The organism is Moraxella nasibovis, assembly GCF_029581575.1.
GTDB lineage: Bacteria > Pseudomonadota > Gammaproteobacteria > Pseudomonadales > Moraxellaceae > Moraxella > Moraxella nasibovis.
Window position 1 is genome coordinate 1,322,738 of sequence record NZ_CP089975.1, and the last position, 115,343, is coordinate 1,438,080.

A 115,343-nucleotide genomic window follows, 5' to 3' on the forward strand; every position below is an offset into this window, starting at 1 on the left:
ATAGTTTTGTTGAAGTTTGTACTGAGATTCTAGCTGTCTGCCAAGCGTGGCACGAGATGCCAAGACATCACCCACTTCTTTAAAGGCGGTTTGGATGGCTTTTTCGTAAGACACCAAGGCGCTTTGCTGGGCGACCTGAGCAGCCTCATAATTGGCACGGCGCATGCCTGCATCAAAAATCGGTAAGTTGATGGCAGGTCCTGCTGACCATGCAAAGGCGCTTGATTGTAGCAAATTGCTTAGGCTTGATGAGCTAAACCCCAGATTACCCGAAAGGCTGATCGATGGGAAATATGCCGCACGCGCGACATTGATGTTCGCCCCTGCCGCTTTCAAGGCGTGCTCCGCCTGCACGATGTCAGGACGATAATACAAAAGCTCGCTGGGCAGACCTGTACTAAACAGTGTCTGCGTGGTGATATTATCCACCGCCATGTCAGGCATCAGCTCATCAGGAATCGGTGCGCCAAGCAGCAGCTGCAAGGCGTTGCGCGCCTGCAAAATACCAGTATCCGCCTGATAAATGGCAAGCTTTGCCGCCTCCAAAGACGCTTCGGCTTGCAGGCTTGGCGAACGAGCATCAATGCCAGCAGCAAAGCGCTTATTGGTGATGTCAAGCGAATGCTCACGAGTCTTAATGGTCTCAATGGCAAGCTGTCGCTGCGCCAGTGCATAGCTTAAATTGACATAGCTTTGAGCAATGCCAGAGATGAGCGAGATCTGCACAGTGTCTTTGGCGGCGTTGGTCGCCAGATAGTTGTGCAAGGCTGCGTCTTTGGCATTGGCAACCTTACCCCAAAGATCCAGCTCATAGCTTGACATACCAAGACCGACATTATAGCCAGTGCTGGCATTGCGATCCATTTGGTTTGCCGAGCGGCTTGCACCACCAGACGCACCGAGCTTTGGCACAGCATCAGCAGAAGTGATTTGATACTGCGCACGAGCGCTTTGAATGGCAAGCACCGCCTTTTGAAGGTCTTTATTGTTGTTAAGACCGATTTCAATCAGCGATTTTAGCTTAGCATCAGCATAAAAATCCTGCCAACGCATTGACGCCATACTAGGTGCCTCAGCGGCACTGATGGTGTCTGCATCAAGCACTTGATACGCCTGATCGACTGCCAAGTTTGGCTGAGCGACCATGGTGGTGGCAGGTTTTGGAATCGTACTGCACGCTGAGATCGCCAATGGCAATGCCAAGAGCGCAAATAGACGATGATTTGTAGTTTTCATGATAATCTCCTTAGGCGCCTGTAATACGCTTGGTATCAGGCGCTTAGTGTGCGTCTTGTTTGGCGGCTTTGAGTGGGAACAGTGAACGCACCCAGATGTAGAACATCGGAATAAAGAACACACCCAAGAAAGTTGCTGCAATCACCCCACCCAGCACGCTTGTACCAACGGCGTTTTGACTGCCAGAGCCTGCACCTGTGGCGATGGCAAGCGGCACAACCCCAAGACCAAAAGCCAGCGATGTCATGATGATCGGACGCAGACGCTGACGAGCTGCCTGCATGACCGCCTGTTTTAAGGTATGCCCTGCTTCTTGTAGCTCTTTGGCGACCTCGACGATCAAAATGGCGTTTTTCGCCGACAGACCAATCACCGTCAAAAGACCCACTTGCAAGTACACATCATTATCAAAGCCACGCAGCCAAGTAAAGATGATCGCACCCAATACACCAAGTGGCACGATGAGCATCACTGAAAATGGAATCGACCAGCTTTCATAAAGCGCCGCCAAGCACAAGAATACGACGATGATCGAAATGGCGTACAGCATCGGCGCTTGTGAGCCTGACTGCTGCTCTTGCAGAGTCAAGCCAGTCCACTCAAAGCCAATACCATCAGGCAGCTGACTGGCGATCTCCTCCATCGCAGCGACTGCCTCGCCATTCGATCTGCCTGCTGCTGGCGCACCTTGAATGCTCATGCTTGGTAAGCTGTTATAACGGCTCAAAGTCGGCGAACCATAAGTCCACTCGCTAGATGAGAACGCATCAAAGCCGATCATATTGCCAGTGTTGTTACGCACATACCATTTGCCGATGTCCTCAGGCGTGGTGCGAGCGCTTGGCTCACCTTGCATATACACCGCCTTAATACGACCACGATCGACAAAGTCACCGATCTTCGCCGAACCCCACGCCGTAGAAATCGTGCGGTTGATGTCGCTGATACCAATGCCGTAGGCTGATGCTTGGGCATGGTTGACATTCACTTTGAGCTGTGGCGCATCTTCTTGACCATTTGGACGCACGCCTGCCAGCACTTCTGGCTTCTGCGCTGCCATGCCAAGCACCATGTTGCGAGCCTCTAACAGCGCCGCATGACCCACACCACCTGTGTCTTGTAATTGAAAATCAAAGCCGCTGGCATTACCCAAGCCTTGAATCGCAGGTGGCGCAAGCGTGTAGACATTGGCTTTATTATACTGAGTCATGAAATAACCCATCGCCTTGCCTGCCATGCTTGACGCATCCGAACCTGGTGCCGTACGCTCATCCCAGTCTTTAAGACGAATGAACGCCATGCCCATGTTCTGACCGCTGCCCATAAAGCTAAATCCTGTGATGGTAAACACAGATTCGATGTTGTCTTTTTCTTGGCTGTTAAAATATGCACCCACATCATCAAGCACCGCTTGGGTGTCTTTAATGGTAGAGCCGACAGGTGTCTGCACCATCGTAAAGAGCATGCCTTGGTCTTCTTCTGGCACAAAAGAAGTCGGCAAACGCATGAACAGCAAACCCAAGATGGCGATGATCACCGCATAAGCGATACCAAATAGCCATCTGGCGTTAAAAGTTCTACCAACAAAGCTTTCGTATTTATTACTCGCCGTACGGAACATGCGGTTAAACCAGCCAAAAAAGCCTTTTTGGGTGTCGATGTCTTTATGCGCTTGACGCTTTAAAATCGTCACACAAAGCGCAGGCGTGAAAATCAGCGCAACGACCGCCGACAAAGTCATCGCTGTGATCAAAGTCACCGCAAACTGACGATAAATCACCCCTGTTGAACCACCCATGAACGCCATCGGCACAAATACCGCCGACAAAATAAGCGCAATACCGATCAGCACTTTACTGATCTCGTTCATCGACTGAATGGTGGCATCTTTGACAGAGATGGCAGGATTTTCCTCCAAGATACGCTCGACATTCTCCACGACGACGATCGCATCATCGACAAGCAGACCAATGGCAAGTACCAAGGCAAACATGGTTAAGATATTGATACTAAATCCTGCGACATACAGCACAGCAAATGTACCCAAAATCACCACTGGCACAGCAAGGGTTGGAATGATGGTGGCTCGCCAGTTTTGCAAGAACAAGAACATCACCAAAAACACCAAGACGATCGCCTCGATGAGCGTATGCACCACCTGCGTGATAGACAGACGCACAAATGGCGTGGTGTCATAAGGCACGACCGTTGTCAGACCTTTTGGATAACTTCTGGCAAGCTGATCGAGTCTTTCTTGTACCGCTTCACGCACCTGCAAAGCGTTGGCACCTGATGCCAGCATGATGCCAATACCTGCTGCCTCTTTGCCATTATATAGCGAATTAAAGCCGTAGTTTTCAGAGCCGATCTCGACACGAGCGACATCTTTTAGGCGAACTTGCGCCCCGCCAGCATCGGTTTTGATGAGCACATTACCAAACTCTTCGGCAGTTTGTAGATAGCTTTGGACAGTCACGGTGGCATTGATCACCTGACCTGCCTCATCTGATGGTGCTGCCGCCAGCTGACCTGCCGAGACTTGGGCATTTTGAGCTGAGATGGCAGCGGCGATGTCTGATGGCATGAGCGAATAAGCACGCAGCTTTTCTGGGTCAAGCCAGATACGCATGGCATATTCAGAACCAAAGACATTGACATTACCCACGCCATTGACACGGCTGATCTGCTCGACGATGTTTGAATTTAGATAATCAGCGATGTCCGTCTTGTCCATGCTGCCATCTTCGGAGATGTATGCCACGACCATCAAGAAAGATGATGAAGACTTACTGACCGTCAAGCCTTGCTGCTGCACCGCCTCTGGCAATGCTGCCGTTGCCGCTTGTAGCTTATTTTGTACCTGCACTTGGGCGATGTCAGGGTCTGTGCCGCTTTCAAAAGTAAGCTGAACCGATGCCGAGCCTTGTGCTGACGAGCTTGATGACATATACATCATGCCGTCAAGACCTGTCATCTGCTGCTCAATCACCTGCGTGACAGAGTTTTCCACCGTCTGAGCATCCGCACCCGGATAGACAGCGCTGACCGTCACCGTAGGTGGTGCAATCTCAGGATACTGTGAGATGGGCAGTTTTAATACCGCAAGCACACCCACCAACATGATCAAAATGGAGATGACCCACGCAAAAATGGGTCGTTCGATAAAATACTTAGACATGCCCGCTCCTACTGTGCTGTGGTCGCATCAGCAGCTTTGGACGCTGACTCATCATTTTGGGCATCGCTACTGCTTGGCGGTGCCATCACGGTATTTTGACCTTGCTGGGCAGGCTGAGCGGCTGTGCCTTGGGTGGCATTTTGAGCGGCTTGGTCGGCAGGCGCATATGGACGAGTCTCCACCACCTGATCTGGCTTGACTTTGGCACCACCGACGATGACCACATTATCACCTTGCATCAGACCCTCTGTGATGACCCATTGACCATTAAAAGTGCCAGCCGTTTTCACCATGCGAGCCTCGATTTTCTTCTCGGCATTCACCACATACACCTGCGTTTCACCTTTTGGCGTACGCATGACGGCACTTTGTGGCAATAAGGTGGCGTTATTGACAATCGACTGCGCCAAATTGGCATTCACATACATACCTGGAATCAAGATGCCGTCTGGGTTTGGAAATACAGCACGGATTTTAACAGCGCCCGTCGCTTCATCGACACTGGCATCAGATAAGGCAAGACGACCAATAATCGGATAAGGCTGACCATCTTCTAAGACGATCTGCACATCGCTACTGCCCTCACTTGCCTTACCCTCAGCGATCTGCTGGCGAAGTCTTAACATCTCTGACGATGACTGACTGATGTCCACATACACATAGTCTGTACGAGTGATGGTCGCCAGTGCATTGCCTTGATTGGCAGCCACCAACGCACCATTTGTCACCGCTGAGATGCCGATTCTACCGCTGATCGGTGCTTTGACGATGGTACGGCTATAATCCAGCTCACTGGCGCTCAGGCTTGCTTTGGCACTATTGATGGCAGCATCAGCACTGCCAATGCCTGCACGAGCCTGCTCTACGGTCGCTTTGGCAGCCTCGACATTCGCCTCAGCGGTACGCACCGCCGTCACCGCTTGGTCATAGACTTGCTTAGATACGGCATCCGCCTCCACCAAGCCTTGTAGTCTTGCCAAATCCGCTCTCGCCTGCGCCAAGGTCGCTTGCTGAGCCACTAAGGCTGCTTGCGACTGAGCATATGCGGCACGGGCATTTTGAGCAGATGCCTCAGCATTAGCAATCGATGCTCTGCCTGCATTGATGGCACTGGCGTAATTATCTGTATTGATGCGATACAAAGGCTGACCGGCACGCACAAAGCTGCCTTCACGGAACAATACCTCATCAATGATGCCCGTCACCTGCGGACGCACCTCTGAAGTCTCAACGGCGGTCACACGCCCTGAGAAAGTCTTACTGATGGGAATAGCGCCCAGATTCACTGTCTGCACATCCACGACGGCAGGTGGCATTTGCTGTGAAGCGGCGGCTTGGTCGGCTTGACCTGATTGATTGCAAGCCGTCAAAAGCGCCATGCCAGAAAATACCGCAGCGATTGCCGCTGCACGGAAATTTCGTTTCATAAACACCTTACTCATTTAATCATTCGTTTGTCATCATAATCATAGTTTTACTGCTTTAATTTTTTAGAGGGTTGCTCATCAAAAATACAAAGCAAGCGACCAAGCAAGCGACTAAGAAAGTAAAACCCTAAAACCACACGAAATGCCCCATCGGTCTTTCTGATGAAGCACTTGCCATTGCAGCTTTGCATGGCAAATTTGTATGGCAAATCAGCGTAAAACCCAAACATTTTGCGCATACATAAAGCTTACTATTATACTTCAAAAAACCCATGAAGTTTAGTTTTTATTTTTAAATTTACCAAAAAATCAGCTTGTATTTTTGACAAAACTGTGTGCAACTCGCCTGCTTTTTGCCGCTTTGGGTGGGATTTTTGCCATTTTTGAGAAAATTTATGCCATTTGCTGCATTTTTTATGAAAAATCGCTTGCTTTTTTCAAAAAATTTGCTATCATAGCGACCTATTCAATAAGGCTGGATGGCAGAGTGGTCATGCAGCGGACTGCAACTCCGTGTACGCCGGTTCGATTCCGACTCCAGCCTCCATTTTTTAAATCTACAGATTCATCCGCCCGGGTGGTGAAATTGGTAGACACAAGGGATTTAAAATCCCTCGCTCTTACGAGCGTGCCGGTTCGAGTCCGGCCCCGGGCACCATCTCATATTTTTTGGCATTTGCCATACTCAAAAACCCTTAAAGTCAGTCGCTTTAAGGGTTTTTTGTTGTTTTAATCATGGATTGTATTGGTGGGTTTTATTGTTGGTGCATGGGTAAATTTGCCAGCTTGACGCATTTGGCTTGTTGATGCGTCAAGTTGATATACCAAGGTTTGTTAATGCGTCAAGACTGACCAGACAAAGCGAGTAAAATCGCACTCAAAGCATCGCCACATGAGAGAGCATCTCATCAAGTACGGCTGACACCTTGGCATCGTGACCTGCATTGGGCGCATTGACCATCGCCACGAACACATACCACTTGCCATCACGCCCCATCACATAGCCCGCCAGACTGCTGACATCGTTGAGCGTGCCAGTCTTTACATGCGCCCGTCCGATGGCAGGATGACTGGCATCTCTTTTTGCAAGATTTGCCATCGTGCCTGAAATGCCCGCAACAGGCAACGAGGCTTTAAAAATCTCAAAGTCTGGCTGCTGATAGGCAAACACCAAAAGCTCCGCCATCGCCTCTGGTGTGATGGCACAATCTCGGCAAAGCCCAGAGGCGCGGCTCATCACAGGCGGCTGGCTTTTTAGATGCTTTTTCCACCAGCGATCGATGAACGAAAACGCCGAAGGATAATCACTCACCGACACCTCGCCTGACGCCAAAGGCAACGACAGCGCCACCTGCTCAGTCATGACATTATTTGAATACTGATTGATGAGATGAATCTGCTCACCCAAAGGCTTGGACAGCGACACCAGCCAAGGCAGCCCCATCGACTCACGAGCCTTCGCCATGACAACTTCACCAGAAAACGCCGCATCCAGCTTTTGCCATTCACCCTGCACCGCCTTCATCGCCAGCCGATCTGCATCAAAAAAGGTCAGCCAATACGAACGACGACCGCAGTCGGCATTGGTGCCGCCAGTGACCAAAAGACGGCTGTCAGACAGATTAAGCTGAGATTCTGTCAGGCAGCTTGACTGATTGGCGGCGATTTGATTTGGTGCGTCAAAGTCTGCCAATGTTGGTAGCACTTGCACAGCAGCACCTTGGCGATCACCTGCCATAAATACCTTTTGCTGTCTGCCATCACCATCTTGGCTTACCACCTCACGACCCGAAGGCAGCACATCCACCTCCACCGTGCCAAAATTCACCAAAAAAGCATTTGGTGCGGCATTATAAGCACGCATTCCCTGACCATCAAAGGCGTGCGTGTCAAATTTGACATCACGAAATGCCAGATTATCGATGATGATATCACCCTGAATGTGGCGAATGCCCCGTGCCTGCACTTGTGTGAGCATGGCACGCAGGTGCTCGTGCGTCATCGCAGGGTCGCCATTGCCTTGTATGACAAGGTCGCCATGTAGCGTACCATTGATGATCACGCCTTTGGGCTGAACATAAGTCGCCCAGCGGTGATGCTCACCCAGCGTATGTAGCGCAATGTAAGTGGTGATGAGCTTTTGGGTGGAGGCAGGCGTGCGAGGTGTGTCGGCGTGATGTCGAATGAGGGGGTTTTGGCGCAGCATTTGTCCTGACGCTGCGCCATTTTGACCCTGCCGAGCCGACAATGGCTCAACCCAAAGACTCACCGCATCAGCAACCAAGCCTGCCTGAGCCATCTTATCACGCACGCTTTGCGGTAGCGCGTCATCTAAATTCGTCATCGCCACACCCTCGCTTGCGGCTTGCGCTTGTACACAAAGCGGCGCACCCATCATCGCCATCAATAGCACGCCCAAGATGGCAGCTCGCCCAGCCCTACCGTGTTTCATTACAAAACCCATCATCTCATCAAACACAAATCACGCAAAATAACGATCAAGACCTTCTTGAATGCCTGAGCTAATCATGCCTTTAAGTGGCTTTGCCAAAAACGCCAAATCCGCCTCAAAAATGACCTTATCTGCATCCAAAAAAGCACGCCCATCGACGCCTGCTTTATTGATTGAGACCGTGTCGGTGTCTGCACCTTCTTGATAGACAGCATCCAAGCCAAATTCATCTTTGGCTTCTTGTAGCCATTTTTTCGCCTGCGTGCGTGCTGTTTGTAGATCAAAATTATGGCGTTTTTCAATGCGAATGTCTGACATATCCACTCCTTAATGTTTTAAATATCAATGCTTTAAATAGCATTACTTTTAAAATAAATCATTCGATAAAAAAAGATTGTCCATTGTAGAACAATCTTTTGGATAATGCGATGAGATTTATGTAACCAAATTCTCACCGCTGATTTTTATTTGGCGCTTAGGTTTTTGACGGTTGGTTTTTCGGCAATTAGGTTTTTGGCGCTTAGGTCTTTGGCAAAGTAACGCCCGTTTGCCCTTGATATTTACCGCCACGATCTTTATAAGAAGTTTCGCACACATCGTCAGCGTCCGATTGGAAAAACAACATCTGAGCCACGCCCTCGCCTGCATAAATGCGTGCTGGCAAGTTGGTCGTGTTACTAAATTCTAAAGTCACATGACCTTCCCATTCAGGCTCAAGCGGTGTGACATTGACGATGATGCCACAGCGAGCGTAGGTAGATTTGCCAAGGCAGACAGTCAAAACATCTCGTGGGATTTTAAAATATTCCACTGTGCGAGCCAGTGCAAATGAGTTTGGCGGAATGATGCACTCATCACCAACAATATCCACAAAACTTTTTGGGTCGAAGTTTTTTGGATCGACGATGGCAGAATGCACATTGGTAAAAACCTTAAATTCATTGGCGCAGCGAACATCGTAGCCGTAGCTTGAAGTGCCGTAGCTTACGATTTTATCGCCCTGCTCGTTGTGGCGGACTTGTTTTGGCTCAAAAGGTGAGATCATCTCGTGTTCGGTCGCCATTTTGCGAATCCAGCGGTCTGATTTGATGGACATGAGTTTTCCTAATGTTAATCTGATTTTAAAATGTGCTTAAAAATGCTCGCCATTATAAAGGATAACGCCATTTTAAGCAACGCACGAACCGCCCAAGTGACAGAAAGCCTTTTTAAAAAATCCGCCCATCTTGGCGAGTTTTGGTGTATTTGGCAATGTCATCATCAATGCCTTTGGCGATGGCATCATAAATGTGCGTAATCTGTTCGCCCAGCTGTTTTGGCTCGCCTTTATCCATCTTTTCACGAATACTGGCATCAATCGGCAGTTGTCCCAATAGTGGCACGCCGTACAGCTGTGCCATACTCTGACCGCCATCAGCCCCAAAAATCGCCTCCGTATGACCGCAAGCACTGCAAGTATGTAGCGACATATTTTCCACAATGCCCAAAATCGCAATGTCCGTTTTGACAAACATCTCCACGCCTTTTTTGGCATCAAGCAAGGCAATGTGCTGCGGCGTGGTAACAATCACCGCCCCTGTGATGGGAATTCTTTGGGCAAGGGTAAGCTGAATGTCGCCTGTCCCAGGGGGCATATCAATCACCAAATAATCCAGATTTGGCCAGTTGGTTTGGCTGTATAATTGCATCAAAGCCCCAGTCGCTTTCACGCCACGCCATGCCACAGGCGTGTTGTCGCTTTCAATCAAATTGCCGATGGACAATAGCGCCAAACCATGAGCGTCAATCGGCACAAATTGGTCGTTTTCAACCACAGGTCGCACGCCTGCCACGCCCAGCATATCAGGCACGGACGGTCCATAAATGTCAGCGTCCAAAATCCCTACTTTTTTGCCAAGTCTTTGTAGGGCAAGGGCGATATTGACGGTGGTCGTGGATTTGCCCACACCGCCTTTACCACTGGCAACCACGACGATGTGGCGAATGCGTGGGTGTGGCGCAATGTCGGCTTGCTTGGGGGCAGATTTGGCAGGCTTAGGCTCGTCTGTAGATGCAGGGATTTTGTCGCTTGGCGTGAATGTTTGCACCTTAGCAGAAGTGTTGGCGCTGGGGGCAGGTGCGACTTTATCGGTCAAAACCACATTCAAATTCACTTCCATCACGCCCAATTCGGACAATCTGGCACGCAATTTATGATACATCGCTTCAAGCTCGGCTTGGTTGGCATCTTTGTGGATTTTTAGCGAAATGTTTAGCACATCGTCATGCGTGCTTTGCTCATCAATAAACTTCGTCAAAGGCTGATGATACAGCACAAACTCGCTCATCACTTGCTTGACATCATTCATGTTGATGGCGTTTTTCTTTTTAAAGGGATTAAACATGGTAATCTCGGTTTTGTATTTTGGTCAATTGATGGCTATTTTAACACATTTTGCACTTGGTGGGCGGTGTGTTGATCCCCAGAGCTAGCCAAATAAGCCATCAACTCTGGGTTTCGATAATACCCCCACAAAAGACACACAAAACAGCATGAACGCCAATATCCATGCGACTTGTGAAAGCGCAATCCATCTCATATACTCACCACCAAACATCGGCAGCACCGCTCGGCTGACGGCAGAGACCATCATGAGCATAAAAATCACGCTCACGGTCTTGGGCGGTGTATGAATACTCCGCCCTGTATGCCCAAGCGACACTCGTGCCATCATAGAAATCGTCATAAGCCCCACGCCAAACAACGCCAAGCCATGCAAGCCCAAAGCATGAGCATTAAACACACCATCAACAAAAGGCGCAATCACAAACAGCCCTAAGCTTGCCACCATACCCCCAAAAGCGATAAATAGCGACCATAGCAGTGGCTTTTGCCAAATGCCCTGATGATGCCAATTTTTTAGGCGTAAGACATTGGCAAGCAAGCACATCAAGGCAAATGCACTGGCAATCTTAAAAAAGCCAGTAAACACATCAAAGACCACAAAACCCACAAAGCCTAATAAACTCACCCTGTCCAATAAGTCAGAGTTTTTTTGTTCAATATTTACGCCATTGGGCTTACCATCATCATCGACACTCACGCCTTTGGCAATAAAAAACGGCAACACACGCCTTGCGATGGTCAATACCACCCCAATAACAAGGTACAAAGCCACATATAAGGACTGCGCCTGCACATCAATGTGATTCAAGAATATGCCTGCATAAAACACCAGATTGGCAAACATGAGCAGAACAAGTTTGGCAACAATACCAATCTGTCGTTTTTGACGAGCCAGCCACACCGCTTTAATGACCGCCCACGCCACCATGCCCCAAAAAAGCACATCAAACACCAAAGCCACCATCAACATGGCAACGCTTGGCACGGCATGAACCCCAAGCCATACCACACGAGCAACCGCCCACGCTGCAAATATCACTCCCAAACGCCAGCCGTATGGCATCGTCTGATTTGTCCAGGTCTTGACCGCCGTCAATAAAAAGCCTGCCACCACCGCCAACGCATAGCCAAAAATCATCTCATGACCATGCCAATAAAAGGGACTGACCATCCCCTTAAAAGGTGTAAATCCCTGCAACACAGCAAACCACAGCCCCATGCTGATAATGGCAAAAACTCCCGCCCCCACAAAAAATATACGAAATCCCAGATTGAGCAAAGGGTGTGGCGAAGTCGGTCGTTTGGCGATATTTTCAATATTGATGAGCATGGTTTTTGTCTTTATGGATTGATGCCTTTATGATACGCCCATTTTGCCAATTTTTAAAGCATTGAATGTGGGTATTTTTACACTTGCCGACAGCTTCCATGCCACGCAAGCAAACATCCGCCCTTTGGCAAATTTTTCATAAAATTTCATGGCGAATGTGGGGGATTTTTGCTAAAATGGTGCGTTTATTTATCACGATTTGCCAATTTATACTCACATCTCCATGAACGACCAAACACCAAAAAAACCACTCCTAACCGCCGATTTTGATTATCATCTGCCAGAGGAACTCATCGCTCGCTATCCTTTGGCGGTGCGGTCAAGCTCTCGCCTGCTTCATGTGGCTGGCGACACACGCATGGATTTGGCATTTGCTGATTTGCCAAACCTACTAAATGCAGGCGATTTGCTCGTGCTAAACGACACAAAAGTCATGAAGGCACGCCTGTTTGGGGTCAAAGACACAGGCGGTGCGGTGGAAGTGCTGGTTGAGCGAATCATTGACCACGACAAACACATCGCCCATTGCCATGTTCGTTCAAGCCGTGCCTTAAAATTGGGGCAAACGGTGCAATTGGCGGACGGCAACATGCGTGCCATCATGATGGGGCGAGCAGAAAATTTGTTCGTTTTGCAGTTTGATGCGCCGATTTTGGCAGATTTGGAGCGATTTGGTGAAATGCCGATTCCGCCTTATTTTGAGCGAGATGCGGACGGCAATGACGACACTCGCTATCAGACGGTGTTTCACGACCCCGCCAAACAAGCAAGTGTCGCCGCTCCTACCGCCAGTTTGCATTTTGACGAGACGACCCTACAAGCCCTAAAAGACAAAGGCGTACAGATGGCGTTTGTTACCCTTCATGTGGGCGCAGGGACTTTTGCCCCTGTCAAGGCAGACGATTTGTCCGACCACATCATGCACGCAGAATACGCCCATCTACCACAGGCAACCGCCGACAAAATCAACCAAACCAAAGCGTGTGGCAACAAAGTCATCGCCGTTGGCACGACAGTAACCCGCACGCTAGAGACCGCTCATTTGCACCGCTTTGATGGCAAATTGACCGAATTTCGTGGCGATACGCAGATTTTTATTTATCCGCCTTATGAATTTGGCGTGGTGGATCGGCTGATTACCAATTTTCACTTGCCAAAATCCACCCTACTCATGCTCGTCTCCGCCTTTGCTGGCGTGGAAAACATCAAGCAAGCATACGCCCACGCCATCGCCCAAAAGTACCGCTTTTTTAGCTATGGCGATGCGATGCTGCTTGATGGAAAATAATGCGTCTTTTTAAGCAAAAAAAAGCGAACATGGGTTCGCTTTTTTAGTTAAGTGTATCAGCCCAAAAGCGTCGGGAAAATCGTTCTAAGCCCATTCACCAAAATCTCAATCGCCACCGCCGCAAGCAGCATGCCCATGATACGGCTTAGGATATTTAGCCCCGTATCCCCCAAAAAGCGACTGATGCGCCCTGCCGCCATGAGCGAGGCATAACAGAACAAACTGATGCAAAGTCCCGCCATCAAAATCATGCCCACCTGAAACACGCCCTTGACCTGACTGGAATAAATGATGACCGTCGAGATGCCGCCCGGTCCGATCATCATCGGAATGGCAAGTGGCACCACCGCTGACGCCACCAAAGATGAATTAACCTCCACTTCATCTTCATTTGGCTTGACAGGGTTGCCGCCGCCATTCATCATGTTAATGGCGATTAAAAACACCAAAATGCCGCCCGCCACTTGGAACGAACCGACAGAAATCCCCAGCACTTTAAGCAAAGCCTCGCCCAGCAGCGTAAAAAAGCTGATGGTGATCAGCACTGTAAGACAGGCGATTTGTGCCACTTTTTTGCGGTCGTGCGTGCTGTATCCCTTGGTGATGTTCAAAAACAGTCCAAGTGCGCTAAATGGATTGATCAGCACCACGAACGCCAAGATGATTTTTATCAGTTCTGTGTCCATAATCATAATTCGTCAAATGAGTCCAAAGCCAGCTATTCTACCATAAGCGCCGCCAAATTCTCAGCAAAATCTGCATTTTTGTGGTAAAATTTTCGTCAATTTTTACCACCTTTTCACTCCTATGAATCAAGATTTTCACAACAAAAAAGCCATCGTCCTATTTTCAGGTGGACTTGACTCCACCACTTGCCTGTACTGGGCAAAGGCAAATTTTAAAGACATCACCGCACTCAGCTTTCGCTATGGTCAGCGTCATTCTAGCGAACTCATCGCCGCCAAAAAAATCACCGAAAATCTTGGGGTGGACCATCGCATCATTGACATTGACATCGCTCAGCTGGGCGGCTCGGCACTCACCGACCACAGCATTGATGTGCCAGACTACGATGCCAAATCTGACGCCGTACCAGTCACCTATGTGCCTGCTCGCAACACCATTTTTTTGTCTTATGCGCTTGCTGCCGCCGAAGTCATGAACGCAAATCACATCGTCATCGGCGTAAGCTCGGTGGATTTTTCAGGTTATCCTGACTGCCGACCCGACTTCATCGAAGCCTTTGAGTCGCTTGCCAATCTTGCCACCATCGCTGGGCGTGCTGGCAACCGCCTGTCGGTCGTCGCCCCATTACAAAACCTATCAAAAGCCCAAACGCTAGAACTTGGGCTATCTTTGGGCGTGGACTACGCAAAGACGGTGTCTTGCTATCAAGCCGATCATGACGGGCGTGCCTGCGGTGTGTGCGACAGCTGTGCCTTGCGCCGACAGGGATTTTTGGATGCAGGCATCGCCGACCCTACGCATTATCAATCACAGCCAAGCCACTAAGCCTGCTTGATGAGCGCAAATCTTTAAGCCAAACTTTTGCGATAAACTGACTCAATTTAAGCTTAAATTGAGCGTAATCAGCGATTAAAATGCTTGATGAACCAGTCTAGCGCCATGTCATAGCCCAGATCGCCAAGCCCACAAATCACGCCCACCGCCTTGTCCGAAAAATACGAATGCGTGCGGAACGGCTCACGGGCATGGACATTGGACAAATGCACTTCAATGAATGGCTTATCCGCCGCCGCCAGAGCATCTCTGATGGCGACCGATGTGTGCGTAAAGGCAGCAGGATTGATGATGACACCATCAAAGCGGGAGTGTTCGTCCGCCAATAAGCCCAATTCGCCGATTTTATCGACGATTTCACCTTCATGATTGGACTGAAAGGCGGTCAATTTGATGTTGTGGCAAGCTGCCAACTTTGCTAGACGCCCTTCGATGTCTGTGAGCGTGGTTGCACCATAAATGTGCGGTTCTCGTTTGCCCAAAAGGTGCAGATTTGGTCCATTTATCAGCAAAATGTGCATCGATTTTTTCATAACAACCTTTTTATAAAACCTTAGCCAAATTATCAAAATCATAAAACCTACGGCCATTTTAGCAGATTTTTTGTGACAAATTTAAATAAAACAGCCGTCAAATCGCATTTTTTGTAGAGATTTTTATGGATTTTTGCAGAATCTTTATAAAAAACACTTGTATTCTTAATTTATCGTTGGTATGATAATTTCAGTAGTGATTCATGGTTGTGCTTTTTTGTAACGATTTCATGCAAATGCTTTACAAAACACACCCACTGCATTTGGAATAAAGATTGTTTTTAATCTTACTATTTGGCTTGCGATGAACATCGATTAAGCGTTTTTAAAGGAAAGAAATATGTCAGTTCGTGAACAAGGTACTGTCAAGTGGTTCAATGACTCTAAGGGTTTTGGCTTTATTCAGCGTGCGACAGGCGAAGATGTGTTTGTGCATTTTCGTGCGATTATGGGCGAAGGCTACCGCTCTCTTAAAGAAGGTCAGGCGGTTGAGTTTGTTGTGACCGAAGGCGACAAAGGATTGCAAGCAGAAGAAGTAACCAAGCTTTAATCATTGAAAAAGGTCCGCTTTTGGCGGGCTTTTTTGATGGCAAAACATCGTCTTTTATCAAGCTTTTTGGCGCCCATGCTCGCCATCAAATTCCACCTTTAACACATCATTTCATTGAGCATTTTATTTAAATTTATTTAAATAAACATTTCATTTAAACTATCATTACGCATTTTAAATCCCAACGCCAAGCCCCTAACTCACCCATCAAAATTGCAATCAAGCAGCAGTATTAAGCAGTTTTAAGCAACGCTTGGAGCAATTAAGGTGTGATTTAAAGATATATTAATGACACAATTTAAATGGCATAATTTTGCAAATCATTGTCAGAAATTGCTATAATAGCCACAAGTAACCACAAAACTTTTGAGAACGCCATGAACATCATTCAAAAATTATCCACAGGCTTATTTGCCATGACTATCTGCATGGGCGCATCCGCCGCCGACACTGCGCCAAAGCTCACCGAAAAACAAAGAGCCGCATTGGGCATTTGTAACATCGCCACCAATGGCGTATATAGCATCGCCCACATGCACCAAACCAATGTCAGCCAAAATGACGCACGACAAGAAGTCAAAAGATTCTCAGACGCTTTGGTGAGAGACTTTGGCGACGATGAGATCACAGCACTCATCAGAGATTTCTGGCAGCAAGGACTGACCGAGATTTATAAATTTGACATCAAGCCCACCGATGAGCAAAAAATAGCTTTCGCCGAATCGGCAGCTTATGAAGCGTACACCGTTTGCCTTGATGGCATCTTAGATGATGCTGATAAAGCGGCATTTATCCGATAATTTTACCGTCAATCACGACATTTACCCCACTATTTTAAGGATGCGTTTTGGACTCAAACACTCAGCCAACCCAAAAAAGCAGCACTTTTGAACATTTCAGCGACTTGCCTTTATCCGAGCAGACCGCCAAGGCGGTGCGTGCGCTGAACTTTGAAAAACTGACCCCCATTCAGGCGCAGATTTTGCCACATACTTTGGCAAATCAAGACGCCATCGGTCAGGCGCAGACAGGCACGGGCAAGACAGCGACTTTTTTGATTACCATCATTGAGTCTCTATTGAAGCGTCCTTTTGCCGATGACGAACAGCGATTTTTGGGTGAGCCTCGTGCGCTGATTTTAGCACCGACTCGTGAGCTGGCTCAGCAGATTTTTGCTGACTGTCGTGAGCTGACTCGCTTTGGCAATCTGTACAATCTTTGCATCACTGGTGGCGCTGACTTTGACAAACAAGCCAAGCAACTAGAACGCCGACCGCTGGACATTTTGATCGGTACACCAGGGCGCATCATTGACTGGGTAAATAAGGGCGTGCTGTTTTTGGATCGTGTGGAAGTGTTCGTGCTTGATGAAGCAGACCGCATGTTGGACATGGGCTTTATCCCTGATATTAAGCGTATCGTGCGCCATATGCCCGCCAATACGCACCGTCAAAGCCTGCTGTTTTCAGCGACTTTCAACACCGATGTGATGAATCTGGCGTATCGCTGGCTGCACAATCCGACCTTTGTGGAAATCGCCCCAGAGAGCAAGACCAATAAAGCCATCGAGCAGCGGTTTTATCTTTTGACAGAGCGTGAAAAGATGGCGGCACTCAGAGAGATTTTGTCAGGCGATGAAGTCAAAAAAACCATCGTTTTTGCCAATCGCAAAGACCAAGTCAAGCGTCTGTATGACAATCTACGCCGTCAGTTTGAAGTTACCATGCTCTCAGGCGATGTCGCCCAACAAAAGCGTGAGCGGTATTTACAGCGTTTTAAAGATGGCGAGGTGAATATTTTGGTGGCGACAGATGTGGCGGGGCGTGGCATTCATGTTGATGATGTGACGCATGTGGTGAATTTCACCCTGCCAGAGATTCCTGATGACTATGTGCATCGCATTGGGCGCACTGGGCGAGCAGGTCATACTGGCGTATCCATCAGTTTTGTCAGCGAAAATGATGCCTTTAATCTGCCAGCCCTTGAAAAGCACATCGACATGAAATTCAAACTTAGCCAATTTGACTTTGCCAAGTCTGAAAGTATTGCAGAACAATCATCAAACCAAACCGACCAGTCGGATTTTAATGAAAATTCGGCGAGCGACTGATGAATCCTTTATTGGAATTAGATCCTGCCAAAGTGCCATTGTCGCTGTACATTCATGTGCCTTGGTGCGTCAAAAAATGCCCTTATTGCGATTTTAATTCGCACGCCTTGCCAAATGCCAATCAGGGAGCAGATGATGGGATGCTCACTGCACCCTTTGCCCAGTATGTTGATGCACTCATCGCTGATGCCAAAAGTCAGCAGTCTTTTGTGCAGGGGCGAGTCATTGGCTCGGTGTTCATCGGTGGGGGTACACCATCGCTGTTGCCTGTGGCGGAGTTTCGCCGTCTGTTTGCGGCGTTGCGAGATATTTATGAATTTAGCGATGACTGTGAAATTACCCTTGAAGCCAATCCAGGTACGGTGGAGCATGCGCCATTTGCCGAATATTTACAAATAGGCATCAATCGCTTATCCATTGGCGTGCAGACCTTTGATAAGCAAGCCTTAAAAGTGTTGGGGCGCATTCATGATCCCATGCAGGCGGTCAATGCCATCACACAGGCGAAAAAAGCAGGCTTTTTGCGTGTGAATGTGGATTTGATGCATGGCTTACCCAATCAGACTGCCCAACTTGCCGTCAAAGATTTGCAAATGGCGATTGACGCTGGGGCGACGCACATTTCTTGGTATCAGCTGACCATTGAGCCTAATACCGCTTTTTATCGCACGCCGCCAGATTTGCCTAATGATGAGACGCTGGACGCCATTGAAGATGATGGGCGAGCGTTGCTTAAAAGCCATGGTTTTGATAATTATGAGGTGTCGGCGTGGGCTGGCAGTCAGGACGCACCATGTCGGCACAATCTCAACTATTGGCAATTTGGCGATTATTTGGCGATTGGGGCTGGGGCTCATGGCAAGGTTACTTTGCGTCATCATGCCGACTTTGCCGATGGCATTTATCGTTTTTACAAATCTCGCCTACCCAAAGATTATCTGAATTTTTCGCCATCATCCGCACCTAAGATGGTGAGTTTTGAGCCGATTGATGAAGAAAGTCTGCCTTTTGAATTTATGATGAATGCCCTAAGATTGCGACATGGGGCGACCACGCAGATGTTTGAAGAGCGGACGGGGCTGTTGGTCAGCAGTATTGATAATGAACTGTTGCCATTACAGCACGAAGGCTTTATGGTACATGATGCCACGCTACTTAGCCCCACCGAAATGGGTTTTCGTTATGTCAATCATCTGGTGCGTCAGTTTTTGTAAGGCCTCTTAAAGATTGACAAGACAGATGGGTGATCTTATAGGACCGATAAGCTGGCAAATAAAAATGCCGAAATGTTCAATTTCGGCATGGGTGGCAAGTCGATTGGTATGGTTCAACTTGCCAGATGTAGATTTGTGATTACTGCTTGATTTTTTTCTCAACTTTTTGAGCGCCGTCAGTCACAGCATCGCCCGCTTTAGAGACATCTTTACCAAATCCTTTAACGGTATTGCAGCCAGTCAAAACAAAAGCAGCGGCAGTGACAGCGATAAGTAGTTTTTTCATGACGATTTCCTTAGTCAAATTAGTCAATAAAAAGTGAAAATCAGGTGAAATCAGATGAATAGCCCCATGACTTACGCTTTTCATCTTACTCAAATTCATCAGTCTTTTGTGTAGCAAAATGTAAATTTAAGTGACAAAATGTAACTGATGGATTCATCGCTTTTTTTATGTCATGAAATCAAATCTTTAACTTTTATTGACGACTTTAACTCAATCAACCAAGTACAAATTATGCCAACCATTCACATCATTCTTTTTTCTCCAAAAATCCCCAATAATACGGGCAATGTCATTCGTCTTTGTGCCAATACAGGGGCGAAGCTCCATTTGATTAAACCGCTTGCCTTTGAGCTTGACGACACCAAGTTAAAGCGTGCAGGGCTAGATTATCATGAATATGCACAGATGCAGGTGCATGAAGATTGGCAGGCGTGTCGTCAGGCATTGGCGGATTTGGGGGTGGCGCAAGTGGTGGCATTGACGACCAAGTTTAGCCATTCCTTTTATGAGCATGAATTTGATCATAGCAATGGCAGTGGTATTGCTATGGTCTTTGGCTCTGAAACAGACGGTTTGCCTAGTGAGGTGCGTGATGATATTGGTCAGGATAATTGGCTAAGATTGCCCATGTTGCCACAGTCTCGCAGTCTAAATCTTGCCAATTCTGTGTCCATTTGTCTGTATGAATTGTGGCGGCAGATGGGCTTTGTAGGCGATGTGGGCGAAAGCGTCGGCTATCATAGGCTTAGCAGTCGCCCTTAGTGCATCAATACCAGATTTTATCAGGATTCATGATGTTGTTTGGGTCGATGGCGTGCTTGATGGCTTTCATGACTCCGATCGCCTGTTCGCCATGCTCATCGTTCATGTAGGCACGCTTACCCTGCCCCACCCCATGCTCGCCTGTGCAAGTGCCTTCCATCGCAATCGCGCGCTTGGCCAAACGAGCCAAAATCCCTTTGGTCTTGGTGATGTCCTCTGGATTATTTTTATCCAGCAATAGCAGCACATGAAAATTACCATCGCCCACATGACCGACCACAGGACCTATCATTCCTTCCGCCTCAATGTCTGCCACCGTCTGGCTTACGCACTCCGCCAGACGAGAAATCGGCACACAAGCGTCCGTGGACAAGCTTTCATAGTCAGGCTTTAACGCCCTAGAGGCATGGTAGGCGTTATGGCGAGCCGTCCACAGCTTTTTACGCTCGCCCTCATCACTGCTGTATTTAAAATCAACCCCACCAAATTCACTGATGATACTCTGGAAAATCTCCGCCTGCTCCGCCACACCATTTTCCGTGCCGTGAAACTCCACAAATAAAGTCGGCTTTTCTGGCAAAGAAAGCTTTGAATAGGCATTACACGCTTTGACTTGCACCGCATCCAACAGCTCCAAACGAGCCACCGGCAAGCCATACTGCACCGTCAGCATCACCGCCTGACACGCCGCATCAATATCATCGAAATGACACACGCCGCTGCTGACACACTCAGGCTGCCCAAACAGCTTGACAGTGATTTCGGTGATAATCCCAAGCGTACCTTCCGAGCCAATCATCAGGCGAGTCAAATCATAGCCTGCCGATGACTTCTTAGCACGAGAGCCTGTCTTGATGATTTCGCCATTTGGCAACACCACCTCCAAACTCAGCACCACATCCTTCATCGTGCCGTATTTTACCGCATTCGTACCTGACGCACGAGTGGCGGTCATACCACCAAAACTGGCGTTCGCCCCTGGGTCAATCGGGAAAAATAATCCTGTATGGCGAAGCGCCTCATTAAGCTGCTCACGAGTCACGCCTGCCTGCACTGTTGCGGTCAAATCCTCCGCATCGATACGCACCACTTCATTCATCTGCGACATATCAATGCACAAACCACCCTGCGGCGCATTGAGCTGACCTTCCAGCGATGACCCAACACCAAAAGCAATGACAGGCATCTTGTGGGCGTTGCAGATTTTTACCGCCTCGCTGATTTGCTGTTTGTCCGTTGCCATCAGCACGGCATCAGGTGGCTCTGGTGCAAGCCAGCTCATCGTATGGGCGTGCTGAGTACGCATGGTCAAATTGGTACTCAAAGCCTTGCCAAATTTGGCTTTTAATTCGTCAATCGCAGTTGAAAAACGTTCAGTCATGGGATTTATCCTTAAAAATAACATGCTTTATTATAACATAATTCATACACTTTGGATAAAGACAAAATTATCTCTTAGGGGTATTTTGCAGGGTATTTTTTTGTATATTACATCATACACCCGCCCCATTGACAATTCCCCATACTCATTTTACAATCCCGACAATCATTCATATTTTTTAGGACAATCCAATGAAAGCCAAACTCACTCATCTACAACACGCCCTATCACAAGGAATGATCGGTCGTGAAGAAGTCATCAAATCCGCCCTACTGGCATTGGTCGCAGGCGAACATATCGTACTGGTCGGTCCACCCGGTACAGGCAAAAGTATGGTGGCAAGACGAATGGCGGACGCATTATCAGGGGGTAAAAATACTTATTTTGAGTATCTTTTGACCAAATTTTCTACGCCTGAAGAGCTGTTTGGTGCGTTATCCATCAGCGAACTCAAACAAGACCGCTTTGTACGAAAAACGGACGGTTTTTTGCCGACCGCCCAAGTTGCCTTTTTGGACGAAATTTTTAAGGCAAGCTCATCTATTCTCAATGCTCTTTTGACAATCCTAAACGAACGCAAATTTCACAATGGCACAACCGTGACAGAAGTGCCATTACAATCGCTCATTTCTGCATCCAACGAATTGCCAAACGGTCAAAGCGAACTGTCTGCCCTATACGACCGTTTTTTGATTCGCCGATTGGTGGATTATGTGGGCGATGATGAGTTGTTTAAGTTTTTTGACTTGAGCGATTATACACCACCGACCGATGAGCAAAAATTAACGCCACAAGAATTGCACGACATTCGCACCCAAGCCAAATCCGTTACCGTACCGAGCGAAATCCAAACGGCATTAAAAAACATCTGGCAAGCACACAATGCTCTATTTAAAGAAGATGACGAAGAATTTTTATCCGATCGCAAATTTTATAAAGTCGTCAATTTATTAAAAATCTCTGCCCACACCAATCAAAGAACGGAAGTGGATTATTCCGATGTGCTGTTATTAAAAGATTGTTTATGGAATAATTATTCGGACGATAAAATTGCCAAAGTGCGAGATCTAATCGTTCAGGAAGTGAAAAAATCAGGTGGTCTGGCAATAAGTGCTAGTCCAGTCGGCACAATTATTAAAAACATCAAAGGTGCTGGAACAATTAATGACCCATTTTTAATAGAAAGTGCAGGACATCTTTCCATTTTAATTCGAGCAGATGTGGCTCAAAAGGGCTATTATTTTTTACAAACCGCAGATATTGACATGAGCAGTGCTGATATATGGTCGCCTATCCCTATTTTTAAGGGGCATTATCATGGTAATGGCTATCATATTAAATTTAAAAAATCGTCTACTCGTTTGTTTAGTGATATTGAAAATAGCACCATTGAACAAATGGAAGTAACAGGATTATTGTTGGCAGATAATGTCAAAGATTCTGTTATTAGAAATTGTAAATTCAATATTGATTTTGATTGGACTCAAATTGATATTAAAAATATGGGTTTAATTGAATTTTCTGAAAACTCGAAAATTGAAAAACTCATTCTTGCAGGTGATATAAAGTGTAATGATTTGCAAAATGAAATGTATAGCTTCGGTATTGTGAATCAAACCAACAAACAATCCGTGATTTCGGATTGCATCACCCAAATTACTACTGTTGGCAAAAATACTGAAGAAATTAGCATACTAATTACCAAAGACTTAGCAGATAGTTCTTGTTTAGAAAACAACATCAATACTAACCCACATTCCAGTCATACAAGCGATCCAACAAGCATTCATGGAATGAATGTTTCTCCAAATTTATTAGGCAAATCTTATTATGCCAATGCATTACAATATGATTTTGATGACATTTGGGAATGGGGCGATAAAAAAGGTATTCTCTTACAAAAAGACAAAGCTAAATTTACCTTTACTATGTCAAAACACAATAATTCCAATATCGCAACCACTACCTTAACACCATTGGAACAACAATTAAAAGACAACATTTGGTTGTGGTAGAGTATTATGTTTGATTTAATAAAATCGGTAGGCGGTTCAGATTTGGAATTTAAACCAATCAAATATTTTATTGACAGCCTTTTTCGCCCAACCGTTACACCTGTGGCAGGAAGTGTGCTGTATGCAGATTTATATTTTGCAGTGGAGCATTCTGGCATTTATGTTGGCGACAATCAAATCAGCAACATTGTGGTGGATAGCCTACTGACTTGCGACTCCACTGTGCGACTGTCCGACCCTGCCAACTTTACCGAAAAAAGCAAGATGGGTAAAAAAATCTATGTCTCTTGTCGTGGTAAGCAAGCGGTGGGCGATGACAATGTCGGCAATGTGGCGTATGCACGAGTGGGCGAAAAAAGTTTTTATGGACTGGTGATTAAAAATTGTCATTGGTTTAGTGCCAACTGCGTATCGCAAAGCAATCGGTCAAGAAGTGGATTTACCCCTCCGTCTCTATCTTTGGATCTCGAACCCAATCTCGTTTGGCTTAAAAAAACCGCCGAACGAAAACTGGGGGCAAACAAATGGCTGTTATGGGATTGGGACAATACCGCCCAAAACGAGCCAGAACCTGACTGGGACGAGATTAATAAACAACTCAAACAACGCCCCTTAACGCCCGAATACCGAGAAGAACTTCGCCAAACGCTTGCTGATTATCAAGAGTATCAAGCCCAACTAGCCGATGAAAATTTGCCAACGGACATTCAAAAAAAGCTGACCACTTTTGGCGATACTGTGCAGGCGGTGGCGGACAAATACGATGAATACGCTGATTTTTTAAAGACAGTGGGCGGTGGGTTTAGTTATGATGAGCTTGTCAAAATGGAGCGGGCGGGCGATTTTAAACGCCTGATTGACGAGATGAAAAACAATCCGCACATTCAGGCGTTAATTAAAAAAATGGGCAGAAACTACATCAGCGAAACTCACAAACGCCAAACCAAAATCCCAAGAGCCAGCAAAAGCGAAGTGCATGGCACGCACCCGAGCGATGATTTAATGCGACTGTTGCCAAGCGAGCTTGTGAATTTGGACGATGACGATTTGCAAATGCTGTTTTATGCCAAACTTTTAGAAAAAAATCTTATCACTTATCAGCTGGCAGGGGTAACGCACGAGACGACTGATGAAGAATACACCAAAAATCAAGCCATTACAGGACCGATTGTCGCACTTTTGGACACATCGGGCAGTATGGGTGGCGAGCCGATTTTAAAAGCCAAAGCGTTGTTGTTTGCCATTGGTACGATTTTAAAGGCGGAAAATCGTCATTTGCATGTGGTGTTGTTTGGCGATACGGGCGAAATTTCCGAATTTAAACTAGAAAGGCGAGATGATTTGGCGGGGCTTGTGCGGTTTTTAAATAGCGGATTTGGCGGTGGGACGGATTTTGAAACGCCGCTACAAAGAGCGATTGAAATTATTGGCACTTATGATAATTATAAAAAGGCGGACATTTTGATGTTGTCGGACGGCGATTGTCAGTTAAATGATAACTTTGCCAAAAGGTTTGTCATTCAAAAACAAAATCACAATTGTATGGTGTATTCGGTGCTGTGCAATGGTGAGCGAGTGAGCGATAATTTTAGCGATGAAGTGCTGGTATTGTAGTTAAGCATCACTTGTCTTTTCGTTCGTGGCGAGCTTGTCGAACCATGAACGAAAAACCACCTTATCCTTTGATAGACTTTTGGCGAGCGGTTTTGGTTGTTTTTAAAGTCAATTCACCACAAAAAACCGCGATGATTATGCCATAAATCAATCAAAAAAAATACGGCAGTCTTTCAACTACCGTATTTTCTGTAAATATTCATTTAAGAATTATTTAATACGCATATCGCCTGTTTCTACAAAGCGTTGGTGCCAAGACAATGCTTCAAGCAAGATGTGCGGCGTTTGTAGTCCGCCTGCTTTTTCGGCACGGTCGTAGTAGTCACGCAGCATGTCACGATAATCAGGGTGCGAGCAGTTTTCGATGATGAGTTTGGCACGCTGGCGAGGCGCTTTGCCGCGCAGGTCCGCCATGCCTTGCTCTGTAACGATGAACATCACATCATGCTCAGTGTGGTCGTGGTGGCTGACCATTGGCACGATGGCAGAGATCGCACCGCCTTTTGCGGTCGATGGGCTGACATAGAACGAGAAAAAGCCGTTACGAGTGAAGTCGCCAGAGCCACCGATACCATTCATCATCTTGGTACCCATGACATGCGTTGAGTTCACATTGCCATAGATGTCCGCCTCGATCATCGAGTTCATGCCGATTACACCCAGACGGCGAATGACTTCTGGGTTGTTGCTGATTTCCATTGGACGCAGAATGATCTTGTCTTTTAGGAACTCAATGTTTTCATTGAAGCGAGCCAGTGCATCTGGGCTGAATGACAATGCCGTCGCTGATGCGGTTTTCATTTTCTTGGCAAGGATTAGATCCAGCATACCGTCTTGTAGTACTTCGGTGTAGCCAGTCAGATCATCAAACGGTGCATCTAGCAGACCTGCCATCACAGCGTTTGCGACATTACCCACGCCTGATTGAAGCGGCAGAAGGCTCTTCGGCAGACGACCTGCTTTGACTTCATGGTCAAGAAAATCGATGACCTGAGCTGCGATGCGCTTAGACACATCGTCAGGCTCGGCAAATTTAGAATTACGGTCGCCAGCATTGGTCAATACGATCGCCAATACCTTGTCAGCATCACATTCTAAATAAGGCGAACCAATGCGGTCAAATGGACCTGTAATTGGAATCGGCTTACGGTGCGGTGGCAGACCAACCTCAGCATACACATCGTGCATACCTTCTAGACCTTCGCTCAGCGCAGCGTTGATCTCGATGATGACTTTATCAGCGTTTTTCACCGCCTCAACACCATGACCGATACCCATCGCACAGATGATTTTGCCATCTTCGGTGATGCCAGCGGCCTCAATGATGGCGATGTCAAATTTGCCATAGAAACCTTGGCGCATTTGCTGCTCGACATGAGATAGGTGCATGTCTTGATAGTTGGTCAGACCTGCGTTGATGTTGTTACGCAGTGTTGGGTCCGATTGAAATGGTGAGCGGAAATGTACCGCATTCGCCTCTGCCAGCACGCCGTCGCACTCAGGGGCGGTCGATGCACCCGTCACCATGCCGATGCTGAAAGTTTCGCCTTTGGCGTGAGCGGCTTTGGCTTTGTTTGCGATGGCGGTTGGCAGTGCTTTTGGATAACCTGCCCCTGTAAAGCCAGTGATGGCAAGGTTCATGCCATCTTTGACAAACTCTGCTGCTTGCTCGGCAGTCATGACTTTTTCACGCAGGGCTGCGCTGCGGATACGATCGATTGACATAACAAATTCCTTTATGAAATTATAAAAAAAACCAAATAAATCCTCTACCTTCTTGGTAAAGTTAGCCAAATTTTAACATCTGTTTGGGATAAAATAAATAGCCAATTACAATAAATCGCATAAAATTTGCATTGGCAAAATCAATCAACACCCAATCACAGACCTGCCTTCAAACTTGCCACGATGAACTTATCCAAGTCGCCATTTAGCACCGCTTGCGTGTTGGAAGTCTCAACGCCAGTGCGCAAGTCTTTGATGCGTGAGTCATCAAGCACATAAGAGCGGATTTGCGACCCCCAGCCGATGTCGGATTTACTGTCTTCTAGCGCTTGCTGTTTTTCCATGCGTTTTTGCATTTCAAGCTCGTACAGCTTGGCACGGAGCATTTTCATGGCTGTGTCTTTGTTGGCGTGCTGAGAGCGTTCGTTTTGGCACGCCACGACCACACCAGTCGGCTGGTGCGTGATACGCACGGCAGAGTCGGTGGTATTGACATGCTGACCACCTGCACCGCTTGAACGATAAGTGTCAATACGCAGGTCAGCAGGATTGATGTCAATTTCAACATTATCATCAATCTCAGGCGAGACAAACACCGCCGAAAACGAAGTATGACGACCGTTGTTACTGTCAAATGGCGATTTGCGCACCAAACGATGTACGCCAATTTCGGTGCGTAGCCAGCCAAAAGCATAGTCGCCCTTGACCGCAATCGTCGCTGACTTAATACCAGCCACGCCGCCTTCCGACACTTCCAAAACTTCCGCCTTAAAGCCGTGCGACTCACACCAGCGTAAGTACATACGAAGGAGCATTTCTGACCAGTCTTGAGCCTCTGTACCGCCTGAGCCTGCCTGAATGTCCAGATAGCAGTTGTTGGCGTCCATTTCGCCACTAAACATGCGTTTAAATTCTAGGTCTTCGACTTTGGTGGTGGCGCTGTCAAGCTCACTTTCAACATCAGCAAGCAAGCTCTCATCATCTTCTTCCACCGCAAGTTCAAGCATGGCGCTCGCATCTTCTAAGGTGGCATCAAGGCTTTCAATCACTCCAATAATGCCGTCCAAAACGGATTTTTCTTTGGAAATTTTGGTGGCAAGCTCAGGGTCGTTCCAGATTTCTGGATTTTCAAGCTCCAAATTGACTTCTTCCAAGCGTTCTTTTTTGCCTTCGAAGTCAAAGATACCTCCGTAAGTCTTGACCACGCTCGGTCAGGTCTTTGATTTTATCTTGATATGGGGCGATTTCCATGATGATTTACCTTTTAAAATATAAAAACGAAAATAACACGAAATTATAGCAAATTTTGTAGAATTTGAGAATGAATTTATGGCAAATCTTCACGCATTTTAAAAAATCTCCCTAAAATCAGCAAGCACAAGCACCTCACTCTCATTCATATAAAAATCCACATCCACCGACTTATAACGCATGGCACAGCAGATATTCATCTCATTTTGGCGATAAGCTGGGCGTGGGTCTTGGGCGACAAGCTCGCAGATGATTTGCCAGTCATCGTCACCAAGTCGCTGATTTTGTACCAATTGGGCAAATTTTTGCTCGGCTTTTTCACACGCCTGCACCGCTCGCACGCAAGGCTTATCAAAACCTTTGGCATCTGCCACGCCATCAACGAACGGCAAATACGGCTTGACATCAACAATGGGCGTACCGTCTGCCATGTCCGCCCCAATTAAATGCAGCCGAACTTTTTCATCAACAAGCTCCACCTTATCAAGCCGCACCACCGACAACCCCAACGCTGACGGACGATACATACTGCGAGTGGCGAACACGCCCATTTTATCATTACCACCCAAACGGGGCGGTCGCACCTGCGGACGAAAGCCCGCCTGCTCTTTATTATGATGAAACTGCCACAAAATCCATAAATGACTGTAATTTTCAATACCCACAAACGCATCAGGATGATCATAAGGCGACACAAATTCAATGGTGCTTTTTACCGCCACCAAATTGGGCTGGCGTGGAATGCCAAATTTTTGCGACAAAGGCGAGCGATGATAAGCGATGATGGGTAGCGTATGTGTATTCATGGCGTTTTTGATGGATTTATGCTAAAATTAACAGTACTTATGCCAAAAAGTTAATAACGATTTGTCTGAAAAATCGCTATCATAGCACAGATTTTCTATGGCGTTTATTTTGTGATAAAATTTATCATCAATTGGCAAACACCATTCATTGATATCATTTATAAAAACATTTGGGGCATCTTATGTCAAAGTTCATCACAGAAACCGTCACCTATGTCCACCACTGGACAGACAGCCTATTTACCATCAAAACCACTCGTAGCGATTCATTGCGTTTTCGCAGTGGCGAGTTTGCCATGATTGGTCTGATGGTCGATGGCAAGCCTTTGGTGCGCGCCTATTCCATCGCAAGCCCAGCTTGGGCAGAAGAGCTGGAATTTTATTCCATCAAAGTGCAAGATGGTCCATTGACCAGCCGCCTGCAACACATCAAAGTCGGCGATGAGCTTTTGGTTTCCAAAAAACCAACAGGCACATTGGTACTAGACGACCTACTACCTGGCAAGCATCTATATCTGCTCGCCACAGGCACAGGGCTTGCACCATTTTTGTCGCTGACTCGTGAGCCTGAAGTGTATGAACGCTTTGAGAAAGTCATCTTGGTGCATGGCGTGCGTCATACCGAAGATTTGGCATATCGTGAGTTTTTTGAAAACGAATTGCCAAACGATGAAATCTTTGGCGAATGGGTGCGTGAAAAACTCATCTACTACCCAACCGTAACTCGTGATGACTTTAAAAACACAGGACGAGTGACTGATTTATTAAAATCTGGCAAGCTGTTTGAAGACATCGGCCTGCCACCGATGAATAAAGATGACGACCGTGTGATGATTTGTGGTAGTATGGCAATGAATGCCGACACTTGTGCCATCTTGGACGAGTTTGGTCTGACCGTCTCGCCACGCATGGGCGTACCTGCCGATTATGTGGTGGAACGAGCGTTTGTGGGTTGATTGACCCCAAATACCAAAAACGCACCATGTTACACTGGTGCGTTTTTTGTTGGTTTTAAAATATATCCAACTTAAATCACTTTTATGCAATGGCATCACGCAGCTGTGTCGCCAACACCGCCAATTCCTCTTGATCGGCAAATCCGCCCTCGTGTTTGCCCAATTCATGCACATGCGTTGGGATTAGGTGCATGTGGTAATGAAACACGCTTTGCCCTGCTTTGGCGTGATTAAGCTGCATTTGCACCACACCCTCCACACCCAATACAGCTCTTTGAGCCTTGATGACTTTTTGGGCGGTGGCGATGATGGCGGTGGCATACTCTAGGGGCAAATCTGTCAGCTCCACCGCCTGACACTTGCCAATCACCAGTACATGACCTGTCGCCTGCGGCATCACATCCATAAAGGCAAGCGTCATCTCGTCCTCATAAACCTTATGGCAAGGAATCTCGCCACGCAAAATCTTGGCAAAAATATTACTATTATCGTAAGTCATGCTACACTCCACAGCTTTTGAGACAGTTTTAAATCAAACCACAGCAGGCATTTTAGCACAGATTTTTCAAAATTGTTTTGCTAAATTTTGCCAAAACATTTGCCAATTTATGGTATAGTAAAACCAAATTTCACAAAGCCAGCTCTACTTATGACCGAACACACCTTTATCTTGCAAGAACTGCTGACCGACCCAGATTTTGTTTTTCGTACGCACAATGTCAAGATTGACAAATTTGTGATTGAAAAAGACTTACCAATGATGTTTTTGGCACATTATGACAGCATGCCTGACGACATCAAGGCCGACAGACCGCTGGATTTACCCATGCTCAAACTCATGAACGAGCAAGTGACTGCCAAGACTGCCTGTCAATGGTTGGATTTGCCAGACGGCACCATCAAAGCTGCCACACACATCAAAATCAGTGGCACGACCGTCATCGTCTGCGATGATTTCCCCCTAGCCTTGCATCTGTCTTTTACCAACACCGCCAAAGACACACAGGCGGTCTATACCGACAACCTGCCCCAAGCCCTAGCCAGTGAAGCAGATGGCTTTGTCCTGACAGGCAATGTGCATGTTCTACACAAAAATCCTGCCAAACAGCTTATCAGCGTGGATTTTGACGATGACGAATTCATCATCACTACCAATGACAGCTACACACGCCTGCCGAACGCTCACGCACTGGCGACCACACACACACTCAATCTTTTAAAAGACCGCACGCCACAAGCATTGGCGTATCTGCATGATTCCATTCATCACAAAATCATGACGCATTATGAAACGCACGCCTAGCCATTTTTTATGATTAAATCATCAAAAATCCATAACACAAACAAAAAAGACCTTAAATAATTAAGGTCTTTTTGGTATCAATATTTATCAGCCTTTTAAAACGGCAAAAATCTCATCACGCACGGTATTGATGTCTTTTGTGCCATCAAAATCATGATAGGCTGGGGCATTTTCGCCAGATTTTGCCACTGATTGATAATGATCAATCAACGCCGCCGTCTGTGCATGATACACGCCAAGACGATCACGCACCACCTCTTCTTTATCGTCATCACGCTGCACCAGATCCTCGCCAGTGATGTCGTCCTTGCCCTCAACTTTTGGCGGGTTGTAGATGACATGATAGGTGCGACCTGATGGCAAATGCGCGCGTCTGCCTGACATACGGCTGACGATTTCGTCATCTGGCACGCTGATTTCGATGACATGATCAATGGCAACGCCTGCCTCCGCCAAGGCTTGTGCCTGTGCGATGGTGCGTGGGAAACCATCAAAAATACAGCCATTGACACAGTCAGGCTGTGCGATACGCTCTTTGACCAGATTGATGATCAGCTCATCAGACACCAATTGACCAGCATCCATGACACTTTTGGCGATTTTGCCAAGCTCAGTGCCTTCTTTGATAGCGGCACGCAACATATCGCCTGTTGAGATTTGTGGGATATTAAATTCCTTAGAAATAAGCTGGGCTTGCGTACCCTTGCCTGCACCCGGCGGTCCTAATAAAATAATGCGTAGCATGATATTCTCCAAAAAAAAATACAACCAAAAACAATGTTACACTATAAACCACCCAAGCCAATTGTTCAAGTAATTTTTTGGTAAGTTCACCAAAACTTGTCTTAAAAACAGCTAAGGCAAATTTGACCCAATAAAAAACAGCACTCGACACGCTGTTTTTTATTGCAAAGTAAATGCATCAAGGCACGATTTGCGAGATTGTCAAAGACACGCTATTGCTGGTCTTGGCAAGTGGCGCAGGATTGGCAGCAAAGTCGCCCGACTCTGACACCGCCCCACCAGAGTGGCTAATGCGGGCATTCACCACCAAGCTGTCACTTTCACGACCGCCACTCAAAGTGCGTGTCGGCATCATGGCGTCATTGTCGCTGAGCGTGACCACAATCTGTCCGCCCTTGATCTGATTGACAGGCAGACGCTTGACCGCATAAGGTGCGCCGCCGTTGGCAGATGAGATGGACACAAAAAGCACATCGCTTTCGGTCAGCTGCATGAGCAATGAATCGCTGACCGTTACCTGCACCTGAACGCCTTGGGCAGCCTTAGCCTCCTGAGATTCGATGTTAGCAAGCAAGGCATCAAGACTCGTCAAAGCCTCGCTACGGTCGCCAGATTTGGCAGCGACACTTGAACGCAGCTTATGCACCCAAGCTTTGGCATTGGTGAAATTGCCCGCACGAGTTTCGCCCATCGCCATCATCATCTGTGCGCCTTCATGGTCTGGCACTGCCTGTAAAATACCAAGCACCACTTCACGAGCCGTCGCATCCAGTGCGCCATTATTGACAAAAAAACTTGTCTGCGCATAAGTCATGGCAATCTCAATATTATCAGGCTCCAAGCGATGCGCCCTTGACAAAGCCTCCAATGCTTGCGGCTTGGCATCCAGCGCCCCAAACAGCTCAGACAGACGCATCCAGCGGTTTGCGTCATAGGCATTGGCATGGACATTGGTCTGCATGGCAGAGATGAGCGCTGAGCTGTCTTTGGTTGCCCATTCTGGTGGCGTATCAATCTTACCAGTCAATAAGTCATCTGCCACCTGCCCAACTTCATCTTGCGCCGCCCACAGAGTAAAGACAGGCGTACGATCAGATGTGGTCAGATAAGCCAGCGCTGCCAAAAGCGGAATCCAGATGAGCACGATCAGACGAGACTTAGCTCCTACTGGCGCATGGCTCTTGGCGTGCGTCTGAGCGGCGATGAGCTGGCGTTTTAGTTCGGTGGACTGTGCAGCATAATACGCCTCATCGATCACGCCTGCCGCCTTATCAGCATCTAGCTCAGCGATGCGATTGTGAAACGCCTCCACATTCACCGCCATCAGCCGATTATCATTCACCGCTCGCCCTTTCATCCACGGATAAATCACCACGAGCGACACCAATACTGCCATAGCAGCACACAGAGTGAAAAATAGCCATAAAGTCGGCGTCATCGCTTACTCTCCTTATCATGTGCCTTTAAAATCTCAGACAGTCTTACCTCTTCTTTTTCACTCAGCTTTGTGTCTGTCGCCTCAGGCACTGCACGGGGTCTTTTGACTTTCAGTAGCCAGCCGCCAATGAGCAGCACCAATAACAGCGGCGGAAAAAACCACAAAATCCAAGTCGATGGACGCACTGGCGGCTTATAACTGATGAAATCGCCGTAACGCTCAAACATATAATCCCGAATCTCGGTGTCACTTCTGCCATCATTGATCATCTCGTAGGTTTTTTGCTTTAAATCCAAAGCAATGGGGGCGTCTGAGCCTGCCAGATTTTGATTTTGGCATTTTGGACAACGAAGCTCTTCAATGAGCGCACGATATCGAGTTTCATCTTCGGCTGTTTTAAATTCATAGACTTCAATATTTGCCCACGCAGAAGTCATCACTCCCAAAAAGAGCGCCGTCATGACTACTTTTTTCATACTCCACCCCTAGCTGCACGCACGCATTTTTGCATCTTCATCCAGCGACTCATCGCCGATGGCAGTAAGACAAGGCTGAATGTCGCTCACCCAGTTTTCCTCGCCAACCTCACCCAAAATGTGCTTATACACCACACCTTTGGCATCGACAACGAAAGTCTCTGGCGCACCCGTCAATCCCAAATCAAGCGCATATTGACCATCCAAATCTTGCACAGAATACAAAAACGGGTCTTGATATTGATTCAAATAACCAAGCGCATCAGACAACTCGTCTTTATAATTGATGCCCACCATCGGCACGCCTTGTGCATGTAACTGCATCAAAAATGGATGTTCAACATAGCAAGTCTGGCACCACGAGCCCCAGACATTCAACAAAAACGGCGTCTTTGGCAGGTCAGCATTCGTCATCGTACGGGTCGTATCAGACAGCAGTGGCAAGCTAAACGCCGGCAAAGGCTTATTCACGGTCGTACTGACCTGAATGTCTGTCTCCTTACCCAAACGGAAATAAAACAGCATCATCGCAAGTAAAAATACCAACAAAGGCAAAATAAAAATCCACGCGCGTTTGTTTGTTTTTGTCATGCCAAGTCTCCTAGTGATTAGATTTTAGTTTTTTAAGGCGGTAGCGCTTATCCAGCATGGCAATCAGACCACCCAGCGCCATCAATATCGCCCCAAGCCACAGCCAGCGTACCATCGGCTTAACATAAACTCGTACCGCCCAAGTATCTTCAGCTTTGGCTTCATCGATGATGGGTTCACCCAAAGCGATATAAAGCTCATTGAGCAGGCTTGGGCGAATGCCCACTTCGGTCATCGGCATCATCGAGACGACATAATTGCGCTTTTCTGGATACAGCGTGGTTAGGACTTTATCGCCTTTTTTGACTTGTACAGTGGCACGAGTGGCGTCGTAGTTTGCACCTTTGACGGTCTCAAAGTCCTGCAAATAAAAATCATAGCCTTGTACATGCACGCTGTCGCCCACCGTCATCGCCACATCTTTTTCAAGACTCATCGCCGACACGCCTGCCACACCCAGCGCCGTCACCAGCACGCCAATGTGCGCAAGCTGCATGCCGTAGTAGCTTGGCGTGAGTTTTTTAAGTCCGTCAGCAAAGCCTTTGGCATGGCGCGTTTTATCTTTAATATCGAGCACCATAAAGGCAAGCACCCACACAGACAATGCCGCCGTGATGTAAGCCCCTTTGTCAAAATGCGCATACTCTTCTAGCATACTCATCATATAGGCGACCACCGCACCCAGCACAAGCGCACTGACAGCACAAGTAAGGATTGTCGTCAGCAGTGGGCGGCTGTCGTATTTATAACGAAGGCAAGCGCCGATACCCATAAAGGCAAGCAGCAGCCAAGTCAGCGGCACAAAAAGTGCATTAAAATAAGGCGCACCCACCGACACCTGCCCCCATTTAAAGGCATCAGCAAGCATCGGATATAGCGTACCTAGTAGCACCACCAAAGTCGCCACCAAAAGAATGATGTTGTTGATGACCAGTACCGTTTCACGAGATTTTAGCTCATATCGACTCTCGACCGTCAGACGCCAGCCACGCAGCGCAAACATCAACAAGCCTGCGCCGATCACCACGCCCAAAATCGCCAAAATCGCCAAGCCACGAGTCGGGTCAGCGGCGAATGAATGCACCGAAGTGATCGCCCCAGAGCGTACCAAAAATGTGCCAAGTAACGACAAGGCGAACGCAAAAATTGCAAGCATCATCGTCCACGCCTTAAACACGCCCCGCTTTTCAGTCACCGCCAATGAGTGCATCAGCGCTGTCACCGCAAGCCAAGGCATGAGAGACGCGTTTTCAACAGGGTCCCAAAACCACCAGCCACCCCAGCCAAGCTCATAATACGCCCACCAAGAACCGATGGCGATACCCAAAGTCAAAAAGCCCCAAGCTGCCACCGTCCAAGGGCGAGACCAACGAGTCCATACCGCATCCAGTCGCCCTGCCCACAGCGCCGCCATACAAAAAGCAAAAGGCACCGCCAAGCCCACATAGCCCATGTACAGCATCGGTGGATGGAAAATCAAACCAGGGTCTTGGAGCAATGGGTTTAGATCCACGCCATCAACAGGAATGTTTGGCAAAGTGCGTTCAAATGGGCTTGATGTAAAAATCAGCATGAGCAGCATCATCACCTGCACCATGCCAAGCACAGACAGCACACGAGCTCTCATGTCAAGTGGCAAAGCACGGCTAAACACCGCCACCAGCATACACCACGCCGCCAGAATCGTCACCCACAAAAGCAGTGAGCCTTCATGACCACCCCAAGTCGCCGACAGCTTATAATACCAAGGCAGAAGGCTGTTAGAATGACTGGCGACATACACCAGACTAAAATCATTATAAATAAAGCCTGTCATCAATGCCGCAAACGATGCTGCCATCGCCACAAACTGCGCCACCGACAAGCTGGGTGCCAAACGCTGCCAATGTACTTGCTGCTTGATGACGCCAATGGCAGGCAAAATCGCCTGCAACAGTGCAATCACCAGCGCAAGCAGTAACGCAAAATAACCCAATTCTGTAACTAACATAACAACATACCTTCTACACCAAATCAGCAAACCGCCTTGGCATAAAAATCAAAAATAAAAATAAAACGCAATATTTTGGGCGAAAACTTGTTCGCCCCAGTCACTACGATAAACATCACGATAAATTTTGCAATGTCTTAAAAAAACACCGCCAATAAATGCAGCCAACCTGCCAAAAGCCCTGTGATCGCCCCAAGCACGACCAAAGTCATTTCATCTTCTTTAAAGGCAGGTCGCAGTAGGTTTTGAAATTCTTGTGGTGACAAAGCACGAATGCGACTTTCAAACAGCCCAAATATCTTGCTGGCTCGAGAAGTGTTGAGCTTAGGGTCTCGGATCGGTACCATCGTTGCGTCGATGGATTTGTCGATGATCGTATCTTTAAATTCATCAAGCTCGCGGCTGGTCATGCCGACTTTTAGGCTGGTCGCCACGACGGGCGCTTCCAAAAGATCATAAAGATGCTTTTTGACGAGCGTTCTGGTCTCGCCAGCTTTGACACCATACATCATCTCGTGCATGATGTTTTCAAGTGTGACAAGCTCATTAACCACGATCTCAGCAAACACGCTCGACACCTCATCTTGGCGTTTCATAAAGCCGCCTTGCCAAGTATAGCGGTGAAGGTGTGGCACCATAAAATGAATGCCATTGGCATCACGGCGAAACACACGAATGAAAGGAATGTGGCGTGGCTCGACGGGGTTGAACACCATCCAGATGGCAATCCAGTTGGTCAAGGCGCCCCAGATGGCAGCAAAAAACGGTACCGTCCAATGCTCGGGCACAAAATAAAAAATCCCCATCTGAATGATACCAAAGCCAAAGCCGATGAGCGCACTGATCTTCCAGATGAAGTTGATTTCTTTTTTGCCCACTCGCAAAAACATGTCCACCATGAGCTTGCGGTCGCTCTCCATCTTGCGCACGATCATCTGGCGCATGTCCACAAGACTTTCGACATTATAAGTCAAATCCATCACCAGCGCCTTCATGATGACCGACAGCTCTTTGTGCGCATGGGCATAGATGCGGCGACGAATGGCGTAAGGCATGGTATTCCACAGCCCCTGATGGCGTTCATACATGATCTCATCGATGAGCTGTTCTAGGTTTTTATCGACCGTGGCGGTGATGAATTCTGCCATCTCCTCAGGCTCCATCGCCCGAAAAAACTCATCCAAATTACCAAGCTTAGACAAAGTCTGATCGACAATGATGCCTGATATCTTGCCCGCTTTGGCAGGAACAATGCCTTGCCAACCCAAGCCTTTAAGCCCAAAAGGCAAGCCATCAATGCGAATGCCCCAAAACCGAATCGGGCGAAACAGCATTTCAAGCGCCATCCATACATGCGCCCAAGTGACAAATGCCGTCACAGGCGGAATCGTCAGCATGGCGATGAATTCAGGATGCGCAGCAAGGGCTTGCCAAATAGAGTTAAACATATCAAAGAAATGATGAGACATGACGGATGGCATTATACCACAATATCACAGCTTGTGCATACTCAAAGATTTTGTGGCAGTTTAACTGTTACCCCACCAACCACACCCACCTTTTGCCAATCTTAGGATAATCTTAGGATAAATTGATACTCAGGATAAATTCATGACAAAAAATCCAAAAATTTCATCAACGCAATGCCAAGTAATGCCAAATCATGCTATAATATTCCGCCCAGTTTCATTCACTCATTACATTTAGCCAGTCAGCCAACGCCCATCATGAGAGACTCCATCAACAGCGACGATCAAAACAGCCGTGTATTTAGCCGCCGCATTGGCATCTTGGGGCTCATCATTCTTTTGGGCACAGGCGTCCTTTTGGCTCGATATGGCTATTTGCAAGTCGCTCAGCACAGCCAATTTGTCACCGCCGCCGACAACAACCGCATCAAACTGATTTCAAACCCACCCTCTCGTGGACACATTTACGACCGAAACGGCATCTTACTTGCGGACAATAAACCTGTATTCACCGTCATCATCTCCCCTGATGAAGTGGAAAATGCAGCACACACCCTAGCACTGTTAAAGCCCATCTTTGCGTTAAGTGACGAGGAAGTGACGGACATTTTGGCACGCATTGACAAATCAAAAAACAACCCTGTCACTGTCAAAATCAACCCAACCGAGGCACAAATTGCACAGTTTAGCGAACGCAAACCCTTTTTTCAAGGTGTCAGTATTCAGACCAAGCTGACTCGCACCTATCCTTATGACGACCTATTTGCCCATGTCATCGGCTATGTCGGACGCATCAATGATAAAGAATCCAAAGCCATCAAAGCCGACCCTGTGAGCGAACGCCTATATGCTGGCACGGATTTGATTGGCAAGCTTGGCATCGAAAAGCAGTACGAGGACATTTTGCTTGGCGAGCCGGGGCATCAGTCGGTCGAGACCAATGCGCATGGCGATGTGCTGCGCCGCTTAGACACCAAGCCGCCCGTCGCTGGCAATGACATCTACCTAAGCCTTGATTATGGTTTGCAAAAAGTCGCCGCCGACCAGCTGGGCGGCAGACGAGGCGCCATCGTCGCCCTAGACCCTAGAAATGGCGAGGTCTTAGCATTCGTCTCAAACCCAAGCTTCGACCCAAACCCATTCATCTCAGGCATCTCATCAAAAGCTTATGGCGCCCTTCGAGACGACATCGATCAGCCACTTTATAATCGAGCTTTGCAAGGGCTCTATCCACCCGCCTCCACCATCAAGCCCTTTGAAGCGATGGGGATTTTGCATTATGGCATCATGGATTGGCAAGACACCATTTTTGACCCTGGTTATTTTAGTCTGCCGGGTGACAGCCATCGCTTTCGTGACTGGAAACGAGGCGGACACGGTACAGTCAATATGGCAAAATCCATCATCATGTCGGTGGATACTTATTATTACAAAAATGCGCACACGATGGGCATCGATCGGCTGCATGAGTGGATGACAGCATTTGGCTTTGGCAAAAAAACAGGCATCGACCTACCCAATGAAAAGGCAGGACTCATGCCCTCGCCAAAATGGAAAAAGGACACCTATAATAAAGACTGGCTGCCCGGTGAGACGATTTCTGTCTCCATCGGTCAAGGGGCGTTTTTGGCAAGTCCTTTGCAAATCGCTGCTGCCACTGCCACCACTGCCAACAAAGGCTTGATCACCACGCCGCACTTTTTAAAACGCTCAGAAGGCGCAAAGCCTGTCTTTATTCCAGACAAACCCACTGGGCGCATCAATTTTAATGGCACAGAAGAAGACTGGCTGCGTATGCACAAAGCGATGGAAGACACGCTGATCATCGGTACAGGCAAGGCGGCTCGTTCACCTTCATATCGCAGTGCGGGCAAAACAGGCACCGCTCAGGTAAAATCGATCGCCCAAGGCAAATCTTACAACAAAGCTGCCTTGAGCGAACGCCACTGGGACCATGCTTGGTTTATGGGCTTTGCACCCGTAGAAAAGCCAGAAATCGCCCTTGCCATCTTGGTAGAAAACGGTGGCGGCGGTGGCTCGGTGGCAGCACCCATCGGGCGCGTGCTGTTTGACTACTGGATGCTTGGGCGTCACAAAGACCCAGTCTTGCCACCAAGTGAAAGCGAGATGATCGCCATCCGTGCCGAAAAGCAAGCCAAAATGCAGGCAAAAATCGACGCTTATCTTGCCGCCAAAGCCCAAGAAGAACAACTAAAAAAACAAGAAGCCGAGCAGTCATCAGCAGCCAGTCAAACCGCCAAGCCTGCTCAATAAGTCATGAATGAGCCATGATTAAGCCATGAATGATACGACAATACAGCCATGAAAAAAACCAAAGCACTACCAAGCACGCCCAAAAGGTCAGAAAAATCCAGCAAATCTGCCCGCCAAAATACCACCAATCAAGTGCGTATCATCGGCGGACAATTCAAACGCCGTAACATCAGCTTTATTGATGCCGATGGGCTGCGCCCCACGCCAGACCGCCTGCGTGAGACGATTTTTAACTGGTTGATGGGTGATTTGCAAGACGCAAAAGTGCTCGATGTCTGCGCAGGCTCAGGGGTGCTGGGTTTTGAAAGCCTGTCTCGTGGTGCGTCTTTTGCCGTCATGATTGAAGCCAATCAAGCCCAAGCATCAGAATTAAAACGCAACGCCGATGTTTTAAAACTAAGTAAATCTGACATTCACATCATTCACGCCACCGCCCAAAGCGCCCTACCCACCCTAGACGCATCATTTGATGTGATTTTTATCGATCCACCTTATGCGCTCAATCTATGGCATGAGATCTTGACACTCATCATCAAACATCGCCTGACTCATGCCGACACGCTGATTTATATAGAAAGCGATCAAGCGCTGGATAGATTGATTGAGTCGTTCAGCTTAGATATAATAAAATCTGCCAAAGTTGGGCAAGTGTTTGCAGGGATTTTTAAGCCACCACACCAGCCACTTTAAGCACAGATAAAAATCAGACAATTTAAGCATTTTTAGTGATTGCACTTCATCAAAAAATACGCTATAATGACCGCTGTTTTTTGAGAGCCCTTCGTTTCCCCAACTCAAAAGCAAGTGATTTTAAGCCTTTGGGCTTGATATTATTTGCATACTCTCAAACTCAACTAAATAGGTTTTATATGACTACTACTATCAGTGCCAAACCCGCTGAAGTTGTACATGACTGGTATGTCGTGGACGCTGAAGGCAAAACGCTAGGTCGCCTAGCTTCTGAAATCGCTTCTCGTCTTCGTGGCAAGCACAAGCCATCGTACACTCCACACGTTGATACTGGCGATTACATCGTTGTTATCAATGCTGACAAAATTGCTGTTACTGGCAAAAAAGCAGAAGACAAGAAGTACTATCGTCACACTGGCTATCCAGGCGGTATCAAAGAGACTAACTTCACCAAGCTTCTAGCGCACAAGCCAGAAGATGTATTGTTCAAGGCCGTTAAAGGTATGCTACCAAAAGGTCCTTTGGGCTATGCAATGATCAAAAAGCTAAAACTGTATGCGGGTACTGAACACCCACACGCAGCACAGCAGCCACAAGTTTTAGACATCTAAGGAGATAAACATGGAACGCAATTATGGTACAGGTCGCCGTAAGACTTCTACTGCCCGTGTTTTCCTGTCTAAAGGCACTGGCAACATCGTTATCAACGGCAAATCACTAGACGAATACTTTGGTCGTGAGACTTCTCGCATGGTTGTTCGTCAGCCACTTGAACTACTTGAACTAACCAACAGCGTTGATCTATACATCACTGTTGTTGGTGGCGGTGCAAGCGGTCAAGCAGGTGCGATTCGTCACGGTATCACTCGTGCGTTGATCGAATCTGACGAAAGCCTAAAACCTGCCCTAAAAGCAGCTGGCTTCGTGACTCGTGATGCTCGTGAAGTTGAGCGTAAAAAATTGGGTCTGCGCAAAGCGCGTCGTCGCCCACAATTCTCAAAGCGTTAATTTTTACGCTGTTGCGAATTTCAAAAAAACTCTCGTTTTTCGGGAGTTTTTTTATTGTCTTTTTTACTGCCTTTAAAAGTCAGATGCGCTTGGAAAAACCGATGGTCTTTTTGTCATCTTTTTTGGTTTATCAAGCGCAGTATTTTATAAATTTTCGTACTGACAAGACTTGATTTTTTGGTGGGCATTTTAGCAATTTTATTAAATTTATTTATTAGTTTTTATAAATATGTTTTTAAAATTTAATTTAATAATAACATCATCAATTCCCACTCAGACAGTTGGATATTGCACCATTTTTACAAAAAAATCGTCATTTTTGTCAATTCATTAAAAATTTTGCGACTTTTTTTCACAAGATAGCAACAGAACAATTTATTTTATGACAAAAATAGCTTAAAATAGACATGTTTTAATACTAGTAAATAGGCACAGCAAATGTGAGTGTCAAACAAAACCATTTTGTTACACATTCACACACCCAGTATGGGAATTTTCCCATTCTTTATTCTGGAGGAAGTTTTAATGAGCCATGCCGAAGGCGTGAATGTTAAACGCCGTAGAGTCCTAATCGCAACCACCGCTGCCATCGGCGCAGTCGGTGTCGGTGCGATCGCCACCCCATTTGTGCGCTCTTGGTATCCAAGTGCGAAGGCGGAAGCTGCGGGTGCTGCCGTTGTCACTGACATCAGCGGCATCGAAAACGGTCAAATGATCACCGTAAAATATCGTGGCAAACCCATCTTCATCGTCAAGCGTACCGACGAAATGGTGGCAAATTTAAGTAAAGTCACCCCAAAACTTGCCGACCCAAATTCCGATGGGTCAGTACAGCCTGAATACTGCAAAAACGAAACACGCTCGATCGAACCAAGCATCTTGGTCGTTGAGGGTGTTTGTACGCATTTGGGCTGTGCGCCGATTTTCCGTCCTGAGGTCGGTGCAGCCGATTTGGGCGGCGCTGATTGGTTTGGCGGCTTCTTCTGCCCTTGCCACGGCTCAATGTACGACTTATCAGGCCGTGTTTATAGCGGCATGCCAGCACCGCTGAATCTTCCGATTCCAGAATACGGCATTGATGGCACAATCTTGACTGTCGGGGAGGCATGATCATGAGTATCGCTAAGAAATTGATGAGCTGGGTGGATGCACGCTACCCTGCGACCGAGACTTATGAATACCATATGTCCAAATACTACGCACCAAAGAACTTCAACTTTTGGTATTTCTTTGGTGTATTGTCTATGGTGGTGTTGGTAAACCAGCTGGTTACAGGCATTTGGCTTACCATGATGTTCAACCCAAGTGCTGAGGGCGCATTCGCCTCGCTAGAATACATCATGCGTGATGTCAAAGGCGGCTGGCTGATCCGTTATATGCACTCAACAGGTGCCTCTGCCTTCTTCGTGGTGGTTTATCTGCACATGTTCCGTGGTCTGCTTTATGGCTCATACCAAAAGCCTCGTGAGTTGGTATGGATCATTGGTATGGCGATTTACCTATGCCTCATGGCGGAAGGTTTCTTCGGCTATCTACTACCTTGGGGTAACATGTCATTCTGGGGTGCTCAGGTTATTTTGAACCTGCCTGCTGCGATTCCGTTCATCGGTGACGCTTTGGGCGAGTGGGTAAAAGGTGACTACATCATCTCAGGCATCACCCTAAACCGTTTCTTTGCGCTGCATGTTGTGGCGATTCCGTTGATCTTGGTTGGTCTTGTGTTCATGCACTTGGTTGCTTTGCACCATGTCGGCTCAAACAACCCAGACGGCATCGACATCAAGAAACTCAAAGACAAAAATGGCGTACCGCTTGATGGCGTACCATTCCATCCTTACTACACCGTGCATGACATGGTAGGTATCGTGGTATTCTTTATTTTCTTCTTTGCTGTGGTGTTCTTCGCCCCAGAAGGTGGTGGCTACTTCCTAGAAAAACCAAACTTTGAAGCAGCAAACGCTCTAAAAACACCTGCACACATTGCCCCTGTTTGGTACTACATGCCTTACTACGCCATGCTGCGTGCGACACCATCGATGTTCGGCTCTGCCCTACCGGGTGTTATCGTGATGTTTGGTGCGATCGCCATCTTGTTTGTACTGCCATGGCTTGATCGCTCGCCTGTACGCTCGATTCGCTACAAAGGCATCTTGTCTAAGATTGCGCTTGCCATCTTCGTGGTCAGCTTCTTGATCCTAGGCTATCTAGGTGGTGTATCTTCTACACCGACAGGCACCATCGTTGGTCGTATTTGTACCATTTTATACTTCTTGTACTTTATCTTGATGCCGTTCTACACATCAATTGAGAAATGCAAACAACCACCAGAACGCGTAACCGGAGGCCACTAATGAAAGCATTTAACCTAAAAACCCTAGGTGCAGGTCTGCTTTTGGCGGGTGCTGGTATCGTGGCAAGCCCATCAGCCCTTGCTGCTGGTGGTCATGGTTGTGGTGAGTACACCGAAGCTGACGGCACAAAAGTCACCCTAGAATGTAGTACAGCGCCGATTGACCTGACCAATAAAGGCTCGCTACAGCGTGGCGCTGCGGTGTTCATGAACTACTGCGTGGGCTGTCACTCAGCCCAGTATGTGCGTCACTCACGCATCGCCAAGGATCTTGACATTCCACCAGAGTTGATGGAAAAATATCTGATGGTCAGCGCTGATCAAATCGGCGACCATGTGACCGCTGGCATCGATCCTGAGCTACAAGGCGCATGGTTCGGTGCAGCGCCACCAGATTTGTCATTGGTGACTCGTCTGCGTGGTGATGACTGGGTATATACCTACCTGCTGTCATTCTACGAAGACCCAAGCCGTCCTTGGGGTGCGAACAACTTGGTACTGGCAAATGCTGCCATGCCACATGTGCTGCACAACCTACAACAAGAGCTTGGCGAAGAAGAATATAAAGATCGCGTTGGCGACCTAGTCAACTTCATGGCATGGATGGCAGAGCCTGTCCGCCATGACCGTAAAATCTACGGCGCATTTGTCATCTTATTCCTACTGATTCTTTTGATTCCAGTATATCTGCTGAACAAAGAATTCTGGAAAGATATCAAATAATCCCAAGCGATTATAAAGCCAGTGTGAATACACTGGCTTTTTTATTTTTATTTAAGAATATGATCACTTCGTTAGACTTCAAAAATACATAAGCTTAGACAGGACAAGCTTTTAAAATTATCAGAGTCATTTAAAAATACAATTTTCAAAGATGGGTTTTATTTAGGTTTTTAGAAAAAAAATCGTTTTTTTTTTTTTTTTGATTTTATGTTAATATCGATATTAACATATGGTTTCATTATTTTACAAATATTAAGGATTTTGTTATGAACAAAAGCTACCGAGTCATCTTTAATCATGCCACAGGCGTGTATCAATGTGTGTCGGAGTTTGCCAAAGCAAAAGGCAAAACCAAGTCGGTCAAGGCGGTAGTCGCTGCGATAAGTTTGGCTTTAAGTGGAGCAAGCTTTGCAGCTGTCGGATATAGCACCGATCAGAATGTAACACAGCCTGTCAGTTTCGACCAATCCATTTATTTTGCACCAAATGCCGCTGACAATATGGTCGTTAGCATTCAGCCAAATGCAGCCTTAAACATGATTCAGGCTGGAAATACCAGTGGTGCATATATGATTGGCGTGGGTCATAACGGTCAAGCGGCAGTAGATGTCAATCAAGGTTTGATTGATTCTAAAGACAGTGTTTCTGTTGGTATTTTTCAAAGCGGGGTTGGTCAAATTGATTTAAACAACCGGTCAACTTTGAATGTCGCCAACATTCTGCACATTGGTAGTGAAGGCAATGGAACGTTGAATATTAATGACGGTTCAAATGCGACAGTTGGATCAAACATCACTGTTGCAAAAGCAGCCACCTCTACCGGTCAAATTAATATCGACAATGGATCAAAACTTGCCACTTCTGAAATGTTTATTGGTGATGAAGGCAAAGGCATTGTGTCAGTATTGCAAGACAGTACTTTGGATGCGCAGTCTCGAATTATTCTAGGCTCTGTCCAAGACAGCGCTGGCGAACTCAATGCCGCCGGTAACAGCACTATCAATACCAACGAAATGGTCGTTGCCAATCGTGGAAACGCTACCGTTAATCTCAATGGTGGCACTGCGAACACGAATTTTGTGGCCTTAGGTTACAGTGCCACTGGTGTTGGTACCGTTAATGTTGATAACGGTGGCAAGCTTTTGGTGCAGGAGCGCGGCACACAGTCTAATTCGGGTAATCTGATTGTGGGTGGAGTTGGCACAGGTCATCTTAATATTCTTAATGCTTCTCAAGTTGAGACCAGAGATCTTGCAGCTGGGCACGCTTCAGATAGCAAAGACAGTACCATCACTGTGGATGGTAGCGGCTCAAAATTACACGCTGATGGTGAAATTCAGATCGGCTATGAAGGCAAAGCTGTGCTGACTGTGAAAAACGGCGCTCAAGTACACAGCAATGAAAATATTTTAACCGCCAGTAAAGCTCGAAATGCTGTCGGAGAGATCGTTGTTGATAATGCCTCATTGACCGCTGATAAAAGTTTGGCAATTGGTGGTGCAGGTCTTGGCAAGCTTACGCTCAATCGAGCTCGAGTTGCTACAAACGAGCGTATCGTCATCGGTGATGATCCAACAGCCAGAGGCAGCATCGATAGCACTAGATCCACCATAACGGCAGCTGAAATGTCTGTTGGTGGCTATGGCGATGGGTCGCTGCACTCAACAGGAAGTACGCTAAATATTTCTAATGTCTATCTTGCTCATGCCGAGGGAGGCAAAGGTCTTCTTGTAATCGATGATGGCAAACTTAATTCAGACCAGCTAATCATCGGTGCTGCAGGGGAAGGTATTGTAATGGCAGCTAACGAAAGCACGATCAATGCCACCCGACTTGTGCATATCGGTGGTCAAGGCCTGGAAAACACCCATGCTGAAGGTCATTTAATGCTGGGTAATGACACAGTTTTAACAACAGACGCACTGGTGATTGGCGGTGTTGGCAAAGGCGTGTTGCAGGCATTAAATAACACATTGCTAAATGTGGGTGAAATTACCCGCTTCCCTCAATCAACGAGCAGTTCGGCTTATTTTGATAATGCTACTATCAAACTTACAGGTCAAGATCCGCTTTTATTTCAAAATTTCAGATCTACAGATACGATTGAAATTAAGCAAGGCGGCTTGACCATCGATACCCAAGATCGCAATTATCTACTTGATGATTCGCATAATGCTCGCATCACAGGTACGGGCAGCTTAACCAAAAAAGGCACCGGCTTGCTTAGCATGGCATCATCAGCCAAAGCGTGGCATGGCAAAACTCAGATCGATCAAGGCACCCTACGCCTAGTGGGCGACTATAGCATGAAAGATGGCGAGGTGGTGCAAGTGGGGCTAAATAGCCTGTCTGATTATGGTAAACTGGCCGTAACAGGCACCGCCAACATTAGCAAAGGCTTGCTTGAAGTGAAAGCCTCTGAAGCTGTTAAAAACTTAAACAGTGGCCAGTGGAATGATGTTGTTACCGCAGGCACATTGGTTGGTCAATTTACCCAGGTTAGTGATAACAGCCCGCTGGTAAACTTCGAAGCGGATTATTCTGATGCCAATAAAGTTCATCTAAGAATGGTTCAAGAAACGGTTACACCTACGCCTGAGCCAACGCCTGAGCCAACGCCTGAGCCAACGCCTGAGCCAACGCCTGAGCCAACGCCTGAGCCAACGCCTGAGCCAACGCCTGAGCCAACGCCTGAGCCAACGCCTGAGCCAACGCCTGAGCCAACGCCTGAGCCAACGCCTGAGCCAACGCCTGAGCCAACGCCTGAGCCAACGCCTGAGCCAACGCCTGAGCCAGGCATTGTCGGCGCTTTTGAAAACGCTGTCAATAGCCAAAACCAACATTCTATGCAAAATTTAGCACAAATTTTAGATCGTGCAGTGGCAGACAGAGTCTCAGGCAATGCCAACGATTTGGCGGACAGTCTCATTGCTGACACCATCAATTATGGTCAAGCTGATCTTGCCAATCTGGCCATCAACTTGCAGCCACTATTATCTGGTTCGGTCAATCGTATTGTGGCGGACAGCGGTAGCACATTTGGCAGCATCCTATCCACCAGAGATTTTGACCCGAAAAAGACCGTTTGGGCAAAAGCCATCGGCAATGAAAGCAATCTTGACCAGCACGCCAGCGGTCTGACGGGCTTTGACAGTCGTGAAATGGGTGTCATCGTCGGCGCAGACACTCAGGTTGATCGGGGCAATGTCGGTCTGGCTTTGGCATACAGCCAAAATGATGTGGACAGCCAAGGCTTTGTCAATCACCATGCCGACATTGACACCAAGATGGCTTATGTCTATGGCAATATGGCGGCGGGCGAGACAGGCAAAACCAAAGCTCATGCACACATCGGCGCAGGTGTTGCCAACATTGATGGTGAGCGTCGCCTGATGAATAATCAAATCGCCAAATCAGATTATGATGCCAATGTCATCGCAGCAAGTTTTGGTGTGAGCCATCAGATCGGTACCGCAGAGCGTCACATTGCGCCTTTTGCCAAAGTTGACTTCACCCAAGTCAAATCGGATGGCTATACAGAGGCAGGTGCAGGCGCTTACGACTTAACTGTTGACAAAGCCACTTATCAAAGCCTGATCAGCACTGTCGGGGTGCGCGGCTCTGCCAATATCACCCCACGCCTTGCCATCACAGGCGTGACATCAGTTGGTGTCGATAACGGCGACCGCCGCAGTGACATCAGCGCCTCATTTGCAGGTTTTGATGATCAGCGTTTTGGTGTGCTGGGGCATGACATTGGCAAAACCATCACTCATGCTGGGCTGGGTCTGTCGTATCAGCCTACCGCCAACAGTACACTGTCTTTGGGCTACCAAGGTCAATGGCGTAAAAACTACGACAATCAAGGCGTCAAACTGGGCTTTGAGATGAAGTTTTAATCATGACTGACCGCACTTGGTGCCGTACACCTCGGCGCTGGTGCTGATACTTAAAAAAAGCTGGGAGATTATCATAATCACCCAGCTTTAACTTTATCCACCTCAAAAACATAAGTCATTCAGGGTGGGTCGCCCACCATTTTTTTGTGCAAATCATTGAATTGCTGGTTTTTATCTTTGCTCCACTACGACATCACATCATTTCTGTGGCAATTTTACAATTTGGCTGGTATATAATCCGCCTTTAAAACATACCAACCAGTCGGTATTTTTAAATAATTGTTCAAACGATTCATAAAATTACACAAAAATGCACACATGAATCAGAAAATTTGCTAAACTAAGTGCCATTCCATTATTTTACTCTATCGCATGGCGGACTTTTCTCACCTTCTACCGACACAATTTATCCTGTATGGTGATGATGGCTACGACAGCCATGTGATACGCTTGCTATTGGAAGAAAAACAGCTGTCCTACGAGCTGGCCTTGGTTGAAGATGAACGCCCAGACGAGCTTGCTGAATTAAACCCCTATGGCACACTACCCATCTTAGTGGGGCGAGACATCACGCTGTACGAGCTTAACACCATCTTTGAATACCTAGAAGAGCGACACGGTGCAGGCAAACTACTGCCAGACACCCCCAAAGAGCGTGCGATGGTCAGACAATTGGCATGGCGATTGCAGACCGACTGGCTGACGCTGGGTAGAACACTATTGACTCACCCAGACAGTTTCAACCCAAAAACCGCCCTTGCCGCCAAAAAATCCCTATCAGATTCTCTGATTACCCTATCGCCCATTTTTGCCAAGCATGAATATTTTTTGTCCGAAAGTTTTGGCTGGTGTGATGTCATCTTAGCCCCACTACTTTGGCGGCTACCAAGCATGGGCATAGAGTTACCCACTAAGCTGTGCAAACCCCTTTTGACATACCAAGATCGGCTCTTTTCACGCCCAAGTTTTAAAAACAGCCTAAAAAGTCGACCTAATTTTTTGGACAAAACTGACTCATCCATTTAAATCAATTTTACGGAGACATCATGACTTTTACACCAAAACGCCCTTATCTGATCCGAGCCATGCACGAATGGCTTGAGGATAACGAATTGACCGCTTATCTCATGATTGACGCTACACATACCGATGTTGTTGCACCGCTGGATTTCGCTACTGATGGTCGCTTGGTGCTTGCCGCCTCCTACCAAGCCACTAAAGATTTGCACATTGACAACGACGCCATTTCATTTGCCGCACGCTTTGGCGGTGTGTCGCAAGATGTCTGGATTCCGATGGCGGCGGTTTTGGGCATTTATGCCAAAGAGGACCCAAGCGAAGGATTCTTTTTTGACCCAAATGAATACGCACAATACGACAACAGCTCCAAGACCACACCACAGCCAGAATCCACACCAAAACGCTCAGGGCTAAAATTCGTTGATTGATACCAATCAATACGCCTGCCAGCACAACCTAAAAATCAAGCCAGTGCTAAGATTGGCTTGATTTTTATTGTATTTTTTTCGTGATTTTATGGCGGATTTACGGTAAAATTAAGCGATTTAACCCACCTTAATTTTTACCCAAAAGACAGTGATTTATAAGGTACATCATGACAGCCGATAACCAACCAAGAAAAATTCTCGTTACCAACGCCCTGCCCTACGCCAACGGCTCAATCCACATGGGGCATTTATTGGGCTACATTCAAGCCGACATTTGGGTGCGCGCCATGCGCTCTATGGGACATGATGTCATCTATGTCTGTGCCGATGACGCACACGGCACCGCCATCATGCTCCGTGCCGAAGCAAACGGCGTCAGCCCAGAAGAGCAAATCAAAGGCGTACAAGTAGAACATGAACGAGATTTTGCTGGCTTTGGCGTGTCCTTTGACCACTACGACAGTACCCATTCGGACACCAACCGCCGTCTTTCTAGCGAGATTTATCTTGCCAACAAACACGCAGGCAACATCAGCATTCGCCCCGTCAGCCAGCTGTTTGACCCAGAAAAACAAATGTTCCTGTCCGACCGCTTCATTAAAGGCACTTGCCCAAAATGCCAAGCGGACGACCAATATGGCGACGCTTGCGAAAAATGTGGCACCACCTACAATGCCACCGAGCTACTAAACCCACGCTCCACCCTAAGCGGTGCAACCCCTGTGGAAAAATCGTCCGACCATTATTTTTTCAATTTGCCAAATTTCACCGAATTTTTGCAACAATGGACACGAGACGAAGGCAGATTGCCCGTTTCCATCGCCAATAAATTAGACGAATGGTTTGATGCGGGGCTTGCTGACTGGGACATCAGCCGAGACGCACCGTATTTTGGCTTTAAAATCCCAGAAACTGACGACAAATACTTTTATGTTTGGGTAGATGCACCGATTGGCTACATGGCAAGTTTTGAAAATTACATCAAAGCCAAACGCCCAGAGCTGGATTTCAACGACTATTGGCGTGCCGACTCAACCGCTGAAGTGTATCATTTCATCGGCAAAGACATCGTCTATTTCCACGCCCTATTTTGGCCTGCCATGCTCAAAGGGGCAAATTATCGCACGCCAACCAGCCTGTTTGTGAATGGCTTTTTGACCGTCAATGGCGAAAAAATGAGTAAATCTCGTGGCACTTTCATCAAGGCAGAGACTTATTTAAAACACCTAAATCCTGAATATTTGCGTTATTATTTTGCGTCGAAATTGTCTGATAAAGTCGAAGATTCTGATTTGAATTTGGATGATTTTGTCGCCAAAGTCAATTCAGATTTGGTCGGCAAAGTGGTCAATATCGCCAGTCGCTGCGCCAAATTCATCAACACCCAATTTGACAACAAGCTCTCCGACACCTGTGCAGAGCCAGAATTGTTACAAAAATTCATCGATGCGGGCGAGCGTATCACCGAGCACTACGAAAACCGTGAATTTAGCACCGCCATTCGTGAAATCATGGCGCTTGCCGACCTTGCCAATCAGTACATCGATGAGAAAAAACCGTGGGCAGTCGCCAAGGAAAACCCAAACAGCACCGAAGTTCAAGACATCTGCTCGGTGGGGTTAAACCTATTCCACAAAATCATGGTGTATTTGTCGCCAGTGTTGCCGACTTTAGCAAGCCAATCGCAAGCGTTTTTGAATGTTGAGAATTTCAATTTTGACGCACGCTTTGAGATTTTGACGCATTCCATCAACGAATTTACGCCACTGATGCAACGCATTGACCCCAAAAAAGTACAAGCGATGGTTGATGATTCCAAAGAAAATCTACAGCCAGCCAGCACCAACAAAGAAAACAAAAAAGAGAGCAAAAAAGTGGAAAATACAGAAAATACGCCGTTCATCAGCATTGATGATTTTGCCAAAGTGCAAATGAAAGTCGCCAAAGTGCTAGAATGCAACAAAGTAGAAGGGGCGGACAAACTGCTCCAATTCACCCTAGATGTGGGCGAAGAGCAAACTCGCAATGTGTTTAGTGGCATTGCCAAATTTTACCAACCAGAAGAATTGCAAGGCAAAACAGTAATTTGCGTTACCAACCTTGCCCCACGCAAGATGAAATTTGGCGTGTCAGAAGGCATGATTTTATCCGCCGAAAAAGACGGTCAATTAGCCGTGGTGCTACTGCCTGACAGCATGGTGGCAGGGGCAACTTTGGCATAAACCCCAACATCAACAATAACAATGCCCATCAATTTGATTGATGGGCATTGTTATAGCTACCAAATGACAAAACTACCACAAAGTCGTACGGTCATATAGGATAGGCTTAGTGATGTCGTAGGTTGGGTTGAGTGAAACGAAACCCAACAAATTCAATGAGTTATACCATAAATGCTGGGTTACGCTGTCGCTAACCTAGCCTACGGGCTTTTGTTAATCGTTTATTAAACCAAAACAAAGTAGCCAAAAAAGCAGTGATTGTGGCACTGATGCGTAAAATCGTCACCATTACCCAATCAGTATTAAAACATCAACAACCCTTTGATGAAAAGCGGTATGCAACACAGATGTGAAGGTATTGACTTTGGGGTGGGTTTATAGTATCTACGAGCTGGCTATGCAGACTCATTAGTGAGATTGACTCATAGCTTTTTCGCAAATCTTGTTCCAGCCGTCCCATTTTAATGACAAATATAGCTCTGGTTGATTGGGTGCGGTAAAGACTTCCACCCTAAACGAATTTCGGCAATATACGGCTAAAAATTCTTGGTATTCTGTATTATCTATTTTAATCATGGTCCATTGTTGGCTTGATAAAACAGAATTTATCCGATCGATCAATTCATCATCATACTCATTATAAGTATAAGTGATATAAACTCCCGTGGGTCGATTTAATTTGTTCACATTATCAGGTAAACCAATATCGTTTGCTAGTTCTCTCATCTGCTGCTCCACCTGTTGATAAACTTGATGTCTATTTGGAATGGCTGGATTTGAATAATCAGGCTTGTTGCATGATGAATAAATGATTACTGAGAAAAAGATAAAAATAAGAAACATTAAAGACTTCATTTTGGGTCACTCCCAGGTGCAGCCCGTAGGTTGGGTTGAGGCACGAAACCCAACAAATTCAATGAGTTACACCATAAATGCTGGGTTACGCTGTCGCTAACCCAACCTACGGCTACACAACTTATCAATTCAGTTGGCATATTTTAGGTAATCACACCAAATAACTAACAATAATTTTAAACAAAAAAAACCCCAAGACAGGGGAGACTTGGGGTAAAAAGTAAAACTACAAGTAGCTCACCATAAAAATAGTGGCGCAGCGGACGGGACTCGAACCCGCGACCCCCGGCGTGACAGGCCGGTATTCTAACCAACTGAACTACCGCTGCGAACATGGTGGGCGGTAACGGATTCGAACCGCTGACCCTCTGCTTGTAAGGCAGACGCTCTACCAACTGAGCTAACCGCCCATGTTCTTTAAACTTGGTGAACTTTAAAACAGGGTCTTGTTTATCTGTTACCGTGTTCGTTCGTTGTGGTGCGTATTATATAGAATTTTGAAATGAAGTCAAACACTTTTTGCAAAAAAATTTAAAATAATTTATAAATCATTGATTTTATTCATTATTTTTCTTTCTTGCGTATTCATCAACTTCTGCCAATCGCTCTAATGTCCCCACATCCACCCAAGTCTGCGTCATCAGCTCACCAGTAACCAGACCATTTGCCATCGCTGTTTTTAAAAACGGTGCAAGCGGTGCGATCTCGCCTGCCGTTACGCCAGAGACGATGCTTGGCGACAGCACGCTTAAGCCTGCAAAAGTATGAATGGGCAATGTGTCGTTTTTTGGTAGCACTTTTTCGCCATCAAAGGCAAAATCCCCTGACGGATTGTGCGTAGGATTTGCCACCAACACCAGATGAGCCAGATTCTCTTGCAAATCACGACCCATCAAAGCACAAAAGTCATACTCCGTCCAGACATCACCATTGACCAGAATAAATGGCTCATCATGCAGTAGTCCATTTGCCAAAGCATAACGAATGCCCCCTGCCGTCTCCAATGGCTCGTCCAGCACACTCTCATCAGAGATTTGCAGATTCACCCCAAGCGGCATCTTGGCTAGGGCATCAATCAGCTTTTGACCCAGATAGCCCACATTGATCACAATGTCGGTAATGCCCGCATCACGCAGTCGTTCAATGTGCCAAACAATGAGCGGTTTGTCCGCCACCGCCACCAAAGGCTTTGGGGTGTGCAAGGTCAAAGGACGCATACGAGTGCCTTTGCCCGCCGCCAAAATCATCGCTTGAGTAATCTTTGTCATCGTCTTATTCCAGTCAAATCATTCGCTAAATTTTGCATGATAAGCAGGCATGACCACGCTTTTTAGCCAGCCATAAAACTCTGCAACCGCCGTCTCGCCATGACTCTCTAACCACGCAAGCTCATTGGTCAAATCCCGCATGACCTTTGGAATGTCCGCCAAATAGCGATCTTTGTCATCACGCTGAGACAAGCGAATAAAAATCCCAAGCACCTTCAAGTGACGCTGTACGCCCATGATATTGACCTGCTTGGTGAATTCATCAAGGCTGATGTTTAGCCCCTTTAACAGATGAAACTCGCCGATTTTGGCATTGACCCAATGCTCATCAAAGCTGATGTAAGCATCACGCACCAAACTCACCAAATCATAAGTATAAGCGCCAATCAAGGCATCTTGAAAATCAATCACGCCCAGAGCATCACTGCCCTTGTCCGCCATCAAATTACGACTGTGATAATCTCTATGCACCACCACTTTTGGCTGCGTGGCGATCTCATCAAGCAGATAGGTTTTGAAATTTTGCCAAATACCCTTTGCCTCATCACCAAGCTCAGCCCCAACATAAGGCAAGAACCATTCGGTGAACAGCGCCATCTCATCAGACAGCTTGGCATCATCATAAGGCGGCAGCTCCACCTCGGTCGACAGACTCTGCAAGCTCACCAGCGTCTGCAAAGCTTGGGTGTAATAAGCATCCACATCGCCCGCCTCATCACGGATCAAATGGGCAAATTCTACCGTGCCGAAGTCTTGTAGTAACAAAAATCCACGCTCAATATCTCGTGCGATGATGTCTGGCACATTGACCGCCGCTGTCATGATCTCAGCGACTTTAACAAACTCCACCACACTTTCTTTCTCAGGCGGTGCGTCCATCAAAAGATAAGTAATCGGCGAGCCATTTGCGTCCAAGTCTGGCAAATAAATGCGATGGTAACGGCGAAAACTGGCATCCCCCGCCAAGCTCTCAACCTTAAACCCTTTGGCAAGATTGGCATTTAAAAACGCCATCATTTCATCATGTCTGGTCATCATAAAATCCTTACAGTCAATTAAGCTTATGAGTGGTTACTCGGTGTCATAAAACATTTGCCAATTTTATCATGTTTCTTGGCATGGATGCGTGAAATTTCACAAAAAATCGTGGCGTATTTATGCAGAACACTTTGAAAATCTTGCAAAATTTACCAAAAAATAGTGTAAAATAACCATCTGTTTATTTTCATAATAATTTTCATGATAAAAAGGTTTTGGCTGTGAAATCACAACAACCCACCCCGCACAAATCTTACGCCAAACGACGCTTAAACGCCAGCATTCGTGTGGCACTATTTGGCGCAAGCTTATTGCCGATGAGCGTTTTGGCGCAGACCACGGACGACACCAACCCCAAAAAAAGTAGCCTTGAACGACTTTCAAGCCATTATCACGCCAAACCAAACAGCGAAGCTCGCTGCCAAGGCGTGTGGGTTCACCCAAGCCAAAACCAAACTCAGCCAAGCCTTGCCAAAACACTGGGGGCGGATGAGAATGACGCAGCGACCGCCACCGAAGGCGACAACCGTTATTACGCCCAAGCCGACTACGGCTACTATGATAATGATGAATACGCCGAGCTGTCTGGTAATGTCATCTTGGAACAAAACGGTCAGCAGGTATTGGCTGATAAAATCACCTTCAATCCAAAAACTGGCGAATCGCACGCCACAGGGCAAGTGGTCTTTGGTGACAGCCCCGCTCACACAGCCGCCAATGACGACAGCGCAGCATCCAAAACATCCGAAAGTCAAACTGGCGCAGGCATCATTGGTGTGGCAGGTGAGCTCAATTATAACGCAAACACTCAGACCGCCACCGCCCAAGATGTCGCCTTCGCCAGCACGACCATCGGCGCACACGGTCACGCCAAGCAAATGCAAAAACAAAGCGACAGCCAGTACAAAATGGATGAAGTGATGTTCACCACTTGTCCGCCCACCGAGCGCAAATGGCACCTAGACGCCCAAAGCATTGAGCTTGATACCGACACAGGGCGTGGCATTGCCAAAAACAGCACGCTTAAAATCAAAGATGTGCCTGTTTTTTATTTGCCGTATTTTAATTTCCCCATCGACGACCGTCGTGCCAGTGGATTTTTATTACCAAACGCTGGGCTAAATTCCTCAGACGGTCTGCAAGTCGCCACGCCTTATTATCTCAATCTTGCGCCAAATTTCGACGCAACGCTCAGCCCAACCGTATTTACTAACCGCAATCCAATGCTTGGCGCTGAGTTTCGCTATCTGACTGAGCATTATGGCGCAGGCGTGCTGGATGCTGCCTACCTGCCCAGCGACCGAAAACGCAACGATGAAGACCGCCATCATGTCTTTTTTGATCACAATTGGCGTGCCAAAAACATCGACAATCTGTCTGCGTACGCCACTTATCGCTCTGTTTCGGATAATAATTATCTCAGCGACTTCGACACACTTGGGCTGACAAACAACCCACTCAATCTTCCCAGACGCATCGGTGTGAATTATTTTAATGAATACCTCACCGCCGACCTGCGTGCCGAGACTTTCCAGACGCTTGTCGGCACAAACAACGACGGCACGCCCATTTTGGACAAAGACAAGCCCTACTCTCGCCTGCCTCAGCTTGCCGTGAATTTTACACTGCCCAAGTCCACCACTCAGACGGGAGAACAGTGGCAAGTGCCAAGCAGCCTTGATCGCTTTGACATCAAAGCACAGCACAATTCAGGCTATTTCAAAAAATCCATCACCGACAACTCCGAGACCGAAAAAAGCGGCGTGCGAGTGTACAATCAGCTGAGCGCAAGCCGCCCCCTACTTAGACGCTGGGGCTACTTCACACCAACTTTGAGCCTGCACCATTTGTACGCCTCTTATGACGAAGACAGCCTGCAAATGCAAAACATCGATAGATCAGAAGGCAGCTATCAAGTCTTTGCACCGCAAATCAGCTTTGACACGGCGGCATTTTTTGAAAAATCAGGCTCGCCATTTGGTTGGTTTGATGACAAATGGGGCGGCTATCAAGTGCTGTCGCCACGCCTAAAATACAGCCACACACCTTATAAAGATCAGCAAAATATCCCAAATTTTGAGACCTCTTTTGCCGCCATAAGCTACGATCAGCTGCTGTCGGATTCTTGGTTTTTGGGTCATGACCGCATTCAAGACATGCACGCCATCACCCCAGCGCTCAGCTACCGCTATGTGGATTCATCGGGGCTGACTCGCTTTGATGGCGGCGTGGCACAGCAGTTTTATTTGGATGATTTTAGGGTGGGTATCGATGACAGCCAAGAATACAGCCAAGGCAGCTCGGGCGTGGCGTGGAAACTTGGCGCACAGCCACAAGACGGGCTGTGGGTCGATGCTGGCGGGTCGTTTACTCACGCCCAAAAGCTCAACCACTTCACCATGCAGCTGCGTTATCAGCCCAATGAACACAGTTTATACAGTCTTGGCATGATTGATCGCAAAGAAAACCGTGCTTTTGGGCAGCTGCCTTTGCAAGCCTATACCGCCTCGGCGATTTTCCCCATCAATAATCGCTGGCGCATTTTAAGCCAAGCTCAGTACGACCACCGCAACGACCGCTTGCTTGATGCGCTTGTTGGGGTGAATTATGAAGACTGCTGCTATGGCTTTTCAATTTATACACGCCATTATCGCAACAGCCTAAATCCTGACGACAAAGCCAATAACGCCATCATGGCAGAGATTCGCCTAAATGGCATCACCAGCGGCGGTCGATTGAGCCGCTTGATGAGTGATAAAGTGGTGGGCTATGATGAAACTCAGGACGCATGGCAACGAGCTTACTAAACCACGCCAGCAACTGTAAATATTGCCAAAATCATCTTAAAGTGTTTAATTTGGTAACATTTAACAAAAGACACTAAGAATGATGGCTTGGTATTTGACGGCTTGATTGGCAAATGCTACACTTAATCAAACAACCAAAGTATCAAATGACCAAAGTTTTATCTTTCTTTCATTGATTTTTTCAAGGAAATTTTATGCAAGGCAAATTTTTTATTCGTCCCATCTTAGCAAGCTTGCTGGTTATGGGCGCACTTGGCACCGCCAACATTGCCACAGCCAGCATCAGTGTCAGTCAAAGCACCGATGGCATCGTCGCTGTGGTCAATGACAAAATCATCCTAAAAAGCGAATTGGTCGCCGCCACTGCTGCACTTGCTGCCGAATATCAAGCCAATAATGTCAGCGCCACCCCTTTACAGATTCAGCGTAGCGCCCTAGATGGACTCATTACCCACAAGCTCCAACTGGGCATCATCGAGCGAGCTGGCGTCACCCCAAATGAAGAAGTCATCAACCGCCAAATGCTACAAATTGCGCAAAGCCGTGGTCTTAATTCACTCACCGAATTACAGTCCACCCTAGACGCTCAGCAACGAGGCAGCTATGCCGCTTTGCGTCAGCAGCTCATCGAGGACGCTGCCATCGCCGCCCTTTGGCAGCACCAAGTATCAAGCCGTGTGGAAATCAGCGATCAAGAAGTACAAGCTTTCCTAAACTCGCCAGACGCCGCACAAATCATGCAACCACAGTACCGCCTGATTCACATTCGAGTGCCTTATAAAACCAATGCCAACACCAAAGAGAAGGCTTTGGCACAAAAAGCTGCCGACCAAGTCGCCAAAACTCTACAAAACGGCGAATCTTTAAGTCAAACTTTAAACAAAGTCAGTCATGAGCCTCAGCTACAAGGTGCTGACACAGGCTTTATCAATCAAAGCAGCCTACCTCGCCACCTGACAGAACAAGTCACCAAGCTGTCAGCGGGTGGTGTTGCACAGATAGCGACCAATGACGGCATTGATGTGGTGAAATTGGTACAAAAAAATGAACAAGGTCGCATGCTGATTCCCGAATGGCAGACCAGTCACATCTTAGCTCGAGTCGATGCCACACAAAGCAATGAAATGGCAGAACAAAAAATCAATGCCTTATACAATGAGCTGCAAAGAGGCGCTAACTTTGCTGAGCTTGCTGCTACCTATTCAGACGACGCAGGCTCCGCAGGGCAGCGTGGCAGTCTAGGCTGGGTGGGCGAAGATCAGATGGTGCCTGAGTTTGAAGCGGTGATGAAGAACACCGAAAAAGGCGATTACTCTACACCATTTCGCTCCCAGTTTGGCTGGCATATCCTTAAAGTGGATAATGCGCGTGAGCGTGATGTGACGGCACAATATCGCAACAACGCCGCTCGTGAGCTGCTTTTTAACCGCATTGCCCCGCAAGCGCAAGAAGACTGGATTCAAGAAATGCGCGCAGCAGCACACATTGAGATTTTTGAATGATATTGATATAAATAATGTCGGAATGTGATTTGGGGTGAAAGTTTCACCCCATAGTCTGCGTCAGACTTGCATTCACTTAGATGATGCATTCACTTAGATGATGAATGTTGGATGATGAGTGTATTTACAAATAAACACTTAATCATCAAAAACCCAAAATCCACATGGTAGATTTTGGGTTTTTTATGTAGATTTTATTTATCCTAAAATCACAAATTGTCTTAAAATCAATTTACAAACAATTTACTTGCGTTTTTTATCTCGTTTTTTAAATTCGGCGATGCGCTTACGCTCACGCATGACTTTGGCTTTGTTTTTGATTTTTGGATTTTTCTTGCCTTCGTATGGGTTGGCATTTTGCTTAAACTCCACATGAAGTGGCGTGCCTTCTAGCTTAAATACATCACGATAGATGTTTTCAAGATAGCGCTGATAGCTCTTTGGTAAGGCAGAAGTCTGATTGCCGTGAATGACGATCACTGGTGGATTGTGTCCACCCAAATGCGCATAACGCAGCTTAATACGGCGACCACCCACCATCGGCGGCTGATGATTTTCTACCGCATCTTGCAGAATTTGGGTTAGGCGACTGGTGGACACCTTGAACATGGACGCATCGTACGCCTTATGAATGGACGGATACAAATTACCCACGCCATTGCCATAAAGTGCTGAAATCAAATGGATTTTTACCCACGGCACAAAGTTAAAACGGCGATCAATCTCAATTTTTAGAAAATCTTTTTGATCTTGGCTAAGCCCATCCCATTTGTTAATCGCCACGACAATCGCGCGCCCTGCATCCAGTGCATAGCCAAGCATGTGCAAATCTTGATCGACAATACCCTCGTGTGCATCGATGACGACCACGACGACATTGGCATCTTTGATGGCTTGCAAAGTCTTCACCACCGAGAACTTTTCCACTTTCTCATCAATACGACCACGACGACGCACGCCTGCGGTATCGATCAGCGTGTACTTGCGACCTTCTCGCTCAAAGGGAATGTAGATACTGTCTCTGGTTGTGCCAGGCATGTCAAAGACCACCACACGCTCTTCGCCAAGCAAGCGATTGACCAGCGTGGATTTGCCGACATTCGGGCGACCGATGATGGCAAGTTTTAGCCCTGCGTCTGACTGCTCATCTTCTGGCTCGTCTTCTGGCATGTCTGCCGTCAAAGCCTCAACCAAGTTGGTGACGCCCTTGCCGTGGCTGGCTGCTGTTGGGAATGGCTCGCCAAAACCCAGTGCAAAAAACTCCGCCGATGACGCCTCATGCACGCCGTCCATCTTGTTCGCCACCAAAAACACAGGCTTACCCAGCGTGTGCAAAAAGCGGGCAATCTCGCTATCTGCCCCGATCAGACCAGAACGAGCATCCACCACGAACACCACCATATCCGCCTCATGGATGGCGGTGTATGACTGCGTCGCCATGTAGTCGTCAATATTGCCCGTGCCGTCATCCGCCTCGCCGATACCACCCGTATCCACCACAATGAACGATTTGTTTTCAAAATGTGCATCGCCATACTGACGATCTCGGGTCAGACCAGACATATCCGCCACCAGTGCCTGACGAGACTTGGTCAGCTGATTAAAAAGGGTAGATTTACCGACATTTGGGCGACCGATCAAAGCCACCACAGGTTTAATACTCATGAATTTCTCAAAACTTCTTGATTAAAATTAAAAAAGATAAAAACACCAAATCCCTTGCCGCCAATCAGACGACAAAGGACGGTCAAGTTTTATTAAAAATTAAAACTGCCAAACACTGACCACGCCAGTTGCACTCTGGGTGTACAGTCGGTTATTGATGGCTTGCAAGCTGGTCAGCTGACCCTTAGTTTGCACACGGCTGACGATGTTGCCAGCACGGTCAAACAGATGAATCACGCCATCCAAATCGCCCACCGCCACATGATTGCCCACGGTCACAGGGTTGGTCAGTTTGCGATGCTTTAAGCTGTCAGACACCCATAAAGTCTCGCCCGTCAAGCGGTTCACGGCTTTGACATCACCATCAAGACCTGCTACGATGAGCGCATCACCCAAGACAGCAGGCGACTTAACGCTGGCAATCTTGGAGACAAACATCGCACGACCCGTCGCCATATCATAGGCTGCAAGCTGCCCACTAAAACTGGTGACATACAAATGCTGACCGACAACCAAAGGCGCACCATCCACATCGCTCATGCGCTCAACCGCACTGCCGCCCGTCGCCATGCCCACACGGCGAGTCCAAAGCGGTGAGCCTGTGTTTGGATCCAAGGCGTGAATGCGTCCATCTGCTGTGCCAAACAGTGCAGTCTGAGCATCCAAAGCAAGCGGTCTGGCAGCACCACGCACGCTGACATCCGCTCTTTGCGTGCTAAACTGCCACACCGTCGCACCAGTGCGTAAATTTAGACCGTAAAGCACGCCATTATTGGCAGACAGCAGCACTCGATCACGATGAATCAGCGCAGGCGTCGGGCTTGATGTTGGTAGTGAAGTCTCCCACAGCTTATCACCCGTGGCAGCATTGAGCGCAATGACCTTGCCCGAGCGAGTACCCACCACCACGACAGTACCCGACTCATCGATGGCAACGCCACTGGTGATCGCCTCTTTTAGATCAGCTGTCCATAGATTTTGTTTGCCATCAAAAGCACTCACCACACCGCCTCGGCTGGCAGCGATGAGTCCATTATTGCTAGGCGCTACTTGCAAATCAATCACATCTTTTCGGCTGGCACGCTCGCCTTTAATCAGGCTACGACCCTGATCCAAAGACGCTTGAAATACAGGCGACAGCACCGATACCGGCGATGTGATATTGACGAGCTTGGCAGGTTTTTTCTCTTCGGCTTTAAGCGTCTTTTGGCAGCCTGTCAGTGCTAATGCCGATACCGCACAGACCAAAACAGTTTTTTTAAAAGAGTGCATGTTCCATCCTTATGTCTTATCAATCGATAAATGAGAGCATGTGTCATTATAAAAGTGATTTGATAATGACACATTACCCTTTTGTGTATTTTTGGTTATGAGCCGTCAGCCGTTTGCGCATTGGCATCGGCGTCATTTTGAGCATCCACCCCGCTCTCAGTGATGTTATCACCAGCATTGGCATCGCTCGTGTTTGGCTGACTTGGCGTTGCAACGACTGGCGTTCTTGGTGCAATCGGCGCAACTTCCACACCCAAAGATTGCAGTTTTAGGGTTAATACCGCACGGTTTTCTTGACGCTCACGCAGCGCCTCCCAAGCGGCGGCGTAGGCTTGCTTGGCTTGCTCGGTCTGGTTTTTGGTCACATGAATGTCGCCCAACAGCTCTTGTCGAGACGCCTCAAACGCCTGTGGCATCGGCTCATTCACCACCGTCAGCGCACCGTCAGCATCGCCATTGGCAAGCATTGCTTGTGCATAGCGCAGCTTAGTGATGGCAAGCAAGCCCTCGTCGATGACAGAGATTGTGGTGGCTTGATTGAGCGTCGTCACTGCACCTGCCAAATCATTGGCGTCTGTCTGCTGGCGTGCTTTGATCATCAGCGCCTGCCACGCATAAACGGTGTCGCCATGTGCTGCGACCAATTGATCAATATCAGCAAACAGCGCCGCCTCGTCGTTCGCCACGCTTTGTTTTGCCGCCGCATCCAAGTCTGGATTTTGCTGAGCGACTCTCAGCGCATTGCTGCGATCATCGATGGCAGTGTACATATCAGCCGCCGCCGTATCTACTTTGGCGTAGTTTTTTTGATAATATTCCCAGCCAAAATAACCCGCCAACACAAGCAGTATCACCATAACAATGGTGCCGCCGTGTTGTTTAAGTGCAGACATTGCCTGCTTGTCTGTCGTATTTGCTGATTGTTGTGACATGATGTTGCCTTTTTTGTGTTTTATAAAAATGAATGATAAAGCGATCAGTGACTAAAAAACCAATCTTTTGGCTGGGTGCTTTGCTCACCTGTGGTCATGTCTTTGACAGCAATCACGCCTTTTTCAATCTCATCATGACCCAAGACGACCGTGTATTTTGCACCTGACTTGTCTGCTTTTTTAAATTGGGATTTTAGGCTTGAGCCGTTTGCCATCTTAATACGCAAATCGCTGCGCTCATGACGAAGTTCTTCGGCAAAGATGATCGCCTGTGTATAAACCTCAGGATGCGCCACCACAAACACATCGCACTCTGCTTGGGCGGTCATCGGATTCACTGCCTCAATGAGTAGCATCAAGCGTTCAAGCCCCATCGCAAAGCCCACCGCAGGCTCGGACTGCTCAGGTTTGCCTTTTAATACACCCACCAAGCCATCGTAACGACCACCACCACAGACGGTTGCTTGTGAGCCCAATTTATCAGTTACCCATTCAAAGACGGTCTTATTATAATAATCAAGACCACGCACCAGCTTGTCATTCAGCTCAAATTCTACGCCAAGTGCCGTCAGATAAGCCTTGACCTGCTCCAAATGAGCCTTGCTCGCCTCGCCCAAAAAGTCGCTCAGTTTCGGAGCATTTTGCAAAATCACTTGGGTTTTTTCGTCTTTAGAATCCAAGATTCGCAAAGGATTGGTGTCAAGGCGACGCTGGCTGTCCTCATCAAGTGCGTCCTTATGTTCGGTCAAATACGCCACCAGTGCTTGCTTGTACGCCAGACGCTCGCTTGCCTCGCCTAATGTATTTAATTGCAAGCTGACATGATCGGCGATGCCTAATTTTTGCCAAAAACGATGAGTCATGGCAATCAATTCCGCCTCACCATCAGGCAGTTCATTGCCAAAAACTTCCACGCCCAGCTGATGAAACTGACGATAACGCCCTTTTTGTGGTCGCTCATAACGGAACATCGGACCGATGTACCACAATTTCGGTGCATCGCCTCTGAGCATATTGTGTTCAATCACTGCACGCACACAGCCTGCCGTCCCCTCTGGACGCAAGGTAAATGACGCACTCTCGCCATCTGCCTTACCGCCATGCACCACGCCGAACATTTCTTTTTCAACGATATCAGTCGCCTCGCCCACACCACGAGCAAACAACTGCGTCTCCTCCACCAACGGCAGACGAATCTGGCTATATCCATAGCCGTCCAGCACATCGCTTAAAATCTTCTCAACCTGACGCCATTTTTGTGTATCGTCTGGCAAGGCATCGTTAAAGCCACGAATGGCGGTAATTTTACTCATTTTTTAGATCCTGTATCACAATCACATTGATTTATTTACCCACTAAATTTGGGGCAAAATCTTTCATTTCATCGGTGCTTAATTTTCTAATTTGCGTTCTTAATATCCGCAAAGTCATGCCATTTTCCAAGCAATAAGGTGCGGCAATTTGGGCAAATTCAAAAGGTTGGCTTTCATCATAAGTAATTTCATTAAATCCATTGGAAAAAATCCAATCATCCACTTTAAATTCATGTCCACGAATAATCAATGCTTGTTTTTCGCTATCCCAATGTGTAACACCACTTGGAAAAACAGTTAAATAGTCATCACTCAATCCCAAACAACCATTTTTGTTTTCAAGCTTTGTCAAGCCTGCGGGCTCAACCTCTGCCTCGCCTTTATCTTCAAAAGGATAGGCAAAATATTGACCTTGCGGTGCGGCAAATTTTTTATCAAACATTGTGCCTAAATATACAATATTTCGCCCTTCTTGCAAACATTGTGTATTGGCTTGTTTGATAAATTGGTGCTGCTTTTTCGCCGAATAAGGTTCGTGACGCAAATAATTGGTAAAGATGTGATCGCCCAAACGATACTCGTCATTATATATGGTCAAAATTTGCTTTTGTTCATTCCAACTGGTAATGCCATCAGGAAATACGGGAATTGAATATTGACCGTCATCGTGTTTAATCAATAAACAACGATTTTCCAACACTACACGACCCAAAAAAGCAGGAGTATTCCCTTCACCACCAGCTTGTAAACCCCAAGAAAAATAAGGGCTTGCCTGTTCGGTTGGCTTTTGCACTGTCAAATTCTCTTGGGGTGTGTTAGGGTGTGTATTTGGGGTGCACGCCCATAATAAACCGCTTAACAATACAAGTGTTAAATTTTTCATTATTTTACACCCAAAAAACCAATTAAATATTTGCTTTAAATACTCACTTAATACGACATTTTTGTTTTGCTTCTGCTATCATTTCGTTAAATCTAGCCTTTTGTGTTTCATTAAAAGCATCTGTATTAGCAAATGATTGATTTGCTTTTTGTAATGCACCACTATCAATAGCTTTCTGTAAATCAGCGATTGCTTCTTGATAACGACCTTCAATTTCTTTATCTGTAATAGAATAATATTTATTGAAAACATAATCGGCTTGACGATTTTTAAGTTTTTCCAATGCCTGTTCTGGCGTTAACCCCATCCGCATAAACTCATGGGCAAAAAATGAATATGAATGAGTATGTAGTTGTCTTAGTGTTCTGATTTCAGCTTCTGTAAAGTTATCTTTTAAGATTTTTTCAATAGTATATGAATACAACCAAAAATTATCTTTATTTAAAAAACAAACCTTTTGATTTTCTGTAATATCATTAAAACCTTTGCTAGTCTGATAAACAAGAAAATCTTTATAATACCTGGCTTCACCACTAGCAACACGCATATTCACTATCTCTGCCATTGTAGGCATTACAGATAACAAGGCAGATAATAAAATGACATATTTTAACATAGGCATACTCTCATTAATTTCTTTTTAGAGTTTTGATGATATGGGTTAAGCTTTCATCACCCCCTTATTGCGAAACCCTTAAAATCTCATTCGCCCTTTTATCTGCCAAAGCCTTTGCTTTTTCCCGTACCATTTGTTCAATTTCGTCCACCAGTTTGGCGGTGTCAATCAAATGACTTTTATCGCCATTTTTATACACTAGGCTGTTAGGATTTGCCCCCACCACGCCAATGTCAGCTTCCTTTGCCTCGCCAGGTCCATTGACTTTACAGCCAATCACCGACACATCCATCGGCTCACGAATGTCCTCTAATCGTGCTTCAAGCTCAGTCATTACCTTAATGACATTAAATTCTTGGCGGCTACAAGATGGGCAAGCGATAAAATTTACGCCATTACTACGAATGCCCAAAGATTTTAAAATATCAAAGCCGATTTTAATCTCTTCTTCGGGTTCGGCGGCGAGCGAAATTCGCATGGTATCGCCAATGCCTTCAAGCAAAAGTCCGCCGAGCGCAATCGCACTTTTTACCGTGCCTGTGCGGTACACGCCTGCTTCGGTAACGCCAAGATGAAGTGGGCAATCCACCTGCTTAGAAATCAAGCGATAAGCGTCCATCGTCAAAAAAACATTGCTCGCCTTGACCGAAATTTTATAATCAAAAAAATCGTGGCGGTCAAGAATGTCAATATGACGCATGGCAGATTCTAGCATTGCCTCACCTGTCGGTTCGCCATATTTTTTTTGTAAGTCTTTTTCAAGTGAGCCAGCATTCACGCCAATACGAATCGGCAAGCCGTGATGTTTGGCACAGGCAATAACTTCTTTAATTTTTTGTTCGTTACCGATGTTACCAGGGTTAATGCGTAAGCAGTCCGCCCCATTTTCCGCCACCGCCAAGGCAATTTTATAATCAAAATGAATGTCGGCAATCAGGGGAATATTGACCCGTTTACGAATCTCGCCAAACGCCGCCACGCTCTCCATCGTTGGTGTGGACACTCGCATCAAATCCGCCCCTGCATCGACACAGCGCTGAATCTGAGCAACCGTCGCCTCTACATCGCAAGTGTCGGTGTTGGTCATGGACTGCACGGAAATGGGCGCATCGCCACCGATGGCGACATTACCGACCATGATTTTGCGAGTGGGGCGGCGGATGATGGGAGAATGATGAGACATAATGAACGCTTTATCCTGTTGTTTTATAAGAGTTTTTTGGCAAAATCAACCAAAATACAGACAGTCGCCCAAAAAAAGACGACCGCCTGCGACGAATTTATTGCAAAGTCAAAGACGCTTTGCCATTGGTGATGTGCTCACCCAGCTTGACCGCACTGCCATTAAAATTCAAATCCACCTGCGCAGGATTATCAATCTCAACTTTCATCGGCACCGCCCCTTGAATGGTGTAGTTGCCTCGTGGCTGATTACCCTGCAACAGCACATTGCCAGACGCATCAGTGATGACGACATTCACATCGCCCTTAGAACGCACTTCCACAGACGCCACGCTACTGGTGATCGCCGCACCCACCGCCTGATCGTTTTGCGTCATGACCGATGAATGCCGTTCTGGGCGAGGCTCATCATCCTTGATGGCATTACTAATGACTTTTAACAAAATGAATGCCAAAGCAAGCAAAGCCAATGCACCGATGATCAGCGCAGGATTAAAACGCAGCTTTGAACGATCTCGCTGCAAAGTCCCCATTGGCACCAGTGGCGCCTTGATGTCGCTTGCCTTCGTCTGGCGTAGCGTGCTGGGGTACGCCTTTTCAAAGCTGAGCGCAATGTCGTTTGCGTCCAGACCCAGATATTTGGCATAATTAATGATAAAGCCCTTGGCGAAGGCAAATTTTGGCATGGCGTCAAAATTTTCTTCTTCAAATGCCTGTAAATAACGCTTTAAGACATTCAGCTCACGAGATGCCTCGTCAATTGTTACGCCTTTTGCTGTGCGTGCGCTTTTTAGGCGGCTGCCAAAAATACTGGTTGGTTTTGGCTCGTTGGTTGCTTGATTAGCCACTCATACACTCCAATCATCACATTTGTTAGGTTACATTTTTTAATAAAAATATTAAAAAATCTTAAATATTCATTCGGACAAAACCGAGCTAATGTCCCACATCGCTCAATGTCACTTGACCGCCCTTAGGATACTTATCCAAAAGCATCTGCACAAGCATCAGCTGTTTTGGCTCATCGTTCGTCTGCTTGGCGATATGAATGCCCAAGACGAGCAATTTTTCATGCCAAGCAGTGATCGGCGCTTGACGATAAAGCCCATCAAGTAGCGCCTTGGCTTGGGTGATATTACCCCGCTCAATCAGGTGGGTCAGCAGCTGCTCATACACCAGAAGGTTTAGGCTGCCACCATCGATGGCACGGTAAAACGCCGCCTCTGCACGCGCCTTATCGCCCAGCGTCATCAAGGCAAAGCCAAGATTCTCCAAAGCTTGAATGCGCCCTTCATAGCCCAAAGTACTACCCGCCCGCTCAAAATAACCGACCGCTTCCGCCGCTCGCCCCGCCTGCACCAAATACACGCCATAATTATTATAAGCACGCATAAAATCAGCATCCAAGCGAATCGCCATACGAAAAAACCCATCCGCTTTGGCAAGGTTTTGCTGACTGCCTTCGGTTTGCAGCAGCACGCCCATCATGTCATGACTTGGGGCAAACCTGTCATCAGCCGCCATCGCCATGTCCAGCTGACGCTTGGCATCGTCCAGCCTGCCTGCCAAAATAAACTGCCCTGCCATCTGCGTACGAATCTTAGCAACCTGCGTTTTGTCGGTGAAATTATTTTTACCATAATCACTGGCATGACCTGAGCCGTGCTGAGCACTTTGGCACGCCCACAGCATGACGCTAAGCACCGCCACCACACTTATTTTAAAGGCTTTTTGTTTCATCCGTTTCACCATCGCCCCATCATTCTAGCAAGTCTTTTATGATTTTGCCAATATATTTAGCAAATCCATCAAGCGCTCGGCTGGCGCTTTTCAATGCTTTCTTGCCATTTTTTGGCTCGGCGAGTGCGGTCGGCAACTTGTCCAACCAGCTGTCCGCACGCCGCATCAATGTCATCGCCACGAGTTTGGCGAATGGTGCAAACAAAGCCTGCATTATTTAAAATGTTGCTAAAAGCGTGAATGCGGTTGTTGCTTGAGCGGTCATACGGCGCGTGCGGAAATGGATTGAACGGAATCAAGTTAATCTTACTTGGTAAGCCGTCCAGCAAATTTGCCAACTGACGAGCGTGTTCATCGCTGTCATTGACCCCAGCAAGCATCACATATTCGATGGTTACATGCTTTTTGTGGCGTGGATTTTCGTCATACACATAGGCTTTGGCGGCTTTAATTAGCTCACTTAGCGGATATTTTTTGTTAATCGGCACAAGCTCGTCACGAAGCTTATCATTGGGAGCGTGCAGGCTGATGGCAAGTGCCACATCAATGTCTTTGGCAAGGTCGTACATTTTTGGCACAACGCCCGAAGTGGATAAGGTAACACGGCGTTTTGATAAGCCAAAAGCATGATCATCAAGCATCAGACTCATGCTCGCCACCACAGGGTCGTAGTTCAAAAGTGGCTCGCCCATGCCCATCATCACCACATTGGTAACACGATTTTCACGCTCCAAGACAGGCACATCCTCCATATAGGATTGGTTGGCGACCCACAGCTGACCGATGATTTCGCTGGGCGTTAAATCTCGCTCAAAGCCTTGTTTGCCTGTACTACAAAATGAACAATCCAACGCACAGCCCACCTGCGATGAGATACACAAAGTCTTTCGCCCAAACTGCTTACCATCCTCGGCAGGAATCAGCACCGTCTCAACCAACGAACCGCCCGCCACTTCAAAGACCCATTTGCGAGTGCCGTCATTGCTAAACTCTTTGTATTTGGCCGTAGGCGGTGTGACACACGCCATTTCGTGCAATTTTTCTTGCAGTTTTTTGGAAATGTTGGTCATCTGATAAAAATCGGTCACGCCATATTGATAAATCCATTTCATCACTTGCGTGGCACGGAATTTTTTCTCCCCCAATTGCTCAAAAAACTGTTCAAGCTCGGCTTTGGACATACCCAAAAGGTTGGTTTTTTTAGACAAATCATCACACTCATCAATTTGAGCAGGATTAAATGAATTAACAACAGGGATTTTTTGGCTAATTGACATGGCTTTTTTATCAAAAATAAGAAATAAAACGACCTATTATACTAAATTTTTACCCTAAAGTCATAATTTTTGGCTTAGCATTCATGGATTTTGATGGATAAACGATGCGTATTAATGCTTGCCATCGCCCCCAATGTTAAAGTAAACAAAGGCTGCGTATGTGCAAAATCCAAATCTGTCATCACAGGGATTGTTTTTAATTGTGGATATTTATCCAAAATAAACCGCAACACCTCGTCGCTCATCTGGCATTTTTTTGGAAAACGCCCAAGCAACAGTGCGTTTGGATTGGGATACACTTGCAAAATCGCTGTCATTTGACGCAAGATGCCGTATCTGTCATAGCCCTCACCTACCTCCAAAAATAACACATAGCCTTCGTCCATTTGTGCCACTTTTGGTGCATAAGGCGTGCCATTAAGCAAGGCAAAAGTAGCAAGGTTACCGCCAATAATCCGACCCGATGCACACCCATGTGTATAAACACGCCACTTTGTTGGATAAAAAGTTCGCTGGGCATTTGGCAAAAACCACGCATCGCTTGACCATTGCTCAGATGGTACTAATTCGTACTGATGATTGGTCATTGCCAAAAGCCAAGCCTTGCTTTGATAATCTTGCAATTCATTCATTTTAAACGATGAATAATTCGCCCCCATGTAAGTTGCCACGCCTGCTTGTGTTAAAATCGCATGCAATAAAGCTGTGGTATCCGAATAACCGCAGATGATTTTTGGATTTTTTCGAATCAACTCATAATCCAAATAAGGCAATAATTCATTACAATTAAACCCACCAATCGTCGCCAAAATCGCCTGCACGCTTGTATCGGCAAAAGCATCGTGCAAATCCGCCACTCTCTCATCAATGCTGGCAGAATAAAACAAATCATTGGCATGATAATTCTTTGAAAAAGACACCCGAAAACCCAGACGCTCCAGTCGGTCTTTGGCAGATAGATTGGCATCAAAACCGCCAATTCTCTCGATAGATGATGACGGGCTGACAATGCGAATGTGGTCACCTTGCTTGAGCTTGGCAGGATAAATGATCATTACTTTACTTCCCTATTATAATCTTAGCAATTTCTTAAAAAAACAAAAGCGACCGCCAAACGACAGTCGCTTTTTTGTGCAAAAAATCAATCTTGCCAGCACGGATTAGCGAGTGCGTGGGAAAATCTCATCAGCACCAAAGAAGTAAGCGATTTCACGCTCAGCAGATGCCACAGAGTCAGAACCGTGAGCAGCGTTTTCGTCAATGCTGACAGCAAAATCTGCACGGATCGTACCAGCAGCAGCTTCTTGTGGGTTGGTCGCACCTAGGATATCACGATGCGCTAGAACGGCATTTTCGCCTTCTAGTACAGACACCACAACAGGACCAGAAGTCATGAATGCCACTAGGTCAGCAAAGAAACCACGCTCTTTATGCTCAGCGTAGAAACCTTCTGCTTCTGCTTGAGTTAGGTGCTTATATTTCATCGCAACTGGCTTAAGACCAGCTTTTTCAAAACGAGCAACGATGTCGCCGATGTGGTTTTTGCCAACTGCGTCTGGCTTGATGATAGATAAAGTGCGTTCGATAGCCATAGGAATATCCTTTTTTGCTAATGAGTTAAGGGAAAAGATAAAATAATTAACCAGACGGATTATACCAATTTTTTTGGCAATTTACAGCCTTTTACCAAAAAATATTTCCATCACCATCCTTTATTGATTATATATTAAAAATAAAAGTTGATATTATAAAAAATAATACTTATCAATAAAACCCGTTTATTTATGCAAAATTTGCATGAAATATTTTTGTACAAAATCCATGATAAGACATTGATTTGAATATATCTATACCAAAATAACTTCAAAATTATCACAAAGTTGATTTTGGGCGTATGGTGTGTATCACGCATCATTAAAGGGTTTGTAATAAAAAAACGGTGCGTAGCATCAACCTTACAACTTGTCGTATTTTTCAGGCTTGGCTGGTATCTTAGACACCAAAAGCTCTTGATAACTCAGTGGCTTTTTTTTGTGCCCTTTTCATGGCTATCAGACTGATTTCACGCTATAATGTGCTTTTTTTGCCGACCCAGCCATGTCTATATCCAAGCTTCTAAGCCGCCATCCAGCTGTTGCTCAGTTCAACCAAACCGTTTGGGCGATGCTCTCAGGCATTTTTGTGGTGCGTATCAGTTACTTTATGTCGTGGCCATTTTTGATTATCGTTTTGAATAATCACCCTAGTGTGTCTGCGATGGGCGTGGGGATTATTTTAGGATTTTCAGCAGGCATTGCGGCGTTATCGGCAGTATATATCGGCTATTTGGCGGATAAATTTGGCGAAAAACCCTTACTGATGACAGGCTGTCTGGTTGGCATGGTATGCTATGTGCTATTGCCCTTTGCCAATAGTTTTTGGCAGTATTTTACCATCATGGCGTGCCTCGGTCTGGTGCGTCCACTCGTCGAAGTTGTCGGCAAGACCATCATGTGCAACCAGCTTGTCAAGCCGTCAGATCGAGAGACTGCGTTATATATCCGCTATTTTTTGATCAATGTTGCAGGTGCGATCGGACCACTACTTGGACTCTGGGCGGGGCTTCGCCATGCTGACACGCTGTTCACACTCACAGGCATTGCTTATTTTTGTTTTTGTATTTGGATATATCGCCTGATTGATCACACACGCCCAGTGCGTACAGAGACCCTGCCAAGCTTTCATAGCACACTCAATGTCATCCGCCAAGACTTGCTGTTTTTGACCTTGCTGATTGCCATCTTTTTGATTCTGATTGTTTATTCACAGGCAAGTGCTACCGTGCCACAGCTCATCACAGCACTCATGGGTAATGATGCAGCACAGCTGATTGTACTCTTAACTGTGGTGAACTGTGTGACGGTTGTTGTGTTGCAGTTTCCACTGTTAAAATTATTCAAACGATTGGATATTAGCACTCGCACCCAGATTGGGCTGCTCTGTTTATTCGCCTCTCAAGTCTTGTTTTTAGTGATGGATCAACAGTCGATATTGGCGTGGGCGGCGGCATTTTTTGTGTTCAGTCTTGCTGAAGTTATTGTCATCCCTACCATCAGTGTGCATATTGATAGCTTTGCCAAACCAGGTCTGCGTGGCAGTTATTTTGGTGCAGCAGCATTTAGCGAGCTTGGTAGTGCTTTAGGTCCGATGTTCGGTGCTTTGATGATTAGTCAATTTTCAGATACGCATTATTTTGTTGCAACCATAACAATCTGCCTAATTTTGATGGTGATTTATGGTGTGATTCGCCATAAGCAAACAAAATATTAGCAAGCATTTATCGGTTAGATTTGGTATAATAGACAGATTGGTTTTTGACCTTTTTAACTTAGCAACCATCAAATTAACCATCAAAAAGAGAATATCATGGGCTTTAATTGCGGTATCGTCGGCTTGCCAAATGTCGGCAAATCTACTTTGTTCAACGCCTTAACCAAAGCAGGCATTGCAGCAGAAAACTTTCCATTTTGTACCAAAGATCCAAACACTGGCATCGTGCCTGTGCCAGATCCACGCCTAAAAGCATTGGCAAATATCGTAAAACCCGAGCGAGTCATTCCAACCAGTATGGAATTTGTGGACATCGCAGGCTTGGTAGCAGGCGCATCCAAGGGCGAAGGTATGGGCAACCAATTTCTTGCCAACATTCGTGAAACCGACGCCATTGCCCATGTGGTTCGCTGCTTTGATGATGACAATGTCATTCATGTCGATGGTCGTGTCAATCCGCTATCGGACATCGAGACCATCAACACCGAGCTGTCATTGGCGGATTTGGATGCGGTTACTCGTGCCATCACCAACCTAAACAAAAAAGCCAAAGGCGGCGACAAAGACGCTCAAGCTGCCCTAGCCGTGTTCCAAAAAATTGAGCCATTCTTGGCGGACGGTAAACCTGCTCGTATGGCAAATCTTGACGACGACGAGAAAAAACTCATCAAATCATACGGTCTAATCACCCTAAAACCTGTGATGTACATCGCCAATGTCTCTGAGGACGGCTTTGAAAACAATCCATATCTGGATCAAGTGCGTGAATTTGCCGCCAGTGAAGATGCGATCGTCGTGCCACTTTGTAACCAAATCGAGGCGGAAATCGCTCAGCTTGACGAAGAAGAAAAAGCAGAGTTTTTGGAAGGCATGGGCATGGAGGAGGCAGGTTTGGATCGTGTGATTCGAGCTGGCTACGAGCTACTAAACCTACAAACCTATTTCACCGCAGGCGTCAAAGAAGTGCGCGCTTGGACGGTCAAAGTCGGTGCCACCGCGCCGGAGGCGGCAGGCGTGATTCATACCGACTTTGAGCGAGGCTTTATCCGTGCTGAGGTCATCGCTTATGACGACTTCATCGAGTATGGCGGCGAAAAAGGTGCAGCCGCAGCAGGCAAATCTCGCCTAGAAGGCAAAACCTACATCACCCAAGACGGCGACGTGATGCATTTTAGATTTAATGTGTAAAATATGATTTGATAAAATAAAGGGTGTATGGATATATGCCCTTTATTATAAATTATTATTGAAATAAATAAGGTAGTTTTTATGAAAATCGCCTTACCCCTAACCGCCCTATTATTACTCACCGCCTGCCATAATAATCAAGGGCAAGATACAAAATCACAATTGGATAATAACCAAGTCAAACAACAAAATACCACCCCTTTAATAGAAGTTACACCTCAAGACAATAAAGAAATCCAACAAGAAACCAATAAGCCAAAAGAAACAAGGACAGGTGATATTTTTGATAATGGGTTTGTCATTGATGATTATCCTTTATTGATTGAAAAAATCAGCGAGCAAGATTTTACCAAAGCATTAGACAAATTATCAATAGAAAATTCAACCATTACCACAGGATTTGATGACATCAATCATGCCAAAGTGGCATTAAAAGGCGTGATAGAAGTTGATGAAAATGACTTAATTACTCAAATTAATGCAAAAAATGGCAATACCGTCAAACTCTTAGCGGATTTTGAATTTTATAATGCAGATGAAAATACTTTATCCATTATCATGGACGATGGTTATTCTGGTATTAGTCTAAATACAGGTAAACTTATTGGTACTTATAGACTTAATTCTTTTGCCTCCCCCAATAAACTCTATCGTTTTTCTGGCACGGCATACGAAGGCTGTGCTTATCCTTTTGTTGAAAAATATATTAACAATGAATGGGTAGCCATTATTCGTTTAGATGATATTTTTAACCAAACCATTAGCAAACAGGATAATCAACTGGAGATTTGTGGTTATCAATTTGGGTTTTTTGAAAGTAATCAAATCGCCTATATTAAAGTTACAAAAAATAAAGAAACCGATGACAGTGATTATTATAAAATTTATTTTAAATTTGATGAATTCACAAATTCATTTGATTTAACCACCATTCCCCAAAAACCCTTACCCTTAGAAGTGGCGATTGACTTTGATAATTATGAACAATTCACTTATTTAAATAAAAACCAAGCCAAATTCTTTGCTGGACTTTATCCTACCGCCAAAGAGATTGTTATTTTGGGTAAGGTTTCATACAATCCTGACATTACAAGTTTAATAATGACATTTTCTAATACAGAAAATGAACACGAACTTATCACTCATCTTATCAATATTGACAAAAACGGCAATATCATTGATACACTTAATATTGCTTATGATGAAATTGCTGAAAGCTGGTCAAAAACTACTTCTGCATTACAAAAAGAACAAATCACAGTAACCGATTTTCACGATGGCGACCCCACCCAAGAAAATAGTTACAAAATAGATGATAAAGGCTATTTTTATTTGGTGGACAGTAAAGACTTTACCAACCAAGAAAATAGTAATGACAATTAACCCAACCACTCAATAGGTGCTTTATGAAACTTTTATTCCCCCTCACCGCCCTTTTAATCTTAACCGCTTGTTCTATCAGCGTCATTCCCACCGATGTTAAAGTGGTCGGTATTTCTACCCCTGCCACCGAATTTTGCTTACAGCAAAAAGGCTTTATCAATCCCACCACTGTCAATGGCAAACAAGTCAATATTTGTGAATTGCCAAACGGTCAAAAAGTGGAAGTCAATGCGCTGTATCGGGCAAATGGCGGCAAATAAAGCGCCCTAGCAAGCCATCGCCAAGTTTTATTTATCTTATCGGATGACATTGATCAGACGCCATAAGATTTGGCGATTTTTTATGTATTTTTTAAGCATTTTCTTTTTGTGAAAAATTCATTATAATATAGCATTATTTTAAACATTGGAGATAAATCATGAACAAAGTCATTGTTGCATCACTTAGCTGCGCCCTACTGCTGGCAGCTTGCGACAAAAAACCTGCCGACACCGAAACACCAAGCGCAGCTACCGAAACAGCGCCAGCCACCCAAGCTGCGCCACTACACACCCAAGAAGGCGAGCATGAACATGGTGAGCATGAGCACGCAGAACACGCACATGACCATGCGCACGGTCACAGCCACAGTCATGATCATAGCCACGGTCATGCACACGATCACAGCCATGACGCAGGGGATGCTTATCAATGCGGTGACAAAACCGTCCACATCGCCATTCATGACCACGAAGGCGAGATCGAAGCACATCTGACCACAGATGACATCACCTACGACCTAAATCAAGACACAGCAAACACAAAGCATTTCACCACGGATAATGGCATTGAAGGCGAGGACAAGCCGATGACCCTTGTGGTGGATGGCAACAAAGCGCAGGTCTTAAAAGCCGACAACAGCGTGCTACTTGACTGCACCAAATCCTAAGCTTTACAAATCCTAAAACTTAGAAAATCCAAAACCTAAGTCATTCAGATTGGCTTTTAGGGCTTGTTTTGCAAGCCCTTTATCAGCTTTTGACTTACAGGCATGAAGCACGCTGTCGATAAGACCAAAACCGCCACTTGTCCGTCATAAAATGCAACATTTTATGAATTTGATTGAAAATATCAGCGATTTTATTATAATATACACTCATTCACCAAAGTGTACGCCACTCACACACGGACATCATCATGACCCAAGACAGACCTGCCACCCGTGAACAAAAAAAACGCCAAACCCGCCAAGCATTTTTTAATGCCGTACTAGATCTTTGCATGACTGGGCAAGGTTACAGCTCGATCAGCCTGCGCCAAGTGACTCGTGAAGTGGGCGTTGTGCCGACCGCTTTTTACCGTCATTTTGATGACATGGAAAGTCTAGGCAAGGCACTGGTTGAAGATGAGCTGGGCAGTGCGATGGCGATGCTGCGTGAGCACATGCAGCTGGGCAAAAAACGCAGCTTTGAGAGACAAATCGCCAAAAGCGTTCAGCTATTTTTTAAGGCGGTGGATGCGCAGCCACGCTATTGGCAGTTTATCGCCAGTGAGCGCTTTGGTGGCTCTGAGTCGGTGCGCCGCGCCGTCAGCGAGCAGATTAAGTTTTTTGCCAAAGTCATGAGTGACGATTTGGCACTACAACCTGCCTTTGAACACATCGACGCCAAAGACCGCTATCTTTTGGCGGAAATCGGTGTCAATCTGAGCTTTTCGTGGATCATTGATTGGCTTGAACTGACTTATTTACCAAGCCTGACAGACGAAGATGACGACGAACGCACACCCCCTGCCGAGCTAGAAAACCAAAAGAAAGCCATGCTACACCGCTGCACCCGTCAGATGCAGATGTTACTGTATGGCGCTTACAACTGGAAATCCAACGAAGAAACCCTGCTTGATGATTGATTTTGCGCCCGCCATCTTTGGTCGCAGCGCCTATTTAGGCTGATTTTTTCAAAGATGGCAGCATCATCAGTGCAATCATACTGCAATCATACAGGGCAAACCCACCATCTCTTATAAATTCACACAAACCTACATCGATTTTGAAAATCTGTGCTAAAATAACTGATTTTTCACACAATAACCAACAAACCCAAGCCATGCCTTATTTACACCGCCCAAAATCCCACCACCCCCTTAATAATGCCGAACGCCTACTTCGAGTCATCTCCATCAATGTCAATGGACTCAGAGCTGCTGAGAAAAAAGGACTGTTTGACTGGCTGGCGGTGTGCGAGGCCGATGTCGTGTGCATGCAAGAGACCCGCATCACACACGAGCAGTGGACGGACAAATTTAAGCCTGAGGGCTGGTATGCCGAGCTGTTTCCTGCCGAGCGTGCAGGCTATGCTGGCACAGCGATTTATAGCCGCTTGCCGATGGTGTCGGTGAGTCGTGGTCTTGGTTTTGAGCTGGCTGATTCACAGGGGCGATTTATCACCGCTGAATTCAATCTTGGCTTGGAAAAACCCGTATTCATCTCATCTTTGTATCTGCCATCTGGCTCATCAGGCGATGAGGCACAAGCACGCAAAGACTTGTTTTTGGACGAGTACAAAGCCATCCTAAAACGCTGGCGAGAGGAAGAAAAATCCGTCATCATCTGTGGCGACTACAACATCGTGCACAAACGCATCGACATCAAAAACTGGTCTGGCAATCAAAAAGCGTCCGGCTGTCTGCCGCACGAGCGGGCGTGGCTTGATCATATTTATGATACGCTCGGCTATGTGGACACTTTTCGTGTGGTGCGCAAAGAGGCAGATGTCTATTCGTGGTGGTCAAATCGTGGGCAGGCTCGCGCCAAGAATGTCGGTTGGCGAATTGATTATCACGCCTGCTCGCCCGACTGGCGTGAGCGTGCGGTGGGTGCTTGGGTGTACAAAGACACTTGGTTTTCAGACCACGCCCCTGTCGTCATTGACTATTTGCTAAGCTAAGTTTAGAGGTACACATCAAAAGATGTAAAATGCGTTAAAATATAGTGAAATAATCTCATGCTTGATGAGCCAAATTGTAATCAAGCACCGTTTTCAACTCAACAAACCAAGGAGCAATCATGGCATTTAATGACATGGTCGCTCAAAAAGTACCGAGCGTTACTTTCCACACTCGCCAAGGCGACAACTGGGTCGATGTGACCACTGACGAGCTATTTAATGGCAAAAAAGTCGTACCATTCTCTCCACCAGGCGCTTTCACACCCACCTGCTCATCCACACACCTCCCTCGCTACAACGAGCTGGCTGGCGAATTTAAAAAACTTGGCATTGATGACATCATCTGCGTCTCTGTCAATGATACTTTCGTCATGAACGCTTGGGCAGCTGACCAAGAATGTGGCAACATCCGTATCATTCCAGATGGTAATGACGAATTCACCAAAGGCATGGGTCGTTTGGTCGGCAAAGAAAATCTTGGCTTTGGTCCTCGCTCATGGCGCTACTCAATGCTGGTGGACAATGGCACCATCGTCAAAATCTTTGACGAGCCAGAAAAAGATGGCGACCCGTTTGAAGTCTCTGATGCCGACACCATGATCCGCTATTTGGACAACAACTGGCAGGACAAGCCATCAGTTGCCATCATCACCAAGCCAGGCTGCCCACACTGCGCCAAGGCAAAAGCATCACTTGCTGAGCGTGGCTTAGCCTATGAAGAGATCATCTTGGGTCGTGATGCGTCGATGACTTCTGTGCGCGCCATCACTGGTCGTGAGACTGCGCCACAAGTATTCATCGGCGGTCAGCACATCGGTGGTAATGATGAGCTACAAGCCCACCTAAACAGCGCTGAATGCACGCTATGATCATAGGCTTTTTTAGCATAATGGGGATGATGATTTTCATCCCCATTTTTTATACACGATGAATGCGGTCAGCTCACACAATTTCTGCACCCACCCCAGCCATGCCCTTAGAATGTTAAATTATTTTTAACAAGTGGGTATTATTTGCCATTCATCTTAAAGATTTTGATGTTGTGAAAGCCTTTTTCTTTTAAATACACCGCTTGCAGACCACTCATCACGCCACGCTGACAGTACAAAAGATAGGTCTTACTCTGATCCAGCTCGCCAAAGTGCGAATCAAGACGATAAAACGGCATGGCAATCACATTAGGCAAAGACAACGGCGCATCATCCACTTCATCGGGCGTACGAATGTCCAGCACCACTTCATCAGGCAACACTTCAAAAACCGTCTGGACGGTATGTTCTTGCTGCTCTTCATTGGCAATGTCACGAATGTCAATAGAAGTCGCCTGATCAATGGCGTGCTGCAAGATGGCAAAATCAAAGTCTTCTTCCGTGGCAAGTATCTTATGCTCTACCGCCTTGACCGTCGGGCTTTTTGAAATCACGCCACAAAACTCTGGCATGGATTTGGCAATGTCCGCCGTGCCGATTTGTTCTGCCATCGCCACGATACTCTGCTTATCATGGGTGATCAGCGGTCTTAATACCAAAACTTCACTTGCCTTATCAATCATGTGTAAATTGGTGAGCGTCTGACTTGCCACCTGACCCATCGCCTCGCCTGTTACCAGCGCTTCGATGCGATGATGGCGAGCAATGGCACTGGCAGCACGAACCATCATTCGCTTTAACACCACGCCCATCTGCGAGTCATCAACTTTCGTCAAAATTTCCGTTACCACAGGTGCAAAATCCACTGTGATGAATCGCACTTTGTGTGATGAGCCGTAGCGTTGCCAAAGCTGATATGCCATCTGCTTAGTGCCAACCTCATGCATACGACCGCCCAAATTAAAAAACACATAATGCACACGACTGCCACGACGAGTAAACATATAACTTGCCACGCCAGAGTCAAAACCACCAGAAATCAAGGACAGCACATCTTCTTGGGCGCTGATAGGAAAGCCACCAATCCCCTCATGACGGTCTTTAATGAACAATAATTTATCATGATCAATCTCAAGCTTGACCACCACATCAGGGTCTTTGAGCTGGACTTTGGCACTGCTGATGTGCTGATTTAGACCACCACCCACATAACGCATGACCTCCATTGAGTCAAATTCATGATGACCACGACGCTTGACACGCACACAAAAAGTCTTATTTTCAAGACCATCGCCCACATAAGCCAAAGTTTGCAAAAAAATGTCGTGCAAGTCGGTAAATGGCGTCTCTTCCACCGTCAAAATATGATGAATACCTGGAATGCGTTGCAATTCATCCATCAGCACCGCCGCCAAGCTCTCATCGCTAAATCGCACTTCCAAAAAATCCCAATGACGAATCACTCGCACATTTTCATCATGACGCAATAAAATATTGTGAATGTTTCCTTTTAAAATTTTTACAAATCGCTTGCGAATGGATTCGCTTTTCATGATGATTTCTGGAAATAATTTAACGATAAATTTCATAATCAAGCCAAAAAAATAGAAAATAAAAAGACAAAAAGGCGTATTATACACCTTTTTATCCCATCAAATGTATGATTTCAAGACGATTTTTCACGCACCATCATGCCAAAAACTTACCACAACAGGCCTTGAACTTCTCACCACTACCGCAAAGGCACAGCTGTTTGCCTGTCAAAGTATTTGGCACAGTCGGATCTAAAAAATACCACCGCTCGCCAATCTTAACAAAAGCCGACAGCTCTTCATGACAGCCCTCACTGCCATCTTTATTGCGAAAGTAGGCACGAAATTTGACCTGGGCGTGGCGTTTGCCAATCTTGGGAATGTGGCTGACCACTTCAAGGCGCGCCCAATTCATCTCATCCGCCCACGCTACCAAGCCCTGCTTGTCAAGCAATGTCTGCTGACTGGGCGTGGTTGTGGCGATGATGTAATCGGTGTTTTTTAAAGAAAATGCCGAAAATCTTGATCGCATGAGCGATTCAGCACTGACCGCCACACCACCCAAATGCAGTGGCTGACAGCATTTATCATAAGCGACACCGCCACAAGGGCAGGCTGCCGTCGGCGTGATGACCCTTGCTGTCATAGGCAAATTTTCTCCAACAAAATCTGCTGTGCGTCATGAATGCTGTCGCCATGTTGCACCTGATTCCACTCGCCACGCCCATCAAGCTCCCACGCCTGCACATTGTCATTAAGATAATTCATCAGACCGTCTTGATAGATTTTTTGGAATAACTTTTTATCCAAAATCGGAAAAGCCACTTCCACACGGTGAAGCAGATTTCGATCCATCAAGTCGGCACTGGCGCAGTATAGGCGTTCTTGACCGCCATTTTCAACATCATTGCCAAAATAATACACACGAGTATGCTCCAAGAATCGCCCCACCACCGAACGCACTCGGATATTTTCGGACAGACCCTTAACCTGCGGACGCAAACAGCAGATAGACCGCACGATCAAATCAATCTCCACGCCTGCTTGACTGGCTTCGTAGAGCTTATTGATGATTTGGCGTTCGGTGATGGCGTTGCATTTTAGGATGATTCGCCCTTTTTTGCCGTTTTTGGCATGATGAATCTCATCATCAATCAGTCGCATCAAGCCGTCGTGCAAGGTAAATGGTGCGTGCAAAATCTGGTGCGATGGCATTGGACGACCCATGCCTGTCAGTTGTACGAACACGCCATGCACATCTTCGCAGATTTGTTCGTTGGCGGTAAATAGTCCGTAGTCTGTGTATGCTTTGGCGTTGCCTGCATGATAATTGCCCGTCCCCAAGTGGGCATAACGGCGAATGCGTCCTTCTTCACGGCGGACAATCAACATAAGCTTAGCGTGCGTCTTATAGCCGACCACGCCATACACCACCACCGCCCCAGCCTCTTGGAGCATATTTGCCACAGCGATGTTGCTCGCCTCATCAAATCTGGCACGCAGTTCAATCACTGCCGTGACTTCCTTGCCGTTACGAGCGGCAGCAGCTAGGGCTTGCACGATTTCAGAATTTGTCCCAGAGCGGTAGATCGTCTGTTTGATTGCCAAGACATCAGGGTCGTTTGCCGCTTGCCAAAGCAGATTTACCACAGGCGTAAAGGCGTGAAACGGATGATGCACCAGCACATCTTGCTTTTTGATGGCGTTGAACATCAAAGTATCATCTTTGGCGACTCGCACCGTCTCCATGCCACGAAACGCCTTAGGAATGGCGTGCGTAAATGGCGAAAATTTCAGCTCAGGCTTGGCAAAACTGGTCAGCATACGAGTCAGGTTGACAGGTCCATTGACACGATACAGCTGACTTTCATCAAGCTCAAATTCTTGTAATAAAAACTCATAAGTCTCTTTGGGGCAGTTGGTCGTCACTTCCAGACGCACCTTATGCCCAAATCGGCGATTGTCAAGCTCGCCTTCTAGCGCCTTTGCCAAATCCTCCACATCATCCGCCAAAGCAAGGTCGGCATTACGAGTCAGGCGAAACTGATGACAGCCCGTCACTTTCATGCCCAAAAACAGCTCGCCCACATGCTCGTGAATCACCGCCGAAAGCATCACATGATGATCCTTGCCACCCGTCAGCTCATCTGGCAGACGAATCACTCGTGGTAGCGAACGGGGCGCTGGCACGATGGCACGGTTGATGTCCCGCCCAAAAGCGTCCTTTCCTTCAAGGCTTACGATGAAGTTCAAAGATTTATTGACAAGGCGTGGAAATGGGTGCGCAGGGTCAATGCTGATCGGTGTCAAAACAGGCAGCACCTGCTGAAAGAAATACTCTCGCATCCACGCCTTTTGTGCATCGGTGAGCTCATGGCGTTTTAGGTAGCGAATGTCTGATTTGGCAAGCTCTGGCAAAATCTCTTCATTTAAAATGCGATACTGCTCATCGACCGCACGGTGCGCCACTTGGCTGATCTCCGCCAAAAGCTCGGAAGGTCGTCTGCCATCAAGACTGCTCGACTTATTGCCATTTTTCATTTTTTGGATCAGACCCGCCACACGAATTTCAAAAAACTCGTCCATATTTGACGAAAAAATGATCAAAAAGAACATCCGCTCAAGCAGTGGATGACGGGGGTTTAATGCCTGTGCCAAGACTCTCAGCTGAAAGCGCAGCGTGGATAAGTCACGGTTGATGTAGCACTCTGGGGTGTAGTCGCCAGTGTCATTAAATACAGGCACGATCTCATGCAGCTCCTCAGGCGGTGGCGCTGTCCCCAGCACGCTTTGCATGGCTTGCTGCTCAATGCTTGGTATGCCCTGCGTGACGATGGGCTGCATCATTGATGTCTCTTGGTTTGTCGTCTGTTTAGTTTGCGTCATGGATTTCTCCTGTTTTTATTTGCTATATTTACTTTATTTGCCAATACATCTTTTGCTGTACACATTTTAGATTTTGAATGTCGCCTTGATGTCAATTTTGCAATGTTTCACATGTTCAATTTTTGCAATTTTCACATGTTCATTACCTTAAATCACCAAACTCCCTCCATCATTGATGCAGGCGTGTGGCATTTGGCGTTTAGCTGGGTAGTACGGCACTGTTCATGCGGCGTAAAATGATGCGCTGCTTGTTGCGCAGCCGCTTGGCGTTTTTGTTTTTTTGAAAATATTTAGGATTGGGCAACATACTGATGAGCAAAGCGGACTGCTCACGGCTTAGGTTTTTGGCAGATTTGCCATAATAATGCTGCGCTGCCGCCTCGATGCCGTAGATGCCATTGCCAAATTCGGCAACATTCAGATACACCTCCAAAATGCGTTTTTTATCCCAAATGCCCTCCATCATCACGACAATCACCGCCTCTTCAGCCTTTCTGATGTACGAGCGGTGCGATGTCAAAAATAGATTTTTGGCAAGCTGTTGGCTGATGGTCGAGCCACCCATCGAGATCGCCCCTTCGGCCTCGTTGCGCTTGATGGCACGCTCAATGCTGGCAAAATCAAAGCCGTTATGCGTCGCAAAAGTCGCATCTTCACTGGCGATGGCGGCTTGTTTGGCAGACTTTGCGATGTCATCATAATCCACCCAAGTCTGCGTCACCTCGCCACCACCAATGCGGTGCGCCATCATGAATGCCGACTCGGTCACAGGTACGACTTTGCCAATACCCAACAAAGCCGCCACCACGACATTAAAGCCCACAAAAATCGCCAAAAGCGGCAATACAATCCAACGAAACAGTTTTTTTAGCACAAAAAGAGCCTCATTTTACGATACGATCAATTTACGGTATAATTTACTGCGGTATAATTTGCAATGCATCCGACCGACAAGGCAGACGGCGCTCATCAAGCCTTGCTTTTAGATTTGCCACTTTTAGGTATTGTACACCATTTTTGGCATTTGTCTTTATCAAACATCATCATTTTTAGCGATTTTATCTCATCATCACACCATGACTCATCAACAATTCATCCACCTACTAGACCGCCTATCCCAAGACCGCTTTGCCCTGACAGCACTTGATGTCCAAAGCTTTGGCAAATTTCAGCAAATGCTGCTGTCATCCTTTCAAACCACCGCAGACAAAGATGCGGCAGATAAGTTTTATGTTCAGGACTGGTATCTGCTTGGTACGGACGGCTGTCATCTTTGCGATGAAGCTTACAAGCTGCTTGACCAAGTGCGCACCATCGCCTTAGTGCCGCCCGTGCATCAGCTGGATCTCATCAATGCCGCAGACGATGTGCTGATTGAGACTTTGGGCGTGATGATTCCTGTGCTGATCACCCCAAGACGGCTGCTGTGCTATCCATTTGGGGCGATGGACATTTTGGCGCTGGCAGACTGATGCACCAATTTTTTGCATCACAAGTCTTTTGCGTCACAATGTCTGATTGATAAGCAGTGTTAATCACTTTTCATCATTCTTCTTAAAAAAATACAAAATTTACCGCCAAAAGATATTCCTTTTTGGCAAAAAAGCAAGTACAATAGCGACACATTTAAGTAGCTGTCTTGCAGTTACTTTATTTTTTTGACATAAAATCAACAAAAGAACAGGTCGACATCGTTTGTTGTGCGGCTTTTTCACGGATCAGCGTGCCGCTTTGCGGTCACATGGAGCGCTATTATGCTTACCTTTTTGGCGATGCTGCCAATCCTTATTGTATTTGTACTGCTTGTCGTCATGCGACTGCCTGCCAAGATTGCCATGGCGGTCGCTTATTTTGCGACAGCTGCCTTGTCATACTTTGTTTGGCAAACCAGCGGTAACCAAGTCGCTGCCGCCACCATTCACGGTGTTTTGACCGCCATCAATGTGTTGTTCATCGTGTTTTCTGCGATTTTACTATTGAACACCATCAAAGAATCCAACGCCATCGTCGCCATCCGTCAAGGCTTTATGGGCATCTCGCCTGACCGCCGTGTGCAGATGATCATCGTGGCGTGGCTGTTCGGCTCGCTCATCGAAGGCTCGACAGGCTGGGGTACGCCATCAGCTGTCGGCGCACCGCTACTGCTCGCCCTAGGTTTCCCAGCGATGGCGTGTGTGATGGCAATTCTAATCATTCAATCCACGCCAGTATCATACGGTGCGGTGGGTACGCCCATCCTAATCGGTGTCAATTCAGGTCTTGAAAACAAAGAAGATGTCGCTGCTGCCATCGCCGAAAAAGGCATCGCCTTTAATGACTACATCGTGCAGATCGGTGCCAATGTCGGCTTTGTGCATGCCACTGTCGGCTTTTTGATTCCGCTGATTTTGTGTGGTTTCTTGACCCGTTTCTTTGGCGAAAAACGCTCTTTTACCGAAGGTCTAAAAGCAGCGCCATTTGCCATCTTTGCAGGGCTTGCCTTCACCATTCCTTATTATCTCACCGCCAAATTCATCGGTCCTGAGCTGCCATCATTGGTCGGTGCCATCGTTGGTTTGTCAATCGTCATTCCTGCGGCAAAATACGGCTTTTTGACACCAAAAGAGACCTTCGACTTTGCCACTCGTGACAAATGGGAAGACGACTGGAAAGGCACGCTTGCGCCGACCAACATCGACATCAACGAAAAATCAAAATTCTCAGCGCTCTATGCATTCACCCCATATCTATTGGTGATTGGCATTTTGATCGCCACTCGTACCATCAAGCCACTAAAAGCATGGCTGAATGAGAATTTTGTCATCACTTACAGCAACATCCTAGGCACTTCTATTACCAACAAAACACAGCTACTTTACTCTCCGGGTACCGTGCTGCTTTTGGTATCGATTGCGTGTATTTTCCTATTTGCCATGAAAGGTGATACGGTGAAAAAAAGCTGGTCAGCCTCTGGCAAAACCATGCTTGCTGCCGCCCCCGCCCTACTGTTCTCAATCCCGATGGTACAAGTATTCATCAACTCAGGCACGCCTGCCGATGTCGCTGAGCCCATCCTTGCCATGCCAAAAGTGCTGGCAGCAGGTGCAGCTGATTTGTTTGAAGGTATGTGGCCGCTTGTCTCGCCTTGGATTGGTGCATTGGGTGCTTTCATCGCAGGCTCAAACACTGTATCTAACATGATGTTTGCTCACTTCCAGTGGAGCACCGCAGCCCAGATTGATCTAAATGCCATCGAAGCGGCGAAAGTCGTGGCGCTACAAGCGGTCGGTGGTGCAGCGGGCAACATGATCAGCGTGCATAATGTCGTCGCTGCTTGTGCGGTCGTAGGTATGGTGAACCGTGAAGGTCTCATCATCCGTAAGACCTTGATCGCCATGACTTATTATGTCATTCAAGCAGGTCTGATTGGCATGGCGTTCATCTTCAATCCCGTTTGGTGGATCGGTGCGGTCATCTGGCCTGTCGTGTTTTTTGGTGTGATGTCAAAGTCAGGCGCTAAGGCATAATCGCCTCACCTTACAAAACAGGCTTGGATTTCAAGCCTGTTTTTCTTTGGCAAATTTCTTTTTAAATCTTTTAAATCCTTTAAAGGGTTATTTTATACGCAATTTCTTACTAAATTTTAATGAATTTTGCACAATGCTTGCAAAATCATTGGGATTTTTATGCAAAAAGCGTTAAAATAGTCGCACCATTCATTAGATAAATTCATCAAATAAAATAAGGTTGTCTTATGGCAGATTTAAGCAAAATCACCGAAATCGAAGACCTGCGCCGTGTTGCCGAGCGCAAAGTGCCACGAATGTTCTACGACTATGTGGACAGCGGCTCATGGACACAGACCACTTATCGCAACAACGAAACCGACTTTGACCGCATCAAACTGCGCCAACGAGTGCTTGTGGACATGGAAGGTCGCTCACTTGCCACCAAAATGATCGGACAAGATGTGCACATGCCAGTGGCGATCGCTCCGACTGGCTTTACAGGCATGATGTGGGCGGACGGTGAGATTCACGCAGCGCGTGCGGCGGAGAAATTTGGCGTGCCATTTTCGCTGTCGACGATGAGTATTTGCTCGATTGAAGATGTGGCAGAAAACACCACCAAGCCGTTTTGGTTTCAGCTGTATGTGATGCGTGATAAGAAATTCATGGAAAATCTTATCCGCCGTGCCAAAGAAGCCAACTGCTCGGCATTGATTTTGACAGCGGATTTGCAAGTCTTAGGTCAGCGCCACAAAGACATCAAAAACGGCTTGTCTGCACCACCAAAACCCACCCTAAAAAATATCCTAAACCTGATGACCAAGCCAGAATGGTGCTTTAATATGCTTGGCACAAAACGCCACACTTTCCGCAACATCGTCGGGCACGCAGAAGGCGTAGGCGATTTGTCAAGCCTATCTTCTTGGACAGCTGAGCAGTTTGACCCTCGCCTAAACTGGGACGATGTCGCTCGCATTAAAGAGCTGTGGGGCGGTCCACTCATCATCAAAGGCATCATGGAGCCAGAAGATGCCATCTTGGCCGCCAGATCTGGCGCTGATGCGATGGTCATCTCAAACCACGGCGGTCGTCAGCTGGACGGCGCACCAAGCTCCATCTCCGCCCTAGCCGACTGCGTACAAGCCGTTCAAGCCGAAAACAGTGCGTGTGAAGTTTGGCTAGACAGCGGCATCCGCTCAGGTCAAGATGTCCTAAAAGCCATCGCACTGGGCGCAAAAGGCACGATGATTGGTCGTTCTTTTCTATATGGTCTTGGCGCATATGGCGAAGATGGCGTACGCCGCGCCCTAGAAATCATCTACAAAGAGTGCGACATCACGATGGCGTTCTGTGGTCATACCAACATCAGCACCGTCAATGAAGACATCTTTGTCAAGGGCACTTATGAGAATCTAAAAATCTCCGACCCACACATCACGCCTATCCGCTGGTGATGCCTTTTAAAGGTCGTGTAAACACCCTCTTAAACTCCACGATGATTTACTTATCGTGGAGTTTTTATCCATGCCAATTTTTATCCATACCGACCAACCCAAAATATGATACGCTCTGGTAAGGCGACAACCCCTAGGGATTCATGGTAAATTTTATGTCAATTTTCACATGCTACGAGAATATTTATACAAAGCAAAAAACCGTCAGACTTCAACGCTTTAACACTGCAACAAACTTCAACATTTTTAAAATCAAAACCTGCATGAAAGCCATCAAAAAACCCAGCTTTGCCGCTGGGTTTTGTGTTTATCTTTATGAATATCATCTGATCGCATCACGATTGACTTTCACGCTTGTGGTGTCTTTTAGATACTGCACATAGTCTGACAGCTGATCTTGACCGATATTATCACGGATCATCGCCGCAGCTTGTAAGCGCTCAGCCGCTGAGATTTGAGCGGTGGCTTGCGTGCTGACAGGACCGCCGACAATCACGCTCGCCCCATCGTCTGTCTGCACCGCCCAAATGTCGTGCGCCCCTGATTTATACAAAAACAAGCTTGAACGCTCTTGGGCAGACAGATTTGGGTTTTGGCGAGTGGTGATGCCATAGTTTGTGCTTGGCGTCATGAGCGTGCGACCTTGATTTGCCTTAGCCTCATTTGCCAGTTTATTGGCATCAGCCAGTGCAAGCTCGCTCGCCTTTTGCTTGGTGAGCTTCGCCTTGATGATCTCGGTTGCTTCTGCCAAAGTCAGACTTTTAGGCTCTTGATGGTTGGTTGGCTGCACCCACACCGTCTTATCGCCCAGTGTGATGTTGGCGCTCACCGCCTGATCTTGAATGGTAAAATCATCAAACGCTGCGGCAATCACGGTAGGCTGTGACAGCGCCGTGGCATTGTTTTGCTTTGGATAACTGGCGATCGACTTGGCGTTCAGCCCTGTCTCGGCGGCAATGTCAGCGATGCCGACGCCATCGGTCGCCATGGTGTTGATCTTAGCAATCAAGTCGTTATAAGCGGCTTGGCGCTGATTTTGAGTCGCCATCCGCACCAGCTCATCACGCACGCTGTCAATCGTCACACTGCCTGCTTTCGTCACCTTGAAAATCTGATAACCAAAGCTTGTCTTGACCGGACGGCTCACCTCGCCAACCTTCAAACCAGACAGCGCCGAGCTGACCTCTGCTGCATCATTGCCAAACACCGCAGGATTGTACTGACCGATGTGACCGCCCGATTCACCACTTGGGTCATCAGAATGCGCTTTTGCCAACGCCTCAAAAGACTCGCCCGCATCCAGTCTTGCCTTGATGTCATTTGCCTTACTTTGTGCATCCGCCCCAGAAAGCAGAATCTGCGACAGCTCACGACCATCTGACAGACCATTTTGCTGCAAATAAGTGTGATACTGCGCCTCAATGTCTGCCTCAGTCGGCGCTGTGACCTTCACATCATCAGCCGACAGTTCAATATACGCCAAATCCACCGACTCTGGACGCACCAAGGCCTCTTTATTGGCATTATAATAAGCCTCGATCTCAGCTGCACTCACCGTCACCGCCTGAGCATAATCCTGCCACTTTAAGCGGTGCACCCACACCTCACGAGCTTCTAGCTGCAAATCAAGCAGACGGCTCACCTGCGTATTTGGATAGACTGCCGTGCCCAAAATGCCTGCGGTCAGCTGACGAATGTTCAGCTGAGTGCGAAATCGTGCAAACAGCTCGTCTTTGGTTAAGTTATTTTGCTGCAAAAACATCGCAAAAATGTCATTGGAAAACTGCCCATCTTGATGAAAGCTTTCATCTTGTGCAATCAGGCGGCTGATTTCCTCATCAGACACCGTCATGCCAAGCAGGTGCGCTTGGTTTTGTAGTAGCGCACGACTCACCAGCGTCTCCACCACCTCATCAACCAAAGCCGCTTCATTGATCATACTTGCATCGACTCGTTGCAACAGCTGCGAGCGATAGTTATTAAGCTCAGATTGAAACTCGTTCATGCCAATCGAGCTGTCGCCTGCACGCACCAGCTCATTTGAGCTCATCGCACCGCCACCGCCAATGCCTTGCACGCCCAAAAACGCCATCGGCACCAAAACCAGACCCATCGTAATTCGACCCGGCCAGCTTTGCAAAAAATTACGCAATTTTTCCATAACAAGTCACTTTTAAAAAGTCGATAAAATAAACCTTACTATAATACGCTAAATCAACCAAATACTCAAAATTTTTTGTAAATTTTTTACAAATATGCTCAGCATGCAAAGCCGAATCATGCCGCCCACAAGGCATAAAAAAACATCTCTTTGGTTAAGAGATGTTTTATGTTGATCATCTGACTGCTTAGGGCAAGATCAGTTGACAGCGTCTTTTAGACCCTTACCTGCTTTAAAGCCTGGTACTTTGCTGGCTGCGATTTCTAGTGGCTCGCCAGTTTTTGGGTTGCGACCAGTGCGAGCAGCGCGCTCTTTGACGCTAAAAGTACCAAAACCAACCAATACCACATCATCGCCACGCACCAAAGCGCCTTGAACGCTTGAAGTGAATGCATTTAGTGCTTTGGTGGCTTGGTCTTTGGTTAGACCTGCTTCGTTAGCAATCGCATCAATCAATTCTGACTTATTCATAATGAATTCCTCACCGTTGAGTTAAAATTAAAATGATCGATGAGCACAACAGCGCCCGTCGTTAGTGTGCATTGTATGATTATCATTAGTCATTTACAAGGGGATGAGCGCAAAAATCTTGTAAAATTTACAAAAAAGTAGCAAAAATCTTGTAAACTTCCTAAAATCATCCGCATTTTATAGGCAGTGTGCGCACTTTCCTTATTCGTCACCACAAACACAATGCCACATTTATAGCAAGACTTGTGATAATATGCAAGTAAATTTATAAGATTTTATGTAATTTACGGTAATTTGCGCAAAAAATCGTAGCTTTTTGCAAAAATCTGTAAATTTTTCGCACAGTCGTTTTGAATTTTTATGGTTTTAGGATACAATCAGTGCTTATGACAATTTTTAGACTTTTAGATTTAAAACATTTAGGACATTTTCATGGCAGATAACCAAATTTTTAATCACCCCACTCAGCCGCAAGCCCAGCCACAAGAAAGCGACAGTGGACGACCAAACGGCGTGATCTCCCAAAGCGTGCTTAGCGTTGTGTTGGTCTTCTTAGAGTCTGCCATCACGCTCATGCTCAGATTCAACCCAAAGCTGCGCCAGCTTGCTTATCCTTTGGTGCAAGACGGCGTGGTGGTGAGCATCCGCACTTATCTGCCGCATGTGCAAGTATTTGCCACCTTCAATGAACATGGCGTACTGCTAGACACACAGCTGCCTGCGCACAAACAAAGCGCCGACATCATGATCAATGCTTATAGCTTTGAGCTGGCTGGCGTTTTGAGCAACCACAGCATCGATGCCGTCGAAAAGCTGCAAATTCGTGGTGATGTCGTGCCAGTCGCTCAGCTTAAAGACTTTTTGGTGCAGCTTGGTATCGGCGGCGTGATTGATCAGCTGATTCGCAAAGTCAAAAAGAATCCTGACAGCAAGCCCACCCCAGAACAAAAGGCTGAAAAAATCAGCGAACTGAAAGCCAAGCTGTCCGAGCAGTCAGCGCAGATTGAGTCACTGGCTACGCAAAACGCTCGCCTAAATACTCAGCTTGCCGAAGCCAAAACCAAGCAAAAAAGCACTTTCACAGGCTTTATCATTGCCGCCTTGGTGGCGATCGCTGCCATCGTTTCGCACTTTTTTGTATGAGCTTGTGCAAATTGTACGAATTTTTGCTATAAGCTTTGGCATGAAAGACTTTTGGCTGATAAGCTTTGACAAGCCGTCCAACCAAGCCAAGCCAGCCAAACACAATATATAAGTGATATGAGCGCCCAGCCTTTTAGGTTTTGGGCGTTTATTTTACCCCACGCCCAAAATTCACCAAAAATCACCACTCCAAAATCATCACAGAAGCCATCATCATTTTTATTAAGTACTTTATTTACCTCTACTTAACTTATTGCTTATCGCCATTGATTTTATCAATCTGATGATTTGATAAAAAATACAGCCGACACACTCAAAATAATCTTGACCTATTTACTAGGAATTATTATAATACACGCAGATTTTGACCACCGATGCTGGCTTTGAGTGTGAATGCTTTATGAATGATGTCCACTCATCACAACAGCTAGGCAAACATTTTTTGGGTATTTAGTATGCGCTTAACCACTCGTGGTAGATATGCTGTGACTGCCCTGCTTGACTTGGCAGTGCAAGAAAACCGCCATCAAGGTGCGGTCTCGCTGTCAGACATCGCAAAACGCCAATCCATCTCCATTTCCTATCTTGAACAGCTGTTTTCTAAGCTCCGCAAAAAAGGCTTGGTCAATAGCACTCGTGGTGCGTCTGGCGGTTATCATCTTGCTAAGCCACTAGATGAGATTGACATCATGAGCATCATCACCGCCGTTGATGAAAGCGTCAATGCCATGCAATGCGGCGGCAAAGGCGACTGTCAGGACGGCTCGATGTGTCTTACTCATGATTTGTGGTTCAATTTATCAGCACACATCGAAGCATATTTGAGCAATGTCACGCTAGATCAACTGCTCAATTCAAAAAACACACAACTCATCGCCGACCGCCAAGAGCATAAAGCCCACAGCGACAAAAGCGATAAAAAAGATCACATCAACACCATCAACTTATTTGGGGTAAATCCAGCATGAGCCAGAATTCCTTAATTTACTTAGATTACGCTGCCACCACGCCGATTGCAGAAGAAGTCGCTGACAAAATGGTCAAATACATGACCTTTGACGGCATTTTTGGCAACCCTGCATCTCGCAGTCACGGCTTTGGCTGGCAAGCAGAAGAGGCGGTTGAAAACGCTCGCCTACAAATCGCTGAAACAGTCGGTGCTGACCCGCGCGAAATCGTTTTTACCAGTGGTGCAACCGAATCAGACAACCTTGCCCTAAAAGGTGTGGCACATTTTTACCACGAAAAAGGCAAACACATCATCACATCCAAGATTGAACACAAAGCCATTCTTGACACTTGCCGTCAATTAGAAGAAGAAGGCTTTGAAATCACCTACCTAACCCCACAAGAAGGTACAGGCATCATCACACCTGAACAAGTGGCAGAAGCGATTCGCCCTGACACCATTTTGGTAAGCCTTATGGCAGTAAACAACGAGCTTGGCACAGTCACCGACATCGCCAAAATCGGCGAGATTACTCGTGAAAAAGGCGTGCTATTCCATGTCGATGGCGCTCAAGCAGTCGGCAAAATCAAAATCAACCTTGGTGAGCTGAAAGTTGATTTGATGAGTTTTTCTGGACACAAAATCTACGGTCCAAAGGGTATTGGTGCGTTGTATGTAGGTCGTAAGCCTCGTGTGCGTATCAAAGCCGAACAGCACGGTGGCGGTCATGAGCGTGGTATGCGTTCTGGTACTTTGGCGACACACCAAATCGTTGGCATGGGCGAAGCGTTCGCTTTGTCTGCCAAGCGTTTTGACGAAGACCACACCCACATCAAGGCACTTCGTGATAAGCTATGGAATGGCTTGCAAGGCATTGAAGAGATTTATCTAAACGGCAGTTTTGAGCATGGCATTCCAAACATCTTAAATGTCAGCTTTAACTTCATTGAAGGCGAATCTTTGATGATGTCGCTTAAAGATTTGGCGGTATCAAGCGGTTCGGCTTGTACTTCTGCCACGCTTGAGCCATCGTATGTACTGCGTGCCATCGGTCGCCCTGATGAGCTGGCTCACTCATCAATCCGCTTTAGCTTTGGTCGCTACACCACCGAAGCCGACATCGATCGTGTGCTTGCCCAAATCACTGATGCAGTCAATAAACTGCGTGAATTGTCGCCACTTTGGGACATGTTCAAAGAAGGCGTGGATTTTAGTAAGGTTGAATGGCAAGAGCACTAATTTTGCCAACTTATTAAAAATATCAACAAGTTAAAAATATCAACAAGATAGGTAATCGGCTTGATGAGTGATTGGCAATCTGACCCGCCATCAAGCCTACCCAAATAAGGAAAATCATCATGGCATATTCAGACCAAGTCATTGACCATTACGAAAACCCCCGCAATGTGGGCAACCTAGACAAAAACGCCAAAAATGTCGGCACAGGCATGGTGGGTGCCCCTGCGTGTGGCGATGTGATGCGTCTACAAATCCAAGTGGGCGATGACGGTATCATTACAGATGCCAAATTCAAAACCTACGGCTGTGGCTCTGCGATTGCGTCAAGCTCTCTGGTTACCGAATGGCTCAAAGGCAAAACCTTAGACCAAGCCGCCGCCATCAAAAACAAAGACATCGCCGAAGAGCTGGCTTTGCCACCCGTAAAAGTGCATTGCTCGGTACTTGCCGAAGATGCCATCAAAGCGGCGATTGAAGATTATCAATCAAAAGCATCGGTTGCTTAATCACTGGCTCTTAAAGCACCATGAATCAGGCTTGTAGAGGCGAATAATGATGCGCCCAAATAAAGCCTGACTTCATGGCTTTAAAATCAGACAAATAAACACATAGGAGAAGTTATGATTACCCTGACCGAACGAGCCACCCAGCATGTCAAAGATTTCCTGGAAAATCGTGGAGGCGGCGTAGGGATTCGTGTGGGCGTACGAACGGCAGGATGCTCAGGACTTGCCTATGTGCTAGAATTTGTTGATGAGCCAAATGACACGGACGAGCGTTTTGACAATGATGGCGTGAGCGTGTTTGTTGATCCAAAAAGCCTAGTATATCTGAACGGTCTGCAAATGGACTATGTGACCGAAGGGCTAAACTCTGGCTTTAAATTCACCAACCCCAACCAAACAGGCGAATGTGGTTGTGGCGAATCATTTACAGTATGATTTGGGATTTGCGCAAATCTTTAAGGTTTAGGGCTTGATTTGATGAATAATTTTTTTGAATTGTTTGGCTTGCCAGTGGCGTTTGAAATTGATGAAAAATCACTCAAAGAGCGGTTTTTGCAATTACAAAAACAGCACCACCCAGACCACGCAGACGACCAAGCCAAAGCCGAGCAAAACACCGCCTTGATTAACCACGCCTTTGATGTGCTTAGTCATCACGACAGCCGTGCCGTGTATTTGCTTGAGCTTGCCAATATTGATTTTAATTCAGACCAATCCATTTCTGATGAATCATTTTTAATGCAAATGATGACGCACCGCATGGATTTAGAAGACGCAACTTTTGAAGAAAATACCGCTCAAATCAAAACCATTGGCGAGCAAGTGAGTGAACTTTTGGCACGCACTGCTGATGAATTTAATGCCCTGCATCAACAGCAATCATGGCAAGCCGCCAAAACGCACGCTCAAAAGCTGAAATTTTTAAACAATTTGCATAAAGATTGCGTGCAAGCACTCAGCCGAGCCATACCCAGCAATAACGATGATGACGAGCTGTATGTTTGACAGCCCTCAATACCAAACTGACAAATTTCACTGTTTTATTTAAAATTTATTTAAAAAATCCAAGGTAAGCTTCATGACCAAACAAGTTGCCGTACTCATCGGCTCAGCCAGCCAAACTTCCATCAATCACTCAACCATCAAGCATTTGCAAAAAATCGCACCAGCGTCACTACAACTTAACATTTTTGAGATTGGCGATTTGCCTTTGTACGATCGTGATTTAGACGACCAAGACATCGCTGCCTACACTCGTGTGCGTGCGGCGGTCAAAGACGCCGATGCCGTCATTTGGGCAACCCCGGAACACAACGGCAGCTACTCTGCCATGCTCAAAAACGCCATTGATGTCGTGTCTCGTCCAGCAGGTCAAAGCCTATGGATTGGCAAACCTTTGGGGCTTGTCAGTGCCAATGCCAGTGGCAGCAATCGCACGGTCGATGCCCTGCGTGTGATTGCCAGTAGCTCACACATCAATATGCCCGTCTGCCCGTATGCTGGCGTGATTGGCGGCATCTTTGCAGGGGCGTTTGATGACAATGGCGAGCTTGTCAGCGAACAAGCCAAAAAGACCCTACAAGGCTTTATGAATGCCTTTGAGACTTTTATTGCCAAGTTTTGATGACCTTTGAAAATCATCTTGCTGATTGGCACAAACACACATTGACGGCAAATTGCCTTTGAGCAAATTTTGACGGTTTGTGCCAGTTTTTAGCAAAATTTTTAAAACTTTTAAAAACATTTTTAAGCGATGTTTTAAGCAATGCTTAGTAAATATTTTAAGCCAAAAAATCTTGCACTCAAATTTTAATACAAACAAAAAAGCATCGCCAAAATTTTAACTTCACGACAAACTGTGTTAAAATTTCAGCCAACTTTTTCATATTAATTTAAAAAATACCGCCATGTCTTTACTTCAAATCAGCGAACCCAACCAATCCGCCCGCCCACACGAGCATCGTTATGCCATTGGCATTGATTTGGGGACGACACATTCGCTGGTGGGCGTGGTGCGTTCTGGGCGTGCCGATGTCCTGCCCTTTGGCGACACGCCATTATTGCCGAGCGTGGTCTATTATGGCGATAAATCCGACACCCCTGTGGTCGGCAAACAAGCCCTAAGCTATGACGACCCTGCCAACACCATCATCTCCGCCAAGCGTTTTATGGGGCGGTCATTGGCAGACATCAAATTTAGCCACCCTTATGAGCTGGTCGGCACGGACAACGCCATGCCTGCTTTCATCACGGCACAAGGCGAAAAATCCCCTGTGGAAACTTCGGCACACATTTTGGCACGGCTGTACGCCCACGCCAAAGCCAGCCTACCAGACGACAGCATTCAGGGGGCGGTGATTACCGTACCCGCTTATTTTGACGAAGCTCAGCGCCAAGCCACCAAGGACGCAGGGGTCAGCATTGGGCTAAATGTCCTTCGCTTGCTCAATGAACCGACCGCCGCTGCCATTGCTTATGGCTTGGACAAATCCGCCAAAACAGGCACTTATCTCATCTATGATTTGGGCGGTGGCACTTTTGATGTGTCGGTATTATCCCTAAAAGACGGCGTGTTTGAAGTGCTTGCCACAGGCGGAAACTCAGCCTTGGGCGGCGATGACATTGATCGCTTAATTGCCAATCATTTCATCAAATCGGCAGGCATTGACCCAAAATCTGTGGATAACACCCAAAAAGCAAGCCTTGCTCGCCTTGCCAAAAGCTACAAACAAAAACTCTCCGAACGCCAAGCAGTGTCGGTAGATGTGGAAATTAACGGCACGCCTTTTAACACCATTTTGACCAACGAAACATTGGCACAAATCTGCGAGCCTGTGATTCGCCGCAGCCTACAAAGCTGTGAGCAAGTTCTGGCAGACGCACGCCTTGACAAAACCGCCATTGATGAGGTGGTGCTGGTCGGTGGCTCAACTCGTATGCCCATCATCAAGCAAGCGGTGCAGGTCTTTTTTGACAAAGAACCCCTTTGCTCCATCAACCCTGATGAAGTGGTGGCACTGGGGGCGAGCCGCTTGGCTCATCAGCTCATCAATAAAGATGACAACAATTTATTATTGCTTGATGTTACGCCATTATCGCTTGGGCTTGAGACGATGGGCGGATTGACCGAAGTGATTATCCCACGCAACACGCCCATTCCTGTGGCACGCCGTCAGACTTTCACCACGCACACGGACGGTCAGACAGGCATGGTCATTCATGTGGTACAAGGCGAGCGAGAAACGGTGGCAGACTGTCGCACGCTTGCCAATTTTACCCTAACTGGCATTCCACCAATGAAAGCAGGATTGGCACGCGTAGAAGTGACCTTTGCCATTGACACCAACGGACAGCTGACCGTCTCAGCAATGGAGCAGACCACCAAAGTGGCGAGTAAAATTGATGTCGTGCCAAGCTATGGACTTACCGAAGAACAGCAAGAAGAGCTGTTAAAGGCGGGCTTCGTCCATGCTCAGGCAGATAAAGAAAAACGAATGCTCATTGAAGCACAGGTAGAAGCAGAGCGAGAGATTTTGGCACTGGTTTCTGCTTTGGGCGAGTTTGCTCATCTGCTGGACGACACCACTCACGCCCAATTAAACAACAAAATCACTGCCGTCAAAACCGCCATCGCCAGCAATGACAAGGCAATCTTGGCGGTCGCTGTCAATGAATTAAAGCCCTTATCAGACCATTTTGCGTCCATCATCATGAACCAAAATGTCAAACAGGCACTATCTGGCACTAAGGCGAGCGACTGGCAATAATCACCGCTTAACCCATTGATTGATATAACAAAGAGAACATTATGGTAACCATCACTGTACTTCCCCATCACGAACTTTGCCCAGAAGGGGCAACCGTTGAGCTTGCCAAAGGCGAGAACCTGCTTGAAGGTTTGCACGAACACGGCATCAACATTGACCACGCCTGCGACTGCTCAAAGGCTTGCACCACTTGCCATGTGGTCATTCGTAAGGGCTTTGACAGCCTAGAAGAGATGGACGACATTGAAGGCGACTTGCTTGACCGTGCGTGGGGCTTAGAGCCAAATTCTCGTCTGTCGTGCCAATGCTTTGTGGCAGAAGAAGATTTGACCGTGTATATTCCAAAACACACCCTAAATCACGCCAAAGAAGGTCATCATTAATTTGATCAGTTCATGAAAAAGCCCTAAATCATTTTAGGGCTTTTTGTATAAATAAACCAAACGAATGACAAAATTACCAAGGAATGATGCGATACCGTAAGTTGGGTTGAGTGAAACGAAACCCAACAAATTCAAGAAGTTACACCAAAAATATTGGGTTACGCTCAGCTCTCCAGCCCACACAAGTTGCATCACCTTATCAATTTGGCAGGCTATTCTACACCAACCTTAAAAATACAGCTTAATCGGCAAAGGTAAATTGCTAGAAATTGGAGTTTCATCAAGCTCAAGCACCCCTTTAGCGATCAATTCCAAGGTGAATGGCACTAGGGCGTGTTCTAGCTTTTGCACTCTTAGACGCAAGCTCTCTGGCGTGTCGCCCTGAGCAACATCAAGCACCGCCTGTGTCAGCACCTGACCTGCATCCAGCTCAGCCGTTACCACATGAATGCTACAACCATGCAAAGTATCGCCTGATTTTAGCACTCGCTCATGCGTATCTAGCCCCTTATAATTTGGCAGTAATGATGGGTGCAAGTTAATCATCGCACATGGCACATTTTGAATGAATTCTGCCGACAGCACTCGCATAAAGCCTGCCAATACCACCAAATCAGGCGACCATTCATCAAGCAATTCTAATGCGTGCTTTTCAAAAGTGCGAATGCCCATTTTTTTGCCATTTGGCACATGGGACAGCACCGCAGTACGCACGCCAGCATTATTGGCTCGGACAACAGCATAAGCGTCCGCCACATTACTGATCACACCGACAATCTCAATCGGCAAACGACCCGCCTGCATGGCATCAATCATCACTTGTAGATTAGAACCGCTGCCAGAAACCAGCACGGCAATTTTTAATTTTTTCATGATCTTTTCTTTGATTAGACAAATAAAAAAGCTGTCAAACGCACATCTGACAGCTTTGTATCAACCATTAACGATAAACGACCGCATCACGCTCACGAGATACGATACCACCGATGACCCAAGCGGTCTCGCCTTGCTCTTGTAGGAAGTTTAGTGCGGTGTCCGCCTGCTCTTGTGGCACAACCAAAATAAAGCCTACGCCACAGTTAAAGGTGCGATACATCTCCATCGTCTCGATGTTACCGCCCTTTTGTAGCCATTGGAATACTTCTGGCAGCTGCCAGCTGGTCGTGTCAATTTGAGCCGCCAAATTCTCTGGCAATACTCGTGGCAAGTTTTCGGTCAAGCCGCCGCCTGTGATGTGTGCCATCGCATGAATGTTGGCATTGCCAAGCTCTTTTTGTAGAGCATTGACTGATTTTACATAAATGCGTGTTGGCTTCATCAAAGCGTCCGCCAAAGACTCGCCACCAAGCTGTTCGCTCACCACATCAGTTTTGGTAAATTCGATGACTTTACGCACCAATGAATAGCCGTTAGAATGCACACCGCTAGACGCCAGTGCAATCAGCACATCGCCTTCTTGGACATTGTCGCCTGTGATGACTTCAGATTCTTCCACCACGCCGACACAAAAACCCGCCAAGTCATAATCTTCATCTTGATACATGCCAGGCATCTCGGCAGTCTCGCCACCGATCAAGGCACAATTTGATAGCTTGCAACCATCGCCAATACCCTTAATCACAGCTTCGGCAGTATCCACATCCAGCTTGCCTGTGGCATAATAATCTAGGAAAAATAGCGGTTCAGCACCACATACCAATAAATCATTCACACACATCGCCACCAAATCTTGACCGATGGTGTCATGGCGATTCAAATCTAACGCCAATTTTAGCTTTGTACCGACACCGTCTGTGCCTGATACGAGTAGTGGCGACTTGTAGCCAGTAGGAATGCGGCACAACGCCCCAAATCCGCCCAAGCCACCCAATACCTCAGGGCGAGCTGTCGCTTTGGCAACTGATTTGATACGAGAAACCAACGCTTCACCTGCGTCAATATCCACACCTGCGTCTTTATAGCTTAACGAAGTTTGCTGTGTCATAAGAAAACCCTTGAAATTATCTAGTAAAAAGTCATTGAATGAAATAATCATTGATAATTATACCAAAAAAATCACCCAAACATCTGACAAAAATCACCATTTCTGCAAAATTGTATATTTTTTTTAATACATCTGTATTTTTTTTGGTTTTTTATTTATCATATGCGCCAATTACCCCATCATCATTCGTACGCCCATGAAAATGCCTGCCATCGATCCGTTTTTTCGCCGCCTATTCATCGTGGCGGCACTTGGTCTTTTTTTGTATGCGCTGTGGCTCATGCGCATGGTCATTGCGCCTTTTGTTGCCGCTTTTGTGCTGGCGTACTTTTTAAATCCCTTGGTAAATGTGTTTGGTAAAATCCTGCCACGCATACTGGCGATTTTGGTGGTGTATTTATCCATAACCATGATCTTGGTCGTGCTTGGCTTGTGGCTGGCGCCGATGCTTTGGGCGCAGTTGCAGTTGGCATGGGCAGCCCTGCCAGAGCTACTAAAATGGTATAACGACACGCTCAGACCTTGGCTTGGACAGTTTACGCATTATCGTATGCTTGAAGTTGATCTTGACATGATTTCAAACGAGCTGACCACCTATGTACAAGCCAACTATCAAGTCGCCGATGCTCAGTCGCTCATCAAGCGCATCTTGACATCTGGGGCGAGCGCCGCCAACAGTCTTGGTCTTGTCATCATGATTCCGATTTTGACCTTTTATTTTTTGATCAATTGGCACGAACGCCTACAAATCTGGCAAAACGCCCTACCAAGAGATCACGCCCACAAAATCGTCGCCATCGCCAAAGACTGTCACGAAGCCTTGATGAATTTTGCCAAAGGTCAATTTGCGGTGATGATTTTGCTTGGCATCATCTATGCCGTACAGCTTGAATTGATTGGCTTAAAACTGGGTCTCATCATCGGCATTGGGGCGGGCATTGCAAGCTTTGTGCCGTATTTGGGCTTTGGTATCGGCATCATTGCTGCATTTGTCGTTGGCTTTTTTCAGTTTGGGCTTGACTGGAAGCATTTACTACTCATCGGTGCGGCCTTTGGCGTTGGGCAAATTTTAGAAGGCTATGTCTTGCAGCCTTTGCTGCTGGGCAATAAAATCGGACTGTCGGCACTGTGGGTCATCTTTGCGGTGCTGGCGGGTGCGTCTTTGTTTGGCTTTATCGGCATGCTCATCGCCCTGCCCGTCTCTGCCATCATCAATGTGCTGTTTCGCCATGCCTACGCCGCCTATCTACAAAGCGAATGGTATTTGGGCGCCAAACAGTTTAAGCTGTGGTAACGGCAAAATCGAGCGTATTTTGCCAATTTACTGTGTAAAAAAAAATTAAAAAATTAGCAATTTTACTTGCCAATATTTCCCAAAATGTGCTATATATAGGCAAAAATTTGCCGCACGCAACCACAGATAGATTTTCGAATGATGAATGACTTGATGCAGCCTTCTTTGAACCTAGACTTAAAGCAAGACGCCAGCCTATCAGACTTTGGTGGCAAAGGGTTTGCGCCTGTCTTAGGGGCCATTCGTGAGCTTTGTGTGGGCAATCTGCGTGAGCTTTTCATCATCGGCGACTTTGGCTTTGGTAAGACTCATCTGGCGGCAGCGATTTATCGTGACTATACCCAAAACCGCAACAAAAGCGCCATCAGCCTAAGCCTAGGCGACATGATTGACAGCGACGAAGATGTGGGTGCGCTCATCGGACTGGAAATGTTTGATCTCATCATCATTGACGATCTGCATTTGGTACAGCGCAGCCGTGAATGGCAAGAAGGACTGTTTCATCTCATCAATCGAGTGCGTGAGCAAAACAGACAAATGGTCTTTTTGTCAGACAGCCCTGCCCGTGAGCTTGAGATCGGTCTTTTGGATCTGATGACCCGCCTAGCACTGGCGCCGACTTTTCGCTTGCCATCCAATGAAGACATCGAAGACAGACAGGCGCTACTGGCATCCATTTTAAGACGCAAAAACTGGCGTCTGCCTGAGCAGATTTTTGAATACATTGTGCATCAAGGTCCTAGAAACGCAGGCGACATGATTTTGGTTTTAGACAAAATTTCACCGCTTTTGACGCATCTATCCCGAGTGCAAGTCCCTAAAAAAACCATCGATGAAGCCAAAAACATCATCGAAAAAGAGACATTTTTGCTCGAAATTTCCGAGCACAAGATGGATGGCTAATTTCACAAATCACCCAAAAGCCCCCATCGGGCTTATTCTAAGGAAAACCATGAAAAAACTTGCCCTACTTAGCACCATTTTATTGGCAGCTGCCAGTGCGCACGCCGAAGTACGCTTATTGGTCGATGATCACATCAAAGTGACTGCCATCAACGGTCAAGAGATTCGCCACAGTCTTTTGCAGCCACTACAAAAAGAATTTCAACTGCAAGCGGGTCGTCATGTCATCACCGCACGCTACGACCGTATGTTTGACTTGTCTCGTGGTGAGCATGACTACCTAAAATCAGGCAATGTCACCATCACCGCTGACTTGGCGGACAACCAAACTTATCAGCTGGTCATGCCAAATCAGCCAAATAACTACACCGCCGCCAAAGCCTTCGCCAAAGCGCCAACACTTGCCATCACACAAAACGGTCAAGTACTCACCCAAGAAAGCGTCGCTGAACAAAGAGAAGGCTTTTTAAGTGGCATCACTCAAAGCATCGGCGGTATGTTCAATCGTGGTGACAGCGCCCTTAGCTCAAACCAAAAAGCCATCGCTGCACTCAATCAAAACACTCAGCCCCAGCCAGCTCAGCCAACCGCTCGCAATCAAGACAATCTAGATGGCTTTATGCAGCTGTGGCTAAATGCCAGCGAAGAAGAGCGCCAAAAAATCCGTCAATGGGTTGGTAACTAAGCCTCCGCTCTTTTTTTAGCCCGTGGCAAATACGCTTACGGGCTTTTTGCTTACTGTGCGATTATCAGTTTAAATCAGCACAAATTTTTATTCCTGACACATCCAATGGCTTACAGCAAAATTTTGGATTAGGCTCGATCATCCAACTTACCAAATTCATATCACTTTATCAATTCGGTAGGCAATAAAAAAAGCCCAATGCATGGCACTGAGCTTTACATCTTGGCTATTTGCCGTGTTGGATTATTCACCAACAACAGATACATAGCGACGGTTAAATTGACCTTTGGTCTCAAATTTAACCACGCCATCAGTCAAAGCAAATAGAGTATGGTCACGACCCATACCTACGCCTTCACCGGCGTGAAATTCAGTACCACGCTGACGAACGATGATATTACCTGCGATCACACCTTGACCACCAAATACTTTTACGCCAAGCATTTTTGGGTTGGAATCACGACCGTTTTTGGTAGAACCACCAGCTTTTTTAGTTGCCATGAGAATATCTCCTGTAAATACTTTTAGTTAAAAGTATGTAAATTAACCATTGATTGCTTTGATTTTTAGCTCAGTGAACCATTGACGGTGACCTTGCTCTTTGTGGTAGTGCTTACGACGACGGTGCTTAACGATACGCACCTTCTTGCCACGACCATGATCAACCACTTCAGCTTCAACGCTCGCACCAGCGACAACAGGCTGACCGATTTTGATGTCAGCGCCATTGACAATCATCAGCACATCTTCGATTTTTAGCGTTTCGCCTTTTTCAGCTTTTAGCAGCTCAACTTTCAAAGTCTCGCCAACGCTAACACGGTGCTGTTTGCCACCACTTTTGATTACTGCGTACATTGTACTTCTCCGAAAAAACCTGTGTGCCGTGGTCACCCCTTGATGACACTTGATAACGAACACGACTAGGACATAAAATTAAGCCGACATTCTAACAAAACAACCATCAAAACACAAGCAAAATTTGCGCATTTTATGATTTATTTGAAGCATATCGACAAATCATCTCAAAAACACCACTTCATTTGCCAGCTCATTGCCAGAAATGTCGTCATCTGGATAATGCTGAGCAAGCAGCTCGCCGATGTCTTGAATCAGTCCAAGCAATGCCTCGGCAAAATGCCCCGCTTGACAGCGTGCCAAGGCTTTATCGGTCAAAGCTTGCCAGAGTGCCTCATTGACACAGCTGTCAATACCTCGGTCAGCGATGACTTCAAGGTCGTGCTCGCAGACATTCAGATAAATCATCACGCCTGTATTTTCGGCGGTGTCCCACACACGATGCAGCCCAAAAAGATCGAGCGCACGCTCACGGCAGCCGGTACGATAAGCCTGAGCGATGGGCAGGTGGTTTTCAATCACCAGATAAATCTCGCCACGATGACCTCGCTCCACCTGCGTGATCGCCTCTGTGAGCGACGCACGCAAATCGTCAGTAAGCCAGCGATTGTGCAAAATTGGAATGAATGTCAGCTGTCGCCACAGTCTGGATAAGCTTTTGGTTGAAACAATGTGTTGCATGAGTTAAAAATTTCGCTCTATAAAAATAAATGATCGCAAGCTTACCACGAGCCGCCAGCACCGCCGCCGCCAAAGCCGCCGCCTCCGCCGCCAAAGCCGCCCGAACCAAATCCGCCACCGCCAAAGCCGCCACCCGTAGGCAGCACCACAAAGCCGCCGCCACGACCACCTCGACCGCCACGACCACCGCCTGAGCCGCCTTTAAATAGCAGTAAAAATAACCACAGGATAAAGGCGATTGGGATTGCCATAAAGCCTGCGCCGAGCGCCATGCCAAAAAAGCCGACGCCACCTGCGGTAATGGTTGCGCCCAACACTCGACCAAAGATGGAAGTCAAAAACGAACCGATGACAAAGCCAAAAATCAACAGCGCCATCAAAGACACGCTTTCATCACCGTAGGCGTCTTGGGATTGGGACTGGGCGGCATCAGCACGCTGCAAAGTCTCAGGATCGGCACGAAGTCGCTCACTGATACTGCCGATGGCTGCCGACAGACCTTGGGCATATTGTCCTGTTTTAAAAGATGGCGTGATGTCGTTACGAATGATGCGATTAACCGCCGCATCTGGCAGCACCCCCTCTAGCCCATAGCCTGTCAGGATGTACAGATTGCGATCATTGATGGCAACGACAATCAAAAGCCCCTCATCGGTGTCTTTATTGCCCAGTTGCCAGCGGTCAGCCACCGCCATCGCATAGTCAAAGATGGGCATACCCTCCGTGCTAGAGACGATGACGAGTGCCGCTTGCGCCAGTTTGTCATCATACAGCGCACGCAGCTGAGCACTCAAATGCGCCTTTTCGCTGGCGCTTAAAATGCGAGCGGCATCGACCACAGGCTCATTCAATATAAGCTTATCATGCGTGACGGCTGACGCCTCCGAAGTCCTAGGCACCCCAGTGGTTTCGGTCTGCATGGACTCATCAGTCTGAGCGCCAGTTTGGGGGTCAAGCTGGCGAGTGAAATCCTTCACCGAGTCGGTCAAAGGCGACAGTGCGCCGCCTGTGGTGTTTTGAATGCTTCGATTTAGCCCGCCATGATTGGCAATGACGACTGCTGCCGCCTCATCCTCAGCACTTAGTGCAGTGGCGGTGGCAGAGTTGGCATACACCTCAGATGACATGAAAGCACACAGCGCCAAAGCCATCAGACTTGGTGCAAAAGTTTGTTTTGGCATGTTTGCCATCTTATTGTCCTGCGGTCGCTGTGCCAGCATTGTTGGTATTAGCAGCGCCGCTATTTGCGCCATTACCATTAAAGGTCACGCTTGGTGCAGTCGAGATCGCTGCCTCATTTTCAACAGTGAAGTTGGCTTTTGGATCCATACCAAAGACCATCGCCGTCAAGTTGGTTGGGAATTGACGAACTGTCGTATTGTAGCCTTGCACATCTTGGATGTAGCGCTGGCGAGCCACTGCGATGCGGTTTTCGGTACCTTCAAGCTGTGATTGCAAATCTTGGAACAGCGCATCGGCTTTGAGCTGTGGATAATTTTCAGAAATCGCCATCAGTCGAGACAGCGCACTGGTCATCTGTGCCTGCGCCTCTTGATACTGTCTCATGGCGTTCGGATCATTTAGGGTCTCAGGGGTCAGCTGCACACTGCCTGCTGCCGCACGCGCTGCTGCCACCTCGGTAAATACACCCTGCTCATGCTCAGCATAGCGCTCAACCACAGACACAAGGTTTGGCACAAGGTCAGCACGGCGCTGATACTGGTTCACCACCTCAGACCAAGAAGCGTTCACCTGCTCATCTTGGGCTTGTAGTGTGTTATAACCACAGCCAGAAAGCATGAGCGAGCTGGCAAGCAAAGTGGCGATACCAAGTTTTTTGAAAGTTTTCATAAGGTTTTCCTTAAAAAAGTAGTGCTTGCAGTTAAATTTGAATGTGATGACACAAGCACTAAATGAAAATAAACACACAAAATCGCTCATTGACAAAACAGCAATCAAGCCCACTTTGCTTAAATTCAACAATTAAAAACTTATAAAAGCTTGCAAAAAGGCTTAAAAAACGACTTTGGCGATAGTGCTGCTATAATGACAATATTAAAGCAAAAAAACAAGCCAAAAAGATAAAATCTTACACAAGCACAACATAAATGTTAAATTTGCAAAACGCCATTCATACATTGGCATTCAAACCGCCTGCTTGCAGACGACAAACCAAGGGTTTGGCAGGTTTTGAAATTTACAAAGAGAGGCTCATCGTGGCGTTGACGGAAAGCAATCATCATATACGGTGGGTACTTTGACAAAAGCTGGCTTAAATTGATGTTTTTTTATGATAAATCAAGATTTTTTGTAAAAAAATACTAAAAAATTGCAAATTTTAGTGGAATTTGTTGCAAAAATATGGCAAATTGCAACATGAGATTCATCGTTAATGATAAAAATGATATTTTGATACAATATCGCAAGGAATTTTATCAATCATTAACGAATGAAACGACTTCTTTATTCCAAATTAAGGGAATACTCATGGAACAATTTATCAATACTCTAAACGGCATCATTTGGAGCCCTGCGCTGATCTATCTGTGCTTGGGTGCTGGTCTATTTTATTCTATCATGACTCGTTTTGTGCAAGTGCGCATGTTCAAAGAAATGATTTCTTTGATGTTCAGCGGCGTAAAAAGTGCAGACGGCATTTCATCTTTTCAGGCATTTGTCGTAGCACTAGCAAACCGTGTCGGTGTGGGTAACATCGCAGGTGTGGCAGCGGCGATCGGCTTTGGTGGTCCATCGGCAGTCTTTTGGATGTGGGTGGTGGCATTTTTGGGTGCATCTACCGCTTATGTCGAATCGACCATGGCTCAAATCTACAAAGAAAGAGACCCATTGACAGGTCAATATCGTGGCGGTCCTGCTTATTATTTTGAAAAAGGCTTGGGTCAAAAATGGTACGCTGTACTGTTTGCAATCGCCATGGTCATTGCTTGCGGACTGTTCTTACCAGGTGTGCAAGCCAACGGCATCGTTAGTGCGGTTACTCGCATCACAGGCGATGGTGCAGCCATGAACTTCTTAGGCATGGAAGTGGGCTCGCTGCGTGTGGTGGTGATGGCGGTGGTCGTTTTTGGTCTTGCGACGATCATCTTTGGCGGCATTAAGCGCATTGCTCGTGTGGCGGAATTCATCGTGCCATTCATGGCTTTGGGCTACATCATCTTGGCTCTACTCATCATGGTCATGAACCTAGATAAAGTGCCTGCGGTGTTTGGTCTGATCATGAGCGACATCTTCAACCCAATGGCAGGCTTAGGTGCGGCGATTGGCTGGGGTGTGAAGCGTGGCGTATACTCAAATGAGGCGGGTCAAGGTACAGGTCCTCACCACGCAGGTGCGGCAGAAGTTGAGCATCCTGCACAGCAAGGTCTGGTGCAAGCATTCTCTGTATATGTGGACACTCTGCTTGTGTGTTCAGCGACCGCCTTTATGATTTTGACGATGGGCACTTATAATGTGCAAGGAACACTTGAATCAGGTCAATTCATCGTACAAAATGTCGATGCCTCAGTAGAAATCGGCACGCCTGCCTTCACTCAGATGGCACTAGAAGCAACCTTTGGTAGCTTTGGCAACTATTTCATCGCCATCGCTGTATTCTTCTTCGCCTTTACCACCGTCATGGCATACTACTACATTGCCGAAGTAAACATCGCTTATCTGACTCGCCACAAAGACAAAGCGCTACAAAAACTTGCCATGTGGTTCCCAAAAATCAGCGTGATTTTGATGGTGGCGTATGGCAGTTTGAACAGCGCAGGTTACATCTGGAACTTGGGCGATGTCGGCGTGGGCATGACAGCATGGCTGAACATTGTCGGCATCTTGGTGATGTTCTTTATGGCAAGACCAGCGATGCGTGCTTTAAAAGACTACGAAGATCAAAAGAAAGCTGGCGTTACCAACTACACCTTTGACCCAGTTAAACTTGGCATCAAAAATGCAACCTTCTGGGAAGAGCGTCTAAGAAACAAATAATCTGGCCATTTTTGATATAAAATTAAACCCCAATCTTGGGGTTTAATTTTTTGGTTTTTTTATAGGTCATCGAAGTGCAAAATCATCATAAATCAGACGCAGTGTCAAAGAGACGCTCAGGACCTTAGGTTGCGTTGAGTGAAACGAAACCCAACAAATTCAATTGGTTACACCATAAATGCTGGGTTACGCTGCCGCTAACCCAGCCTACGGGCTTGGACTATCTGGAAGTCTAAGATAATTTGACAAGCCAAAAAATAAGCATATCGATGAGTGTCGGTATGCTTATTTGTTTACACATTCAAAATAGACAAACCAAATCATCGAATTAATCCAAAACCCATCCCATGACAAGACCAACCATCATCAGCCACCACAGATACTTTGCCCATCGATTCATCTTGGTGAGCGTAACGCCGCCCCACTGATGCTCATATCGACCAAGCATGGCATCCACGACACGATTCGACAGGAATACCACTAAAGCCACCGCCAAAAACTGCCCCAACACCATCCATGCACTCTGTGAGTCAAACTCATGGTACTGTCTTATCTGCCAAAGCCCATAGAAATACAATATCAGACAAAGACCGCTAGGTAATGCATACATCCATCGATATTGAGTAAAAAATTGCTTTCGACGCTCTTTGGTGAGTGTCATTGCTATCTCCCTGAATATTTTTCTTGATATTTTATATTAAATAATGATAATTATCAATATCTTTACTAATTGGGAATGCCTTTGAATCTAAGACATGCTATGCGAAGACTGCACACCGTGCATCGTTGATAGACGGGTTTATGATGGCGTATAATATGCATATCACCCTACTTGCAAAAAAGCTCGGTAGGTTGGGTTGAGGTACGAAACCCAACAAATTCAATGGGTTGCACCATAATTTTGGCTTTATCATCATTTCACTTCCCATCACATCAAAACCATTCATATTTTACATCAAAACCACTTTATATAAAATCAGCCGCCCCACTCTTTTGGTAAAATTCCCTGCTGAACATACCGATGAAATGATGAATATTGCCAATCTGACACCTTGCTCACTAGACCGTGTTTTACAGGGTTGATGTGGATATAATCAACATGAAAATTAAAATCTTGCTCGTCTTTGATGCAATGCTCCCAAAAGCGTCTTTGCCAAATGCCCCTTTCTTGCTTTTTTTGCCGACTTGTTGAAATTCGTTCTGTTTTGGGGAGTTTTTGAGAAAAATAAGATTTGATCAGACGAATGCGTGTGGAATAATCACAATCATCATCAAAGGTGCATAGCATGTGCAGATGGTCTGGCAATATCACGATAGCGTCAATGTCAAATGGGCGCTGCTGCTTGACGATTTTAAAGGCATGACGCAGCTCATCGATGTGCCTTAACAGCAAATCACTGGATCGATCTGCCAGATTTAGGGTGAAAAAATAGCTTTTATTTGGCTCGTAATGTCGGCGATATTTCATGTCATCATACAAATAAAGGTATAGGGCTGGCAAAGTCCCCTAAATTCAATAAACTGCGCCGCAAATGTTGGGTTTCACTTTCGTTCAGCTGAGCCGCTAAGCTGGTATTGAATCAGACAAAATAAAAACACCACTTAGGGTGTTTTTATTGTCATTGACTTGATTGTGATGGCGCTGACAGCCATCAAACGCTCAATCAGGCATGCAAGTCTTGTAGCTTGTACACATCAAATGGCAAGCTGATCTCATACGCTTTGACCGATGCTAAGGCAGCTGACATGGTGGTCACATGATACACTTTGCCTTGCAAAGCACTGCGGCGAATGGAGAAAGAGTCCTCTTGGGCTTGCTTACCTTCAGTGGTATTGATCACGATGTCGATTTCGCCATTTTTGATGGCATCAACGATGTGCGGACGACCTTCTGTAACCTTATTGACACGCTCACAAGCAATGCCTGCCTCTGCCAGTACTTTTTGCGTACCATCGGTCGCCACCAGCCTAAATCCGTAATCATGCAAGGCTTTGGCAAGCTCTGGCAAATATTTCTTATCGCTGTCTCGCACCGACAAGAATGCCGTTTTTACCTCACCTTCGGTAGGCAATCCCGGGAGACGCTCATTCGAGCCGATGATTGATTTATAGAACGCCTCGGCGAAGGTCTTGCCCACGCCCATCACCTCGCCAGTTGACTTCATCTCAGGACTTAGGATTGGGTCAACCCCTGGGAACTTGGCAAATGGAAATACCGCTTCTTTGACTGAATAATGACTTGGCACAATCTCGCTGGTAAAGCCCTGCTCCGCCAAAGATTTGCCTGCCATGCAGCGCGCGGCGACTTTGGCAAGCGATACGCCAATACACTTAGAGACAAACGGCACAGTACGGCTGGCTCGTGGATTGACTTCTAGGATATACACCGTGTTATCTTTGACAGCATACTGCACATTCATGAGGCCCACCACACCAAGCTCTTTTGCCATCGCAATGGTCTGCTCACGGATTTGGTCTTGGATTTCACTACTTAGCGAATACGGTGGTAATGAACACGCCGAGTCGCCAGAATGCACGCCTGCTTGCTCAATGTGCTGCATGATACCGCCGATGACCACCGTTTGACCATCAGACACGCAGTCCACATCCACTTCAATGGCGTCATCAAGGAAACGATCCAGTAGTACAGGTGCTTCGTTAGATGCTTGTACGGCTGTTTTTAGATAATGACGCAGTTCGTCCTCGTTATAGACGATTTCCATCGCACGACCACCCAGCACATAAGACGGACGCACCACCAGCGGATAACCCACCTCAGTAGCACGCACAATGCCCTCGTCCATACTGGTCGCCAGCGCATTTGGTGGCTGATTTAGATTGAGCTGATGGAGCATTTTTTGGAAACGCTCACGGTCTTCAGCGCGGTCGATGGCATCTGGACTTGTACCGATGATAGGCACGCCAGCCTCTTCTAAGCTACGAGCAAGTTTCAGCGGTGTTTGACCGCCATACTGCACAATGACGCCTTTTGGCTGCTCAGTACGCACGATTTCAAGTACATCTTCAAGCGTAACTGGCTCAAAATACAGACGGTCAGAAGTGTCATAATCGGTGGAAACTGTCTCTGGGTTACAATTCACCATGATGGTCTCATAGCCATCTTCACGCATCGCAAGAGCGGCATGCACACAGCAGTAATCAAACTCAATGCCCTGACCGATACGGTTTGGACCGCCACCGATGACCATGATTTTGTCTTTATCGCTTGGGCGAGCCTCGCACTCTTCGTCATAGGTTGAGTACATATAAGCCGTTGAAGTCTCAAACTCCGCCGCACAAGTATCCACTCGTTTGTACACTGGGTACACGCCCAAATCCCAGCGTTTTTTGCGAAATTGTTTTTGGCTGATGCCCATCAGATTGGCAATGCGTAAATCACTCATGCCCTTACGCTTAAAGCTACGCAGATTATCCGCATTCAAGCCACCAAAGCCCAAAGACTTGATCTCGTTTTCGGTCTTGACGATGTCCTCAATCTGCACCAAGAACCAGCGATCAATCTTGGTATGCTCAAACACTTCGTCCAAGCTAAAGCCTTGACGGAACGCCTCTGCAATGTAAAAAATTCGCTCTGGCGTTGGGATATTTAGGCGATTTTTGATTTCATTGACGATGGCGTTGGCGGTTTTGCCAGACAATCCTGCCACTTCATCAAAGCCAGTTGCACCAGTTTCCAGTCCTCGCAAGGCTTTTTGCATAGACTCTTGGAAGTTACGACCAATTGCCATCACCTCGCCCACCGATTTCATCTGCGTGGTCAAAGTCGCCTCAGCTTGTGGGAATTTTTCAAAGTTAAAGCGTGGAATCTTAGTTACCACATAGTCAATGCTTGGCTCAAAAGACGCTGGGGTCTTGCCACCCGTGATGTCGTTTTTGAGTTCATCTAGCGTATAGCCGACCGCCAATTTGGCAGCGATTTTGGCAATCGGAAAGCCTGTCGCCTTAGACGCCAATGCTGACGAACGGCTCACACGGGGGTTCATTTCAATCACGACCATACGACCGTTTTCAGGATTGATACCAAACTGCACATTCGAGCCGCCTGTTTCTACGCCAATCTCACGCAGTACAGCGATGGACGCATTACGCATCAGCTGGTATTCTTTGTCGGTCAAAGTCTGGGCAGGGGCAACGGTGATCGAGTCGCCTGTATGCACGCCCATTGGGTCGAAGTTTTCGATTGAGCAGACGATGATACAGTTGTCATTTTTATCACGAACCACTTCCATCTCGTACTCTTTCCAGCCAATCAAACTTTCGTCAATCAACAGCTGGTGCG

General features: G+C 46.7%; 101 protein-coding genes and 4 tRNA genes (2 of these 105 running past the window's edge). 50 read left to right on the plus strand and 55 right to left on the minus strand.

Annotated features, from left to right (window positions below):
* The 3 genes in view from LU290_RS06315 to LU290_RS06325 are tightly spaced (at most 43 nt apart) and all read right to left on the minus strand, a layout consistent with a single transcriptional unit that may run on beyond the window.
* On the minus strand, nucleotides 1-1,236 hold the 5' portion of the coding sequence (locus tag LU290_RS06315) for an efflux transporter outer membrane subunit (protein WP_277807770.1). It extends 360 nt beyond the left edge of the window; 1,236 of the gene's 1,596 nt are visible here — the first part of the coding sequence; the start codon lies at nucleotides 1,234-1,236; the stop codon falls past the left edge of the window.
* A gap of 43 nt (nucleotides 1,237-1,279) precedes the next feature.
* On the minus strand, nucleotides 1,280-4,414 hold the full coding sequence (locus LU290_RS06320) for an efflux RND transporter permease subunit (protein ID WP_277807771.1): 3,135 nt from the start codon (nucleotides 4,412-4,414) through the stop codon (nucleotides 1,280-1,282).
* A gap of 8 nt (nucleotides 4,415-4,422) precedes the next feature.
* Complete coding sequence (locus LU290_RS06325; RefSeq protein ID WP_277807772.1) at nucleotides 4,423-5,856, minus strand: efflux RND transporter periplasmic adaptor subunit; 1,434 nt, start codon at nucleotides 5,854-5,856, stop codon at nucleotides 4,423-4,425.
* A gap of 458 nt (nucleotides 5,857-6,314) precedes the next feature.
* Here LU290_RS06325 and LU290_RS06330 point away from each other — a divergent pair.
* Together LU290_RS06330 and LU290_RS06335 are read left to right on the plus strand one after the other, a co-directional pair.
* A tRNA-Cys gene (locus LU290_RS06330) sits at nucleotides 6,315-6,388 on the plus strand.
* 24 nt (nucleotides 6,389-6,412) lie between these two features.
* Nucleotides 6,413-6,499: transfer RNA gene (locus tag LU290_RS06335), tRNA-Leu, on the plus strand.
* A 219-nt stretch (nucleotides 6,500-6,718) separates the two neighbouring features.
* Here the strand turns inward: LU290_RS06335 and dacB are convergent.
* From dacB to LU290_RS06360, 5 genes are all read right to left on the minus strand, one after another.
* Entirely contained in the window at nucleotides 6,719-8,293 is a 1,575-nt protein-coding gene (gene dacB / locus LU290_RS06340) for a D-alanyl-D-alanine carboxypeptidase/D-alanyl-D-alanine endopeptidase (protein ID WP_277807773.1), read from the minus strand.
* A 30-nt stretch (nucleotides 8,294-8,323) separates the two neighbouring features.
* Nucleotides 8,324-8,611, minus strand: coding sequence for a polyhydroxyalkanoic acid system family protein (locus LU290_RS06345; protein ID WP_277807774.1), 288 nt, complete (start codon nucleotides 8,609-8,611; stop codon nucleotides 8,324-8,326).
* Nucleotides 8,612-8,813: 202 nt separating this feature from the next.
* Nucleotides 8,814-9,389, minus strand: a complete 576-nt coding sequence (gene dcd / locus LU290_RS06350) for a dCTP deaminase (RefSeq protein ID WP_277807775.1) — start codon at nucleotides 9,387-9,389, stop codon at nucleotides 8,814-8,816.
* A gap of 112 nt (nucleotides 9,390-9,501) precedes the next feature.
* Entirely contained in the window at nucleotides 9,502-10,677 is a 1,176-nt protein-coding gene (locus LU290_RS06355) for an Mrp/NBP35 family ATP-binding protein (RefSeq protein ID WP_277807776.1), read from the minus strand.
* Between the two features lie 84 nt (nucleotides 10,678-10,761).
* Complete coding sequence (locus tag LU290_RS06360; protein ID WP_277807777.1) at nucleotides 10,762-12,009, minus strand: NnrS family protein; 1,248 nt, start codon at nucleotides 12,007-12,009, stop codon at nucleotides 10,762-10,764.
* Between the two features lie 223 nt (nucleotides 12,010-12,232).
* On the opposite strand from LU290_RS06360, the gene queA reads away from it, so the two are divergent.
* Nucleotides 12,233-13,297 (plus strand): tRNA preQ1(34) S-adenosylmethionine ribosyltransferase-isomerase QueA, encoded by a 1,065-nt coding sequence (queA, locus tag LU290_RS06365; RefSeq protein WP_277807778.1) that lies wholly within the window; start codon nucleotides 12,233-12,235, stop codon nucleotides 13,295-13,297.
* 56 nt (nucleotides 13,298-13,353) lie between these two features.
* On the opposite strand, the gene LU290_RS06370 is transcribed toward queA, so the two are convergent.
* Nucleotides 13,354-13,983, minus strand: a complete 630-nt coding sequence (locus LU290_RS06370) for a MarC family protein (protein WP_277809572.1) — start codon at nucleotides 13,981-13,983, stop codon at nucleotides 13,354-13,356.
* Between the two features lie 121 nt (nucleotides 13,984-14,104).
* Here LU290_RS06370 and queC point away from each other — a divergent pair, with 121 nt between their 5' ends.
* A complete protein-coding gene (gene queC / locus LU290_RS06375) occupies nucleotides 14,105-14,809 on the plus strand; it encodes a 7-cyano-7-deazaguanine synthase QueC (protein WP_277807779.1) in 705 nt (234 codons plus the stop codon).
* A 77-nt stretch (nucleotides 14,810-14,886) separates the two neighbouring features.
* Here the strand turns inward: queC and aroQ are convergent, their stop codons facing one another.
* A complete protein-coding gene (aroQ, locus tag LU290_RS06380; RefSeq protein WP_277807780.1) occupies nucleotides 14,887-15,351 on the minus strand; it encodes a type II 3-dehydroquinate dehydratase in 465 nt (154 codons plus the stop codon).
* A gap of 340 nt (nucleotides 15,352-15,691) precedes the next feature.
* Here aroQ and LU290_RS06385 point away from each other — a divergent pair, with 340 nt between their 5' ends.
* The 4 genes from LU290_RS06385 (at nucleotide 15,692) to hemW (ending at nucleotide 19,225) form a co-directional block, all read left to right on the plus strand.
* On the plus strand, nucleotides 15,692-15,901 hold the full coding sequence (locus LU290_RS06385; RefSeq protein WP_277807781.1) for a cold-shock protein: 210 nt from the start codon (nucleotides 15,692-15,694) through the stop codon (nucleotides 15,899-15,901).
* A gap of 377 nt (nucleotides 15,902-16,278) precedes the next feature.
* A complete protein-coding gene (locus LU290_RS06390; protein ID WP_277807782.1) occupies nucleotides 16,279-16,701 on the plus strand; it encodes a hypothetical protein in 423 nt (140 codons plus the stop codon).
* Between the two features lie 47 nt (nucleotides 16,702-16,748).
* Nucleotides 16,749-18,011 (plus strand): DEAD/DEAH box helicase, encoded by a 1,263-nt coding sequence (locus LU290_RS06395; protein ID WP_277807783.1) that lies wholly within the window; start codon nucleotides 16,749-16,751, stop codon nucleotides 18,009-18,011.
* On the plus strand, nucleotides 18,011-19,225 hold the full coding sequence (hemW, locus tag LU290_RS06400; protein WP_277807784.1) for a radical SAM family heme chaperone HemW: 1,215 nt from the start codon (nucleotides 18,011-18,013) through the stop codon (nucleotides 19,223-19,225). The genes LU290_RS06395 and hemW overlap by 1 nt, the downstream gene beginning before the upstream one ends.
* 139 nt (nucleotides 19,226-19,364) lie before the next feature.
* Here the strand turns inward: hemW and LU290_RS06405 are convergent, their stop codons facing one another.
* Nucleotides 19,365-19,511 carry an entericidin A/B family lipoprotein gene (locus LU290_RS06405; RefSeq protein WP_277807785.1) on the minus strand — a complete coding sequence of 49 codons (147 nt, stop codon included), beginning with the start codon at nucleotides 19,509-19,511 and terminating at the stop codon, nucleotides 19,365-19,367.
* A 231-nt stretch (nucleotides 19,512-19,742) separates the two neighbouring features.
* Here LU290_RS06405 and LU290_RS06410 point away from each other — a divergent pair, with 231 nt between their 5' ends.
* Nucleotides 19,743-20,273 (plus strand): tRNA (cytidine(34)-2'-O)-methyltransferase, encoded by a 531-nt coding sequence (locus LU290_RS06410; RefSeq protein WP_277807786.1) that lies wholly within the window; start codon nucleotides 19,743-19,745, stop codon nucleotides 20,271-20,273.
* 4 nt (nucleotides 20,274-20,277) lie between these two features.
* On the opposite strand, the gene LU290_RS06415 is transcribed toward LU290_RS06410, so the two are convergent.
* Nucleotides 20,278-21,654, minus strand: a complete 1,377-nt coding sequence (locus LU290_RS06415) for an FAD-binding oxidoreductase (RefSeq protein ID WP_277807787.1) — start codon at nucleotides 21,652-21,654, stop codon at nucleotides 20,278-20,280.
* Nucleotides 21,655-21,845: 191 nt separating this feature from the next.
* Between LU290_RS06415 and LU290_RS06420 the strand changes: the two genes are divergently transcribed.
* Both LU290_RS06420 and LU290_RS06425 read left to right on the plus strand, forming a co-directional pair.
* Complete coding sequence (locus LU290_RS06420; protein ID WP_277807788.1) at nucleotides 21,846-23,669, plus strand: AAA family ATPase; 1,824 nt, start codon at nucleotides 21,846-21,848, stop codon at nucleotides 23,667-23,669.
* 6 nt (nucleotides 23,670-23,675) lie between these two features.
* Nucleotides 23,676-25,283 (plus strand): VWA domain-containing protein, encoded by a 1,608-nt coding sequence (locus tag LU290_RS06425; protein WP_277807789.1) that lies wholly within the window; start codon nucleotides 23,676-23,678, stop codon nucleotides 25,281-25,283.
* Nucleotides 25,284-25,493: 210 nt separating this feature from the next.
* On the opposite strand, the gene scpC is transcribed toward LU290_RS06425, so the two are convergent.
* From scpC to tsaA, 3 genes are all read right to left on the minus strand, one after another.
* The gene (gene scpC, locus LU290_RS06430) at nucleotides 25,494-27,008 is read right to left on the minus strand and encodes a succinyl-CoA:acetate CoA-transferase ScpC (protein ID WP_277807790.1); all 1,515 of its coding nucleotides are present in this window, start codon (nucleotides 27,006-27,008) and stop codon (nucleotides 25,494-25,496) included.
* 155 nt (nucleotides 27,009-27,163) lie between these two features.
* Nucleotides 27,164-28,259, minus strand: a protein-coding gene (prfB, locus tag LU290_RS06435) for a peptide chain release factor 2 (RefSeq protein WP_277807791.1) whose coding sequence is annotated in 2 segments (ribosomal slippage) — nucleotides 27,164-28,186 and nucleotides 28,188-28,259 — 1,095 coding nt in all. Because the reading frame shifts where the segments join, the coding sequence is not laid out codon by codon here.
* Between the two features lie 98 nt (nucleotides 28,260-28,357).
* A complete protein-coding gene (gene tsaA / locus LU290_RS06440; RefSeq protein ID WP_277807792.1) occupies nucleotides 28,358-29,065 on the minus strand; it encodes a tRNA (N6-threonylcarbamoyladenosine(37)-N6)-methyltransferase TrmO in 708 nt (235 codons plus the stop codon).
* A 182-nt stretch (nucleotides 29,066-29,247) separates the two neighbouring features.
* On the opposite strand from tsaA, the gene LU290_RS06445 reads away from it, so the two are divergent.
* Nucleotides 29,248-30,021 (plus strand): ferredoxin--NADP reductase, encoded by a 774-nt coding sequence (locus LU290_RS06445; protein WP_277807793.1) that lies wholly within the window; start codon nucleotides 29,248-29,250, stop codon nucleotides 30,019-30,021.
* 82 nt (nucleotides 30,022-30,103) lie between these two features.
* Here the strand turns inward: LU290_RS06445 and LU290_RS06450 are convergent, their stop codons facing one another.
* Entirely contained in the window at nucleotides 30,104-30,520 is a 417-nt protein-coding gene (locus tag LU290_RS06450; protein WP_277807794.1) for an HIT family protein, read from the minus strand.
* A 150-nt stretch (nucleotides 30,521-30,670) separates the two neighbouring features.
* Here LU290_RS06450 and LU290_RS06455 point away from each other — a divergent pair, with 150 nt between their 5' ends.
* A complete protein-coding gene (locus LU290_RS06455) occupies nucleotides 30,671-31,324 on the plus strand; it encodes a hypothetical protein (RefSeq protein WP_277807795.1) in 654 nt (217 codons plus the stop codon).
* An 87-nt stretch (nucleotides 31,325-31,411) separates the two neighbouring features.
* Here the strand turns inward: LU290_RS06455 and adk are convergent, their stop codons facing one another.
* The 6 genes from adk to LU290_RS06485 form a co-directional block, all read right to left on the minus strand.
* On the minus strand, nucleotides 31,412-32,068 hold the full coding sequence (gene adk / locus LU290_RS06460) for an adenylate kinase (protein WP_277807796.1): 657 nt from the start codon (nucleotides 32,066-32,068) through the stop codon (nucleotides 31,412-31,414).
* Between the two features lie 178 nt (nucleotides 32,069-32,246).
* Nucleotides 32,247-33,506 carry a c-type cytochrome biogenesis protein CcmI gene (gene ccmI, locus LU290_RS06465; protein ID WP_277807797.1) on the minus strand — a complete coding sequence of 420 codons (1,260 nt, stop codon included), beginning with the start codon at nucleotides 33,504-33,506 and terminating at the stop codon, nucleotides 32,247-32,249.
* On the minus strand, nucleotides 33,503-33,982 hold the full coding sequence (locus tag LU290_RS06470; protein ID WP_277807798.1) for a cytochrome c-type biogenesis protein: 480 nt from the start codon (nucleotides 33,980-33,982) through the stop codon (nucleotides 33,503-33,505). Before LU290_RS06470 ends, ccmI begins: the two co-directional genes overlap by 4 nt.
* Nucleotides 33,983-33,991: 9 nt before the next feature.
* Nucleotides 33,992-34,573: a DsbE family thiol:disulfide interchange protein gene (locus tag LU290_RS06475; protein WP_277807799.1), complete on the minus strand. Its 582-nt coding sequence runs from the start codon at nucleotides 34,571-34,573 to the stop codon at nucleotides 33,992-33,994.
* A gap of 10 nt (nucleotides 34,574-34,583) precedes the next feature.
* Nucleotides 34,584-36,563: a heme lyase CcmF/NrfE family subunit gene (locus tag LU290_RS06480; protein ID WP_277807800.1), complete on the minus strand. Its 1,980-nt coding sequence runs from the start codon at nucleotides 36,561-36,563 to the stop codon at nucleotides 34,584-34,586.
* A gap of 137 nt (nucleotides 36,564-36,700) precedes the next feature.
* Nucleotides 36,701-38,011 carry a DUF445 domain-containing protein gene (locus LU290_RS06485; RefSeq protein ID WP_277809573.1) on the minus strand — a complete coding sequence of 437 codons (1,311 nt, stop codon included), beginning with the start codon at nucleotides 38,009-38,011 and terminating at the stop codon, nucleotides 36,701-36,703.
* 279 nt (nucleotides 38,012-38,290) lie between these two features.
* Here LU290_RS06485 and mrdA point away from each other — a divergent pair, with 279 nt between their 5' ends.
* The 11 genes from mrdA to metG all read left to right on the plus strand — a co-directional run bounded on the left by mrdA (nucleotide 38,291) and on the right by metG (nucleotide 52,646).
* Complete coding sequence (gene mrdA / locus LU290_RS06490; RefSeq protein WP_277807801.1) at nucleotides 38,291-40,306, plus strand: penicillin-binding protein 2; 2,016 nt, start codon at nucleotides 38,291-38,293, stop codon at nucleotides 40,304-40,306.
* Between the two features lie 48 nt (nucleotides 40,307-40,354).
* A complete protein-coding gene (rsmD, locus tag LU290_RS06495) occupies nucleotides 40,355-40,996 on the plus strand; it encodes a 16S rRNA (guanine(966)-N(2))-methyltransferase RsmD (RefSeq protein ID WP_277807802.1) in 642 nt (213 codons plus the stop codon).
* Nucleotides 40,997-41,175: 179 nt separating this feature from the next.
* Nucleotides 41,176-41,607, plus strand: coding sequence for a 50S ribosomal protein L13 (gene rplM, locus LU290_RS06500; RefSeq protein WP_277807803.1), 432 nt, complete (start codon nucleotides 41,176-41,178; stop codon nucleotides 41,605-41,607).
* A gap of 10 nt (nucleotides 41,608-41,617) precedes the next feature.
* Complete coding sequence (gene rpsI, locus LU290_RS06505) at nucleotides 41,618-42,004, plus strand: 30S ribosomal protein S9 (protein ID WP_277807804.1); 387 nt, start codon at nucleotides 41,618-41,620, stop codon at nucleotides 42,002-42,004.
* A gap of 525 nt (nucleotides 42,005-42,529) precedes the next feature.
* Complete coding sequence (gene petA / locus LU290_RS06510; RefSeq protein ID WP_277809574.1) at nucleotides 42,530-43,114, plus strand: ubiquinol-cytochrome c reductase iron-sulfur subunit; 585 nt, start codon at nucleotides 42,530-42,532, stop codon at nucleotides 43,112-43,114.
* 23 nt (nucleotides 43,115-43,137) lie between these two features.
* Entirely contained in the window at nucleotides 43,138-44,355 is a 1,218-nt protein-coding gene (locus LU290_RS06515; protein ID WP_277809575.1) for a cytochrome b, read from the plus strand.
* A complete protein-coding gene (locus tag LU290_RS06520; RefSeq protein ID WP_277807805.1) occupies nucleotides 44,355-45,077 on the plus strand; it encodes a cytochrome c1 in 723 nt (240 codons plus the stop codon). The genes LU290_RS06515 and LU290_RS06520 overlap by 1 nt, the downstream gene beginning before the upstream one ends.
* A gap of 266 nt (nucleotides 45,078-45,343) precedes the next feature.
* Nucleotides 45,344-48,976, plus strand: coding sequence for an autotransporter domain-containing protein (locus tag LU290_RS06525; RefSeq protein ID WP_277807806.1), 3,633 nt, complete (start codon nucleotides 45,344-45,346; stop codon nucleotides 48,974-48,976).
* A gap of 372 nt (nucleotides 48,977-49,348) precedes the next feature.
* Nucleotides 49,349-50,002, plus strand: a complete 654-nt coding sequence (locus tag LU290_RS06530; RefSeq protein WP_277807807.1) for a glutathione S-transferase N-terminal domain-containing protein — start codon at nucleotides 49,349-49,351, stop codon at nucleotides 50,000-50,002.
* Between the two features lie 20 nt (nucleotides 50,003-50,022).
* The gene (locus LU290_RS06535) at nucleotides 50,023-50,424 is read left to right on the plus strand and encodes a stringent starvation protein B (protein WP_277807808.1); all 402 of its coding nucleotides are present in this window, start codon (nucleotides 50,023-50,025) and stop codon (nucleotides 50,422-50,424) included.
* A gap of 167 nt (nucleotides 50,425-50,591) precedes the next feature.
* Entirely contained in the window at nucleotides 50,592-52,646 is a 2,055-nt protein-coding gene (metG, locus tag LU290_RS06540; protein ID WP_277807809.1) for a methionine--tRNA ligase, read from the plus strand.
* Nucleotides 52,647-53,054: 408 nt separating this feature from the next.
* On the opposite strand, the gene LU290_RS06545 is transcribed toward metG, so the two are convergent.
* From LU290_RS06545 to LU290_RS06565, 5 genes are all read right to left on the minus strand, one after another.
* Nucleotides 53,055-53,501: a hypothetical protein gene (locus LU290_RS06545; RefSeq protein WP_277807810.1), complete on the minus strand. Its 447-nt coding sequence runs from the start codon at nucleotides 53,499-53,501 to the stop codon at nucleotides 53,055-53,057.
* A 252-nt stretch (nucleotides 53,502-53,753) separates the two neighbouring features.
* Nucleotides 53,754-53,830, minus strand: a tRNA-Asp gene (locus LU290_RS06550).
* A 5-nt stretch (nucleotides 53,831-53,835) separates the two neighbouring features.
* Nucleotides 53,836-53,911, minus strand: a tRNA-Val gene (locus tag LU290_RS06555).
* Nucleotides 53,912-54,058: 147 nt separating this feature from the next.
* Nucleotides 54,059-54,769: an N-acetylmuramate alpha-1-phosphate uridylyltransferase MurU gene (murU, locus tag LU290_RS06560; RefSeq protein ID WP_277807811.1), complete on the minus strand. Its 711-nt coding sequence runs from the start codon at nucleotides 54,767-54,769 to the stop codon at nucleotides 54,059-54,061.
* Between the two features lie 18 nt (nucleotides 54,770-54,787).
* Nucleotides 54,788-55,807 (minus strand): aminoglycoside phosphotransferase family protein, encoded by a 1,020-nt coding sequence (locus LU290_RS06565; RefSeq protein ID WP_277807812.1) that lies wholly within the window; start codon nucleotides 55,805-55,807, stop codon nucleotides 54,788-54,790.
* A gap of 221 nt (nucleotides 55,808-56,028) precedes the next feature.
* Here LU290_RS06565 and LU290_RS06570 point away from each other — a divergent pair, with 221 nt between their 5' ends.
* Both LU290_RS06570 and LU290_RS06575 read left to right on the plus strand, forming a co-directional pair.
* The gene (locus tag LU290_RS06570) at nucleotides 56,029-58,614 is read left to right on the plus strand and encodes an LPS-assembly protein LptD (protein ID WP_277807813.1); all 2,586 of its coding nucleotides are present in this window, start codon (nucleotides 56,029-56,031) and stop codon (nucleotides 58,612-58,614) included.
* A 194-nt stretch (nucleotides 58,615-58,808) separates the two neighbouring features.
* Complete coding sequence (locus LU290_RS06575; protein ID WP_277807814.1) at nucleotides 58,809-60,116, plus strand: peptidylprolyl isomerase; 1,308 nt, start codon at nucleotides 58,809-58,811, stop codon at nucleotides 60,114-60,116.
* A 243-nt stretch (nucleotides 60,117-60,359) separates the two neighbouring features.
* Here the strand turns inward: LU290_RS06575 and der are convergent, their stop codons facing one another.
* The 12 genes from der to ndk form a co-directional block, all read right to left on the minus strand.
* Nucleotides 60,360-61,781 carry a ribosome biogenesis GTPase Der gene (gene der, locus LU290_RS06580; protein ID WP_277807815.1) on the minus strand — a complete coding sequence of 474 codons (1,422 nt, stop codon included), beginning with the start codon at nucleotides 61,779-61,781 and terminating at the stop codon, nucleotides 60,360-60,362.
* A 99-nt stretch (nucleotides 61,782-61,880) separates the two neighbouring features.
* On the minus strand, nucleotides 61,881-63,053 hold the full coding sequence (bamB, locus tag LU290_RS06585; protein ID WP_277807816.1) for an outer membrane protein assembly factor BamB: 1,173 nt from the start codon (nucleotides 63,051-63,053) through the stop codon (nucleotides 61,881-61,883).
* Nucleotides 63,054-63,148: 95 nt separating this feature from the next.
* Nucleotides 63,149-63,985: a YfgM family protein gene (locus LU290_RS06590; protein ID WP_277807817.1), complete on the minus strand. Its 837-nt coding sequence runs from the start codon at nucleotides 63,983-63,985 to the stop codon at nucleotides 63,149-63,151.
* Nucleotides 63,986-64,029: 44 nt separating this feature from the next.
* A complete protein-coding gene (hisS, locus tag LU290_RS06595) occupies nucleotides 64,030-65,298 on the minus strand; it encodes a histidine--tRNA ligase (protein ID WP_277807818.1) in 1,269 nt (422 codons plus the stop codon).
* A gap of 31 nt (nucleotides 65,299-65,329) precedes the next feature.
* On the minus strand, nucleotides 65,330-66,181 hold the full coding sequence (locus LU290_RS06600; RefSeq protein ID WP_277807819.1) for a hypothetical protein: 852 nt from the start codon (nucleotides 66,179-66,181) through the stop codon (nucleotides 65,330-65,332).
* A gap of 43 nt (nucleotides 66,182-66,224) precedes the next feature.
* The gene (locus LU290_RS06605) at nucleotides 66,225-66,797 is read right to left on the minus strand and encodes a globin family protein (protein WP_277807820.1); all 573 of its coding nucleotides are present in this window, start codon (nucleotides 66,795-66,797) and stop codon (nucleotides 66,225-66,227) included.
* A gap of 64 nt (nucleotides 66,798-66,861) precedes the next feature.
* On the minus strand, nucleotides 66,862-67,980 hold the full coding sequence (gene ispG / locus LU290_RS06610) for a flavodoxin-dependent (E)-4-hydroxy-3-methylbut-2-enyl-diphosphate synthase (protein ID WP_277807821.1): 1,119 nt from the start codon (nucleotides 67,978-67,980) through the stop codon (nucleotides 66,862-66,864).
* 97 nt (nucleotides 67,981-68,077) lie between these two features.
* On the minus strand, nucleotides 68,078-68,827 hold the full coding sequence (locus tag LU290_RS06615) for a helix-turn-helix domain-containing protein (RefSeq protein ID WP_277807822.1): 750 nt from the start codon (nucleotides 68,825-68,827) through the stop codon (nucleotides 68,078-68,080).
* An 88-nt stretch (nucleotides 68,828-68,915) separates the two neighbouring features.
* Nucleotides 68,916-69,719, minus strand: a complete 804-nt coding sequence (locus tag LU290_RS06620) for a pilus assembly protein PilW (protein ID WP_277807823.1) — start codon at nucleotides 69,717-69,719, stop codon at nucleotides 68,916-68,918.
* A 68-nt stretch (nucleotides 69,720-69,787) separates the two neighbouring features.
* Nucleotides 69,788-70,996 (minus strand): dual-specificity RNA methyltransferase RlmN, encoded by a 1,209-nt coding sequence (gene rlmN, locus LU290_RS06625; RefSeq protein WP_277807824.1) that lies wholly within the window; start codon nucleotides 70,994-70,996, stop codon nucleotides 69,788-69,790.
* 74 nt (nucleotides 70,997-71,070) lie between these two features.
* Nucleotides 71,071-72,051 (minus strand): S66 family peptidase, encoded by a 981-nt coding sequence (locus tag LU290_RS06630; RefSeq protein ID WP_277807825.1) that lies wholly within the window; start codon nucleotides 72,049-72,051, stop codon nucleotides 71,071-71,073.
* Between the two features lie 105 nt (nucleotides 72,052-72,156).
* Nucleotides 72,157-72,588: a nucleoside-diphosphate kinase gene (gene ndk, locus LU290_RS06635; RefSeq protein ID WP_078254263.1), complete on the minus strand. Its 432-nt coding sequence runs from the start codon at nucleotides 72,586-72,588 to the stop codon at nucleotides 72,157-72,159.
* 505 nt (nucleotides 72,589-73,093) lie between these two features.
* Between ndk and LU290_RS06640 the strand changes: the two genes are divergently transcribed.
* From LU290_RS06640 to LU290_RS10680, 8 genes are all read left to right on the plus strand, one after another.
* Nucleotides 73,094-74,305 carry an MFS transporter gene (locus LU290_RS06640; RefSeq protein ID WP_277807826.1) on the plus strand — a complete coding sequence of 404 codons (1,212 nt, stop codon included), beginning with the start codon at nucleotides 73,094-73,096 and terminating at the stop codon, nucleotides 74,303-74,305.
* Nucleotides 74,306-74,401: 96 nt separating this feature from the next.
* Nucleotides 74,402-75,493, plus strand: coding sequence for a redox-regulated ATPase YchF (gene ychF / locus LU290_RS06645; RefSeq protein WP_277807827.1), 1,092 nt, complete (start codon nucleotides 74,402-74,404; stop codon nucleotides 75,491-75,493).
* Between the two features lie 81 nt (nucleotides 75,494-75,574).
* Nucleotides 75,575-76,876 (plus strand): hypothetical protein, encoded by a 1,302-nt coding sequence (locus tag LU290_RS06650; RefSeq protein WP_277807828.1) that lies wholly within the window; start codon nucleotides 75,575-75,577, stop codon nucleotides 76,874-76,876.
* 23 nt (nucleotides 76,877-76,899) lie between these two features.
* Complete coding sequence (locus LU290_RS06655; RefSeq protein WP_277807829.1) at nucleotides 76,900-77,136, plus strand: putative hemolysin; 237 nt, start codon at nucleotides 76,900-76,902, stop codon at nucleotides 77,134-77,136.
* Between the two features lie 158 nt (nucleotides 77,137-77,294).
* Nucleotides 77,295-77,804, plus strand: a complete 510-nt coding sequence (locus tag LU290_RS06660) for a hypothetical protein (RefSeq protein ID WP_277807830.1) — start codon at nucleotides 77,295-77,297, stop codon at nucleotides 77,802-77,804.
* A 248-nt stretch (nucleotides 77,805-78,052) separates the two neighbouring features.
* Nucleotides 78,053-78,763: a TetR family transcriptional regulator gene (locus tag LU290_RS06665; RefSeq protein ID WP_277807831.1), complete on the plus strand. Its 711-nt coding sequence runs from the start codon at nucleotides 78,053-78,055 to the stop codon at nucleotides 78,761-78,763.
* 197 nt (nucleotides 78,764-78,960) lie between these two features.
* Nucleotides 78,961-79,800: an exodeoxyribonuclease III gene (locus LU290_RS06670; protein ID WP_277807832.1), complete on the plus strand. Its 840-nt coding sequence runs from the start codon at nucleotides 78,961-78,963 to the stop codon at nucleotides 79,798-79,800.
* A 119-nt stretch (nucleotides 79,801-79,919) separates the two neighbouring features.
* On the plus strand, nucleotides 79,920-80,669 hold the full coding sequence (locus LU290_RS10680) for a glutathione peroxidase (protein ID WP_370688523.1): 750 nt from the start codon (nucleotides 79,920-79,922) through the stop codon (nucleotides 80,667-80,669).
* 140 nt (nucleotides 80,670-80,809) lie between these two features.
* Here LU290_RS10680 and thiI read toward each other — a convergent pair whose 3' ends face one another.
* The 4 genes from thiI to mtgA form a co-directional block, all read right to left on the minus strand.
* The gene (gene thiI / locus LU290_RS06685) at nucleotides 80,810-82,258 is read right to left on the minus strand and encodes a tRNA uracil 4-sulfurtransferase ThiI (protein ID WP_277807833.1); all 1,449 of its coding nucleotides are present in this window, start codon (nucleotides 82,256-82,258) and stop codon (nucleotides 80,810-80,812) included.
* Between the two features lie 100 nt (nucleotides 82,259-82,358).
* Nucleotides 82,359-82,847, minus strand: a complete 489-nt coding sequence (locus LU290_RS06690) for a YchJ family protein (RefSeq protein WP_277807834.1) — start codon at nucleotides 82,845-82,847, stop codon at nucleotides 82,359-82,361.
* On the minus strand, nucleotides 82,844-85,087 hold the full coding sequence (ppk1, locus tag LU290_RS06695; RefSeq protein WP_370688524.1) for a polyphosphate kinase 1: 2,244 nt from the start codon (nucleotides 85,085-85,087) through the stop codon (nucleotides 82,844-82,846). Before ppk1 ends, LU290_RS06690 begins: the two co-directional genes overlap by 4 nt.
* Before the next feature lie 199 nt (nucleotides 85,088-85,286).
* Entirely contained in the window at nucleotides 85,287-85,961 is a 675-nt protein-coding gene (gene mtgA, locus LU290_RS06700; RefSeq protein ID WP_277807835.1) for a monofunctional biosynthetic peptidoglycan transglycosylase, read from the minus strand.
* Between the two features lie 202 nt (nucleotides 85,962-86,163).
* Between mtgA and LU290_RS06705 the strand changes: the two genes are divergently transcribed.
* From LU290_RS06705 to LU290_RS06715, 3 genes are all read left to right on the plus strand, one after another.
* Nucleotides 86,164-86,559, plus strand: a complete 396-nt coding sequence (locus tag LU290_RS06705; RefSeq protein WP_277807836.1) for a thioredoxin domain-containing protein — start codon at nucleotides 86,164-86,166, stop codon at nucleotides 86,557-86,559.
* 282 nt (nucleotides 86,560-86,841) lie between these two features.
* Entirely contained in the window at nucleotides 86,842-88,593 is a 1,752-nt protein-coding gene (locus LU290_RS06710; protein ID WP_277807837.1) for an L-lactate permease, read from the plus strand.
* Nucleotides 88,594-88,820: 227 nt separating this feature from the next.
* Nucleotides 88,821-90,029 (plus strand): alpha-hydroxy acid oxidase, encoded by a 1,209-nt coding sequence (locus LU290_RS06715; RefSeq protein ID WP_277807838.1) that lies wholly within the window; start codon nucleotides 88,821-88,823, stop codon nucleotides 90,027-90,029.
* Nucleotides 90,030-90,351: 322 nt separating this feature from the next.
* Here the strand turns inward: LU290_RS06715 and LU290_RS06720 are convergent, their stop codons facing one another.
* Entirely contained in the window at nucleotides 90,352-92,190 is a 1,839-nt protein-coding gene (locus LU290_RS06720; protein ID WP_277807839.1) for a SurA N-terminal domain-containing protein, read from the minus strand.
* A gap of 198 nt (nucleotides 92,191-92,388) precedes the next feature.
* Complete coding sequence (locus LU290_RS06725; protein ID WP_277807840.1) at nucleotides 92,389-92,661, minus strand: HU family DNA-binding protein; 273 nt, start codon at nucleotides 92,659-92,661, stop codon at nucleotides 92,389-92,391.
* A 432-nt stretch (nucleotides 92,662-93,093) separates the two neighbouring features.
* Here LU290_RS06725 and LU290_RS06730 point away from each other — a divergent pair, with 432 nt between their 5' ends.
* The 9 genes from LU290_RS06730 (at nucleotide 93,094) to fdx (ending at nucleotide 100,648) form a co-directional block, all read left to right on the plus strand.
* A complete protein-coding gene (locus LU290_RS06730; protein ID WP_277807841.1) occupies nucleotides 93,094-93,804 on the plus strand; it encodes a hypothetical protein in 711 nt (236 codons plus the stop codon).
* 455 nt (nucleotides 93,805-94,259) lie between these two features.
* The gene (locus LU290_RS06735; protein WP_277807842.1) at nucleotides 94,260-94,772 is read left to right on the plus strand and encodes an Rrf2 family transcriptional regulator; all 513 of its coding nucleotides are present in this window, start codon (nucleotides 94,260-94,262) and stop codon (nucleotides 94,770-94,772) included.
* Nucleotides 94,769-95,992 carry an IscS subfamily cysteine desulfurase gene (locus LU290_RS06740; RefSeq protein WP_277807843.1) on the plus strand — a complete coding sequence of 408 codons (1,224 nt, stop codon included), beginning with the start codon at nucleotides 94,769-94,771 and terminating at the stop codon, nucleotides 95,990-95,992. Before LU290_RS06735 ends, LU290_RS06740 begins: the two co-directional genes overlap by 4 nt.
* A 119-nt stretch (nucleotides 95,993-96,111) precedes the next feature.
* Nucleotides 96,112-96,498 (plus strand): Fe-S cluster assembly scaffold IscU, encoded by a 387-nt coding sequence (iscU, locus tag LU290_RS06745; RefSeq protein WP_277807844.1) that lies wholly within the window; start codon nucleotides 96,112-96,114, stop codon nucleotides 96,496-96,498.
* A 114-nt stretch (nucleotides 96,499-96,612) separates the two neighbouring features.
* Nucleotides 96,613-96,933 (plus strand): iron-sulfur cluster assembly protein IscA, encoded by a 321-nt coding sequence (gene iscA / locus LU290_RS06750; protein ID WP_277807845.1) that lies wholly within the window; start codon nucleotides 96,613-96,615, stop codon nucleotides 96,931-96,933.
* 42 nt (nucleotides 96,934-96,975) lie between these two features.
* Nucleotides 96,976-97,503 (plus strand): Fe-S protein assembly co-chaperone HscB, encoded by a 528-nt coding sequence (hscB, locus tag LU290_RS06755; RefSeq protein WP_277807846.1) that lies wholly within the window; start codon nucleotides 96,976-96,978, stop codon nucleotides 97,501-97,503.
* A 73-nt stretch (nucleotides 97,504-97,576) separates the two neighbouring features.
* A complete protein-coding gene (locus tag LU290_RS06760; protein ID WP_277807847.1) occupies nucleotides 97,577-98,122 on the plus strand; it encodes an NADPH-dependent FMN reductase in 546 nt (181 codons plus the stop codon).
* Nucleotides 98,123-98,405: 283 nt separating this feature from the next.
* Nucleotides 98,406-100,265 carry a Fe-S protein assembly chaperone HscA gene (gene hscA, locus LU290_RS06765; RefSeq protein ID WP_277807848.1) on the plus strand — a complete coding sequence of 620 codons (1,860 nt, stop codon included), beginning with the start codon at nucleotides 98,406-98,408 and terminating at the stop codon, nucleotides 100,263-100,265.
* 41 nt (nucleotides 100,266-100,306) lie between these two features.
* Complete coding sequence (fdx, locus tag LU290_RS06770; protein ID WP_277807849.1) at nucleotides 100,307-100,648, plus strand: ISC system 2Fe-2S type ferredoxin; 342 nt, start codon at nucleotides 100,307-100,309, stop codon at nucleotides 100,646-100,648.
* A 228-nt stretch (nucleotides 100,649-100,876) separates the two neighbouring features.
* Here the strand turns inward: fdx and purN are convergent, their stop codons facing one another.
* Nucleotides 100,877-101,521: a phosphoribosylglycinamide formyltransferase gene (gene purN / locus LU290_RS06775; RefSeq protein WP_277807850.1), complete on the minus strand. Its 645-nt coding sequence runs from the start codon at nucleotides 101,519-101,521 to the stop codon at nucleotides 100,877-100,879.
* Nucleotides 101,522-101,588: 67 nt separating this feature from the next.
* Nucleotides 101,589-102,632, minus strand: coding sequence for a phosphoribosylformylglycinamidine cyclo-ligase (gene purM, locus LU290_RS06780; RefSeq protein ID WP_277807851.1), 1,044 nt, complete (start codon nucleotides 102,630-102,632; stop codon nucleotides 101,589-101,591).
* Nucleotides 102,633-102,828: 196 nt separating this feature from the next.
* On the opposite strand from purM, the gene LU290_RS06785 reads away from it, so the two are divergent.
* The 3 genes from LU290_RS06785 to LU290_RS06795 all read left to right on the plus strand — a co-directional run bounded on the left by LU290_RS06785 (nucleotide 102,829) and on the right by LU290_RS06795 (nucleotide 105,514).
* Entirely contained in the window at nucleotides 102,829-103,926 is a 1,098-nt protein-coding gene (locus LU290_RS06785) for an AI-2E family transporter (protein WP_277807852.1), read from the plus strand.
* Nucleotides 103,927-104,064: 138 nt separating this feature from the next.
* Complete coding sequence (locus tag LU290_RS06790; protein ID WP_277807853.1) at nucleotides 104,065-104,829, plus strand: DnaA ATPase domain-containing protein; 765 nt, start codon at nucleotides 104,065-104,067, stop codon at nucleotides 104,827-104,829.
* 49 nt (nucleotides 104,830-104,878) lie between these two features.
* Nucleotides 104,879-105,514, plus strand: coding sequence for a DUF2057 family protein (locus LU290_RS06795; RefSeq protein ID WP_277807854.1), 636 nt, complete (start codon nucleotides 104,879-104,881; stop codon nucleotides 105,512-105,514).
* Nucleotides 105,515-105,757: 243 nt separating this feature from the next.
* On the opposite strand, the gene rpmA is transcribed toward LU290_RS06795, so the two are convergent.
* The 5 genes from rpmA to LU290_RS06820 all read right to left on the minus strand — a co-directional run bounded on the left by rpmA (nucleotide 105,758) and on the right by LU290_RS06820 (nucleotide 108,901).
* Complete coding sequence (gene rpmA / locus LU290_RS06800; RefSeq protein WP_277807855.1) at nucleotides 105,758-106,015, minus strand: 50S ribosomal protein L27; 258 nt, start codon at nucleotides 106,013-106,015, stop codon at nucleotides 105,758-105,760.
* 42 nt (nucleotides 106,016-106,057) lie between these two features.
* A complete protein-coding gene (gene rplU / locus LU290_RS06805; RefSeq protein WP_277807856.1) occupies nucleotides 106,058-106,369 on the minus strand; it encodes a 50S ribosomal protein L21 in 312 nt (103 codons plus the stop codon).
* A gap of 162 nt (nucleotides 106,370-106,531) precedes the next feature.
* On the minus strand, nucleotides 106,532-107,050 hold the full coding sequence (locus tag LU290_RS06810; RefSeq protein ID WP_277807857.1) for a TPM domain-containing protein: 519 nt from the start codon (nucleotides 107,048-107,050) through the stop codon (nucleotides 106,532-106,534).
* A gap of 41 nt (nucleotides 107,051-107,091) precedes the next feature.
* Nucleotides 107,092-108,240: a TPM domain-containing protein gene (locus tag LU290_RS06815; protein WP_277807858.1), complete on the minus strand. Its 1,149-nt coding sequence runs from the start codon at nucleotides 108,238-108,240 to the stop codon at nucleotides 107,092-107,094.
* A 1-nt stretch (nucleotide 108,241) separates the two neighbouring features.
* On the minus strand, nucleotides 108,242-108,901 hold the full coding sequence (locus LU290_RS06820; RefSeq protein WP_277807859.1) for a LemA family protein: 660 nt from the start codon (nucleotides 108,899-108,901) through the stop codon (nucleotides 108,242-108,244).
* A gap of 636 nt (nucleotides 108,902-109,537) precedes the next feature.
* Here LU290_RS06820 and LU290_RS06825 point away from each other — a divergent pair.
* On the plus strand, nucleotides 109,538-111,043 hold the full coding sequence (locus LU290_RS06825; RefSeq protein WP_277807860.1) for an alanine/glycine:cation symporter family protein: 1,506 nt from the start codon (nucleotides 109,538-109,540) through the stop codon (nucleotides 111,041-111,043).
* Nucleotides 111,044-111,371: 328 nt separating this feature from the next.
* Here the strand turns inward: LU290_RS06825 and LU290_RS06830 are convergent, their stop codons facing one another.
* The 3 genes from LU290_RS06830 to carB all read right to left on the minus strand — a co-directional run.
* Entirely contained in the window at nucleotides 111,372-111,704 is a 333-nt protein-coding gene (locus LU290_RS06830) for a hypothetical protein (RefSeq protein ID WP_277807861.1), read from the minus strand.
* 315 nt (nucleotides 111,705-112,019) lie between these two features.
* Entirely contained in the window at nucleotides 112,020-112,511 is a 492-nt protein-coding gene (locus LU290_RS06835) for an REP-associated tyrosine transposase (protein WP_277807862.1), read from the minus strand.
* 196 nt (nucleotides 112,512-112,707) lie between these two features.
* Nucleotides 112,708-115,343, minus strand: partial view of a carbamoyl-phosphate synthase large subunit gene (gene carB / locus LU290_RS06840; RefSeq protein ID WP_277807863.1) — the 3' portion only. The gene runs 601 nt beyond the window's last position; the window shows 2,636 of its 3,237 coding nt (coding positions 602-3,237); its start codon lies off the right edge, out of view — the gene reads right to left on this strand; it ends in the stop codon at nucleotides 112,708-112,710.

Excerpts from the sequence above, each read along its gene's own strand:
- LU290_RS06705 (WP_277807836.1), top strand. The coding sequence starts at position 86,164 with ATGACTCATCAACAATTCATCCACCTACTAGACCGCCTATCCCAAGAC.
- LU290_RS06545 (WP_277807810.1), bottom strand. The coding sequence starts at position 53,501 with ATGAAGTCTTTAATGTTTCTTATTTTTATCTTTTTCTCAGTAATCATT.
- iscA (WP_277807845.1), top strand. The coding sequence starts at position 96,613 with ATGATTACCCTGACCGAACGAGCCACCCAGCATGTCAAAGATTTCCTG.
- LU290_RS06600 (WP_277807819.1), bottom strand. The coding sequence starts at position 66,181 with ATGAAAAATTTAACACTTGTATTGTTAAGCGGTTTATTATGGGCGTGC.
- LU290_RS06830 (WP_277807861.1), bottom strand. The coding sequence starts at position 111,704 with ATGACACTCACCAAAGAGCGTCGAAAGCAATTTTTTACTCAATATCGA.
- purN (WP_277807850.1), bottom strand. The coding sequence starts at position 101,521 with ATGAAAAAATTAAAAATTGCCGTGCTGGTTTCTGGCAGCGGTTCTAAT.
- LU290_RS06665 (WP_277807831.1), top strand. The coding sequence starts at position 78,053 with ATGACCCAAGACAGACCTGCCACCCGTGAACAAAAAAAACGCCAAACC.
- LU290_RS06785 (WP_277807852.1), top strand. The coding sequence starts at position 102,829 with ATGAAAATGCCTGCCATCGATCCGTTTTTTCGCCGCCTATTCATCGTG.
- LU290_RS06710 (WP_277807837.1), top strand. The coding sequence starts at position 86,842 with ATGCTTACCTTTTTGGCGATGCTGCCAATCCTTATTGTATTTGTACTG.
- LU290_RS06735 (WP_277807842.1), top strand. The coding sequence starts at position 94,260 with ATGCGCTTAACCACTCGTGGTAGATATGCTGTGACTGCCCTGCTTGAC.
- LU290_RS10680 (WP_370688523.1), top strand. The coding sequence starts at position 79,920 with ATGGCATTTAATGACATGGTCGCTCAAAAAGTACCGAGCGTTACTTTC.
- LU290_RS06470 (WP_277807798.1), bottom strand. The coding sequence starts at position 33,982 with ATGAAAAAAGTAGTCATGACGGCGCTCTTTTTGGGAGTGATGACTTCT.
- rplM (WP_277807803.1), top strand. The coding sequence starts at position 41,176 with ATGACTACTACTATCAGTGCCAAACCCGCTGAAGTTGTACATGACTGG.
- ndk (WP_078254263.1), bottom strand. The coding sequence starts at position 72,588 with ATGGCTATCGAACGCACTTTATCTATCATCAAGCCAGACGCAGTTGGC.
- LU290_RS06730 (WP_277807841.1), top strand. The coding sequence starts at position 93,094 with ATGGCAGATAACCAAATTTTTAATCACCCCACTCAGCCGCAAGCCCAG.
- LU290_RS06690 (WP_277807834.1), bottom strand. The coding sequence starts at position 82,847 with ATGACAGCAAGGGTCATCACGCCGACGGCAGCCTGCCCTTGTGGCGGT.
- LU290_RS06810 (WP_277807857.1), bottom strand. The coding sequence starts at position 107,050 with ATGCAACACATTGTTTCAACCAAAAGCTTATCCAGACTGTGGCGACAG.
- scpC (WP_277807790.1), bottom strand. The coding sequence starts at position 27,008 with ATGTCAATCGATCGTATCCGCAGCGCAGCCCTGCGTGAAAAAGTCATG.
- hscA (WP_277807848.1), top strand. The coding sequence starts at position 98,406 with ATGTCTTTACTTCAAATCAGCGAACCCAACCAATCCGCCCGCCCACAC.
- LU290_RS06345 (WP_277807774.1), bottom strand. The coding sequence starts at position 8,611 with ATGTCAGACATTCGCATTGAAAAACGCCATAATTTTGATCTACAAACA.
- ppk1 (WP_370688524.1), bottom strand. The coding sequence starts at position 85,087 with ATGACGCAAACTAAACAGACGACAAACCAAGAGACATCAATGATGCAG.
- thiI (WP_277807833.1), bottom strand. The coding sequence starts at position 82,258 with ATGAAATTTATCGTTAAATTATTTCCAGAAATCATCATGAAAAGCGAA.
- LU290_RS06740 (WP_277807843.1), top strand. The coding sequence starts at position 94,769 with ATGAGCCAGAATTCCTTAATTTACTTAGATTACGCTGCCACCACGCCG.
- ychF (WP_277807827.1), top strand. The coding sequence starts at position 74,402 with ATGGGCTTTAATTGCGGTATCGTCGGCTTGCCAAATGTCGGCAAATCT.
- hisS (WP_277807818.1), bottom strand. The coding sequence starts at position 65,298 with ATGAGTAAAATTACCGCCATTCGTGGCTTTAACGATGCCTTGCCAGAC.
- LU290_RS06630 (WP_277807825.1), bottom strand. The coding sequence starts at position 72,051 with ATGATCATTTATCCTGCCAAGCTCAAGCAAGGTGACCACATTCGCATT.
- LU290_RS06450 (WP_277807794.1), bottom strand. The coding sequence starts at position 30,520 with ATGACTTACGATAATAGTAATATTTTTGCCAAGATTTTGCGTGGCGAG.
- LU290_RS06590 (WP_277807817.1), bottom strand. The coding sequence starts at position 63,985 with ATGTCACAACAATCAGCAAATACGACAGACAAGCAGGCAATGTCTGCA.
- hscB (WP_277807846.1), top strand. The coding sequence starts at position 96,976 with ATGAATAATTTTTTTGAATTGTTTGGCTTGCCAGTGGCGTTTGAAATT.
- LU290_RS06410 (WP_277807786.1), top strand. The coding sequence starts at position 19,743 with ATGCCAACCATTCACATCATTCTTTTTTCTCCAAAAATCCCCAATAAT.
- LU290_RS06485 (WP_277809573.1), bottom strand. The coding sequence starts at position 38,011 with ATGTTTAACTCTATTTGGCAAGCCCTTGCTGCGCATCCTGAATTCATC.
- hemW (WP_277807784.1), top strand. The coding sequence starts at position 18,011 with ATGAATCCTTTATTGGAATTAGATCCTGCCAAAGTGCCATTGTCGCTG.
- LU290_RS06605 (WP_277807820.1), bottom strand. The coding sequence starts at position 66,797 with ATGTTAAAATATGTCATTTTATTATCTGCCTTGTTATCTGTAATGCCT.
- LU290_RS06715 (WP_277807838.1), top strand. The coding sequence starts at position 88,821 with ATGGCAGATTTAAGCAAAATCACCGAAATCGAAGACCTGCGCCGTGTT.
- metG (WP_277807809.1), top strand. The coding sequence starts at position 50,592 with ATGACAGCCGATAACCAACCAAGAAAAATTCTCGTTACCAACGCCCTG.
- LU290_RS06415 (WP_277807787.1), bottom strand. The coding sequence starts at position 21,654 with ATGACTGAACGTTTTTCAACTGCGATTGACGAATTAAAAGCCAAATTT.
- ccmI (WP_277807797.1), bottom strand. The coding sequence starts at position 33,506 with ATGACGCCGACTTTATGGCTATTTTTCACTCTGTGTGCTGCTATGGCA.
- LU290_RS06405 (WP_277807785.1), bottom strand. The coding sequence starts at position 19,511 with ATGAAAAAACTACTTATCGCTGTCACTGCCGCTGCTTTTGTTTTGACT.
- purM (WP_277807851.1), bottom strand. The coding sequence starts at position 102,632 with ATGACACAGCAAACTTCGTTAAGCTATAAAGACGCAGGTGTGGATATT.
- dcd (WP_277807775.1), bottom strand. The coding sequence starts at position 9,389 with ATGTCCATCAAATCAGACCGCTGGATTCGCAAAATGGCGACCGAACAC.
- LU290_RS06355 (WP_277807776.1), bottom strand. The coding sequence starts at position 10,677 with ATGTTTAATCCCTTTAAAAAGAAAAACGCCATCAACATGAATGATGTC.
- LU290_RS06815 (WP_277807858.1), bottom strand. The coding sequence starts at position 108,240 with ATGGCAAACATGCCAAAACAAACTTTTGCACCAAGTCTGATGGCTTTG.
- LU290_RS06720 (WP_277807839.1), bottom strand. The coding sequence starts at position 92,190 with ATGGAAAAATTGCGTAATTTTTTGCAAAGCTGGCCGGGTCGAATTACG.
- bamB (WP_277807816.1), bottom strand. The coding sequence starts at position 63,053 with ATGCACTCTTTTAAAAAAACTGTTTTGGTCTGTGCGGTATCGGCATTA.
- rsmD (WP_277807802.1), top strand. The coding sequence starts at position 40,355 with ATGAAAAAAACCAAAGCACTACCAAGCACGCCCAAAAGGTCAGAAAAA.
- LU290_RS06790 (WP_277807853.1), top strand. The coding sequence starts at position 104,065 with ATGATGAATGACTTGATGCAGCCTTCTTTGAACCTAGACTTAAAGCAA.
- LU290_RS06655 (WP_277807829.1), top strand. The coding sequence starts at position 76,900 with ATGAAACTTTTATTCCCCCTCACCGCCCTTTTAATCTTAACCGCTTGT.
- LU290_RS06575 (WP_277807814.1), top strand. The coding sequence starts at position 58,809 with ATGCAAGGCAAATTTTTTATTCGTCCCATCTTAGCAAGCTTGCTGGTT.
- LU290_RS06620 (WP_277807823.1), bottom strand. The coding sequence starts at position 69,719 with ATGAAACAAAAAGCCTTTAAAATAAGTGTGGTGGCGGTGCTTAGCGTC.
- LU290_RS06640 (WP_277807826.1), top strand. The coding sequence starts at position 73,094 with ATGTCTATATCCAAGCTTCTAAGCCGCCATCCAGCTGTTGCTCAGTTC.
- LU290_RS06325 (WP_277807772.1), bottom strand. The coding sequence starts at position 5,856 with ATGAGTAAGGTGTTTATGAAACGAAATTTCCGTGCAGCGGCAATCGCT.
- LU290_RS06795 (WP_277807854.1), top strand. The coding sequence starts at position 104,879 with ATGAAAAAACTTGCCCTACTTAGCACCATTTTATTGGCAGCTGCCAGT.
- LU290_RS06320 (WP_277807771.1), bottom strand. The coding sequence starts at position 4,414 with ATGTCTAAGTATTTTATCGAACGACCCATTTTTGCGTGGGTCATCTCC.
- queC (WP_277807779.1), top strand. The coding sequence starts at position 14,105 with ATGAATCAAGATTTTCACAACAAAAAAGCCATCGTCCTATTTTCAGGT.
- LU290_RS06425 (WP_277807789.1), top strand. The coding sequence starts at position 23,676 with ATGTTTGATTTAATAAAATCGGTAGGCGGTTCAGATTTGGAATTTAAA.
- adk (WP_277807796.1), bottom strand. The coding sequence starts at position 32,068 with ATGCTACGCATTATTTTATTAGGACCGCCGGGTGCAGGCAAGGGTACG.
- LU290_RS06480 (WP_277807800.1), bottom strand. The coding sequence starts at position 36,563 with ATGTTAGTTACAGAATTGGGTTATTTTGCGTTACTGCTTGCGCTGGTG.
- LU290_RS06475 (WP_277807799.1), bottom strand. The coding sequence starts at position 34,573 with ATGACAAAAACAAACAAACGCGCGTGGATTTTTATTTTGCCTTTGTTG.
- dacB (WP_277807773.1), bottom strand. The coding sequence starts at position 8,293 with ATGAAACACGGTAGGGCTGGGCGAGCTGCCATCTTGGGCGTGCTATTG.
- rplU (WP_277807856.1), bottom strand. The coding sequence starts at position 106,369 with ATGTACGCAGTAATCAAAAGTGGTGGCAAACAGCACCGTGTTAGCGTT.
- LU290_RS06660 (WP_277807830.1), top strand. The coding sequence starts at position 77,295 with ATGAACAAAGTCATTGTTGCATCACTTAGCTGCGCCCTACTGCTGGCA.
- LU290_RS06820 (WP_277807859.1), bottom strand. The coding sequence starts at position 108,901 with ATGAAAACTTTCAAAAAACTTGGTATCGCCACTTTGCTTGCCAGCTCG.
- LU290_RS06670 (WP_277807832.1), top strand. The coding sequence starts at position 78,961 with ATGCCTTATTTACACCGCCCAAAATCCCACCACCCCCTTAATAATGCC.
- petA (WP_277809574.1), top strand. The coding sequence starts at position 42,530 with ATGAGCCATGCCGAAGGCGTGAATGTTAAACGCCGTAGAGTCCTAATC.
- murU (WP_277807811.1), bottom strand. The coding sequence starts at position 54,769 with ATGACAAAGATTACTCAAGCGATGATTTTGGCGGCGGGCAAAGGCACT.
- LU290_RS06520 (WP_277807805.1), top strand. The coding sequence starts at position 44,355 with ATGAAAGCATTTAACCTAAAAACCCTAGGTGCAGGTCTGCTTTTGGCG.
- LU290_RS06385 (WP_277807781.1), top strand. The coding sequence starts at position 15,692 with ATGTCAGTTCGTGAACAAGGTACTGTCAAGTGGTTCAATGACTCTAAG.
- aroQ (WP_277807780.1), bottom strand. The coding sequence starts at position 15,351 with ATGAAAAAATCGATGCACATTTTGCTGATAAATGGACCAAATCTGCAC.
- LU290_RS06360 (WP_277807777.1), bottom strand. The coding sequence starts at position 12,009 with ATGCTCATCAATATTGAAAATATCGCCAAACGACCGACTTCGCCACAC.
- LU290_RS06530 (WP_277807807.1), top strand. The coding sequence starts at position 49,349 with ATGGCGGACTTTTCTCACCTTCTACCGACACAATTTATCCTGTATGGT.
- LU290_RS06445 (WP_277807793.1), top strand. The coding sequence starts at position 29,248 with ATGTCAAAGTTCATCACAGAAACCGTCACCTATGTCCACCACTGGACA.
- rlmN (WP_277807824.1), bottom strand. The coding sequence starts at position 70,996 with ATGTCAATTAGCCAAAAAATCCCTGTTGTTAATTCATTTAATCCTGCT.
- ispG (WP_277807821.1), bottom strand. The coding sequence starts at position 67,980 with ATGTCTCATCATTCTCCCATCATCCGCCGCCCCACTCGCAAAATCATG.
- tsaA (WP_277807792.1), bottom strand. The coding sequence starts at position 29,065 with ATGAATACACATACGCTACCCATCATCGCTTATCATCGCTCGCCTTTG.
- LU290_RS06725 (WP_277807840.1), bottom strand. The coding sequence starts at position 92,661 with ATGAATAAGTCAGAATTGATTGATGCGATTGCTAACGAAGCAGGTCTA.
- LU290_RS06455 (WP_277807795.1), top strand. The coding sequence starts at position 30,671 with ATGACCGAACACACCTTTATCTTGCAAGAACTGCTGACCGACCCAGAT.
- LU290_RS06760 (WP_277807847.1), top strand. The coding sequence starts at position 97,577 with ATGACCAAACAAGTTGCCGTACTCATCGGCTCAGCCAGCCAAACTTCC.
- LU290_RS06565 (WP_277807812.1), bottom strand. The coding sequence starts at position 55,807 with ATGATGACCAGACATGATGAAATGATGGCGTTTTTAAATGCCAATCTT.
- LU290_RS06390 (WP_277807782.1), top strand. The coding sequence starts at position 16,279 with ATGAACATCATTCAAAAATTATCCACAGGCTTATTTGCCATGACTATC.
- fdx (WP_277807849.1), top strand. The coding sequence starts at position 100,307 with ATGGTAACCATCACTGTACTTCCCCATCACGAACTTTGCCCAGAAGGG.
- LU290_RS06535 (WP_277807808.1), top strand. The coding sequence starts at position 50,023 with ATGACTTTTACACCAAAACGCCCTTATCTGATCCGAGCCATGCACGAA.
- LU290_RS06515 (WP_277809575.1), top strand. The coding sequence starts at position 43,138 with ATGAGCTGGGTGGATGCACGCTACCCTGCGACCGAGACTTATGAATAC.
- LU290_RS06835 (WP_277807862.1), bottom strand. The coding sequence starts at position 112,511 with ATGAAATATCGCCGACATTACGAGCCAAATAAAAGCTATTTTTTCACC.
- iscU (WP_277807844.1), top strand. The coding sequence starts at position 96,112 with ATGGCATATTCAGACCAAGTCATTGACCATTACGAAAACCCCCGCAAT.
- LU290_RS06825 (WP_277807860.1), top strand. The coding sequence starts at position 109,538 with ATGGAACAATTTATCAATACTCTAAACGGCATCATTTGGAGCCCTGCG.
- der (WP_277807815.1), bottom strand. The coding sequence starts at position 61,781 with ATGAGTATTAAACCTGTGGTGGCTTTGATCGGTCGCCCAAATGTCGGT.
- rpmA (WP_277807855.1), bottom strand. The coding sequence starts at position 106,015 with ATGGCAACTAAAAAAGCTGGTGGTTCTACCAAAAACGGTCGTGATTCC.
- LU290_RS06420 (WP_277807788.1), top strand. The coding sequence starts at position 21,846 with ATGAAAGCCAAACTCACTCATCTACAACACGCCCTATCACAAGGAATG.
- rpsI (WP_277807804.1), top strand. The coding sequence starts at position 41,618 with ATGGAACGCAATTATGGTACAGGTCGCCGTAAGACTTCTACTGCCCGT.
- mrdA (WP_277807801.1), top strand. The coding sequence starts at position 38,291 with ATGAGAGACTCCATCAACAGCGACGATCAAAACAGCCGTGTATTTAGC.
- LU290_RS06650 (WP_277807828.1), top strand. The coding sequence starts at position 75,575 with ATGAAAATCGCCTTACCCCTAACCGCCCTATTATTACTCACCGCCTGC.
- LU290_RS06370 (WP_277809572.1), bottom strand. The coding sequence starts at position 13,983 with ATGGACACAGAACTGATAAAAATCATCTTGGCGTTCGTGGTGCTGATC.
- queA (WP_277807778.1), top strand. The coding sequence starts at position 12,233 with ATGAACGACCAAACACCAAAAAAACCACTCCTAACCGCCGATTTTGAT.
- LU290_RS06525 (WP_277807806.1), top strand. The coding sequence starts at position 45,344 with ATGAACAAAAGCTACCGAGTCATCTTTAATCATGCCACAGGCGTGTAT.